99 protein-coding genes and 1 other RNA gene (2 of these 100 running past the window's edge) are annotated in these 115,343 nt (G+C 47.7%); 59 read left to right on the top strand and 41 right to left on the bottom strand.

What is annotated here, in order from left to right; translation table 11 throughout:
• The 8 genes from BWI97_RS02060 to BWI97_RS02030 all read right to left on the bottom strand — a co-directional run.
• Positions 1 to 1,167: the 5' portion of a xanthine dehydrogenase family protein molybdopterin-binding subunit gene (locus tag BWI97_RS02060; protein ID WP_102199850.1), read on the bottom strand. Its footprint begins 1,098 nt before the window's first position; the window shows 1,167 of its 2,265 coding nt (coding positions 1-1,167); the start codon lies at positions 1,165 to 1,167; its stop codon lies beyond the left edge, outside the window.
• Positions 1,164 to 2,153, bottom strand: coding sequence for a xanthine dehydrogenase family protein subunit M (locus BWI97_RS02055; protein ID WP_094809928.1), 990 nt, complete (start codon positions 2,151 to 2,153; stop codon positions 1,164 to 1,166). Before BWI97_RS02055 ends, BWI97_RS02060 begins: the two co-directional genes overlap by 4 nt.
• The gene (locus tag BWI97_RS02050) at positions 2,150 to 2,698 is read right to left on the bottom strand and encodes a (2Fe-2S)-binding protein (RefSeq protein ID WP_369826522.1); all 549 of its coding nucleotides are present in this window, start codon (positions 2,696 to 2,698) and stop codon (positions 2,150 to 2,152) included. The genes BWI97_RS02055 and BWI97_RS02050 overlap by 4 nt, the downstream gene beginning before the upstream one ends.
• Before the next feature lie 153 nt (positions 2,699 to 2,851).
• Positions 2,852 to 2,980 (bottom strand): hypothetical protein, encoded by a 129-nt coding sequence (locus tag BWI97_RS28890; protein ID WP_255157769.1) that lies wholly within the window; start codon positions 2,978 to 2,980, stop codon positions 2,852 to 2,854.
• A gap of 116 nt (positions 2,981 to 3,096) precedes the next feature.
• Positions 3,097 to 3,507 (bottom strand): response regulator, encoded by a 411-nt coding sequence (locus BWI97_RS02045; RefSeq protein ID WP_102199849.1) that lies wholly within the window; start codon positions 3,505 to 3,507, stop codon positions 3,097 to 3,099.
• Positions 3,508 to 3,624: 117 nt separating this feature from the next.
• Positions 3,625 to 4,062, bottom strand: a complete 438-nt coding sequence (locus tag BWI97_RS02040) for a response regulator (protein ID WP_102199848.1) — start codon at positions 4,060 to 4,062, stop codon at positions 3,625 to 3,627.
• A gap of 367 nt (positions 4,063 to 4,429) precedes the next feature.
• The gene (locus BWI97_RS02035) at positions 4,430 to 4,813 is read right to left on the bottom strand and encodes a DUF3037 domain-containing protein (protein ID WP_094809921.1); all 384 of its coding nucleotides are present in this window, start codon (positions 4,811 to 4,813) and stop codon (positions 4,430 to 4,432) included.
• The gene (locus BWI97_RS02030; RefSeq protein ID WP_094809919.1) at positions 4,791 to 5,582 is read right to left on the bottom strand and encodes a HipA family kinase; all 792 of its coding nucleotides are present in this window, start codon (positions 5,580 to 5,582) and stop codon (positions 4,791 to 4,793) included. The genes BWI97_RS02035 and BWI97_RS02030 overlap by 23 nt, the downstream gene beginning before the upstream one ends.
• Before the next feature lie 347 nt (positions 5,583 to 5,929).
• On the opposite strand from BWI97_RS02030, the gene BWI97_RS02025 reads away from it, so the two are divergent.
• From BWI97_RS02025 to BWI97_RS02005, 5 genes are all read left to right on the top strand, one after another.
• Positions 5,930 to 6,856 (top strand): sterol desaturase family protein, encoded by a 927-nt coding sequence (locus BWI97_RS02025; RefSeq protein ID WP_094809917.1) that lies wholly within the window; start codon positions 5,930 to 5,932, stop codon positions 6,854 to 6,856.
• Positions 6,857 to 6,921: 65 nt separating this feature from the next.
• On the top strand, positions 6,922 to 7,605 hold the full coding sequence (pxpB, locus tag BWI97_RS02020; RefSeq protein ID WP_094809915.1) for a 5-oxoprolinase subunit PxpB: 684 nt from the start codon (positions 6,922 to 6,924) through the stop codon (positions 7,603 to 7,605).
• Positions 7,606 to 7,609: 4 nt separating this feature from the next.
• On the top strand, positions 7,610 to 8,584 hold the full coding sequence (locus BWI97_RS02015; RefSeq protein ID WP_158242667.1) for a biotin-dependent carboxyltransferase family protein: 975 nt from the start codon (positions 7,610 to 7,612) through the stop codon (positions 8,582 to 8,584).
• Positions 8,574 to 9,302: a LamB/YcsF family protein gene (locus BWI97_RS02010; RefSeq protein ID WP_199181975.1), complete on the top strand. Its 729-nt coding sequence runs from the start codon at positions 8,574 to 8,576 to the stop codon at positions 9,300 to 9,302. The genes BWI97_RS02015 and BWI97_RS02010 overlap by 11 nt, the downstream gene beginning before the upstream one ends.
• A gap of 26 nt (positions 9,303 to 9,328) precedes the next feature.
• Positions 9,329 to 10,507: an NRAMP family divalent metal transporter gene (locus tag BWI97_RS02005; RefSeq protein ID WP_102199846.1), complete on the top strand. Its 1,179-nt coding sequence runs from the start codon at positions 9,329 to 9,331 to the stop codon at positions 10,505 to 10,507.
• Between the two features lie 62 nt (positions 10,508 to 10,569).
• Here the strand turns inward: BWI97_RS02005 and BWI97_RS02000 are convergent, their stop codons facing one another.
• The 3 genes from BWI97_RS02000 to BWI97_RS01990 all read right to left on the bottom strand — a co-directional run bounded on the left by BWI97_RS02000 (position 10,570) and on the right by BWI97_RS01990 (position 13,212).
• A complete protein-coding gene (locus tag BWI97_RS02000; RefSeq protein ID WP_094809907.1) occupies positions 10,570 to 11,070 on the bottom strand; it encodes a hypothetical protein in 501 nt (166 codons plus the stop codon).
• 11 nt (positions 11,071 to 11,081) lie between these two features.
• Positions 11,082 to 12,236 carry a zinc-dependent alcohol dehydrogenase gene (locus BWI97_RS01995; RefSeq protein WP_102199845.1) on the bottom strand — a complete coding sequence of 385 codons (1,155 nt, stop codon included), beginning with the start codon at positions 12,234 to 12,236 and terminating at the stop codon, positions 11,082 to 11,084.
• Positions 12,237 to 13,002: 766 nt separating this feature from the next.
• Positions 13,003 to 13,212 (bottom strand): hypothetical protein, encoded by a 210-nt coding sequence (locus BWI97_RS01990; RefSeq protein ID WP_102199844.1) that lies wholly within the window; start codon positions 13,210 to 13,212, stop codon positions 13,003 to 13,005.
• 996 nt (positions 13,213 to 14,208) lie between these two features.
• On the opposite strand from BWI97_RS01990, the gene BWI97_RS01985 reads away from it, so the two are divergent.
• Complete coding sequence (locus BWI97_RS01985) at positions 14,209 to 14,691, top strand: hypothetical protein (protein ID WP_094809901.1); 483 nt, start codon at positions 14,209 to 14,211, stop codon at positions 14,689 to 14,691.
• A gap of 725 nt (positions 14,692 to 15,416) precedes the next feature.
• On the opposite strand, the gene BWI97_RS01980 is transcribed toward BWI97_RS01985, so the two are convergent.
• Positions 15,417 to 16,511 (bottom strand): tail fiber domain-containing protein, encoded by a 1,095-nt coding sequence (locus BWI97_RS01980; protein WP_102199843.1) that lies wholly within the window; start codon positions 16,509 to 16,511, stop codon positions 15,417 to 15,419.
• A 733-nt stretch (positions 16,512 to 17,244) separates the two neighbouring features.
• Between BWI97_RS01980 and BWI97_RS01975 the strand changes: the two genes are divergently transcribed.
• The gene (locus BWI97_RS01975) at positions 17,245 to 17,892 is read left to right on the top strand and encodes a hypothetical protein (protein WP_158242666.1); all 648 of its coding nucleotides are present in this window, start codon (positions 17,245 to 17,247) and stop codon (positions 17,890 to 17,892) included.
• 1,280 nt (positions 17,893 to 19,172) lie between these two features.
• Here the strand turns inward: BWI97_RS01975 and BWI97_RS01965 are convergent.
• Positions 19,173 to 19,871: a hypothetical protein gene (locus BWI97_RS01965; RefSeq protein WP_102199840.1), complete on the bottom strand. Its 699-nt coding sequence runs from the start codon at positions 19,869 to 19,871 to the stop codon at positions 19,173 to 19,175.
• A gap of 560 nt (positions 19,872 to 20,431) precedes the next feature.
• On the opposite strand from BWI97_RS01965, the gene BWI97_RS01960 reads away from it, so the two are divergent.
• Both BWI97_RS01960 and BWI97_RS01955 read left to right on the top strand, forming a co-directional pair.
• Positions 20,432 to 20,644, top strand: a complete 213-nt coding sequence (locus BWI97_RS01960; protein WP_102199839.1) for a hypothetical protein — start codon at positions 20,432 to 20,434, stop codon at positions 20,642 to 20,644.
• A gap of 614 nt (positions 20,645 to 21,258) precedes the next feature.
• Complete coding sequence (locus tag BWI97_RS01955; protein WP_102199838.1) at positions 21,259 to 25,158, top strand: PAS domain S-box protein; 3,900 nt, start codon at positions 21,259 to 21,261, stop codon at positions 25,156 to 25,158.
• 159 nt (positions 25,159 to 25,317) lie between these two features.
• Here BWI97_RS01955 and BWI97_RS27330 read toward each other — a convergent pair whose 3' ends face one another.
• Both BWI97_RS27330 and BWI97_RS01950 read right to left on the bottom strand, forming a co-directional pair.
• The gene (locus tag BWI97_RS27330) at positions 25,318 to 25,848 is read right to left on the bottom strand and encodes a hypothetical protein (RefSeq protein WP_146010848.1); all 531 of its coding nucleotides are present in this window, start codon (positions 25,846 to 25,848) and stop codon (positions 25,318 to 25,320) included.
• A 78-nt stretch (positions 25,849 to 25,926) separates the two neighbouring features.
• Positions 25,927 to 26,193 (bottom strand): hypothetical protein, encoded by a 267-nt coding sequence (locus BWI97_RS01950; RefSeq protein WP_094809885.1) that lies wholly within the window; start codon positions 26,191 to 26,193, stop codon positions 25,927 to 25,929.
• A 284-nt stretch (positions 26,194 to 26,477) separates the two neighbouring features.
• Between BWI97_RS01950 and BWI97_RS01945 the strand changes: the two genes are divergently transcribed.
• From BWI97_RS01945 to BWI97_RS01910, 6 genes are all read left to right on the top strand, one after another.
• On the top strand, positions 26,478 to 27,050 hold the full coding sequence (locus BWI97_RS01945) for a hypothetical protein (RefSeq protein WP_094809883.1): 573 nt from the start codon (positions 26,478 to 26,480) through the stop codon (positions 27,048 to 27,050).
• Positions 27,051 to 27,107: 57 nt separating this feature from the next.
• Positions 27,108 to 27,668 carry a hypothetical protein gene (locus tag BWI97_RS01940; RefSeq protein ID WP_102199837.1) on the top strand — a complete coding sequence of 187 codons (561 nt, stop codon included), beginning with the start codon at positions 27,108 to 27,110 and terminating at the stop codon, positions 27,666 to 27,668.
• Positions 27,669 to 28,143: 475 nt separating this feature from the next.
• Positions 28,144 to 28,905 carry a hypothetical protein gene (locus BWI97_RS01930; RefSeq protein WP_146010847.1) on the top strand — a complete coding sequence of 254 codons (762 nt, stop codon included), beginning with the start codon at positions 28,144 to 28,146 and terminating at the stop codon, positions 28,903 to 28,905.
• Positions 28,906 to 29,556: 651 nt separating this feature from the next.
• On the top strand, positions 29,557 to 30,351 hold the full coding sequence (locus BWI97_RS01920; protein ID WP_102199833.1) for a sensor histidine kinase: 795 nt from the start codon (positions 29,557 to 29,559) through the stop codon (positions 30,349 to 30,351).
• Positions 30,329 to 30,988: a hypothetical protein gene (locus BWI97_RS01915; RefSeq protein ID WP_146010846.1), complete on the top strand. Its 660-nt coding sequence runs from the start codon at positions 30,329 to 30,331 to the stop codon at positions 30,986 to 30,988. Before BWI97_RS01920 ends, BWI97_RS01915 begins: the two co-directional genes overlap by 23 nt.
• 217 nt (positions 30,989 to 31,205) lie before the next feature.
• A complete protein-coding gene (locus BWI97_RS01910; RefSeq protein WP_094809858.1) occupies positions 31,206 to 31,460 on the top strand; it encodes a hypothetical protein in 255 nt (84 codons plus the stop codon).
• A 329-nt stretch (positions 31,461 to 31,789) separates the two neighbouring features.
• Here the strand turns inward: BWI97_RS01910 and BWI97_RS01905 are convergent, their stop codons facing one another.
• A complete protein-coding gene (locus BWI97_RS01905; protein ID WP_102199831.1) occupies positions 31,790 to 32,014 on the bottom strand; it encodes a hypothetical protein in 225 nt (74 codons plus the stop codon).
• A 138-nt stretch (positions 32,015 to 32,152) separates the two neighbouring features.
• On the opposite strand from BWI97_RS01905, the gene BWI97_RS01900 reads away from it, so the two are divergent.
• Together BWI97_RS01900 and BWI97_RS01890 are read left to right on the top strand one after the other, a co-directional pair.
• Positions 32,153 to 32,548: a hypothetical protein gene (locus tag BWI97_RS01900; protein ID WP_102199830.1), complete on the top strand. Its 396-nt coding sequence runs from the start codon at positions 32,153 to 32,155 to the stop codon at positions 32,546 to 32,548.
• Between the two features lie 690 nt (positions 32,549 to 33,238).
• Positions 33,239 to 33,706 (top strand): hypothetical protein, encoded by a 468-nt coding sequence (locus BWI97_RS01890; protein ID WP_102199828.1) that lies wholly within the window; start codon positions 33,239 to 33,241, stop codon positions 33,704 to 33,706.
• Positions 33,707 to 33,962: 256 nt separating this feature from the next.
• Here BWI97_RS01890 and BWI97_RS01885 read toward each other — a convergent pair whose 3' ends face one another.
• Both BWI97_RS01885 and BWI97_RS01875 read right to left on the bottom strand, forming a co-directional pair.
• Positions 33,963 to 36,707, bottom strand: a complete 2,745-nt coding sequence (locus tag BWI97_RS01885) for a PAS domain S-box protein (RefSeq protein WP_102199827.1) — start codon at positions 36,705 to 36,707, stop codon at positions 33,963 to 33,965.
• A gap of 578 nt (positions 36,708 to 37,285) precedes the next feature.
• Positions 37,286 to 37,999 (bottom strand): hypothetical protein, encoded by a 714-nt coding sequence (locus BWI97_RS01875; RefSeq protein ID WP_094811161.1) that lies wholly within the window; start codon positions 37,997 to 37,999, stop codon positions 37,286 to 37,288.
• A gap of 425 nt (positions 38,000 to 38,424) precedes the next feature.
• Here BWI97_RS01875 and BWI97_RS01870 point away from each other — a divergent pair, with 425 nt between their 5' ends.
• The 3 genes from BWI97_RS01870 to BWI97_RS01860 all read left to right on the top strand — a co-directional run bounded on the left by BWI97_RS01870 (position 38,425) and on the right by BWI97_RS01860 (position 44,610).
• Positions 38,425 to 38,607 carry a hypothetical protein gene (locus BWI97_RS01870; protein ID WP_102199825.1) on the top strand — a complete coding sequence of 61 codons (183 nt, stop codon included), beginning with the start codon at positions 38,425 to 38,427 and terminating at the stop codon, positions 38,605 to 38,607.
• A 299-nt stretch (positions 38,608 to 38,906) separates the two neighbouring features.
• Positions 38,907 to 42,890, top strand: coding sequence for a PAS domain S-box protein (locus BWI97_RS01865; protein WP_102199824.1), 3,984 nt, complete (start codon positions 38,907 to 38,909; stop codon positions 42,888 to 42,890).
• 610 nt (positions 42,891 to 43,500) lie between these two features.
• Complete coding sequence (locus tag BWI97_RS01860; RefSeq protein ID WP_102199823.1) at positions 43,501 to 44,610, top strand: type I restriction endonuclease; 1,110 nt, start codon at positions 43,501 to 43,503, stop codon at positions 44,608 to 44,610.
• Between the two features lie 291 nt (positions 44,611 to 44,901).
• On the opposite strand, the gene ssrA is transcribed toward BWI97_RS01860, so the two are convergent.
• The 3 genes from ssrA to BWI97_RS01845 form a co-directional block, all read right to left on the bottom strand.
• Positions 44,902 to 45,275: a transfer-messenger RNA gene (gene ssrA, locus BWI97_RS01855) on the bottom strand.
• Positions 45,276 to 45,366: 91 nt separating this feature from the next.
• Entirely contained in the window at positions 45,367 to 45,759 is a 393-nt protein-coding gene (locus BWI97_RS01850; protein ID WP_094808270.1) for a co-chaperone GroES family protein, read from the bottom strand.
• Between the two features lie 54 nt (positions 45,760 to 45,813).
• Positions 45,814 to 46,332 (bottom strand): metallophosphoesterase, encoded by a 519-nt coding sequence (locus tag BWI97_RS01845; protein WP_102199822.1) that lies wholly within the window; start codon positions 46,330 to 46,332, stop codon positions 45,814 to 45,816.
• 192 nt (positions 46,333 to 46,524) lie between these two features.
• On the opposite strand from BWI97_RS01845, the gene BWI97_RS01840 reads away from it, so the two are divergent.
• Positions 46,525 to 47,172, top strand: coding sequence for a hypothetical protein (locus BWI97_RS01840; RefSeq protein ID WP_255157670.1), 648 nt, complete (start codon positions 46,525 to 46,527; stop codon positions 47,170 to 47,172).
• A gap of 54 nt (positions 47,173 to 47,226) precedes the next feature.
• On the top strand, positions 47,227 to 47,979 hold the full coding sequence (locus tag BWI97_RS01835; RefSeq protein WP_102199821.1) for an SDR family NAD(P)-dependent oxidoreductase: 753 nt from the start codon (positions 47,227 to 47,229) through the stop codon (positions 47,977 to 47,979).
• 45 nt (positions 47,980 to 48,024) lie between these two features.
• Here the strand turns inward: BWI97_RS01835 and BWI97_RS01830 are convergent, their stop codons facing one another.
• The 4 genes from BWI97_RS01830 to BWI97_RS01815 all read right to left on the bottom strand — a co-directional run bounded on the left by BWI97_RS01830 (position 48,025) and on the right by BWI97_RS01815 (position 52,452).
• Positions 48,025 to 48,528: a DUF421 domain-containing protein gene (locus BWI97_RS01830; RefSeq protein ID WP_102199931.1), complete on the bottom strand. Its 504-nt coding sequence runs from the start codon at positions 48,526 to 48,528 to the stop codon at positions 48,025 to 48,027.
• 425 nt (positions 48,529 to 48,953) lie between these two features.
• Complete coding sequence (locus tag BWI97_RS01825) at positions 48,954 to 49,841, bottom strand: AraC family transcriptional regulator (RefSeq protein WP_102199820.1); 888 nt, start codon at positions 49,839 to 49,841, stop codon at positions 48,954 to 48,956.
• A gap of 8 nt (positions 49,842 to 49,849) precedes the next feature.
• On the bottom strand, positions 49,850 to 50,854 hold the full coding sequence (locus BWI97_RS01820; RefSeq protein ID WP_102199819.1) for an aldo/keto reductase: 1,005 nt from the start codon (positions 50,852 to 50,854) through the stop codon (positions 49,850 to 49,852).
• A 272-nt stretch (positions 50,855 to 51,126) separates the two neighbouring features.
• Positions 51,127 to 52,452 (bottom strand): alkaline phosphatase, encoded by a 1,326-nt coding sequence (locus tag BWI97_RS01815; protein ID WP_102199818.1) that lies wholly within the window; start codon positions 52,450 to 52,452, stop codon positions 51,127 to 51,129.
• Between the two features lie 515 nt (positions 52,453 to 52,967).
• On the opposite strand from BWI97_RS01815, the gene lysA reads away from it, so the two are divergent.
• The 3 genes from lysA (at position 52,968) to BWI97_RS01800 (ending at position 55,954) form a co-directional block, all read left to right on the top strand.
• On the top strand, positions 52,968 to 54,203 hold the full coding sequence (lysA, locus tag BWI97_RS01810; RefSeq protein WP_094808449.1) for a diaminopimelate decarboxylase: 1,236 nt from the start codon (positions 52,968 to 52,970) through the stop codon (positions 54,201 to 54,203).
• 189 nt (positions 54,204 to 54,392) lie between these two features.
• A complete protein-coding gene (locus BWI97_RS01805; protein WP_102199817.1) occupies positions 54,393 to 54,932 on the top strand; it encodes an alpha/beta hydrolase in 540 nt (179 codons plus the stop codon).
• A 32-nt stretch (positions 54,933 to 54,964) separates the two neighbouring features.
• Positions 54,965 to 55,954 carry an alpha/beta hydrolase gene (locus BWI97_RS01800; protein ID WP_158242665.1) on the top strand — a complete coding sequence of 330 codons (990 nt, stop codon included), beginning with the start codon at positions 54,965 to 54,967 and terminating at the stop codon, positions 55,952 to 55,954.
• Positions 55,955 to 56,501: 547 nt separating this feature from the next.
• On the opposite strand, the gene BWI97_RS01795 is transcribed toward BWI97_RS01800, so the two are convergent.
• The 3 genes from BWI97_RS01795 to BWI97_RS01785 all read right to left on the bottom strand — a co-directional run bounded on the left by BWI97_RS01795 (position 56,502) and on the right by BWI97_RS01785 (position 59,209).
• Complete coding sequence (locus tag BWI97_RS01795) at positions 56,502 to 57,326, bottom strand: PE-PGRS family protein (protein ID WP_133163331.1); 825 nt, start codon at positions 57,324 to 57,326, stop codon at positions 56,502 to 56,504.
• Between the two features lie 213 nt (positions 57,327 to 57,539).
• Positions 57,540 to 57,896 (bottom strand): hypothetical protein, encoded by a 357-nt coding sequence (locus tag BWI97_RS01790; protein WP_233207725.1) that lies wholly within the window; start codon positions 57,894 to 57,896, stop codon positions 57,540 to 57,542.
• A 206-nt stretch (positions 57,897 to 58,102) separates the two neighbouring features.
• Positions 58,103 to 59,209, bottom strand: coding sequence for an o-succinylbenzoate synthase (locus BWI97_RS01785; RefSeq protein WP_094813625.1), 1,107 nt, complete (start codon positions 59,207 to 59,209; stop codon positions 58,103 to 58,105).
• Between the two features lie 133 nt (positions 59,210 to 59,342).
• Here BWI97_RS01785 and lpxK point away from each other — a divergent pair, with 133 nt between their 5' ends.
• The 20 genes from lpxK (at position 59,343) to BWI97_RS01695 (ending at position 78,702) form a co-directional block, all read left to right on the top strand.
• Positions 59,343 to 60,389 (top strand): tetraacyldisaccharide 4'-kinase, encoded by a 1,047-nt coding sequence (gene lpxK, locus BWI97_RS01780; protein WP_102199813.1) that lies wholly within the window; start codon positions 59,343 to 59,345, stop codon positions 60,387 to 60,389.
• Between the two features lie 39 nt (positions 60,390 to 60,428).
• Positions 60,429 to 62,480, top strand: a complete 2,052-nt coding sequence (locus BWI97_RS01775) for a putative porin (protein WP_158242664.1) — start codon at positions 60,429 to 60,431, stop codon at positions 62,478 to 62,480.
• A gap of 148 nt (positions 62,481 to 62,628) precedes the next feature.
• A complete protein-coding gene (locus BWI97_RS01770; protein ID WP_102199812.1) occupies positions 62,629 to 65,568 on the top strand; it encodes a PD-(D/E)XK nuclease family protein in 2,940 nt (979 codons plus the stop codon).
• 61 nt (positions 65,569 to 65,629) lie between these two features.
• Complete coding sequence (locus tag BWI97_RS01765) at positions 65,630 to 66,529, top strand: aldo/keto reductase (protein ID WP_102199811.1); 900 nt, start codon at positions 65,630 to 65,632, stop codon at positions 66,527 to 66,529.
• Between the two features lie 39 nt (positions 66,530 to 66,568).
• The gene (locus tag BWI97_RS01760) at positions 66,569 to 67,555 is read left to right on the top strand and encodes an oxygenase MpaB family protein (protein WP_094808692.1); all 987 of its coding nucleotides are present in this window, start codon (positions 66,569 to 66,571) and stop codon (positions 67,553 to 67,555) included.
• Positions 67,556 to 67,698: 143 nt separating this feature from the next.
• Positions 67,699 to 67,983 (top strand): SCP2 sterol-binding domain-containing protein, encoded by a 285-nt coding sequence (locus BWI97_RS01755; protein ID WP_094808693.1) that lies wholly within the window; start codon positions 67,699 to 67,701, stop codon positions 67,981 to 67,983.
• 79 nt (positions 67,984 to 68,062) lie between these two features.
• Complete coding sequence (gene mnmE / locus BWI97_RS01750) at positions 68,063 to 69,403, top strand: tRNA uridine-5-carboxymethylaminomethyl(34) synthesis GTPase MnmE (RefSeq protein ID WP_102199810.1); 1,341 nt, start codon at positions 68,063 to 68,065, stop codon at positions 69,401 to 69,403.
• 150 nt (positions 69,404 to 69,553) lie between these two features.
• Positions 69,554 to 70,471: a hypothetical protein gene (locus tag BWI97_RS01745; RefSeq protein ID WP_102199809.1), complete on the top strand. Its 918-nt coding sequence runs from the start codon at positions 69,554 to 69,556 to the stop codon at positions 70,469 to 70,471.
• 6 nt (positions 70,472 to 70,477) lie between these two features.
• The gene (locus BWI97_RS01740) at positions 70,478 to 70,726 is read left to right on the top strand and encodes a hypothetical protein (RefSeq protein ID WP_102199808.1); all 249 of its coding nucleotides are present in this window, start codon (positions 70,478 to 70,480) and stop codon (positions 70,724 to 70,726) included.
• 10 nt (positions 70,727 to 70,736) lie between these two features.
• Complete coding sequence (locus BWI97_RS01735; RefSeq protein WP_102199807.1) at positions 70,737 to 71,063, top strand: hypothetical protein; 327 nt, start codon at positions 70,737 to 70,739, stop codon at positions 71,061 to 71,063.
• A 184-nt stretch (positions 71,064 to 71,247) separates the two neighbouring features.
• Positions 71,248 to 71,880, top strand: coding sequence for a hypothetical protein (locus BWI97_RS01730; protein ID WP_158242663.1), 633 nt, complete (start codon positions 71,248 to 71,250; stop codon positions 71,878 to 71,880).
• A gap of 180 nt (positions 71,881 to 72,060) precedes the next feature.
• Positions 72,061 to 72,261 (top strand): hypothetical protein, encoded by a 201-nt coding sequence (locus BWI97_RS27325; protein ID WP_146010844.1) that lies wholly within the window; start codon positions 72,061 to 72,063, stop codon positions 72,259 to 72,261.
• 713 nt (positions 72,262 to 72,974) lie between these two features.
• A complete protein-coding gene (locus BWI97_RS01725; protein ID WP_094810250.1) occupies positions 72,975 to 73,274 on the top strand; it encodes a hypothetical protein in 300 nt (99 codons plus the stop codon).
• Between the two features lie 48 nt (positions 73,275 to 73,322).
• Entirely contained in the window at positions 73,323 to 73,775 is a 453-nt protein-coding gene (locus BWI97_RS01720; protein ID WP_146010843.1) for a hypothetical protein, read from the top strand.
• A 154-nt stretch (positions 73,776 to 73,929) separates the two neighbouring features.
• Positions 73,930 to 74,340: a VOC family protein gene (locus tag BWI97_RS01715; RefSeq protein ID WP_102199804.1), complete on the top strand. Its 411-nt coding sequence runs from the start codon at positions 73,930 to 73,932 to the stop codon at positions 74,338 to 74,340.
• Between the two features lie 130 nt (positions 74,341 to 74,470).
• Entirely contained in the window at positions 74,471 to 75,001 is a 531-nt protein-coding gene (locus BWI97_RS01710) for a hypothetical protein (protein WP_094810257.1), read from the top strand.
• 160 nt (positions 75,002 to 75,161) lie between these two features.
• Complete coding sequence (locus tag BWI97_RS27315) at positions 75,162 to 75,353, top strand: hypothetical protein (RefSeq protein ID WP_146010842.1); 192 nt, start codon at positions 75,162 to 75,164, stop codon at positions 75,351 to 75,353.
• A 661-nt stretch (positions 75,354 to 76,014) separates the two neighbouring features.
• Positions 76,015 to 76,740 (top strand): hypothetical protein, encoded by a 726-nt coding sequence (locus BWI97_RS01705; RefSeq protein ID WP_102199803.1) that lies wholly within the window; start codon positions 76,015 to 76,017, stop codon positions 76,738 to 76,740.
• 148 nt (positions 76,741 to 76,888) lie between these two features.
• Positions 76,889 to 77,659 carry a hypothetical protein gene (locus tag BWI97_RS01700; protein WP_094810263.1) on the top strand — a complete coding sequence of 257 codons (771 nt, stop codon included), beginning with the start codon at positions 76,889 to 76,891 and terminating at the stop codon, positions 77,657 to 77,659.
• Positions 77,660 to 78,162: 503 nt separating this feature from the next.
• Positions 78,163 to 78,702, top strand: a complete 540-nt coding sequence (locus tag BWI97_RS01695) for a DUF998 domain-containing protein (RefSeq protein WP_102199802.1) — start codon at positions 78,163 to 78,165, stop codon at positions 78,700 to 78,702.
• Between the two features lie 141 nt (positions 78,703 to 78,843).
• On the opposite strand, the gene BWI97_RS01690 is transcribed toward BWI97_RS01695, so the two are convergent.
• On the bottom strand, positions 78,844 to 79,362 hold the full coding sequence (locus tag BWI97_RS01690) for a hypothetical protein (protein WP_146010841.1): 519 nt from the start codon (positions 79,360 to 79,362) through the stop codon (positions 78,844 to 78,846).
• Positions 79,363 to 79,818: 456 nt separating this feature from the next.
• Here BWI97_RS01690 and BWI97_RS01685 point away from each other — a divergent pair, with 456 nt between their 5' ends.
• The 7 genes from BWI97_RS01685 (at position 79,819) to BWI97_RS28220 (ending at position 91,480) form a co-directional block, all read left to right on the top strand.
• Positions 79,819 to 82,551 (top strand): substrate-binding domain-containing protein, encoded by a 2,733-nt coding sequence (locus BWI97_RS01685; RefSeq protein WP_233207724.1) that lies wholly within the window; start codon positions 79,819 to 79,821, stop codon positions 82,549 to 82,551.
• Positions 82,552 to 82,744: 193 nt separating this feature from the next.
• Positions 82,745 to 84,058 (top strand): sugar porter family MFS transporter, encoded by a 1,314-nt coding sequence (locus BWI97_RS01680; protein ID WP_102199800.1) that lies wholly within the window; start codon positions 82,745 to 82,747, stop codon positions 84,056 to 84,058.
• A 46-nt stretch (positions 84,059 to 84,104) separates the two neighbouring features.
• Positions 84,105 to 84,995 (top strand): carbohydrate kinase, encoded by an 891-nt coding sequence (locus BWI97_RS01675; protein WP_102199799.1) that lies wholly within the window; start codon positions 84,105 to 84,107, stop codon positions 84,993 to 84,995.
• Positions 84,996 to 85,020: 25 nt separating this feature from the next.
• The gene (locus BWI97_RS01670; RefSeq protein ID WP_102199798.1) at positions 85,021 to 88,125 is read left to right on the top strand and encodes a TonB-dependent receptor; all 3,105 of its coding nucleotides are present in this window, start codon (positions 85,021 to 85,023) and stop codon (positions 88,123 to 88,125) included.
• A gap of 14 nt (positions 88,126 to 88,139) precedes the next feature.
• Positions 88,140 to 89,858 (top strand): RagB/SusD family nutrient uptake outer membrane protein, encoded by a 1,719-nt coding sequence (locus BWI97_RS01665; RefSeq protein WP_102199797.1) that lies wholly within the window; start codon positions 88,140 to 88,142, stop codon positions 89,856 to 89,858.
• A 60-nt stretch (positions 89,859 to 89,918) separates the two neighbouring features.
• Positions 89,919 to 91,127, top strand: a complete 1,209-nt coding sequence (locus BWI97_RS01660) for a glycoside hydrolase family 32 protein (protein WP_233207723.1) — start codon at positions 89,919 to 89,921, stop codon at positions 91,125 to 91,127.
• Positions 91,124 to 91,480 (top strand): GH32 C-terminal domain-containing protein, encoded by a 357-nt coding sequence (locus BWI97_RS28220; protein WP_233207722.1) that lies wholly within the window; start codon positions 91,124 to 91,126, stop codon positions 91,478 to 91,480. Before BWI97_RS01660 ends, BWI97_RS28220 begins: the two co-directional genes overlap by 4 nt.
• A 368-nt stretch (positions 91,481 to 91,848) precedes the next feature.
• On the opposite strand, the gene BWI97_RS01655 is transcribed toward BWI97_RS28220, so the two are convergent.
• The gene (locus BWI97_RS01655; RefSeq protein WP_102199796.1) at positions 91,849 to 93,330 is read right to left on the bottom strand and encodes a T9SS type A sorting domain-containing protein; all 1,482 of its coding nucleotides are present in this window, start codon (positions 93,328 to 93,330) and stop codon (positions 91,849 to 91,851) included.
• A gap of 184 nt (positions 93,331 to 93,514) precedes the next feature.
• Between BWI97_RS01655 and BWI97_RS01650 the strand changes: the two genes are divergently transcribed.
• Positions 93,515 to 94,123 (top strand): hypothetical protein, encoded by a 609-nt coding sequence (locus BWI97_RS01650; RefSeq protein WP_102199795.1) that lies wholly within the window; start codon positions 93,515 to 93,517, stop codon positions 94,121 to 94,123.
• Positions 94,124 to 94,836: 713 nt separating this feature from the next.
• On the opposite strand, the gene BWI97_RS01645 is transcribed toward BWI97_RS01650, so the two are convergent.
• Genes BWI97_RS01645 through BWI97_RS01630 form a run of 4 tightly spaced genes read right to left on the bottom strand, consistent with a single transcriptional unit; the run spans position 94,837 to position 101,122 of the window.
• Positions 94,837 to 95,682 carry a hypothetical protein gene (locus BWI97_RS01645; protein ID WP_094810283.1) on the bottom strand — a complete coding sequence of 282 codons (846 nt, stop codon included), beginning with the start codon at positions 95,680 to 95,682 and terminating at the stop codon, positions 94,837 to 94,839.
• The gene (locus BWI97_RS01640) at positions 95,679 to 97,163 is read right to left on the bottom strand and encodes a DUF6850 family outer membrane beta-barrel protein (RefSeq protein WP_102199794.1); all 1,485 of its coding nucleotides are present in this window, start codon (positions 97,161 to 97,163) and stop codon (positions 95,679 to 95,681) included. The genes BWI97_RS01645 and BWI97_RS01640 overlap by 4 nt, the downstream gene beginning before the upstream one ends.
• Positions 97,160 to 98,386 carry a DUF4876 domain-containing protein gene (locus BWI97_RS01635; RefSeq protein ID WP_102199793.1) on the bottom strand — a complete coding sequence of 409 codons (1,227 nt, stop codon included), beginning with the start codon at positions 98,384 to 98,386 and terminating at the stop codon, positions 97,160 to 97,162. Before BWI97_RS01635 ends, BWI97_RS01640 begins: the two co-directional genes overlap by 4 nt.
• A gap of 30 nt (positions 98,387 to 98,416) precedes the next feature.
• Complete coding sequence (locus BWI97_RS01630) at positions 98,417 to 101,122, bottom strand: TonB-dependent receptor domain-containing protein (protein ID WP_102199792.1); 2,706 nt, start codon at positions 101,120 to 101,122, stop codon at positions 98,417 to 98,419.
• A gap of 124 nt (positions 101,123 to 101,246) precedes the next feature.
• Between BWI97_RS01630 and BWI97_RS01625 the strand changes: the two genes are divergently transcribed.
• The 3 genes from BWI97_RS01625 (at position 101,247) to BWI97_RS01610 (ending at position 104,053) form a co-directional block, all read left to right on the top strand.
• Positions 101,247 to 102,452 (top strand): GTP-binding protein, encoded by a 1,206-nt coding sequence (locus BWI97_RS01625; RefSeq protein WP_094810291.1) that lies wholly within the window; start codon positions 101,247 to 101,249, stop codon positions 102,450 to 102,452.
• A 124-nt stretch (positions 102,453 to 102,576) separates the two neighbouring features.
• Positions 102,577 to 102,984 (top strand): Fur family transcriptional regulator, encoded by a 408-nt coding sequence (locus tag BWI97_RS01620; protein WP_158242661.1) that lies wholly within the window; start codon positions 102,577 to 102,579, stop codon positions 102,982 to 102,984.
• Positions 102,985 to 103,699: 715 nt separating this feature from the next.
• A complete protein-coding gene (locus BWI97_RS01610) occupies positions 103,700 to 104,053 on the top strand; it encodes a prealbumin-like fold domain-containing protein (protein WP_146010840.1) in 354 nt (117 codons plus the stop codon).
• Between the two features lie 368 nt (positions 104,054 to 104,421).
• Here the strand turns inward: BWI97_RS01610 and BWI97_RS01600 are convergent, their stop codons facing one another.
• Both BWI97_RS01600 and BWI97_RS27310 read right to left on the bottom strand, forming a co-directional pair.
• A complete protein-coding gene (locus BWI97_RS01600) occupies positions 104,422 to 104,733 on the bottom strand; it encodes an isochorismate lyase (protein WP_094810301.1) in 312 nt (103 codons plus the stop codon).
• A 79-nt stretch (positions 104,734 to 104,812) separates the two neighbouring features.
• Entirely contained in the window at positions 104,813 to 105,022 is a 210-nt protein-coding gene (locus BWI97_RS27310; protein ID WP_146010839.1) for a hypothetical protein, read from the bottom strand.
• A gap of 513 nt (positions 105,023 to 105,535) precedes the next feature.
• Between BWI97_RS27310 and BWI97_RS01595 the strand changes: the two genes are divergently transcribed.
• Entirely contained in the window at positions 105,536 to 107,440 is a 1,905-nt protein-coding gene (locus BWI97_RS01595) for a T9SS type A sorting domain-containing protein (RefSeq protein ID WP_102199789.1), read from the top strand.
• A gap of 105 nt (positions 107,441 to 107,545) precedes the next feature.
• Here the strand turns inward: BWI97_RS01595 and BWI97_RS01590 are convergent, their stop codons facing one another.
• Both BWI97_RS01590 and BWI97_RS01585 read right to left on the bottom strand, forming a co-directional pair.
• On the bottom strand, positions 107,546 to 107,779 hold the full coding sequence (locus tag BWI97_RS01590) for a hypothetical protein (protein WP_094810307.1): 234 nt from the start codon (positions 107,777 to 107,779) through the stop codon (positions 107,546 to 107,548).
• Positions 107,780 to 108,823: 1,044 nt separating this feature from the next.
• On the bottom strand, positions 108,824 to 109,042 hold the full coding sequence (locus tag BWI97_RS01585) for a hypothetical protein (RefSeq protein ID WP_102199788.1): 219 nt from the start codon (positions 109,040 to 109,042) through the stop codon (positions 108,824 to 108,826).
• Between the two features lie 230 nt (positions 109,043 to 109,272).
• On the opposite strand from BWI97_RS01585, the gene BWI97_RS01580 reads away from it, so the two are divergent.
• Entirely contained in the window at positions 109,273 to 109,665 is a 393-nt protein-coding gene (locus tag BWI97_RS01580; protein ID WP_102199787.1) for a hypothetical protein, read from the top strand.
• 2 nt (positions 109,666 to 109,667) lie between these two features.
• Here BWI97_RS01580 and BWI97_RS01575 read toward each other — a convergent pair whose 3' ends face one another.
• Positions 109,668 to 112,058, bottom strand: a complete 2,391-nt coding sequence (locus BWI97_RS01575; protein WP_158242660.1) for a PAS domain S-box protein — start codon at positions 112,056 to 112,058, stop codon at positions 109,668 to 109,670.
• 782 nt (positions 112,059 to 112,840) lie between these two features.
• On the opposite strand from BWI97_RS01575, the gene BWI97_RS01570 reads away from it, so the two are divergent.
• Positions 112,841 to 113,308 (top strand): response regulator, encoded by a 468-nt coding sequence (locus BWI97_RS01570; protein WP_094810315.1) that lies wholly within the window; start codon positions 112,841 to 112,843, stop codon positions 113,306 to 113,308.
• A gap of 13 nt (positions 113,309 to 113,321) precedes the next feature.
• On the opposite strand, the gene BWI97_RS01565 is transcribed toward BWI97_RS01570, so the two are convergent.
• Together BWI97_RS01565 and BWI97_RS01560 are read right to left on the bottom strand one after the other, a co-directional pair.
• Positions 113,322 to 114,584, bottom strand: a complete 1,263-nt coding sequence (locus BWI97_RS01565) for an Hsp70 family protein (RefSeq protein WP_102199785.1) — start codon at positions 114,582 to 114,584, stop codon at positions 113,322 to 113,324.
• A 199-nt stretch (positions 114,585 to 114,783) separates the two neighbouring features.
• Positions 114,784 to 115,343 carry the 3' portion of a PQQ-dependent sugar dehydrogenase gene (locus tag BWI97_RS01560; protein WP_102199784.1) on the bottom strand. It continues 2,266 nt past the right edge of the window, so the window shows 560 of its 2,826 coding nt (coding positions 2,267-2,826); the start codon falls outside the window, past its right edge; the stop codon is at positions 114,784 to 114,786.

Genomic DNA, 115,343 nt, shown 5'->3' with positions numbered 1-115,343 from the left:
TTCCGTGTAGTTTTTCAGGCGTAAGGCCACGGGGTCCATGTTGAGCTTATGGGCCAGCTCGTCCATCGCACATTCAATTGCGTACACGCCCGTCGCTGCTCCCGGAGCCCGCATGTCCAATGGTGTATACGCATCCAGTTTAACCAGCTGGTAATCGTAGGCCACGTTGTCACATTTGTACATGGCTCCCGACCAGTCCACAATTGTTTCGGTGTAATTTTCAAAACGGGACGTTTCCGAAATGGCCTCGTGACGCATGGCCTGTAAAGTGCCATCCTCGGTCGCGGCCAGGGACATTTTCTGTAAGGTAGCCGGACGGTGGCCAAAGGAGAACATTTGCTGCCGGGTCAGCGTCACGCGAACCGAACGCTTGAGTTCTAACGCGGCCAGTACCGCCATGAAAAGCTGATACTGGGGCCGTAAACCCGAACCGAAGGCACCGCCCACAAAGGGTGAAAGAATACGAACCCGTTTTTTCGACAAGCCGAAAATACCCGCAACGTAACTCTGACTATTGAAAACACCCTGGGTTTTGTCGTAGATGGTGAGGTGATCGTCTTCGTCGTAAATAACCGTCGAGGCGTGCATTTCCATCGGATTGTGGTGCTCCGCTCCGTGGTAGTACTCCGAGTTGAAGTGAATGGGGGCTTTGGCGAATTCTTTCGCGAAGTTTCCCCGATTTTTCGGCTTCTTGTAACCCTGCTTTCCTTTGCCCGGATCAAAAGCTTTGTCGAGGTGAGCCCGCAATTCGGCTTCGATGGGTTTTTCGGAATGTTCGTATTCCACGTGCACTAGCGAAGCCGCGTACCGGGCCAGTTCAAAACTTTCAGCAACGACCAGTGCGATCGGTTGCTGACTAAATTTGATTTCTGAATTGTGCAGCGGTCGAAAGGGCGAACCCGGTGGGGAGTCCTGGTCTTTGTAGCTCTTGTCAAACCAGGCCAGTCCCGATACATTTTCGTGAGTGAACACCTGAATCACGCCTTCGAGAGCCAGGGCTTTCGACGTGTCGATTGTGGCGATCGTTCCTTTGGCAATGGCACTGGATACAACGACCCCGTAGGCTAAGCCGGGTACCTGAAATTCGCCGGCGTACTTGGCCTGTCCGGTTACTTTCGCCCGGCCATCCACGCGGGAGGTAGGCTTTCCGATATATTGCGTATTCATGACTTGTGCTCGTTTTGCGTAGCTTCCAGCAAGGCCCGTACAATGGCTCGCTTCGCCAGTTCAATTTTAAAGGTGTTGTGACCAAAACCCTGGGCATTCGCCAGAATACTTTCGGCTACCTGCTGAAAATTCTCCCGCGTCGCCTGTTTGCCTTTCAGCAGGGTTTCGGCCTGCGTATCCCGCCAGGGTTTGTGAGCGACGCCGCCCAGGGCCAGCCGTACATCCGTGATGGTGGTACCGTCAAGTTCCAGAGCTGCCGCTACAGAAACCAGAGCAAACGCATACGACTGGCGGTCGCGAATCTTAACGTAGGTATAATGGTCCGCGAAGCCTTTCGCGGGCAATTCAATGGCCGTAATCAGTTCGTCGGCTTGCAGGGTATTGTCCAGGTGCGGCGTATCGCCGGGTAGACGGTGAAACTCCAGAAAAGGAATACTTCGTTCGCCGCGTTTACTCTTGACGTGTACCGTTGCATCAAGAGCGGCCAGAGCCACGCACATGTCCGAAGGATGAGTAGCAATGCAGGATTCACTATGACCTAAAATGGCGTGAATCCGGTTGAATCCATTGATAGCCGAACAGCCCGAACCCGGTTCCCGCTTGTTGCAAGGAGTAGCGGTATCGTAGAAATAATAGCAACGGGTTCGCTGCATCAGGTTGCCGCCGTCGGTAGCCATGTTCCGTAATTGCGGAGAAGCCCCGGCCAGAATGGCCTGAGCCAGCAGCGGGTAACGTTGCTCCACGAGGGGATGGTACGCCGTGTCGGCATTACGCATCAAAGCTCCCATACGGATGCCGCCCGACTCGGTTTCTTCAATTTCCTGCAAAGGCAGGTGATTAATATCGATCAGGTGCTGTGGATGCGTTACGTTTTCCTTCATCAGGTCGATGAGGTTGGTACCGCCCGCCACAAAATCAGCTCCGTCAACCTTTTCTTCTACGGCTGTATCAAGTCCGTAGGCACGGGTATATGAGAAAGGATTCATGCGTGTTTCCCCCTTTCATTCATTACCTGATCAATGGCATCTACAATGTTGGAATAAGCTCCGCAACGGCAGAGATTACCGCTCATCAATTCCCGAATATCCGCTCTGGACTGAGCTTTGCCTTCGTTCATCAAGCCAATGGCCGAACAAATCTGTCCGGGCGTGCAGTACCCACACTGGAATGCGTCGTGTTCAACAAAGGCTTCCTGCAATGGATGGAGTTCTTCGCCTTTGGCCAGCCCTTCGATGGTCGTAATTTCATTTCCTTCCTGCATCACGGCCAGCGTCAGGCAGGAGTTAATGCGTTTACCGTTCACGAGTACCGTGCAGGCTCCGCACTGACCGTGATCGCAGCCTTTTTTGGTACCCGTCAGGTCCATGTGCTCCCGCAGGGCGTCCAGTAGGGTAGTCCACGGGGCCAGCGGGAGTTTTTTTTCTACACCGTTAATTTTTAAGGTAATGAGGCTCGTTGGCGAAACGCTGGGTGCAGCCACCCCAGGGGATGAAACACCCGGTAGCATTTCGGTTTCTAAAATCGCAGACATACGTTCAAGATGTTTGGATGGATGAATTCCGATGAGGACGGTCGGAAGCGTTTTTGTCCAAACCCTTAAAATTGATGTGCCAGCTAATGAATAATTTAAAGAATCCGAAAGAACCTGAAGCCAGGAATACGTGAAGTAAAAACTACCCTAACATTACTTGGAAGAAATCGGCTGTTTGAATTTTTTTGAAGGGCGTGGAACGTCCTGATCAATGATTCGCAGCGTGTTGATCAGGGAAAACAACACCAGAATTACGAGCAGGATAACGATGAAGAGTAACATGGCAGTGTCTTGTAAATTTGTACTATAGAAATAAAAAACTGTACCATTCAAGATTATACGTCAAAAAAAAAAGCCCAGACCCTCGTCTGAGCTTTCTATAGCCATGTGCTGTAAGATTAGGGTAATCGGGCCGTTAGCGACCAGAAGTCAAAAACCAGGCTCCAGACGTTCTTAAAATCCTGATAACTCTGCGGTTTTTCCAGGAATGAACTGGCTCCATTAAAATAAGCCTTGTTTACAATGTGCGGATCATCGCTGGAAGACATCATAACGATGGGCAGATGTTTCCATTTTGGAGATGCTTTCAACGTCATCACCAGTTCCAGTCCATTCATGCGGGGTAGCTCGTAATCCAGTAGCAGCAAGGCCGGTTTTACTGGCGAGCTTTCCAGGAGTTCGAGGGCCTGCACGCCATCTTCCGCAAAAAGAATATTACAGGTCTGGTTACTTTTCTGGTAACTCCATTCCAGTAAAAAACGATGATCTGGATTATCTTCTACAACCAGAAAAAGCGGCTTAGGCTTCATACCTGATTTATAATTTATGGTCAGCTTCACTAACTTCCTAGCAAAAATCTACGCGTTGAATGTCTGTGATAGTCAGAACACTTAACGAATCAAGGTAGCAAGATAGTATAAAATCAGTTATGACACACCTTGCGGTACGGGATAGGTAGGCAATTTGGCCGTATTCGTCCAGAAGCCATACAGGGCATCCCAGAGGGAGGAGAGTGTACGATAATTATCGGGTTTGACCAGATACGAATTCGCTCCCATGGAATAAGCGTCGTGAATCAGCCGGGGACTGTTGGAAGTCGTCAGCATAACTACGGGCATACCTTTCCAGCGAGCCGAAGATTTGAGTTTTTGAAGCAATTCCAGACCGTTCATGCCCGGCATGTTAATATCGACCAGCATGACGGAAGGGCGTACCGGCGATTGTTCGAGTAATTTCAACGCTTCACGTCCGTCTTCAGCAAAAACCAGATCACATTGATACGATCCTTCCTGATAAGCCAGATTCAATAAATCGCGATCATCGGCGTCATCATCAACGATTAAAAAAAGCGGTTTTGTAGCCATTGGAAATAGGAATGTGTGACCAGTACTTCCAGGCTGTAAGGGTCACGGGTGGATACCAATTGATGCTACTCGAGAACTGGAAGTGAATCATGCACGACAACCATTCCTGAAATAAGGCGGTAGCGTATAAAACCTTCAATAGAGCTGAACTAAGGAGAAAGGCGTTCTAAAGGTATAGCATTTATCTGAATAACAAGCAATTAGGTCAAAGTAATTCAAAAGAATGCAAAAAAAAGAATCGCCCCTTCGAGTAAGACTTGAGCGGGCAGGCAGGAAGGAAGTAACCCTTAGGAGCTTACAGCCTGGGTTTATTTTTGTTCACAACTACGTAAAAAGAGGTACGAAAACAGATTCGTACCTCTTTTTCTCATAAAACGAGTTTCTCGTGCAGACGATGCAGCGTTTCCTGAGCATCGTGGCACAGGCCTGTGTGTACCGGCGAGGTTTGCACCACCGTACTCCGATTGGCCGTTAGCCAGCGAAAACGCGACGCTACGGGCAGTTGCCCAATGACGCCACCTTCGTGCCGGCCCTTGCATATTTTCTGAAAGGCAACGAGTCGTTCGGTCAGTTCTTCCCGGTCAATCGTTTCGCCGAAAGCCCGTAATCGATCTTCAATCAAACTAAATTTGGTTTGCAGGAATCCTTCGGCTGGACAATATAGAATGACGCCTACGTTCAGAAACTCTTCCCGTTCCACGCGGGGCATAACGCGGATAACAGCGTATTCAAATAAGTGCATTTCTGGCATGTTGTGCTTCTTTAACAAAGAGTTCTGACGAAGCGAGTCGGGCTTCTAAAAACTGGATGTAGGCCTGTCGCTGCTCGGCAGCCGAGGCAAAGGGCGATTCGCCCGTCAGCCAGTCGTCGGGAATGAGCGAAACAATGGCCCGGATGCGTTCGGAGCTGAGTCGGGTACGAAAATCCGCGTTGACGGCTTCGAGTTCCGAAGCCCAGGGTAACAGCACGTGGTCTTTAATGGAAGGGAAAGGCCGTTGGTGCTGTTGTTCCCAGTTTTGCCAGGAATGGTGGAAGTACAGCGAAGCTCCGTGATCGATCAGCCAGAGTTCCTTGTGCCAGATGAGCATATTAGTATTACGGGGCGTACGATCCACGTTCATGACCAGGCTATCGAGCCAGACAATTGCGGAAGCCGTGCGGGCATCGACGGTATTGACCAGGGCGTCGAACGTGATGGCTCCCGAGAGGTAATGCAGGGCCAGATTGAGGCCCGCACTGAACTTGAGCAGGTCCTGTATTTCCTCGTCAGGTTCGGTACGGCTGAGGATAGGGTCGAGTTCACAAAACACAATCTCGGGTACCCGCAAGCCCAGCGTACGGGCAATTTCTCCGGCAATCAGTTCCGCAATCAGAGCCTTAACGCCCTGGCCAGCCCCGCGAAATTTCAGTACATACAGAAAACCATCATCGGCTTCAACAATGGCGGGCAAAGAACCCCCTTCCCGCAGGGGCGTAACGTACCGGGTAACCCGTACGGTTCGGAGTGGAGATTCGGTCACGAGTGGTTCATTTAAAAACTGAAAAGTTGCAAAGGTACGTAGCCATACCGGGTCATTGCTGAAAAAGCGTAGGCGTGTATACCCTTTCGTTACTGTTTACAAATATGAATTTGACAAAACAAATTCAGAGAATATGAGTAAATACGAAAGAACTGAATTTTGAAAAATGGCGTAATCAATTGCCTATCAGCGAACGACGTTCGTTATTTTGAAATAATTCAGGCTTACACACTTGTTTAAACCCAGTACTGCTTCGGTTTTTGGAAGAAATGAAGCCGAAGCAGTACTGGGTATGTCGTATCAACTGACTCAAACGTTTTGAGCTTCAGCATTAACACCTTGATCGCATGACTGAATCATTATTTGGTGCACCCAAAATCCCGTTAGACAATCTTTCGCTGATTGAAAAAGACGCCCCAAACCTGATTTTGTGGGCGGTGCCAGCGATGATCCTTTTCACCGCTATCGAAATTCTCATTACGTATGTTCAGGAAAAGCCCTATTATGAAAAACAGGAAACCATTGGTTCCGTACTGGTAGGACTCGGTTCACTGGCGGTGGGAGCTTCCCTGAAATTTGCCCTGCTTTTTGCGGTGGTATGGCTGTACAATCAGTTGCCCTGGCGAATGTCGCTCAACTGGTGGACATTCATTCCCTGTTACGTTATTTTTGACCTCTGTAGTTACTGGGCTCACCGCATTTCGCACGAGCAGCGTTTCTGGTGGGCTACGCACGTCGTACACCATTCGGGCGAGCGGTACAACCTGAGCGTATCCTTCCGCCTGAGCTGGATTCAAAACCTGAAGACCATTTTCTTCCTGCCCGTTGCCCTGATTGGCTTTCACCCGATCATCTTCTTTACTACCAATCAGGTAGCGGTACTGTTCCAGTTCTGGGTACATACCGAGTACATTCGCCGCATGCCCCGATGGGTGGAGTACATTTTTGCGACGCCTTCCAATCACCGGGTCCACCACGGTTCGCAACCCAAGTACATTGATAAAAACTACGGAGCTACCTTTATATTCTGGGACCGGATTTTCGGAACGTATCAGCTAGAGGAAGAGCCACCCATTTACGGCATCACCACGAATATCAGTAACAAGGCCAACCCGCTGATGATTAATTTTCACGAAGTGGCCGATATTATTAAAGACGTCAAGGGAGCCAAAGGGCTGCGAAAGAAACTGTTCTACATCTTTGGTAGTCCGATTAAGGTAGACGAAGAGAAAAAACGGAATGCCGCCGAGCGAAAAATAAGCGAAGTGGCCTAAGGCACGAATCCCATTGGAAAAGGTGTAACGCTGCAGCGTTGCACCTTTTTTTGTAGTTTGCCCTCATGATACCTCCTGTACACTGCTACATACTATCGGAACGGGCCCTGGTCATTACCTGGGATCAGCGAATCGATCCAGCCATTGCCGCCTCGATACGAAAGCTTCAAAAGCAACTGACCAACCAACCCTTCGAGGGAATGCTGGAACTTGTGCCTGCGTACGCATCCCTCACTGTTTTCTACGATCCCTTACGGGTACGGAACCAGTACGCCACCTCAAACAGCCAGCGTTGGGTGGAGGCTTACCTTTGGCAAAATATCGAAAAGGTACAGGATCAGGTGGTTACTTCGGCAAGTCGGCACATCGAAATTCCCGTGCAGTATGGTGGCCTGAACGGGCCGGATTTGCCTTACGTTGCTCAATACTGTGGTCTGAGCGAAGCCGAAGTGATTGACTGGCACAGTCGGGCCGTGTACCAGGTTTATCTGCTGGGCTTTGTACCGGGCTTTGCTTACCTGGGCGGCCTGAACGAAAAACTGGCGACTCCCCGAAAGGATACGCCCCGTCAGGGTGTGCCCGCGGGGTCGGTGGGGATCGCGGGTGCTCAGACGGGTATCTATCCCGTCCCAATTACGGGAGGCTGGCAAATCATTGGTCGTACTCCGCTTACTCTTTTTGATGTACGGGAGAATCCCCCGGCCCGTTTGCAGGCGGGGGATTCCGTTACCTTTGTACCGATTTCGTAAGCCCATGATCGCACGTGTCGTAAAAGCTGGCGTACTGACCACGGTACAGGACCTGGGTCGAGCGAGTTATCGATCCCAGGGGGTAGTCGTTGGAGGGGCCATGGACGGATTTGCCCATCGCATCAGTAATTCGTTGGTGGGAAACTCCGCTGAATGGGCCACGCTGGAAGTGACCTTCGGCGGACTGGAGTTATACTTCGAAGCAGAGAGTTGGATTGCCATTACCGGGCATGGTGTCGCCGTACGGATCGATGATACCGAGGCTGATTGTTGGCGGCCGTTGCGAATAGGGGCGGGTAGCCGCCTGCAACTCGTTTATACGGGGCAGGGCTGTCGAAGTTATGTTGCCATACGGGGTGGTTGGCAGGTACCCGAAGTGCTGGGAAGTTACAGTACCTATTTGCCCGCTGGCTGGGGCGGGTACGAGGGCAGGGCTCTACGGGCCGACGATGTGCTGACTTACGGGCCAAACCTGCCACCGCTGCATCCCTCGTTAAACTGGTCGCTGGCACCAGCGGCTCTGCCTGCGTACCAGACGCATCCTACGGTACGCGTGATTCGCGGGCCTGAATGGAAATTCTTTACGCCTGAAAGTCAGCGAGCGTTTAGCAGCCAGTCGCATGAAGTATTGCCCCAGAGTAATCGGATGGGGTATCGGCTGGAAGCCCGGATGCAAAAACTACGAACGACCGAATTGATCTCTACAGCCGTAACGGCGGGAACGATACAGGTCTTACCCGATGGAAATTTAGTGGTCCTCATGAATGATGCTCCCACGACCGGGGGCTATCCCCGGATTGCTCAGGTCATCGAGCCGGATTTGAGCGTAATGTCCCAGCTGGTGCCTGGAAATCAGGTTCAATTCTCGTTGTTAAGTCCGGAACAGGCCGAGGATAAATACATACAGTATCAGGAATTTACCCGGAAACTGGAAGAAACGTTGACCCAACGCTTAGACCCTACTACTGATGTTTATTGATATTAATTGTGATCTGGGCGAAAGTTTTGGAGCCTATACCCTGGGCAACGACGAAGCCCTGATGCCGTTTATTACCTCTGCGAATATTGCCTGCGGCATGCACGCGGGTGATCCGCGAATCATGCACCAGTCCGTGCAGACCTGCGTACGGCAGGGTGTAGCCATCGGGGCCCATCCGGGCTTTGCGGATTTATCCGGTTTTGGCCGAAGAAACATGGGAATCAGTCCCGCCGAAGCTTATGATCTGGTACTCTATCAGATCGGAGCTTTGTACGGATTCGTGAAAGCGGCCGGAGCCCGGCTGCACCACGTCAAACCCCACGGAGCTCTGTACAATCAGGCGGCCAAAGATCCCGCTCTGGCCGAAGCCATTGCCCGGGCGGTGAAAGATTTTGACTCTCAACTGTTTTTATACGGACTGGCGGGCAGTGCTCTCGTGGAAGAGGCGAAGCGACTGGGCGTACGAACCTGTAGTGAAATTTTTGCTGATCGAACCTACCAGCCGGATGGGACGCTTACGCCCCGCACCAGCCCGAATGCCTTGATTCACGATCCGGCTCAGGCTGTTGGGCAGGTGATGCAATTCATCCGGGAAAAAGAAAACTGGGCCGAAACAGTATGCGTTCACGGGGATGGCCCGCAGGCCGTTTCCTTTGCTCAGGCTCTGTACACCCATTTTCAGGAACAAGGCATTCAGCCGCAGTCACCCCTTTTGTAAGTAAATTACCCCTTTCCCTTTCCTACATGGCAGCTAAGCCTACCTCTACCTTATCCACGTTACTCGGAGCCGCTTTTCTGATGGCTACTTCCGCCATTGGACCGGGTTTCCTCACCCAAACCACGCTTTTCACGGTACAGTTAAAAGCCAGTTTCGGCTTTGTGATTTTGCTGTCCATTCTGCTGGATATTGGTGTGCAACTCAACATCTGGCGAATCGTCATTGCTTCCGGTCAGCGGGCTCCCGATCTGGCGAATGCTCTTTTACCGGGCGTCGGGCATTTTTTATCCATCCTGATTGCTTTGGGCGGGTTGGTTTTCAACATCGGAAATATTGCCGGAGCAGGGATGGGATTGCAGGTTTTGCTGGGAATGCCCGTCGCCGTTGGAGCGGGACTGAGTGCGGGATTAGCCATTGTATTATTTCTGGTGAAAGACGCCCTGCGGGCCATGGATCAGTTTTCAAAAATACTGGGTCTGTTGATGATTGCCCTGACGCTGTACGTGGTTTGGACGGCCCACCCGCCGCTGGGCGTAGCCGTAGAAAAAACCTTTCTGCCTGATACCATCGACACCACGGCCATCATTACGCTAGTGGGCGGAACCGTAGGAGGGTACATCACCTTTGCCGGTGCTCACCGTCTGCTTGAGGCCGGAATGAGTGGTCCGGAAGCTATTCCACAAACCAACCGGGGAGCAGTTACGGGCATTGCGGTTGCTTCAGTCATGCGGATTTTACTGTTTCTGGCCGCTTTGGGCGTCGTGATGCAGGGCTTACCGATTGATGCGGCCAATCCGCCCGCTTCCATGTTTCAGCAGGCAGCTGGCTTGCTGGGGTACAAGCTCTTTGGACTTGTGATGTGGAGTGCCGCCATTACCTCGGTAGTAGGTTCGGCGTATACGTCGGTGACCTTTGTTCGTACGATGCATGCACGGCTGAACGATCAAACCAAAGCCGTCACGGTAGGATTCATCGCCCTGTCAGCTCTTATTTTTATGCTGGTCGGCAACCCCGTAACGATTCTGGTAGCTGCCGGAGCCCTGAACGGCATGATCCTGCCCGTAGCCTTACTGATCTTGCTCATTGCAGTACACCGACTTCCTTTTGGAAAAACCTATCGTCATCCGCTCTGGCTTACGCTGGTGGGGGTGGTCATCATGGTTGTGATGGGGTGGATGGCCGTTCGTACCCTGAGTAGTTTATAAAGCAAAAAAGGCTGAGCAACAGAATCTATTGTTCAGCCTTTTTTGCTTTACATCTAGACGTATTAGTCTTCGTCCTCATTCGAATTGCTCCGGCAAAGCAACGCTACGGCGGTGGCCGTAACCAGAGCACCAACGGCCAGCTTGGTAATGAGTCCTTTGCGATTGTATTTCCATTCTGCGTTCCAGCCTTTCTCCGCCAGAATATTCGGAATGTGTCCTCGCTTCAAATCATCAATGATTCCTTCGACTACGTTAACGCGGTCCGCAAACAGGAGCGGTAACCAGTGACCGTATTCCGATTCGCTGAATTTAAAGGCATACCGACGGATGGCTCCGCTCAGTCCGGAAGGGGGACTTGAAGTTCCGAAAACGGCCGTTATCCCGGGCCGTTCGTTGGAATGAAGCACTTCCACGTTGACGGGTTGCTGCGGCGGTTTTTCGTAATTGAGCCGCCGGTGATCATCCCCCGTGTAGTTTTTCATGGGGTACGTGGGTTCATTTTTAGGATCCGCGTCGATCCCCCAACCCTTAATATGTGCGTAATGACTCGCTAAATCTTCCATACAATGTTTGTTTATACCCGTGCAGAAGGTGGAATAAGAATCGGCTTGATACAATTATCCAGCTTGGCCGAAAAGATGTGATAGGCATCAGAAACTTCCTCCAGCGGAACGCGGTGCGTAATGATGCCTTTCGGGTCAATCCTTCCCGCTTGTACGTGCTCAATGAGTCTGGGCAACAGGCGTTTGACCGAGGCCTGGTTCGCCCGAATCGTAATGCCTTTGTTGACGACATTCCCAATGGGAATGAGATTATCCGTAGGGCCGTATACGCCGACGATCGAAACGATGCCCCCTTTTTTTACGGAGTTAATGGCCCAGTGCAAGGCCGTGGCCGATCCTGCCTGAAGCATCATTTTACGACCCGTAATCGTTTGTAAGGCACTTCCCGCCGCATCGCCGCCAACGGCATCAATACAAACGTCTGCTCCGTAGAAATCCGTTGCTTTTTTCAGGAATAGAACCGGGTCCTGCATCGAACGGAAATTGTAGGCTTCGCACTGGGCGTAGGTACGAACGAAATCGAGTCGGTATTCCAGGTGGTCAATCACAATGACGCGGCCCGCTCCAAACAGCCAGGCACATTTAGCCGCCATAATGCCCACGGGGCCCGCTCCGAAAACAACGACGGTGTCACCGGGTTTAATGCCGCCCATTTCAGCCGCCTGATAACCCGTGGGTACTACGTCGGTCAGCAATACGGCATCATCCGGGTGCATATCGGCCGGAATCACCATGGGGCCTACATCGGCGTAAGGTACCCGTACGTACTCAGCCTGTCCGCCGTCGTAGCCGCCCGCCGTGTGGGAGTACCCAAAAATACCACCCACGGCGGTAGCTTCCGGATTGGATTCATGGCAATTGCCGTAGAGCCCCTGCTTACAGAACGAGCAGGTGCCGCAGGCAATGTTGAACGGAACCAGTACGTGATCGCCCACTTTCAGGTTTTGTACGGAGGGTCCGATTTCTTCGACGATACCAATAAACTCGTGGCCGAAGGTCATACCTACTCGTGTATCCGGTACCAGACCGTGGTAGAGGTGCAAGTCGGAGCCACAGATACACGAACGAGTGACGCGTACGATGGCATCATTGGGATGTTGAATTTCGGGATAGGGTTTGTGGTCTACACGTACCCTGAAGGGTCCCCGGTAGTTCATGGCAAGCATACAGTACGTTGGGTTATAGGTGAAATGCGTGCTTTTGAAAAGCACTGCCTGAAACAAGAACCCACTCACTTGATGTAAAAGCGGGTTTGGAATACGTATAGTCTCAAAAAAAAATCGAACCAGTTTCAGGCAAAGTGGCCAGAAGCCAGGCAAAAACGAACCTATAGTCTGACATCGAAGAGGAATGCAAGAGCTACAAAATACTTAAACGTAAAAGGGTTGGACTGCTTACGGGTAAGTATAAATCGTGCAAACAGAGGTTCAGTGAATGGATGAATAAAGTGTACCAGAACTTTCCTGAAGAATTTCTAATCTTAAATGAATATTTATTCTCATAATTTTTCAATTCATAAGATTTTTTAATACATTTCTAACCAGATTATAAGTCCCGCTAGACTAGTACCATTCGTTACCGGAGCTGTGAGCTACCTTCCCCATTACCTTTGGTGATGGGGCTTTTTTATGGCATTCCAGTGAAAACAGGAGTTTGAAAATTACTTACAAAATGTGATTGGATAAACGAAACCCCAAAAGGCTCATACTCACTAGCAGGCGATAGCTAGCGATAGGTAACGTAGTAAACAAAGAAAAAACGTCGCCTAGTAGAGAATACCCGGAATTTCCAGGAAAATGGGAACAAATCACGGATAGGAGTATACGAATATCAAAAGTTAAGCAGATACGGTGCTGGGCAAAGCACAGGCAACTACCAAAACGGAAGAAATAAGAGGGGTAAAAAAGAGCCCGGTATCGTGCCGGGCTACCATCAAATCAAGGGGTTGCCAATTTCCTTCATGTGCTCATATACCCACTGAGGCGGGGCTTCGGTACCTCTCCAGATAAAGGTAACTTCGAATGTCTTCTCCGTACCATCCTCCGTCGTAAAGTGGATGGGGACGTTTTGAAACGAACCATCCAGTAAGCTATACGTGGGGAGTTCTTTTCTGGCCAATTGTTCGATCTGTTGCTCGGTCATAGCGAATGATTAAAGATAGGGTTCACGGTTTGTCCCGTATGCAGCCCTTACCTCAAATCACATGCCAGGCTAGGCTATTTCGATGGTGCGTTGAGGGGGACAGCGTTCGAACCCACAGGTTGGGTCACAAGGCAAAGATTAGGGCAATGCGTAGTCAAAATGCAATCAGAGGTCCTGAACGATCCCGCACGTCTTGATTCGGGGATGAACTTACCTGCTTCGTATCATCGCTTAGGAGAGTATCCCGACGGATTGATCCGCTCGCCGACGAGCTTTTCATAATCATCAACCGCGGGGTGACTCTGTGTTCCGAGGTTTGTACCGGAGCAATGGCTTCCGATTGGTTTCAATGTATGGCTTTGCCCGGCGAGTCTGCGGACGTACTTAAAAGAGCGTGGTGCAAAGTTTAACCGTGTTGATCCTTGCAAATCTAAAAACCTTAACGTGTAATGTATAAATACAATTTTAACAGGAGTTAAGCTATACGGCAGGTTATAAATGAATAATTTAATCCAGAGGTATGTTTTACAGGGTAAAGGCTACTATGAGTCTAAAGAATCTAATTTTTACGGAAATATTAAATAATGATCAATATCAAGTTGATAAGTAGTAATTAGATGTAAGTTGTTGTTAGATTAAATATATAAGATTTAGTAAATAGGATTCGTTAAATACTAGCTAATCAAACGAAATTTACCATTCTATTGGCTAGAGTATTAGGTTGATTTCGTGTAATTTAATCAGGAATGGGAAAAAGATGATTGGTTAGTGTAAAATTCCTGTTAAAATAAATTATTAGAAGATTTTAAATCAATAACAAGACTTTAGGGTTATTAAAAATTTTTATTTAATTCATTGAAATTCAGATTATAAGAAATAAAACTTTTAATATTTGCTTCCCACGAAGGGTCTTTTACATTTGTGAAAATAAACTGTTCGATCAAGTGCTGTAAACACCCAGTCGGGCTTAACTAATCATAATAAACCACTATTGTTATGGTCCCTGCAAAAGTAAAACACTATTTGAGATTTGTCAATACAGACAAAGTTGTTTCCATGATTATAGACTATGCTCAGGGTTTATTTGAAAAGGGAGCATTAGACGGGCTTGATAGTATCGAGCAGACCTTTAAAAATCATAGCAGGGAGGAAGCATATGGAGAATTAAGCCCCCGAATCGTGAAGATTATTGAAAAGCCATTTTATTTAACCATACCCTTTGAAATAGGCTGTCAGCTACAAATAGGGGATATTGTAAACTCGTATCTGGTGGAGCGAAACGTGCACGAAGACGAAGACAGCGACATTATTCAAATGATCTTATGGGCTTTTGATAATGATTCTATTTCTTACTTAGGTATCAAAAAGAAATACTTTAGTCGTGTAGACGAAATCCGGTACGTAGTCGAATGTTTGGAATCATGGGAAGAAGCAGCCGATTATAATCCCTACAAAGCCCCTCATTTAATTACGGAATGATTAGTATAAACTTTCGCGAATCATTTACAAAAAGAGGAGTTTTTAAATCCATGCGATCCGTAGCCTGAACAAGGTTAGGCAAAAAAGTAAGGCTCCCTCAGGCAGTGCAGAGGGAGCCTTATCGGGGAATGAATCCAAGCTGAAGGATAACGAAGTTGGATAGTATTCAATACCTGCTTGCTGCTCAAAATCCTTCCTGCAGGCTGCCATCGGTTCACTGGGTAGTTATTCCCCTGCCTAACCAGTGAACGTACGGGTGAGGTTCCCAACCGCCGATAAAGAACCTCCCTGCTTCACAGGAGCAAAGGCTACGTAAATGAACCTCTGCTAATTGAGACCCTACAAAAGTAGCGGACTTTAAGGTACCACACGCCGGCTTAATTTGTCCGGATCTATACCCCCAGTTTTAGCTGTATTCCCGCATCAAAAAACATCATCTGGTATCGGGGCGAAGGGTCAAATCACCCATGGGTTTCACTTTTCAGAACGAAAAATGCGGATTAGCCTCAGTAGACAAGCCGTTTAAGATGCGTACACAACACCAGGTAAAGTTTACGCTTCAGGGGGAAAATGAACCCGTTGGTCGAATTCACATAACTTAGCTGGGCTCTCGGCTATACGTTTGTACTACTGAATCAGTCAGAGAAGTGGCGGCTTTGAAGACGGGTTCACAAAAAAGCCTACCCGTGACGACGCGTAGGCTTTTTCGTTGGCATATACCTTTCTTACTTTTTGACTATACCGCCCAGTTGTTTCTTGATCCAGTCAACATCTGATTTTAGCGAGGCAGTTTCCTGTTGCAAACTGGCGTTTTCCTGCTGCAAGGCCTGGTTCATCGTCTCCAGTCTTTCGATTTTAGCCAGCAGTGCCTGAATGGCAATCAGGTTTACGCCATCGAAATCCGCCTGATTAATCGATTTATCTTCGCCAATGGTTCCTAACTCATCCTTACCGAAGGCCGCAAAAAAGTCCTGAGCCATCGGACCGTAGTGTCGGTATTGTTTGGAATCCTGCCCTTTGTAATTCCAGGACCCCAGCCGTAACTGGCGAATTTTATCCAGAAAGGCGGCTCCGTTCACGGGGCGAAAATGCTCTTTTCGGGTCGAGTCAGAAATGGTCTGCCAGGCATTACCACCCGGAAGAATCTGTACGCCCACGGCCTGGGCCTGGGGTCCTCCGGAAGTGAATAAATGATACCCGCCCGAAAATCGCATGGTCATTTGATTCATGGCGGTACTGTACACGCTATCGGCCTCGTACAGATATGCACCATCGCCAATCACGCAGGAGCCCTGCTTATTGGCTCGGGCATTGCTACCCAGGGCCAGGCTATAGTTCGCAATCACTCGGTTTTGTAAGCCAATGGCTACCGCGTAGGCTCCCCGAGCCTGACTATTACCGATGGCGATGGAGCCCATACCCGCTACCGAACTGCCGGTACCAATGGCTACGGCATTGTCATTACCGGCGATTGCACTGAAGCCAATCGCGAAGGATTGCGTACCCGAAGCAGAAGCATTTTCGCCAATGGCTACACTGGAGCTGCCGATAGCCAGTGTGTTTTTACCTACTGAAAACGAATTGATGCCCACATTGGCGTCGTTCCATTGCGGTCCGCTGATGGATCCGGCTCGAAAGGCACCCTTGTTCGCATACCAGATGAGTTTGGTACCCGCCCCCAGGGTATCCTCGCCAAAGAGTACCGTTTTGCCAGCGGGTACGTTCAGGAATGCTTTTGGAGTACCCGTACCGATCCCCACTTGAGCAAGGGCAGAAAAAGAACAGGCGATCAGTCCAATGGTGTAAAAAAGAGGTTTCATAGTAATGAGCAGATGAGAGGAGAAATGGGTAAGCGATTCTTCGAATATACCATGAAAATCTTTTGATTAACAGGATGTTACCCAGGAATTTCAACTATTTCTCAGGAGGTGGGTGAAGCAGCGTTCTTACGCTGCATACGGGGAAGTTCCGGTTTCGGGGATGTCTGATTACGCTGGAACGCAATCAGAAACGAAACGTGATTAAAAGCATGCTTCATCTGGCGTTCCTTGTCTGGTTATAAGCCCTTGATCACACCATGCTCCAGTACTAAAACCGTTTGTGCCTCCCTTGTCTATCCATCTTTCATTGGCGTTGATAGGCTGCTTGTGCTGTCTTTTCTTTTAGCAGACGTGAACAACCCACTCGCGTCGCTAGCAAAAAGAGCTATCGACCTATGTTCAGACCAATAAGCAGATGTCCGTACAGATAAACACGTGGCGGGAATAAAACTTATTGTTTGACCGAAGCCGCATCAGTGATCAGGTCCCGCGATCTATCCCTAACAGACGATCAAACCCGGCGTATACCTGCTACGGATCGAAGGCATTACGCACAAATGAAGGATTCAGTCAAACGGATCAATCCGGAAGAAGGGCAGGATTCTACGCAGAGCATGGTCGTTTTTTATCCGCTTTCGTCGAATAGTTTTCAGCCTAAGGGTTACGTTCTTAGCCTTTACACGTATCTTGAGCAGGAATGCTCTAAACGCTTAATCATTTTATGTTTCCAGCCATGAAAAAATCAGGTTTTCTTCGATCCTTCATTCTAGTAAGTGGATGGTGTTCGGTATTGTTCTTTTCGTGTTCCAAATCATCGAACGTTGAACCGGAGGAAGTGATTCCAGCCACGTTTGCACTCAAGGACGTTCGCTACTTTAAACCGGCTTCGGGTGGATTCGATACGGTAGCCGTGAAACTGAAAGGCCTAACGGTTTCGAACCCAGGAGAACAGGTGTCTACGCAAACAGTCACGACTACATTTGACGAGCTGGTTAAAACGTCAACCTTTGAAGTCACGCCCCCCAATGCATTGCCGAAGGAGGTAAAGCTGAGTGAATTTTCCGTTCGGGTGCCGGAACGGTGGTACTCTGACAATTCATACGGATTATTTTCTGAAACATTTCCCCTGAGTAACCGGGAGCAGCAAAAACCGTATGGATCGTATCAGAAAGAAACCCTGAACATTGCGATTCCGCCTAAGTCTACCATCGTGGTTGATCGTCAGATCGAAGCGTATCACCTGAGCTGTTCTTTTAGTGCCGTTCTGGAAAATGAAACAACGGGAGAACGTTACCCGGTAAGTGGTACGTGGAAAGGTATTTCTCACTACAATCAGGCTTCCGTTAAACTCACGCAACATGCTTTGAGTACTGTAAAATAGGGCTGACTTTCCGGGTGTGAATCCGTGAAGATGTACCGCATTGATCCGCTCAAACGCAAAAAAAGAGGTTTTCTCAGCATGAGTTGAGAAAGCCTCTTTTACTTGTTTAAAGCAAGTTGAAGGATAACGGATGATTGGATAGAAGATACAGCTTGTAGGGCTCGTGAACGACCTTCTTGCAGAACTCCGTCAGTTGTTTTGTTCAAATCCCCCGAATGACCAATCCAACTGACGGAGGAGGCTCTAAACCGCCGATAAAGAGCCTCAACCTGCTTGAAGAAATAAAGGTTGTCTGACGAACCTTCATTAAACGAGACTTTACAAAAGTAGAGTAGATTTTAAGAAGAAAATCAGGCCTAATCTGTCCATAAAACAACCCCTAGAATTCAGGTGTATCTCCTTGAAAAATAAGTACTTGTAAGATTCTGTTGTTAAAAATCAGATCTTCAGGATGGTCCGGATACTTTCTTTTACTTACTCAAAAGATGAAAGTGTATCGGCGTGTTTCTTGGCCCGTCATCTCATAAGGCGAGCAGTAGGACTGGCAGAAGTTAAAACAGCTTGATGAACCTCTACAAATGGAAAAGAAGTTCGTATCGATTACCTGCCTGCTTCGTACACGATACTGCTAGGAGCTATGTATAAATCAAGGTATTGATCATACCTGATCAGTAATAAGCATTCGGATTACATTGATAAGCCAATTTATCAGTCAATGTTTAAGGATAGACAGCTGAAATAGAGCTGGTAAAGAACGGAAGAGAACAAGTAGCGTACAATGTCTTTAAAAAATTCAAATCTAATAGGTAACGATGTGTCTTCAATAACTAGTAAGCCCTATTTTTTACTGCCCATGCAAATGAAAAAATCCTATTGATACTTGCCCTGAGTATGTTAGTGGTCAGTTGCCAGAAAGCTAACGATTCTCTTAAACCGGATGTCGAAACGGTATCCAGTAAGAACAGAAAACGGATAGAGTCCATTATTAAAAACGCTACTAGCTTAACGATTTACATCAGGAAATTTCATGATGGATCTGAACTAGCGAGACTCCAGATTCAGGACGGAAAAACCGATATGTTTGCGGATAGCAATTTTATCAAGATTAAGGATAACTATTATAACCTGGATATGCTCGTTAGATTCGAATATAATCCTGGTTATAATTCACTCGATTTATATTTCGGATAGTCGATTTACAAAACTTTCCTACGGTTCACAAACGACAGAGCCTACGCCTGAAGAAGCGTAGGCTCTGTCGTAAAGATCGGTAGTATTTGCTAAGGTAACGCCTTTTTAGATATATAAATGACGCCGCGTTGTCCATTACAAAAATGAAAATCACGAAGGCCCCCGCAAACAGCCGCTGAACCAGCGACATAAAGTCTGCCGCGGGAATCCATAGTAATCGATTTTATCTGGTGCTCCTGAGGCAGCGGAATCTTTTTGCCAGTAGATGTCTGTAAACCAACCGTTTGTAAATAATAATTGGTACTACCGCCATTAATAGGCGTCCGAAGTTCATCCACGCTGTATACGACTCCATTGCTGGCGTGTAGCTTATTGAGCGGGGTATAGTGTTTGGTCAACGAAAAACCGTTGTACGCCTGCCAGGTTATGCCCTGATCTAAACTATAATACCGCGGAGCATTGGCATAAATGGTCCCATCTTTCTGAATACCTGAAGTAGCAGTCAATGCAAATAAAGTATCTGTAGTAGCCAGAAAGCCCGTAAGCCCAACCATAACCGGGTAAGGCGAAGAAGTCCAGGTTTTTCCCTGATCTTTCGTGTGATAGATTTTGAAATTTGAAATCATGATCAGCGTGCTGTCTATCGTACCATAAACGGCCTGAACATCGCTGTTTTCCGGGGAGGTAAGCCTGATCCAGTCACTGTTTTCAACAGGACCGTTTACTGCATCTCGGGAACAGGCCGTAACTAAAGCTAATAGTAAAATAACGAGGCAGAAATGTTTCATACTAGATTCGGATGTATTGCTTTAAAATGGAAAATTAATAGTTAATGCCGCAGTAAACAACGAATCGTTCGTTAAAAGAAGTTAAGCAGGATTTGAATCATATAACGTATCTGAATAGGATCAGTTTTTTGAAAATTAATATTTTACTATTGAAAAGTAGGCTACGGATCAGGTAGTGAAAATAGTCTTATGGTGATAATTGGTATTTATGTAAATAGCTTTATTGTAAGTAGTTAAATGCAGGCAATTAGGTTGTGAAAAAAAGGTATAAATTAAAATGCTTAGGCGTGACTGGAAATGAGTAATAGTCTGGTTAATGGATGACTGTATTACGTTTGCAATTCAAGCAGGCCCCTGCATACTATTTTAAAATTTTCAACGCTATCGATTACGACTTTTGCTACATTACGACTTAGCTCTTGCAAAAAAGAACCGCTTACAGAACCTCCGTATCAGGGCTATCAAACGGTTATTTAGGCTATCCTTCCCGGGCTGTAGATGATTTAGCGGGCTGGGTGAATGAATAACTGCTGATTAAGAAAGCGTACACCCTATTCTACATGAAGCAGACAGGCATTGCCCGCTGGGCAGGCTGGCAGTTGCACGCGAGTGACCTGGGTGACCTGGTACATACGGATGATTTACGGCAAGAGCCGGTGCTGGCTACAAACGTGGTTCGGGTAAAGCCGGGAGACTATGCCGGTTCAGGGTTTGAACGTAATGGTAACGTAGGTGCTGGAGCCAGCCATCCCATCCATCCTTTTCTGGGATAACACCTGGCCGTGATGCTGGGTGTTTGATGCTTTGGGGTGTTTCCATCAAAAAAGAGGGATGGAATGGACCGTCGAACAGGAAATTATCCTCTTGCTGCAACGTTGTCAGGCTTTTTGATAATCCCATGAACCATTCCGACTAACGAAGGGCGTTCGGAATATCTATATTTTGTAGGAGAACAAAGGTACCCTTGTCGGTCCGCTGACCAACGGGATTCTGCTAATGAAACAAACTATTGACGTTCAGGTCTCTTCTCACGACAGATAGGCCCCAGCTTGAGGGATGATTCATTAGGCTGATCAATCATGGATACTGGTTTGATTCAAGGCAGCGTATAGTTATCTCAGTCAGTGCATCTGAAAGCGAACAGACCCTGACGGCTAAAGATGAGCTAAATCAAGTAACTGCGTAATTTTTCGATTTCATTTCTGATGATACCTTTGCGGTTCACCTATGTAATGGTGTGGGTTAATTCAAAGAAACCCGTCTGGTATTGCCGGGCGGGTTTTTACTGGTTTCCCTTGGCGAGGGTAGGTTCGGTGTCTTTCCGTAGTTTTTTAAAGTGGTACAACAATTTTTGCCGGAATTCAACCACCTACTAATTCACTTGCACATGAATACCTCGGATCTATCCCATGAAAGTGGATCCCCTAGTCCCATCGCAGCGATCGAATACCAGGCCTTGATTGAATCGTTCGCTCAGGCTTTTTGGGAAACCGACGCCGAAGGGAAGATCATCAAAGATTCGCCTAGTTGGCGGGCTTATACGGGTCAAACCCTCGACGAATGGCTGGCGGGGGGCTGGGTAAGTGCGGTGCATCCGGAGGATCGGCCGTTTGTCGCCAGTCAGTGGAAACAGGCAATGGAGCTTCAGAAACCAATGAATGCTGAATTTCGATTGAAAAGTCCCGATGGTACCTGGCGTTGGACGAACCTGCGGGCAATGGCCATTCACGATCAGACGGGAGCAATCATCAAATGGGTGGGCATCAACCTGGATATTACGAATCTGAAACGGACCGAACAAGCCCTACGCACTAGCGAAGCCAAACAGCGGATCGTGCTGGAAAGTGCCAAAGACTATGCCTTTATTACCCTGGATCTAAACCGACGCGTAACGAGCTGGAGTAGTGGAGCCCAGGCTATTTTAGGCTATGAAGAAGAAGAAATTACAGGCCAGTTGTGCGACGTCTTTTTTGTACCCGAAGATCGGGCGATGGGAGCTCCTGAACGCGAAGCCGAAAAAGCCATTCGCGAAGGGCGAGCCGAAAATGAACGCTGGCATATACGGAAGGATGGGACCCGGTTTTACGGGTCGGGCATGACCACTCCCTTACGCAATGAACAGGGCGTGCTTTTTGGCCTGACGAAAGTGATGCGGGATTTGACCGCTCAGAAACAGAGTGAAGATGCCCTGCGGGAAGCTCATGAGCGAATGATCGACATTCTGGAAGGTACCAGTGATGCCTTTTATGCCCTCGATGTCCATTTTCAGTTCACGTACGTAAACAAAAAAGCGGCTCAGCTCTGGGGTCGTGATCGCCACGCACTTATGGGTAAACATTACTGGACGGAATTCCCGAATGCGGTGGCCAGTGAGACATATGAGAAACACTACGAGGTTTTTGAAAAACGGCAGCTGATTCAGTTTGAAACCGTTTCACCCATCATCGGCCGCTGGATTGATGTCAGTATTTACCCAGGTAAAGATGGAGGGCTATCGGTGTTCTTTCGCGACATTACTTCCCGTAAAGAAGCAGAGGCAAGGCAGGCTTTTCTACTGAAGCTGGGTGATGCCCTTCGGCCTTTGGTAGATCCAGGGGCTATCCAGGCTACGGCTACCCGCCTTCTGGGCGAACAGCTGGGGACCGATCGCGTGTATTACGCGGAAATCGGGGCGAACGCATTTGTGATCGTGAGAGACTGGCACCGGGCTGGTTCCACGAATTGGGTGAGGTACGATCCCTGGGATGACTGGCCGATGCCCGGGCTGCAGGAGGGTCAAACCTGGGTGATGAACGATACCGCTTCTGATCCGGTCCTGCTCGATGAACAGCGATCCGCCTATCTGGACCATGGGATTGGAGCCGCTGTCGTTGTACCCCTTTTGAAGCAACAGCGGCTGGCGGCGGCGTTCGTAACCAGCCAGCGGACCGCCAGACCCTGGACTCCGGCAGAAGTTAGCCTGGTGAAAGATACGGCTGAACGTACCTGGGCGGCGGTGGAACGGGCCCAAACCGAAGTAATGCTCCATCGGAATCAGGTTCATTTGCAGTCGATCTTTCAGACGGCTCAGGTGGGTATTTCGGAGATCTCGCTCGACGGCCGTTTTCTACGCGTGAATGATAAACTATGCCAGCTTCTGGAACGCGAACCGAACCAGCTGATCGGGCTAAGCATTCTGGATATAACCTTCGCCGACGATATACCTTCCAGTCGTCAGGCCCTGCGAAAACTCATCACGACGGGTGAAGTAGTATCCCTGGACAAACGGTATCTTAAACCGGATGGAACCGGCCTGTGGGCGAATAGTTCCATCTCTTTACTTCGACAGAATACCAGCAGCCAGGTCCCTACCATTCTGGCCATCACTGTTGATTTAACCCAGCGTAAAGAAGCAGAAGAAGCGTTGCGGAAGCAGGAATTACGTACTCGTCTGGCCATCGAAGCTGCAGAATTGGGCACTTGGGAATGGGACCTGGAGCGAGATTTGATTCATGGCAATGAACAGCACTTTCAGCTCCTGGGTTTAACGGTATCTACCGTACCCGAACCGGTGGAGACTTTTGTTAAACACATTCATCCCGAAGATCTGGGCCGGATACAAAGCCGACTAAAACAGACCGTTCAGGAGCGAGTTCCCTACGATGAGCAGTTCCGGATCATACGCCAAAATGGACAGGTTCGATGGATGAGTGGTTATGGGAAAGTGACCGCAGAACATGATGGTCAGGCAATCCAGGTGAGTGGCGTAATGTTTGATATTACTGACCGCAAAGAAGCCGAGCAGGCCCTTCGGGAAAGTGAGGCTCAGTTAATGGCCATGTTCGAAAGCCTGCCGGTAGGGGTAGGCGTTATCGATGTTAGGGGAAAACTCGTACTGGCTAACCAGGCCATGCCGTACTATCTCCCCACGGGTATCATTCCTTCGCGTGACCGGCTCCAGGTTAATCGCTGGCAGGCTTATGAGGCCGACGGAAACCTGGTGAGTGCAGAGAATTTTCCGGCGGCCCGGGCCCTTCAGGGGGAGCGGGTGGTTCCTGGTATTGAGATCTTATACACGCCTGAGGAAGGAAATCCCGTCTGGACGCGGGTCGCTGCGGTAGCAATTCGGGACGAAAATGGTTCGGTGAAAGGCGTAGTAACGGTGGTCACAGATATTAATGAATCAAAACTCACCCAGCAGGCCCTTCAGGAAGCGGACCGTCGAAAGGATGAATTTCTGGCCATGCTGGCTCATGAACTGCGTAATCCAATGTCTACGCTTAGTAATGGTCTGCAAATTCTGTCGCTAACGGCCGCAACCAATCCCCAGGCTAGCACGGTGGTACAGAGGATGATTACCCAGACCGATCATCTGGTACGGATGGTCGAAGATCTGCTGGATGTCAGCCGGATCAGTCGGGGGAAAATTGTACTGCGAAAAGAGCCAGTGAACCTGGTGGAGGTGGTTCGACAAGCCACCGAATCCTCACGCTCTCTGTTTGTCAATAAGCAACAGACTCTGGAGGTGAGCTTACCGCCGGTTTCTATCCAATTGAATGGAGATGCGACGCGACTGGTACAGGTAGGTATCAATTTGCTGACCAATGCATCCCGCTATACGGGGCCTCAGGGAACCATTCAGTTGAGTCTGGAGCAGCGGGAGACCGAAGCCATTCTACAGGTACGGGACAATGGCATTGGCCTGGCAGCGGATCAGCTTACGGTCATTTTTGATTTATTCGTTCAGGTAGATAATTCACTCGCCCGGTCGCAGGGTGGCCTGGGATTGGGGCTGACCCTGGTGAAGCAGATCGTGGACTTACACGGCGGTCATGTAATTGCTGAAAGTGAGGGCTTAGGCCAGGGCAGTACGTTTACCGTTTACCTGCCCACGCCTGAGCGTGCTGCTAGTTCGGAAGAAAATCGGATCGACTTCTCAAATTCAGCTCATCTGCCTCGCTTATTACTCGTGGATGACAACCCCGACGTAACCTTTACGCTGGGAATGTTGCTGGAACTGAAAGGCTACACGGTGGATGTGAGAAATGAGGGCAGGGCAGGAATCCAGGCCGCCCAGGAATTAAAACCTGACGTCATTTTACTGGACATCGGAATGCCTGATCTGGATGGATATGAGACCTGTCGGCAGATTCGCCAGCAAGCCTGGGGAAAGAATATGTATATCATTGCGGTCTCCGGTTACGGACAAAAAGAAGACCTGCAAAAAGGCAAGGAAGCGGGCTTTAACCAGCACCTCACCAAACCAGTAGAACTGAACGTACTCATTCAAATGCTGAATAGTCGATAGGGATGAGGTAAAGCGATTGGAATAAAATCAAGTTTTAGACAAGACTGTTCTACGCATAGCCTCGTTACTCAGCTAGCGAGTACTCAGCCCAATTTTAAAAATACTCCTACGTATAACGAGTTCAGGGGAAATCTCTTTCTTGGAATTGAAAACACCTTACTATGGTGGTGGTAAGTAATCTTTAACGTTATTAATTGTTTTCAATGGGAGAATGACGCCTTTCTGACTTTCAAAGTGAATCGAACGTTTGATTACTCTAAATGACGTACGGGACTGAACATCCTGTAATAGAAAGGAAAGAGAGTCGACAGGAGGGAGCGACTTTTCAGATACCTGAAAGGCTTTTCTTTGACCTTTTGGGCTAGTCAGGAGTAGCTGATAACAATCCAGATCAGGCGTTGAGGAGCGAAAGCTTTTCGGAAAGGATGAAGAAAATAGGACTCTGGCTTGCCGATGCAGAATCTGTAAGGATTCGTCAGAGAGGTGTCCCTGAAAATATTCCCACTCACGTCTGGCTCGAATTGCCAGCCAGGCTTCACCATCTTTGGCAATTTTTAACGAGTAGCTGCGACGTGGCTGCCAAGCATAACTGTACGAATAGTCGAGGGTGTCGAAAACGGGCTGGATGGGCTTTTGCGAAGGCGTTGTACAGGCCGTCAGTAGACAGGCGATGGGGAGTAGTCTTTTCATAAATAAAGCCCTTAAGATATAAATGAAAAAGTGTCCGCCATCAACGGCAGGTTTTTCTTTCCGTACTTGAAAATTACATCAACTCTCGCTCCAGCCACTGGCAATGTAAAGCTGAACGACCAGCCAGCCTAGTCCCGCCAGTAAGGATACAATCGCCATCCAGCGTCTACCAGGAAAGCGGGTTTTCATCCACAGCAATATCGCACCGTATACCATTAAACCTATACTACCACAGGCCAGGGCATAGAGGCTTAACCAGGAGGCAATGTGGACGCCCAAACACACGGTTACCACAGGGAACAACAAGGCCAGCAGGAGCAGGCCATAGGAGAGCGTAAGCTTCATCGGTTTAGAGGTGTCATTGGGCTTTGGTATCTCTTTACTCAAAAGTCTTGCCAGCGGTATGAAGCGGGGCCTAAAGTACGCCGCACGTATCCATCCATTGGGGTGGTTCTGCCGAAAATACGCGTGATTCACAAAGGGTATTGAAGCATGGTGTAAAGACTGCTGTTTGATTGTTACGCCTGCGTAAGCGGGCCCGTTTGCCTGAATTCATTACGTTGGTTACCTTGTCATCGCGTTCACTTCTAAAAGAAATAGCAGGGTTGACGCGACCACAGGCTCATCCGATGAAAAATCTAACCAAAGAACAGGTTCAGGCCTATTTTCTACTAGCCTGCCGGGTATTATTAGCCTGGACGCTGGCCAGCTATGGCTGGAGTAAATTAACGGGTAATCAATTTGGTGTTAGTGAGAAAACGCTGCAGACGCCTTTGAAAGACGTTGATCTTTTCAGGTTATCCTGGTATTTGGCAGATCATGAGCCCTTCAGGAGCTTTATCGGATATTCCCAAATAAGTACCGCTGCTTTACTCCTTTATAATCGAACCGTTATTCTGGGCTGTTTTATGTCCATACCAATCTGGTTAAATATCCTGGTGTGGGACTGGACTTTTATGGAGGGAATGGCCTGGGCTTTCACGTTTCGGCTTACCTTTTACCTGTTCATTACTTTCCTGATCGTTTACCAGCAAAAAGAGTTCGTATTCCCGGCATTGGTCAAAATTACGCAGGTCAAACCCCTGACTTCATCCTATCCCTACTGGCTCTACCTGACCCTCCCCGTGGCTGCTTTGGGAGTAGAGTTAGTAGGAGCCATTCCTACGTTACTCTTCAATCTGATCCGAATGAGCAGGGTCTGAACGTGCCATTGGAGATCCTTCATACAAAAGTGAAATCACCTAATCAACACACCGCATATGTTTCTTAAATGGGTAAAACTAGTGCCGATTGTCAGTAGAGGGGCGATCAGTACGAGCTTCATGTTTCGGTATCTGGAAGTTACTTCGGCAGCCTTTAGCGTGGCCCTTAATTTTTTTCTGATGTTCTGGGTTACCCTGTTTGAATCCCAATGGAAGCCCGGTTTACAATCAGCTTACTTCAATCCCTATCCTTTCGAAAAGCAGGGCAAGGTGTATCGCTGGCTGGGCGTAGAGGGGTACCAGGCAATTTTGACCAAAAGCGGATGGGAGAAGCTGAGACAGCAACAAACACCCATTAAAAAGGATTTACAGGCGTTTTTAGCCTACGAACAAGCCTCCCGGGTGGCCGAAGCAGGTCATGTAGTGATGGCAGGTATTATCTTACTCATTACCGGCTATGTGGTGGCGGTCTATTCCATTCGGGATGCCTTGTGGCTGATCGTATTTAACCTCTTTTTTAACATTTATCCCATCTTATTACAACGCTACACGCGGCCAAGGTTACAACGAATGATCAGGAAATTTAAAGTAGCAGAGCCAGACAGAATCTACAGTTAATAAAAATAAATATAGTAACCTGTTAACTGGTTTTTTTAAATAGGCAAAAGCTGCGGTTTGTGGTGAAAATCAGTTCATTGATCGAAAGTAAAAGGCTTAGGTAGGCTCTCTGCCGTAGGTTTGTATCACTGAATCGGTCAGAAAAGTGGCGGCTTTGAAGACAGGTTCATGCAAAGCCTGTACGTGACGACGGATAGGCTTTTTTTGATCGTAACTTAAAACAATAGGTTCTTAAATAAAGTCAATACTTATTCATGATGTCTGCAAATAAGTTTATCAATACTAAACTTATTTGCAGACGTTAGACAACGTTCAGGAGGAATTCAAAAGCTCGACAGCAGTCGGGCTTCTTTTGTTTTTACTGATGTGTTGTAAAAATTTGCTTTAATACTACTTTGAAATCATATCTACACTTAATATATCGTAAATTTTAAGTAATTTCCCACCCGTTTTATCACCTAGTTTAAAATCCATTGTGAAAAAGTATCTATTAGCCGGACTCCTCATCGGGCTGTTCTGGTCGTGTGAGACAAAAAAAACCGAATCTTCGGTATCCGCGTCGAAACTAGCAGACCCGACTGTTGTAGAAGCGACCGGAGCCCCCATTTCAGCTAAACAAGCCTGGGAGGAAATTAGCCTGTTGAGTGCAACACTTCAAAAAGAAATCAGGGGTGAAAAGGCCTATCGTCTTCTCAACGAAACGAGTGGAGATACGAGCGTTTTTCATAAACGATTCAAAGTCAAGCTGGCGGAGCTTCGCGATTTCTACAAAGGACAACGGAATCTGGTCGTCTATCCTGTATTCACCTCACTGGAATCACCCCTGGAATTTATCTTTGGTACTACGGGGGAAGCGGATACGCTTAATGCCAGTTACTTCGGTAAAGTGACGGCTGATGAGGCCAGCCTTTACAAAGAGAATTTCCGCTATCAACTCATCAGTACGGGCGTCGAGAAATTACTTCTGCCTCCCGATTTTTACCGCAATTACTTTTATTGCAGCATTCCTACGCCCATTGCTGGTTTAGAAGAGTGGCTGAAAAATCTTTTTGGTACAGGCCCTTATCCGGAATTCATCTATTTGTCGCCCGCCATGCGAAAAACGGATGCGGGTGAGGCTCATCTGACAATCATTTATTCGGTCCACAGTTCTAAATCAAGCAATACAGAAAAATCTTCTTCGGATGAATACTATAACTTGGGTAAACTTTGTCCACCACCTAACACGTGCCAATAATTGATCCGATGGCTTTTGATTTAACCATGCTTCCGTGGCTCATATTTATGATCACAGCCATTATCGCAGGTATCTTCCGCTTTAAAAGTTTACCACCTAGTCTTCGTTACTTTTGGTTGGTAGTGCTGCAATCTTTTATCACTGAAATGATCGCCAGCTATGCTCGTATTAGGTATCATAATAACATAGTGGTCTATACAACCTATGTACCTATAAACTTTACCTTAACGACACTGGGATTCTATCAGGAGCTTCGTAGCCGGTGGTTGTTACGAGTTCTGGTAGCCTTCTGGGTTTTTTATTTTGTCAATATGGTTTTCTGGCAGCCCCTTACAACCATCTTTGCAAGCAATGCTTGGATGACTTCCATGGTGTTCACGAGTATGTGGTCACTTTGGTATTTTACCGCATTTTACAACTGCCGGCAACTCGTTCCGTGTTTAACTATTCTTTATTTTGGATTTGCTGTGGTCATCTGCTTTATATAGCAACCTGTCTACCTCAAAATGCATTGCATAATGCCATGGGTAATGACCTGCGGGCACACTACTGGTTTCAAATCATTCGGGATGTGGCCAATGTGTTTTTGTATGTCTGTTTCGCCATCACTTTTCTACGCAAGCAGGAAAAGCCTGAGCTCAACCCTGGGATATGACCTTTTCACTGGGCTTTCTGATTACTACCGTTGTGGTTTCAGTCCTGCTGGTCATTCTGGCAGGCTTTATCATTTTCATGACCATTCGCCATCAACAACGGTATCGGCAGCATCAGGAGCAGCAGCAGTCACTGAAGGAGGCTTTCAATCGGGAGTTACTGGAATCCCAGATCGAGATCCAGAATTCTACCCTGCAGCACATCAGTGAAGAGTTACACGATAACATTGGCCAGTTATTAACCGTCGTTCGACTGGGCCTGTACACCTTACGAAATAAAACATCGGATGTTACCCTTAAGCAGGAGGTCAATGAGGTAAATGACCTCCTGCAGGTAGCCGTACAGGCCGTTCGGGACGTTACCAAAACCTTGAATAGTGAGGCGATCGAATCGTTTGGCCTTTACGAAAGTGTGGTGTTTGAAACGGACCGCATTCGGAAAGCGAGTCAAAAGGCCATCGAAGTAAAGCTGGATGGCACCCCTTATGCCTTGCCCGACCGGCAGGATTTGATGCTGTTTCGTATGGTGCAGGAGATTCTCTCTAATGCCCTTAAACACGCCAGAGCCAGTCAGATTGAAGTTCACTTTTCGTATCGGCCCCATACCCTGGCTATTCGTATTGCGGATAATGGAGAAGGCTTTCTGCTTCATCAGCCCGCCTCCCTGTCCACTAGCGGACTCGGATTAAAAAACCTACATCGACGCGTTGATTTGCTCAAAGGCAATTTGCATATCGACAGCAAACCCCAGCAGGGCACACGGGTTACCATTGACGTACCTATCTCGGCTTAAAGGCAAAGAAATGAATGCCGGGCAGGAACGTTCCGATTTAGCTTTAGATGTCTACGAACGGATGAAGGTTATCTGTTTTTTTCTGGGCTTTCTTCTGCTCGCCTGTCAGCCTAACGAGCATCGCTACTATTGGCAAAGCATCAGGATTCGTGGAGCGGCACAATTCGACACTACTCATACCACTAGTATAAAGACGGCCTTCAGAAAGGGCTACACCATAGCTTACCAAACCTCCTTCGATACGATCGAATACATCCGGGACACGGTAGCTAATCGGCTTCTTTTTCGGAAGCATTCTTATGCTGCTTTCGATACCTTGTGGCACCTGGAAAGTCAGTCATATTTGGTAAAGGGGAGGAGCTATCCGGTAGAGCGGTTCAGGTTACCCACGGCCAGTAGCGACAGCGGAGCGAATTTCTACTGGTGCGACGAGTTGGGGATGTTTTTTCGGAGAGCAAGTTTCTGGCCTGAATATGCCATACTTCAATCTTCCGATGAGGATTTAAACCAACGGATCTGGCTACTGGTAAAAGCTTCGTATCCTGCAATCAAAAAGCAACTGTACTCGAACGTTGAAATGATGGGAAGCGAGCCACTCGTTCCGGGCAGGGAGCCTGTCATTGACAGTCGTTATTAGGTGCAATCACACACTGGCCCACGCAAAACACAGTCAATTAACTACTGTTTACCATACCCGTAGAAGCTCTTTTTGCGAGATGACAGAAATTAACTATCTTGTGACAAGGGGTACCCTGGAGCCTGATCGTTCGTATTCCGTACAAGACGACTGATAGGCTGTATACCCATTCGTTACAAAAACCTATCTAACTGTTTCCCTTAACCCAACCAGTCCTATGTTATCAAGTAAAGATTATGCGACCATGACACGCGAAGAATTAGTGTCGGAAGAAAAGAAAATAAACTCAAAAAAGATCACAACGGCTGTGTACATCGGTGTACTTATCGGTATTGCGGTGTACGCTGCTATAAATAAGGGTTTTCTTTTACCGGTGATTTTAATAGTTATTTCTTTTCTAATTGGGTACAGGAATTCTGAAGAAATAAAAAATCTTCAGGCGGAAATAAACCGCAGAAACACGGTTCTTTAAAAGATGAGGATGCACGTATTTTCATCTGGCTCTTTCTTGAATGGCCCTTTACACAAAGGTATTTTCTGAGTAAAATAGAAGGGGTTCAACGGGCGGCAGTAGTAAGGAAAGGTGCTTCAGGTGGTGACAAAAAAGGTTAACTAGTGCAAAATGCTGAAGTTAAAGGGCTGGATAAACGCAGGCAAGCTATTCCTCTAATAGCCTATCAGCGGAGCAGGGGAAAGTTTATCAACCACTAAAAGAGTTTTCCCCGGATTTGGTGAAAACTGCATACTCCTGATTAGCAAGGGCGTTAAAAATCCTACATCCTACTAGAAGAGCATCCGGTACTATTGCTTCTCCTCAGAAGCAGGCTTTTTCCTTCCATACGTCACGGCAATAGCGATCACACAAGCGACTCCTACGTGGCTATAGTCAGGCTGATAGAGTGCCATCGCTTCTTGAAAGGATAAGCCTTTAATCACTCGGTAAAGAACTTCGATCGTGAAAACGCAGGCGAACATGCCCACGAGGGTAACCAGGAAGGTTTTGATGAACTCTTTGTAGACGTGCATAGGCAGATGGTTAAGGGTAGACGTTGGTTGGCCTAAGATCGTGCTGCTGTGGATAGTTATGAACGGAATTCGGATGAACGGCTTTGCAACCTATGCGTAGCATTCAGGGTCTATGCACTACGAATAAAATCTACACCTATGAAATACCCTATACTGATCGTACCCCTGCTGGTTTTAGCCCTTTTATCCTGCTCAAAAGACGACGCTGCCGTTCGGACGAAGAGTGCCTGTGTAGCGGTTCGCTATACTATGGAGTACTGCCCCGTTAAAGCTTCCTTAGTGACCTTTCTGGAACCACGCACAGACCTTCCTCTTCCGGTGTACGCAAGTACGATCTATACCTCTCAGGCAGCGGTACTGAATCTCCCAGACGAATTCAAGAAAAGAGACACGGTTTTCTATCTAACCTTTCATTACGATGAAAGCCGAGAGAACAAGGAAAAGGCGGGTATATCCAATGTAATCTGCCCAGCCATTATAGGACCTAGTCCACTCATTGTTGGTGAATCGGCCTCCTGGCAGCCCTGTCCATAAACGGCTACCCGAGTGTTGTATACCTTCGAGCGTGAAAGAGTACCTGTCAAACCCTCCCCGGTAGGCAAAAGCGTCTGACCCATCCCCGGGGTGTTCCTATAGGGACTTTCAAAATATGATAGCTATAACAAAAGCTACAGTTCCTAAGAAAGCTCCCATACTGTTACAAACCACTGAAATTCGAAACGTTTGCCTAAAGCTTGCTACATCTGACAGGGCAGTGCCAAAGATGGCAATGACAACGGAAAATAGTACTGCCAATATTGAAAACCCGCCCCATCTAGCTAGTAGAACTAAAACCCACCCCTGTTCATCAAGCATAGTCTGTGCATTCTCTTCAGAGCCTAGGTAAAAAACAAAAGAGAGTAATGCAGTAGCTAGGGTTGAGACTATAATTAACAGCCAAGAGAAGTACGAAAGCCGAAGATTAATGTTCATCTACTGTTAGGGAGTATTAAACCTGGCCTTAAGCTAATCAATCCCGGCATTCGCTTAAGTGTATTATATAGCTAAACCAAATCTAGCAAACCACAATTGCCTGATAATCAACGATGTGATTTTTCCTCCGGGCGGGGCTTTGACGTGCTTCATCATGACGAGCCTCCACAGTGGAGTTATATAGCTAAGTTAAAAAGTTGATGATAAGCAAGGCATCATGTATTATGCAACAGATAACCGCTAACCTTTGCAATGAAACGCTTTGTGTTCTTATCAACTCTGATCATAGGCCTTGCTGTCTTCTTAGCCTGTGAGTCCAATCCCTTAAACAGTCGGCTCGTTATCTGGTATGAAAATGGCAGCCCTAAAATCACTCGGACGGACTTCGAAGTCTACTTGGACGGGCAGTTGCTTTTGAAAGATACCTTGACCTATACAGGCATCGCAGACTATTGGGATACGCATGAATGTCACTTAAGAAAAGGCTTTCATCGATTGCAGTTTAAGAGTATTCAAAATGGCGTGTCCTTGGACACAACCTTCATGGCCAGTGACACGGTGCAGCATGTGTTCGTGAGTTTTAGTTTTGATTCAATTTCTGAAGAAACAAAGGCTCTTTTACGTAAAAGCTTCACTCCGGAAGAAGTGATTAACGAAATGGATCGACCGAAAAGTTTTGCCCTTTATATGGTGAAGCGAGATCACATGTCTGTGCCTTGATTGGCCATTCGCTTCGCTCATTAGCAGAGGACTCCTTACAGGTGATTAGGATTAACCTTTTATCTGACGCCAGTACGATGTTTAAAATGCCCCATCTTATACCTCTACCTGGAATGCACAGATACCTTATCCCATTGAATGAACCCAACTAATCGAAAGGCTTGCTTCGATCTAAGCCAACAAACCAGCAGATTAAGGCTTCGCTTCCTAAGTCTTAATCTGCTTAAGGAAAAAGAAAAATAAGGTATGAACCCAGCTAGGCGGGTAAATACACACAGAACGTGGCTCCCTGACCGAGTTCACTGTTTGCCGTGATGCCCCCTCCATGGTTTTCTACCACGCGTTGGCAAATGGCCAGACCAACCCCTGTTCCTGCAAATTCACTTTTAGTATGCAGCCGCTGAAATACCTGGAAGATTCGGTCCAGATACTTGGTGTCAAAGCCTACGCCCTGGTCGCTCACACTGAACTGGTGATAATAAGGAGCTGTACGTTGGGGTAATACTTCGGGCGGCAATTCATGAAGCTGCCGTTGAAAATATTCTATCCGCACCTGAGGAGCTTGCCCCGCAGGCGTGAATTTTAGTGCATTGGAAAGCAAGTTTTGAAACAGCTGACTGAGTTGTTGAGCATCTCCTTTAACAACGGGCAGATCGTCTATATGAATGTAGGCCTGACGTTGTTCAATTTCCAGGGAAAGCGTATCCAATACGCCCGCTACTACCGCATCTACCGAGACAGGACCAAATTCCTGTTGACGTACCGCGATGCGGGAGAATTCTAGCAGGTCTTTGATCAGGCTAGACATCCGTTCACTGGACTTATTGATGCGATCCAGATAGTCGGTGATGTTGGAATCGAGTCTATCGCCCAGGCGTAGACTAAGCAAATTGCTAAAGGACAGAATCTTGCGTAGGGGCTCCTGAAGATCGTGTGAGGCTACGTAAGCAAACTGCTGTAAATTGTCATTGGAGCGTTTGAGGTCCTGATTGGCCAAGGTCAGCTCCTGGGTTCGTTGCTGAACCTGGTTCTCGAGGACCTGCTGCAACTCCCGTTGGGCGGTGATGTCCTGAGCGATACCGAGGACTTTAAGCGGCTTCCCGTTTGCATCGAAATAAACCCGTCCTAAGGCGTGAATCAGCGTTCGGTGGCCCGTTTTACTGTTAATGATCGAGTGGGTCACGTTGTAGCGGGCCTCAGGTCCTGCTAGAATGGTGTTTTGCAGATGATCACGCACGTAATCCTGCTCGGCTTCGCCCACTCCGCCAATGAACGTTTCAGTATCCGCCGTTAGGCTATCAAAACCAAACCATTCGGCTACGGGAGCCGAGCAGGTTAACAGATTACTGGCAATATCCACACTAAAGGTGCCTAGCCCGGCCACCTCAATTGCACTTTGCAACGAATTGCTACTCTCTTCCAAAGCTCTGCGAACCTGCATCTGGGTACTGATGTCGCTAGCCAGTACAATCACTCCCAGCAGTTCTCCTACTTCGTTATGGTGAGGTGTATAAGTAATATCCAGCCACCGCTGTGTTCCTACGCGGGAAGGAGCTGCCAGCTCATAGCGTTCGGGCTGGCCTGCATAGGCAACCGCCAAATGTGGGGCTACTTGTTGATAGGCCTGTTCACCAATGAATTCCCGTACGCTTTGGCCAATGACCTCATCGGCATCGACGTCGAACCAGTCCTGAAAGGTTTTATTATAAGAAACGTAACGTTGCTGCTGATCCAGGTAAAAAATCATCGAGGGCACCGTGTTGCTCAATAGGCTCAGCTTTGCTTCACTTTCTTCGAGCTGTCGGCGAGCCTGTACGTGTGCCGTCACGTCCGTGATGACCTGAATCATACCCGTGATGTGGCCGCCCTCCAGCAAAGGGCGATACGCAACATCATAATAGTATTCCTGCATGACTCCCGTTCGTTTATGAGTCACCAAGACCTCTTTTTCATCAAAAGTGATGCCTTCATAATAAACCCGCTGTGCCTGTTGCCAGGCAAACTGCTCCTTCTGTTCCGGCATCACGGCGAGCAGGGGCTGCCCAATCACTTCCTCACCCCTCCCAAAAAAGGCGAGCATGGAGGTGTTGATCTGATCAATCACAAACTTATTCCCTCGTAACACCAGCGTGGCGGCTGGCGACTGCTGGATGATGTTGCTAAAGCGGGCTTCGCTATCTTGAAGTGCCTGCCGGGCCCTTACTTGCTCCGTAACGTCAATGGCCGTATTAATCACTCCGTAAACAAATCCGTCCTGATCATAGAGTGGATTATACGCATGATTGAAATAAACCGTCTTGGGTTGTCCGTCTGTTAGTAGATATGCCACCCCTTCCGAGTGCCGAAACGGTTCACCGGTATCAAAAACATGCTGAAGCTGGGCTAAAAATGGCTGTTGTTCCAATTCAGGCATTGCTACCAGGAGTGTTTTACCAAGTACCGATTTGTCCCTACCCCAGATAGCCAGCATCGGGGCGTTCACCTGCTGAATGAGCATATCCCTGCCGACGAAGACGGCTGTAGCCGCTGGGGTAGCCGCCACTAAGTTTTTAAACCGGGCTTCGCTGGCTACCAGTGACTGTTGAGTGTATACTTGTTGGGTGACATCCTGGGCTACCCCACCAAAGCGATACGGATCGCCGGTTTGGCTAAAATAGGCTCTACCGTGGAAGCGTACCCACCGCAGGATGCCATCATCAGCTCCAATAGTGCGGTAGGTTTGATCGTAGTTCCCATTTGACTCACCCGTCAAGGCTTGCTGCACAGCCGTGTTGACGCGATCTACATCATCTGGATGGATAAATTGGACGGCCTGTTCGTAAGGAATAACGTGATCCTGTGCCAGTCCAAACAAGGCCCGGCAGCGATCATCCCATAGGACTTGGTTGGTCGAAATGTTAAGTTCCCAGACGCCTAATCCTGTGGCTACTAAGGCAAACTGGATATCAAGTTGTCCAGATAAATTCTGGATAGAATCAAATGCGTTTTGATCACCGTTCATTGTAAAGAAAAAGCTAAGAGGCAAACAACCGCTCTTGAGCAGCAAGTGTGGGTTGTCATACTGCTGCGTTAAGATAGCATTTGGTAAATTGTTGATTTACATAATTGTTCAATGAAACCAAGCTGCATAATGTTCATTACTTAGGTGTTTAAATCAATAGAGTACACGAAGGTTGAACAGTTTGATGCTATTCTATAAAAGGGACCTCGGGCTGATAAATGCTTGCAGAGCAATGAAAGCAGGATTAAGCCGTATACAAAGCTATAGGGCTAACAATGCCTACTTGCTATTCATGGAAGTGATTGCATTCGTACGCAAGTACCTACCCGAAAGCCCTTCATTTCTCCACCTTCGCACTCAAGCCCTCTTTGTGGAGGCCTAATAGATAGTAGATAGCTAAGTCGGATAGCTGGAAGGGGTATCAAGGCCAAAGTTAGGTGTAAAACGCACCTTTTCCGAAGGAAATCAGTCCAGCAATCGAGCAAAAACAACTTAGCTATATAGTCCATGGAGACGACCGGCTACAAAAAAGCCTACCCGTGATAGTGGGTAGGCTTTTTCATTGACTGCTATCCAGGTTAGGGTAATGGCTTTTTAGAAATAAAGACTTGGCCATGCCTGCTGCTACAATATTTTCCCTGGCATAAGACAGCCGAACAGGCCAGATAGACACGTTGCCGAGAGTCCAGACTAATACCCTTGACATTTACCACCTGGGGAAGGTATACCACTCGACCATCAGACGTTTGTAGGCCTGATTTGTCCACATAAGGAGGTATTGTATAGGAGGGATCAACCTTGTATTCCTCTACAGGCTTATACGTAATGCCATTGGCTGCCGTAACCGCCTTTTTGAGTCCGCCATGAGGACGGCTAAACGAATCGTCCGAGGTACGTTTCTTCCAGGTCTTGCCATAATCCAAGCTATAGTATCTGGGACCGGCAATGTAAAGCTCAGGATTGTCCTGAATTTTCAATAAGCTTGAATAAGCATTAATCGTATCTCCTGAGGCAGAAAATCCGAATATGGATTCATTGCTAGCATATTTGGTTGTCTGCCAAGTCTTCCCCTGATCAAGGGTACGATACAATTGATTACCTAGGGAAATAATTAACGTACTGTCAATGTTGCCGTAGACGGCCTCAACAAAACCGTTTTCAGGGGCTGTAAGTATAATCCAGTCATTGAATTCAAGGGGTGCAACAGGAGCAGGAGTAATAATCTCCGGTTCATCGGATTGGCAGGCCGTCAAGCTAAGTAACAAAAGAGCAAAGAGGTAGAAGGACTTCATTAGAAAATGAGGTTGGGTGGTTCAGGGCTGAAAGCTACTGTTTAGCCTTCAATCAGCCAAGCAGAATATACGTTAAAAGGTGTTGATGCTTTTTGGTAAGCTAGCAATGCAGCTTTTGATGAGAATGAAAAATATTCATACAAAGAGCATGTCTTTAACACATGCAAATATTTACAAGTGTTGAAGAAGCCTTCGAATGGTTTCTGGAGAATAGCTGCAAAAACCTTCCCCCGGATGAAAAGAAAGGCGAGTTAACTGCAACATGCAGTCGAATATTACCTGGCGGTAATGGAATTGCTCAAGCCCCTTTACCGACATGTAGAAGCCTCTATGAGTACTAAACCCTTTATGACAGGTTCCTCTAGTCGGCAGATTACATGCATTAGCAGTCATGCCTTCCGGAACGAACAGGAGCATTGGGGCAGATGTTTGCCTGCTACGTAGCCGCTATCCCGGCTGTAGTTCTTCATGACATTCCAGCCCATGGTGTAGCTCAGATGTTTATGGACGTGAGTCATCTCATCAAGCAGCTTACGGACTGGATCCCGGACCTGCCCGCAGAAGACTACATGGAGATGGGGCCGTGTCAGGTACTGGCTGCCGCTTAGGTTTTGCTGCGGGGAGGTTATCAAAACCCGTCTGGCATTGCAGGGCGGGTTTAAGGGTAGCTCGTATAGTAATAAGCGTAATTAGAAGTAGTAGGCACGGAGGGGTAGAACCATACGGGTTTGACTCCTCAGTAGTATAGTTTTCATTGACTTATGGCAAGAAATGTGGCCGTACTAGAAAAGGTAGTTAAGATAGGTTTATTTAGGCGTCAATTCCCGCCAGAAGAAAACTTCCTTTGCTACTTACTTACTAGTACGCACGATTACCGCTTGAGCTGTTCCAACCCTACTGTATTGTTATGAATGCTACTAAAGGTAGTTTATATGCCTCTATTCAGCCGGATGAGTATCAGGTCTTATTTGAATCTTTTGCTCAGGCCTTCTGGGAAACCGATGCCCAGGGTATGGTCGTTACTGATTCGCCCAGCTGGCGGGCCTACACCGGTCAAACCCTGGAAGAATGGCTGGGCGAGGGCTGGGCCCAGGCAGTGCATCCCGACGATCAGTCCTACGCCCTTTCGCGGTGGCAGGAGGCGGCTCTACGGCTTCAGCCCGTAAACGCCGAATTTCGTTTACAAAGACCTGGTGGTGGCTGGCGGTGGACCAACGTGCGGGCGACGCCCATCCTAAGCCCCGACGGGAGCATCAGAAAATGGCTGGGCATCAATATTGATATTCAGGACAAAAAAGAAGCCGAAGCAGCTTTAGAGCAGGCTCAGCAAACCTATCAGCAAGGGCTTGAACAGCAGGTAGCCGAGCGAACCCAGCAGTTGGAGGAAAGCCGGGCTTTACTCAAGGCCACCCTGGACAGTACGCTGGAAATGATTCAGGTGTTCAGGGCCGTACGCAATCAGGCCGGAGAAATCGTTGATTTCGTCTGGATCCTTAACAACCAGAGTAGCGAGCAGCAGTACGGAGATGTAATCGGCCAGAGCCTGCTCACGCTCAATCCCGGCGTGAAAGAAGCCGGCATCTTTGATACGTTCAAACAGGTATGCGAAACGGGCGTCCCGGATCAATCCGAGCGGCACTACGTCCATGAACAGTTTGATGGCTGGTTTGATCAATCCACGGTAAAGCTGGGTGACGGCGTAGCGACAACGACCATCGATATAACGGCTCGTAAGCAAGCAAAAGCCGAGTTAGCGTCTACGAAAGAATTGTTGCAGGCGGTTCTGGATAGTACGCCCTACATCATTCAGGCTTTTGAGGCAATAAGAGATGGTAGCGGAAGCATCATTGATTTTATCTGGATTATGAATAATGAGCGGGGCATCAGGCAGAATGGTGAAGTCATGGGCCAAAGCCTGCTTCAGCAAAACCCCGGCGTAATAGAAACCGGCTTGTTTGAAGAGTTTGTTCAGGTTACCCAAACGGGCATTCCCATCGAGCACGAGCAGTATTATTCCCATGAACAGTTTCAGGATCAGTGGTTTCATCAAACTCTGGTGAAAATGGGGGATGGCTTTGTGATGACTACTGAAGATATCACGGAGAAGAAACAAGCCGAAGCGGAAAACCATCGGCTAAAAGATGAAATCGCCCAGCGAGTAACGGATAAATACCAGATACTATTTAACTCCATTGATGAGGGTTTCAGCTTGCTTGAATTGATTTTTGACGAGCAGGGAAGGGTGGTTGATTACTGGCATCGGGAAGACAATCCGGCCTTTACCCGAATGACCGGTATTCACGATCCGGTGGGCAAACGAATGAGTGAGCTGGTACCTAATCTGGAACCCGGATGGCATCAAATGCTGGAAGAGGTTTATTACACGGGTCAATCGATGCGTACCGAATATCCCGTGCATCAGCTGGGTCAGTGGTACACCTGTTATCTCTCCCGGGTAGGCGAAGAAGGCAGTCCCTACATTGCCTGCGTGTACGATGACATCACCGAACGAAAAAATATGGAAAAGCGGCAGGCATTTCTGCTTTCCTTTAGTGATGCGTTGCGGGATTGGCCAAATAAGCAGATTATCCAACATCAAACCGTTCAAATGATTGCTGAGCACCTGGAACTGGATCGCTGCTGGATTAGCGAAGTATTTGAGCACCAAGGTATTTCTACCGTTGGTCCCGAGCATATTGACCCGAGTCTTTTGCCCATGTCAGGGGTCTTTCAGTTGTCGGATTATCCGGAAACGATGCGACAGTTGTCAACACAGCCCATGCGTATTGAAGACGTTGCTAAGGATGTACGGTTCTCCGATTCCGAGAAAAAGCTGCTGGCTGGGTTACAACTGGGGGCTCTGTTAGTCACGCCGCTACGAAAAGGCCCCAGCCAGGTTATCTGGGCACTCTGTGCGGCCATGACTACCCCTCGTCAGTGGACGGATAGCGAGCGGGCATTGCTGGAAGACGTCGCTGATCGGACCTGGGCAGCCCTAGTAAAAGTCGAAGCCGAGCAAGCTTTGCAGCAATCAGAAAAACGGCTGCGGTTAGCGATTGAAGCCACCGACTTGGCTACCTGGGAGTGGAACCTGCCAACCAATGAGGTGTACTGGAACGAGCAGCACTTCCGACTCTTTGGCCTGGAACCAGAAACTAACCCGGTACGTCCTGAACTCTTTTTTGAACATGTTCATCCCGATGACCGGGAGCAAGTGAATCACTTACTTGAGCAGTCCCTGGCGGGTGAAGCTACTTTTGATACGGAGTTTTGTGCGTTACGGGCAGATGGCTCCAAACGCTGGATGAGTGGGTATGGGCGGGTCATGCAACGAGTGGGCAATGAACCGCTCCTCATGAGCGGAGTCATGTTTGATATTACGGCACGAAAGCAAGCGGAGAAGGAGTTGTTTCGAATCAAAGAACGTCAAAAAGCGATTCTGGAAAGTGCAAGGGATTACGCCATCTTAACCCTTGATTTAAACTCCAGAGTTCAGGACTGGAATGCCGGAGCTGAAGCGGTGTTCGGATACGCTGAACGAGAGATTGTAGGAGAGTCGGGAGATCTCTTTTTCGTGCCGGAAGATCGGGCAGCTGGAGTTCCCGAACGGGAACGAGTAACGGCCCTTCAGCAGGGCTGGGCCGAAAATGAACGCTGGCATGTTCGCAAGGACGGATCCCGCTTCTATGGCTCAGGCATTACGAGCCCCTTACTGAATGAGGGGGGCAAGGTCATTGGTCTTGTGAAAGTCATGCGTGATTTGACCAGTCAGAAACAGGCCGAAGATGCCCTGAAAGAAGCCGACCGGCGAAAGAACGAATTTCTGGCCATGCTGGCTCATGAACTGCGGAATCCCATGGCTACGCTTCGCAACGGCTTACAGATTCTTTCGCTGACGGCTTCTACCAATACCCAGGCTAAGTCCGTGCTGGAGATGATGAATCGGCAGACCAATCACCTGGTACGCATGGTCGATGATCTGTTGGATGTCAGCCGCATTAGTCAGGGTAAGATCGAACTCCGCAAAACGAACGTCAGTTTAGACGAGCTAGTCAATCAGGCCGCGGAATCCGTACAGGCCTTAGTCGAGCAGAAGCAGCAGCAGTTGACGGTGAGTCTGGCGGCTAGTCCGGTTGAGATGGAAGGGGATGCCACGCGGTTGGTGCAAATGGTGATGAACCTGCTGACGAATGCCTCTCGCTATACCCACCCACAGGGCAAGATTCACTTAAGCCTGGAACACCAGGGCTACAAGGCTATTTTACGCGTTGAGGATACCGGCATTGGCCTAAGGCCGGATCAGCTGACTTCGATCTTTGAATTGTTTGTGCAGGCTGATAACTCGCTGGCTCGCTCCGAAGGGGGACTGGGGCTGGGGCTTACCTTGGTCAAGCAGATTGTCGAACTACACGGCGGAACCGTAGAGGCCCAGAGTGAGGGACTGGGCAAAGGTAGTACGTTCATCGTTCGCTTGCCTACGCTAAACGAAGAACAAACCCTCCTTACAATAAACGAGGAAGTCGCTACCGCCCCGCTTCGCCTGTTGATCGTGGATGATAATGCCGATGCTACCTTCACGCTAGGGATGCTATTAGAACTTAATGGCTATGAAGTACACAGCCGAAACAGCGGCAGGGAAGGTGTATTAGCGGCAGAAAGCCTGCGGCCCGACGTTATACTGTTAGACATTGGGATGCCCGATCTAAACGGGTACGATACCTGCCGACTGATTCGTCAGCAGCCCCGGGGCAACGAAGTATTCATTGTAGCAGTCTCGGGCTACGGCCAAAAGGAAGACCAGCAGCGAGCTCAGGAAGCGGGCTTTGATCAGCATTTAACCAAGCCAATAGAGATAGAGGCCCTGATTCAGGTACTGTCCTGGTTATCCTAGCCTGATTCGCTTAATGATTTAACAAGTAAGCGTTTAAACGAAGACAAGGGGTCTCCTTAAAATGGAAGGCTCCGATTATCAAGCTTTTCACCTAGAAGTGAAGACCCTCTACATTAGGTCGAATCTCTATCAAGCAAGCTCGGCAGTCGTTGGGCTTCTTTTGTTTAGGGAGCACTACGGCGATTTTCAGTTTGTGATTAATCTGGGAGATGATCCGATTCTGGAATAGTTTAAACAAGCGTTCTGTAATTATCACAGGACGTAACGATGAGGTTAAAAGGGACACAGGTGACAGAAGTGACGGGCAAACAAAATCCTTTTTCGTGGAGTCGATGGGGCAGTAGGACTTTACCGAAAGGGGTATTGACTGTAAATCAAGCATGTAACTTTTAAGTGAAATGCCTAATGGTGGGGTGTAGCCAAAATTGGCAACTCCTAAAGTAAAGCAGAGACGCTATAGGCGAAATATTTCCATAGTCGAGTGATAACCTTATGATCTGCTTTGAGATATACAATTAGATGAATGGTTAATAAAGTATAAATAATTCTTTATTTATTGCCATTGAGTTGTCCCTCTTATAACTGAGTACCTTAACCCTGCACCACCGCTATGGACTTCAAAGACCAGGTTCGCCAGCTGAGCGAACGCGTATCCCAATTAAAGAATAACATCCACACCGAGGAGGCAACCAAGAATGCCTTTATCATGCCTTTCCTTCAAGTTCTCGGCTATGACGTGTTCAACCCTCTAGAAGTTGTTCCTGAGTTCATCTGTGACATTGGCATTAAAAAAGGAGAGAAGATTGACTACGCGATATTTAAAGAAGGTCATCCGGTCATTTTAGTCGAATGCAAGCACTGGAAGCAGTCGTTAGACATTCACGATGGCCAGCTCCTTCGTTATTTTCATGTTTCCAAGGCAAAATTCTCTATTCTGACCAATGGCCTCATCTTCCGCTTTTACACGGATTTGGTGGACGCCAACAAGATGGATGAGAAGCCTTTCTTTGAATTCAACCTGGAAGCCATTAAAGACGGTCAAGTTGAAAAGCTAAAGGAATTCCATAAGTCGAGCTTTGATGTCAACAGCGTATACCAGTCGGCGTTTGAATCCAAGAACTCGAATGAATTGCGAGCCCTGCTGCAGAAAGAGTTCAATGATCCAGGGGATGAGTTCGCTAAGCACTTCGTCAAGCAGGTTTATCCGTCGGCAGTGACAGCTAAGGTGCTGGAGTACTACAAGCCCCTGTTGAAGCGAACGATTGCTAACTTCATTAACGACACCTTGAACGACCGGTTGAAGATGGCCATCACTAATGATGATTCGCTCTCTGTGGAGCCCGTTGCAGTCGCTTCTGACGATGCTATGCCTTCGCCTAGTCTTCCAGGTCAGGCCGAAAAGGCTGAGATTGTCACTACGGAAGAGGAACTGGAAGGCTTCTATATTGTACGGTCCATTCTGCGAACGAAGGTACCCGCTACCCGGATTACCCATCGGGACGCTCTTTCCTACTTTGCCATCTTTCTGGATGATAATAACCGACGTCCCATCTGCCGGCTGTATCTGAACGGTCAGTCCAAGAAGTATCTGGGAACGTTTGACGCAACTAAGAAAGAGACCAAGGTAGAGATCAAGTCGCTAGATGACATCTACAACTACGCGGCAGAATTAGAGGCGGTAGTAGGAGCATATTCTAATGGTAAAGTGAAGGAAGAGTAGAGGCACTTTAGTCAGTTTTGTCGGCACCCTCTTGGCACATTTTGTGCAAAATGCAAAATAAAGATATCATAGAGCACCTGGCCAATGGCTGGGTGCTTTTTCATTAACAAGGTTATCACCTAAAACGGGCAAAACTACGTTTGCCAGTTTTGTCAATACCCTTTTCGCCTATTTTGGCAAAATTTGAGGGAAATCATAATAGGGGAGATTAACAAAAAAAGAGAGCTTCAAATCAGAAGCTCTCTCTTAAACTGTGTGTAAATCCTATAACTATTTGATTTACAGACTTGCCAGTGGAGACGGAGGGATTCGAACCCTCGTCCAGAACAGGGACGCCACGCATCTTCTACATGCTTAGTTGTCTTTCGATTGTCGGGAACTCGTCAGGTCGACAACAAACCGAACGGATTCCGTATTCGCTGGTACTGATTAGGGCTTAGCGAAATGGGCCCCTCAGACACTACCTTTCGACGTCCCGAACTCCGACCCGGTAGTGTGACGGTTCGGCGGAACGATGGCTAATGGTTAATCCTCCGGATTAAGCAGCCATAGCGTAGCTATTGTTGCCAGCTATTGTTTTAGAAGAATTTTACACGGAAGGTTCTTCCAACTTCCGACATGCTTACACCCGCAACTTCAACCCGCTGTCAATACCCGTCGTCCCCGGATGTTGATTGGGCGAAAATGATCGTTTTCATTTTCAGGGCCACAAATATAACCCCTTTTCCTGATAAATTGTTCAGAAAAGGACTTTGTTTATAAGCCCAACTCACTCAGTTCATCTTCCCGCACCATCAATAGTATGGCAGAATGAGGAATAATGAGGTACTTTTCGCCATCAATTTCCACATCAAACGCATTCCGACGTAAAAATAAAATCTGATCGTTTTCGCGTACCTGTAGCGGAACGTATTTCACGTCTTCCTTTTTCTCTTTCCAGGGCTCATCTAGATCGCTGGCCGCCGGAATCGGAAAACCGGGGCCTACTTTGATGACTACGCCCTGCTGAATATCTTCTTTCTCCGTAACGGTAGGAGGTAAGTACAAACCCGAACGGGTTTTCTGCTGACCATCACTGGGGCGAACCAGTACCTTATCGCCCGCCATAATTAGTTTTCGTAACGTATGAATGCCTTCCAGCGTACTCATGGTCTTTTTTAAGTTATGCGGATTCGATTCGTTAAAAGGCTATTCCGTAGGGGGTCAGACGGAAAAATTGTCAGGAATTTTGCCTCGCTTGCCAAGTTCTACCACTTCTACGTCAAAAATTCGGCCCTGATCGACTTTAAAGCGGAGAGCTGTCATGATTCGATGAAAGCCTTCTTTCCCCGCTGCACCCGGATTCATGAATAATATACCGCTGGAATCCCGCTCGACTCGCAGGATGTGCGAATGTCCACAGATCAGTACGTCGGGTTTTTGTTCCCGTAGCAGCTGACGGGCATCCGGTTTGTAGCGGCCGGGCGTTCCGGCAATATGGGTTATACCCACGTTAACCCCTTCGCAGGTAAAATGATTGATCAGCGGAAACAGGGAACGTATTGTCGTTCCATCAATGTTTCCATATACGCCCTGAATGGGTCTGGCATACATTTGGAGGCGTTCATACACACCGGTACCCCAATCTCCCGCGTGCCAGATTTCGTCCGCCCAGCGACAGTGTGAATCCAGGGCTTCGTCGAACCAGCCGTGTGTGTCAGAAAATAATAAAATCTTTTTCATTTCTAAAGTATCCTTTTACCTTGCCACCCGGCAGTCGTTTCGCTGAAAGTCAGTGAAAATCATGTGTTACCTTCTGTTGAGATGACGTATAGAGACCCGTTATGCTTACCGTTATCTGAGTTGAACTACTTCCGGTTTCCTTGAAATCCTAAAGAAGTAATAAACTTTAATCAGCAGACAATCAATGATTTATTGCTTATGATTATTACACCTTTTGAAACCGAGCTGTATCAAAAACTCAGTGTTTTCTTCGCCGAGAATGGGTTTGAATTGCTTTCGGATCGAAAGCAGTTCAGAAAGCAAACGCCGGTTGGATTCTACAATGTGGTCTTTTCTACTTCGTATCGAACCAACGAAATCTGGTTGGATGTAAGCATTGGTTTGCGGCATCAGGAAATTGAATTTCTAGCCCAGCAATTTCTCGATAATGCCGAAGAATACCGCGAAGATGCAAATACGCTGGTGATTTCTGTAGGGAAATTCAATGACGATAAATATTTCCGGTACAAGTTGCAAAGCACTGAGGATTTAAACGACGTTTGCGACCAGATCAAGGAATTTTTATTGAATCAGGGCTTTGCGTTCATGGAAAAATATGGTTCACTCGAGGCATTGAATCACCTGCTCAACGATGAACCCACCAAGCCAAGTAAGTTTCTTTATAATCAGATTCACCGCTGTTTCAAGGGAATCATCGCTGCCCGATTCAGTAATCACGAACGGTTTTTACGGCTGATCGACCTGTATCGGGTACAGGTGGCCAAGCTGGGAGCTTCCATCGAAGAACAGCAAACGTTCGAACGCTTGCTGAGCTTTCTCTTGTATCACTCGTTGAATTAATAGTCCGTAAGGATCCGGTTATCATTTTATCCGTACATCGGTAATTACTTTTTTATGTCACGTACCGCATTTATTACCGGGGCTACTTCCGGGATTGGCAGAGCGACGGCTCTCGCTTTTGCTGAACTGGGTTATCGGCTCTTGTTACACGGCCGACGCCAGGAACGACTGGATGAACTCAAAGAAGAACTGCAGGACAAGGTGGAAGTATATACGCTCAACTTCGATGTTCGCTACCGCGAAGATGTGGAGGAGGCGTTCTCCCGAGTTCCGGAGTCCTGGCAGGGAATCGATATTCTGGTGAATAACGCGGGCAATGCTCACGGGCTGGGACCCATTCAGGAAAATGATCCCGACGACTGGGATGCCATGATTGATGGGAATGTAAAGGGCATTCTGTACGTGTCAAAACTGGTGATGCCCGGTATGATTGCCCGGCGAAGTGGCCACATCATTAACATCAGTTCGGTAGCGGGTAAGCAAACCTACCCTAACGGAACAGTGTATTGTGCTTCCAAGTCGGCCGTAGAAAGCATTAGTCAGGGCATGCGTATGGATTTGAACCCGTTTGGTGTCAAAGTTACCAACATCGCTCCGGGAGCCGTAGAAACGGAATTTTCACTGGTTCGTTTCAAGGGCGATGACAAACGGGCGGATCTGGTTTATCAGGGATTCACACCGCTTTCGGCCGAAGATATTGCTGAAACCATCACATTCGTAGTGACCCGGCCACCCCATGTAGTACTGGCCGATATTCTGATTTTCCCGACGGCTCAGGCTTCAGCCATGCTTCTGAAGAAAGACTAAGCGTTACGTATACGGCTTGCGTTATTGAGCAGGCCGTATACGTGCTTACGTAGGGTTAATTTTGGGGCGGACTCTTTTGTGACGCGTCTTCTTTGAAAAGTCATTCGACATGACGCTGATATTTCCATCTACTTCCAGAACCGCTAGGTCAACTTTTTGCAAGCGTTCCACGCCGTGTTCGCGAATGGCAGCCTCGAGTTCATTGACGCTAATCTGAGCCTTCGCCAGATTCCGATCTTTCACGTGGCCTTTATATACCAGTAAAATGGGCTCCCCCTGTAAGAGATGATTGATTCGTGGACTCCGGTACAAGAGTTTTTTCAGTACGAAATTACTGGCAAATAAAGCTCCCGCCGCGACTACTCCGCCCATCAGGCTCGTATCCGGACCTACCATTGCGTTTTGTACAGCATTGGAAATCAGTAAGACAAAGACCAGATCAACGACCGATAGCTGCGAGAGTTCCTTCTTTCCGAAAAAACGGATGCACACAATAATAAACAGGTAAACGGCCACGGCCCGGCCGCTAATGTTCAGTAGTTCATTCATAATCGGTTCGTAAAATAAGATGTGGGTCGCGAGCATCCAACACGCCAGGTGTATCAGGTGATTTCTAATGGCTATATACCCGAAACGTAGGATTATACCAAACACAAACGAATGAAGAAGGGAACGGTAGGCGATAGCGTGGCTAACGGGTGAGCACTACGGCTAGCGTTGCCCTGGCGATACTATTGAAGGCTATTATAAGACTTTTAACCTTAAAGGAACGGGTGAAGAGTAGTAGAATTCAACGAGCAACCTGCTGCCTAGACATGGGCTAGGAAGCAGGAATAAGGGAGAGGCAACCCTTTTATAGGCTGAGGCCAGATCATTGGTGAAATGACCCGGCCTCTTTTTTTGTGATCAGTATTTATCTGACGTTTTTAGTATTCGCCAGATAAACGATCCGGCTCTGAAGGGATATTCAGGGATTAGTTAAAAGCCTGACGAAATTCCAGCGGCGATAGGTTCGTCTTCTTCTTGAAAAGCGTACTAAAGGATTGCGTATGCTCAAAGCCCAAGGCATAGGCGATCTCGCTGACCGAAAGGTTGGTTGTGGAAAGCTTTTCTTTGGCTTTTGCGATCAGTTTTTCATGAATATGCTGCTGGGTGTTCTGCCCGGTATGAACCCGAAGCAGGTCACTCAGGTAGTTCGGCGACAGATTCATCTGTTCCGCAATGTATTTTACCGTGAGCAAACGCTGGGCGTCACTGGTAAAGTAGTCATCAATCAACTGCTCGAACCGGGTTAGCAGGGCTGAATTATTATTCTTGCGAGTCAAAAACTGCCGCTCATAAAACCGGTTGGAGTATTTTAGCAGGCTCTCAATCTGCGTCAGAATGATCTCCTGGGTATGCTTATCGATATGCTGGCACTCCTTATCGATTTTATGAAGAATCGTGATCAGGTCATCTTCTTCTTCGGCTGACAGGTGAAGGGCTTCGTTCACTGCGTAACCGAAAAAACCGTAGTGGTGAATGCTGTTCGCCAGCGTATGCTGTAACAGGAAGTCCGGGTGAAAGATCAGGAGATAACCGGACCCGCATTCCATCGTATGCAGGTCCAGTTGTTGCACCTGATTAGGAGCGGTAAAACTCAATACCCCTTTATCGTAATCATAATGCTGCTGTCCGTACCTGATCTTGCCTTTGGCTTCGCGTTTGAGTGCCACACAATAAAAGCGGTTCACAAATCCTTTCCAGATCTCATCTTCCAAAAAAACACTTTCCGCCAGATTGATCACACTCACCAGCGGGTGGCGAGGTTCGGTTAAGGACAGGAGACGGTGAAATTCCGAGATGGAGTTGATGGCGTTCATACCTAAAATTAATCAATTAAACCCATACTGAACTCATCGTAAGGGGCACCGGTATCCGTACCCAAAGGCACGATGCTTTCCAGGCTTGATACATCCGCCGGAGTTAAGTCAATCGTGGTTGCGGCCATGTTTTGCTCCAGGTACTTCCGGCGTTTCGTTCCGGGGATCGGTAGGATACCTTTGCTCATGATCCAGGCCAAAGCTAACTGCGAAGAAGTAACATGCTTGGCTTCAGCCATCGCTTCAATGGCCTTCACCAATTCAATGTTCTTGTTAAACATTTCGCCTTGGAAACGCGGGATGGTCCTGCGGAAATCATTCTCAGGCAGGTCATCGATGCTTTTGATCTGTCCCGACAAGAAGCCACGGCCCAGCGGTGAGTACGCTACAAAGCCAATACCCAATTCCTGTAAGGTTGCCAGAACGCCACGTTCTTCCACGGTCCGCTCGAACAACGAGTACTCGCTTTGTACGGCAGTGATCGGGTGTACGGCATGGGCCCGCTTCACCGTTTCGGACGAAACCTCCGACAAACCGATGTACCCCACTTTGCCTTCCTGAACCAGCTCCGCCATCGCCTGAACCGTTTCCTCAATCGGCGTATTTTTATCCAGGCGGTGCAGGTAATACAGGTCGATGTAATCCGTATTCAGATTTTTGAGCGAACGCTCCAACGCTTTCTTCACATACTCTTTCTTGCCATTAATGGCCCAGGTTACCTTGTTGTGGTCGTCGATTTCCCAGCCAAACTTGGTCGCCAGAATATACTGATCACGTTTACCATGGATGGCTTTCGCAATCAACTGCTCATTCTTCAGCGGTCCGTACAGATCGGCAGTATCTAAAAAAGTACCGCCTAATTCAAGCGAACGGTGAATCGTTGCGATGGCTTCCTGCTCATCCGCAGGACCATACATGTGTCCTTCTTCAAAGCCCGTCATTCCCATACAACCCAGGCCGATTACTGGTACAACCAATCCCTGGCTGCCCAATGCGATTTGTTTTATTTCCATGAGGCAAAGGTCGGGAGGCGTAATCACACGCCTGTATGCAAACCCCTGAAGCTTGTAAGCAAATCAAGGAAGGATTATAAATTCAATTTCATGTACGGGATCGAGGTTGTGAATAGGTCTGTAGCTGGTATTTCAATTGGCAGCGGTCAACTTAGTTTGACATAGCCGTAAACAACTCGTAACTACCAAGCAAAAGCCATTGACTATCAGTGAGATAATCAATGGCTTTTACTTGGTGACAAGAGATGTCTATTAAAACTATACTACTTTACTTATTTCAATTCACTGGCTTTAATTTCCTTGGTCCACTTCAGTTCGCCCCGGGTGTTGTACGCTTTTACGGTTAATACCCGCTCGTTCTTGGCACCGGAAAGCGACATGACCGCAAAATTACGTTCGGTCAGTACGGTTTCGGGTAAGAGTGTTGGAGATACCGCTTCTTCTTTGGTTTGACGGGCAGGACCGGAGGTGAAGGGCGAAATGGTGAAATCATAAAAAGGATACGCGTTAAATCGCTGAAGTTTGTGCACGGCCGTATGGTGACGGTCGCCCGAAAGGAATACTACGCCCGGAATTTTCTGTTCCGCAATCCGTTTCAGCAGTTCTTCCCGCTCTTCTGCGTATACCGAGTAGTTTTCAAACTGAGCCGCCGGATTGATCACCTGACCACCGCAAACTACAAACTTGAACGTGGCCTGGCTAAATTTCAGAGCGTCAATCAGCCAGTCAAGCTGCTTCTTACCCAGGTAATCTTTGTTCGAGCCTTCCAGTTCGTTGGGGGCTCGCCACCAGCGGTCATCCAGCATGAAAAACTGGCAATCGCCCCACTGGAAGGTGCCCGTAATGCCTTCTTTGTCAAAGGCATAGTTTGGATTTCCCCAGAATTGTTTGAAGATGTCGAGGGCGTCACGCTTCATCCAGAAACTACGGTCCGAATCATTGGGGCCGTAATCATGATCGTCCCAAATAGCGTAGTGGTGCGTACGGGCCAGCAGGGATTGCAGTTGCGGGAATGAGCGACCATGCGTCATGCGGCGGAGCATTCCGGTACGCGTACTCCAGTCCACCTCCCGGTAGTAATTGTTGTCGCCACCCCAAACCATAAAGTCGGGACGCAGACTGTCAATTTTCGTAAAGATCTCGTATTGCTGACCGTAAGGCGTACCGGGGCGGTCGTACTCGGGTTCGCTGAAATAGGCACAGCTACCGAAGGCAAAGCTAAACGCGGGTGGATCTGTACGGTACTGCCACAGTTGTTGCGTCTGGAACTGAAGCGGATAGGGGCGGGCTACTTTTTTCCCATCCACCCAAACTTCGTACTCATACTTCTTACCCGGCTCCACCTGATCCGCGTATAAATGAGCAATGTAGGCGTTGGTTTTCTCCGTGTTGACCTCATCGGTAGATCGTTTGTTGGAGGGATTGCCCACTTCCCAGTACTGAATTTTAACTTTAGCCGCTTTCTTCGTCTGAGCCCACACCATAACTTCCATGTAGTCGGAATAACCTAACATGGGACCACTTTGTAACTGAGCCTGAGCGGTCAGAAGTGTACTGGTGAATAAAAGAAAAAGCCAGAAACGTATCGTTTTCTGCATGTGTTGATGATTAAGAAATAGTTAATAATGGCTCGTTGCCTTGCAGGTAGCAAATTTAGGAGGTAACGTTTAGAGTTTAGAGTTTAGAGTTTGGAGTTTGGAGTTTGGAGTTTGGAGTTTGGAGTTTGGAGTTTGGAGTTTGGAGTTTGGAAAGGTAAAATTGGTAAAGATAGCGGGACGGGTTGTTCGTAGTATTCACTACGGACTTTTTAAGTTGGTAGGCTGTGCCTACCGGGCTGGATGTTCCCCGCATTGCATACGGGGCTAATCACATTGAACCCCTTCGGGGTTGGCTCTTGCGTTTCGATTTTATAAATCATCTACAGCTAAGGGGGTGGGGTCTATAACAAGATAGAGTTTCGGCTATCTGGCTTTTGTCAGGACGTTAGAGGGGCAAGTGTAACGCAGGAACGGCCCGGCGACACCCGCCAAACTAATCCCATAAACTACGCATTCGTCTTTGGCAAACCCGTCACTTTCTGCCAACTTGCAGCTTTATTTTTTCTTACGTTCCCATGCAACTCCGAGAAGGTTCTTATTTCATACAAAATCAGAAAGTTACTGATCTGGCCGAGCGTTTCGGTACACCCCTGTACGTATACGACGGCGAAAAAATTATTCAGCAAATTCAAAGCATTCATCAGGCTTTTGCAGGGATTGATCTGAAAATTAAATACGCCTGTAAAGCCCTGACTTCGCTTGCGGTACTTAAACTTATGCGTAAGCACGGCGTGGATCTCGACGTGGTTTCTCCGCAGGAGTTACAGATTGGTCTCCGGGCTGGCTACGCAGGCAATCAGATGAACTTTACGCCCAGCGGCGTGAGCTTCGACGAAATCGAATTTGCCGTTGAACAGGGAGCGTTCGTAAACCTGGATAACCTCGATGTACTGGAAAAATTTGGTCAAAAATACGGTTCGTCCAAACCCTGTATGATTCGGGTGAAGCCTAACGTAGCGGCGGGAGGAAATGCAAAAATCATGACGGCCCACGAAGGGTCTAAATTCGGTATTGATATTCGGCAAAAGGCGGAAATTCTGGCTCTGGTTGAAAAGTACGATCTGAAAATCGTGGGTTTACACCAGCATACGGGCTCTGATGTAAAGGAAGCTTCTGCTTTTATCGAAGCCGCCAGTCGCGTATTCGAGTTTGCCTACGATTTCCCCGACTTGCAGTGCATCGACCTCGGCGGTGGGTTTAAAGTGGCCTACAAAGAAGGCGACTACACGACAGATATGGAAAAATTCGGAGCGGAGCTTTCGGGATTCTTCCGGGAATTCTGTGAAAAATACGGACGAAACCTGCAACTATGGTTCGAACCCGGTAAGTATCTCGTTAGTGAATGTGGCTATCTGCTGGTATCGGCGAATGTAGTGAAAGAAGCTCCGGGTCGTACGTTTGTCGGCGTGAATTCCGGGCTCAATCACCTGATCCGGCCGATGATGTACGATGCCTACCATCATATTGTGAATGCCTCCAATCCGGATGATTCGGAACAGGATGTGTATGACGTGGTGGGATACATCTGCGAAACGGATAACTTCGCCCTAGGCCGTACCCTCAATAAAGTCAAAGCCAACGATATTCTCGCCATACTCAACGCCGGAGCCTACGGTTTTGCCATGAGTAGTCAGTATAACAGTCGCCTGCGTCCGGCGGAGGTGCTGGTACTGAATGGTGAAGCACATTTGATTCGTCAGCGGGAAACGCTGGAAGACGTCTTACGCAATCAGGTTGAGATTGATGTGTAGCAGGCAAAGTTTGAGGTAGTTTCAAGTTTGAAAGCGGATAAAGTGGATTTTGGTACCTACAAACCGTTGTAGCCATATCCCCGGCTGACTCTGAACTTCTGATTGATTATAAAGAGGATTTGTTAGTAAGACCGTTAAACACTATACTGGCAAGGGAATTCACTCCTTTGCCAGTTTTCTATTTAGGCTATGTCGTTTCAATCAACCGTACTCATTCATCCGGGACTCGGAAATTCCGGCGAAGGTCACTGGCAGACGCTCTGGCAGGACCAATACAACTTTGAACGCATTCAACAGCGGGACTGGGAAACGCCCATCCGTACCGACTGGGTACAAACGCTGGATGAAGCCGTTCTCCGGGCGGGTGTATCGAATGTGATTCTGGTAGGTCATAGCTTGGCCTGCGTGACAATTGCCTACTGGGCGGAACACTATCAGCGTCCGATTAAAGCCGCCCTGCTGGTGGCCCCGAGTGATACCGAAGCGGCTTCGTACCCCTCCGGCACGACCGGATTTTCACCCATGCCTACGGTAAAGCTGCCTTTCCCTTCCATCGTTGTTCGCAGTACCAATGATCCGTATATGACGATGGAACGGGCTCAAGACATGGCTGAGGCATGGGGGAGCGAGCTAATCACCATTCCCCATGCCGGACATATCAACGTAGCTTCGGGATACGGTTCCTGGCCGGCGGGACTCGAACTCCTTCAGCAACTGGATCACCTGTAGATTTGATTTTATACGTTTTCCCCTTTCAATCGATGCTTTTTCGTTGTATTCTGGTTTTCTTGTTAGGTCTGGGCAGTAGTCTGCGAGCCCAGCAAAAGTTTGCGGACTTAGGAGATTTGAAGCTTGAAAACGGGTTGACGATTCAGAACTGTACCCTTGGCTACCGAACCTTTGGGAAACTCAATCCGCAGCGTTCCAATGCCGTTCTGGTGCCTACCTGGTTTGGGGGTACTTCCCAGCAAAAGGCCAACATTGCGAATGCCGGAAACATGGCCGACAGTACTCATTTTTTCGTTATTGTGGTTGATGCCCTTGGAAATGGGGTCTCTACTTCACCCTCGAATTCCAAAACGCAGCCTAACGAACAATTCCCACTGTTTACCATCCGTGATATGGTGAAGAGTCAATACGAATTGGTAACGAAGCACCTGAAACTGAATCACCTGTATGCGGTGATGGGTGTATCGATGGGAGGAATGCAATCTTTTCAGTGGGCCGTAAGTTACCCCAGCTTTATGGATCGGGTGGTACCGATTGTCGGCACGCCGCGGCAATCCGCGTATGACGTCTTGTTCTGGAACATCGAGCTACGGACGCTCGAACGAGGCAATTACACCACCGAAGCCATGAAAACGACGGGACTCATTCACGAACTGAATCTGTTTACGCCCGAATACACCCAGAAGAAACGATCCGCACCGGAGGCCACGGCTTACCTCAATCAGGTTGAAAAGGATTTAAGTACGAAGAATCCGTATGATTGGGCGAGTCAGATTCGAGCGATGCTTACGCAGGATGTCATGCCGGGAAAAACATTACAAGAGGCCGCAAAACAGGTAAAAGCGAAGCTATTGATCGTAGTAGCTACGCAGGATCATATGGTTAATCCGGCGGCGGCAAGCGAATTTTCAGGGTACCTAAAAGCTCCATTGGTTGAACTAACGAGCAACTGCGGTCACCTGGCAACTTCCTGCGAATCAGAGAAAGTGACGAGTTTTGTACGGGCGTTTTATGGGTTGTGAGGAATTGGTTGCGGTTTTCCGTTTTCCGTTTTCCGTTTTCCGTTTTCCGTTTTCCGTTTTCCGTTTTCCGTTTTCCGTTTTCCGTTTTCCGTTTTGGTAGGGTAAACCCGGTAAAGATAGCGGGACGGGTTGTCCGTAGTATGTACTACGGACGCAAAAATGGGTAGGCTGTGCCTACCGGGCGGGACGATTCCCCGCATTGCATACGGGGCTAATGACATTGAACCCCTTCGGGGTTAAGGGCTGGCCAAGGAGAAGACTACTCCGCTTCCGTTCTGCTAATTCAAACTCGATAACGTCAGTAGGACGGGTTGTCCGTAGCATTCGCTACGGACGCAGAAGTTGGTAGGCTGTGCCTACCAAGCTGGACGCACCCCTTATTGCACACAGGGCTATTCAGGTTGAACCGTTTCGAATTAAATAGCTTAAGATAAGAATATTAGCTACGAAATTTGAAAACTTGCGTTCAGTAGTTCGAGTAGAAAATAGAAAGCAAAAGCGGTTCGGAGTCAGTAACTCCGAACCGCTTTTGCTTTAAATATAAATTTTACTTTTTCCGGGCGAAATAGAAAAGCTGCGAGGGGAGGAGTTTAAACTTTTCTCCCAACGTGAAATACCCTTTTCCGTTTTTCTCAAAGCAGACGGCTTCCCCCTGTGGCTCAAAAACGTAGGGAAGCATAAGCTTGTAACTGGAATAAATGACGTCCTGAATGGGTTCATTGACATCATCCCGATTCCAGAGATACATCGTCGTATAATTTCGCAGAATAATTTGCTTGCCATCCGCTGAAAAATCCCCACTCGTAATCATGTACATGGGCAGGTCACAAACATACATGGCTGGCATGGGCGAGTCGTACTTCTGCGGGTAGGCGAGCTTGTACAACTTCGATAGCCCCGGACTTTTCGTTATGACATAAATGTCCTGCGTATGGGGCTCAATCAGGATGGCTTCCGTATCCCGACTTCCTTCGGGATAATAGAAAACGATTCGGTCGTATTCCGTTACCTCTTCATTCACCGAAGTCGGTTCCTTAAACCGATAGATGTAGTACTCGGGATACTGCTGCAGATTATCACCGGTATCGGCCAGGTAGATATAGTTAGTACTGTCTTTCTTATTGAAAAACAGATCCATATCCTCCCAGTCACGATTGGGGAAGGGCAAATTTACCCGTCCTTTCAATTGGCCCTGGTAGTTGATCAGCGAAAGACGGTTTGGGTTGTTGCCGTCTTCCTGAACCCACAAGTGACCGGGCATCGAACGGCTATCAGCCATACCCGAAGCTTCATCAATGGTTCCAGCGGGAATACTATGGGACTGCTCGTACTCAAAAATAAAGGGAGGTGGCTCTGGTTGAGATCGTGTCAAGCCTGTTACCATCAACCCTAATATTATGACACGCAAGGTACCCATCTTAATTGGCGGTACTTTTCTCATCACGACAAAATAACAGGGCGTAAGGGTAGCATCAAAAAATGCGTGCTAATTCCCTAGTATATAACAATTAACTCCGCAAATAGTCTAAAAAGTATAGACTACCGCGGAGTTAATTTTAAAATACCTTTGGATAAAATATGAGTACTAGCTCGCTCGCCATACCTCCTGGCTGCCGCCCATCGAGAGAATTTCCAGGCGGGGGGGCGAAGGAAGAAGTACCATTTTAGCGTCCAGATTCGGGAAGTCCTTGAGCGTCACCCAAACGCCATCACCGGGACCAATTTCGAATTCTTCAAGGCCCGTTTCTTCGTCGATGACTTTTTCGTATTGCGTACGTGGCAGGTACGCCGTGGGTAAAAGTACATCGGTATCCGGGCAAAATGTGGCATGAACGCGTTCCAGAATCTGCTCGAATTCTTCGCCGTATTCATCTACGAAGTCGTCTTCCAGGGCTTCCAGCGTTTCCTCCGCTTCATCGTAATCGGGATGGTCGTATCCCATATGTTTTAAAGCGAAACGCTTGGATAAAAGCTCAAGTAACGTATCGTTTAGTTTCTGCGTGTTCATAACTAGTCGATCAAAATAGAGATAGCGTGTATGTTGACAAAAATAGGTCAATTCAGGTCATGTAATCAAGCCCAAAGCTCAGAGTTTCGCAGAATTACCTAATTCGGTTATCACGACCAAACGCAGGAAATTTTTCTAGCCTAATTGGTATGCGTAATGAAAGACTGCTGTAGCAGCTGTAAATCCCACGGTTGCTGGCTGTTGTAGCTAAGCTGACCCTGTGCTATGCTGAGTGGAGAGGGGACATTGTTATAATACAGACCACCCGTGCCCAAGCCCTGCGGCAGTGGATTCTGAAATTCACCCGCGAACTGAGCAATTGCATTCAATCCTACATTTGATTCCAGAGCAGACGTAAGCCACCATTTGATCTTGAGGCGATTGGCAATCTCAATCCATTCTTTACAGGCGGTAAAACCACCCAGTAGGGTTGGTTTGAGAATGATAAACGTAGGCTGAATTTTCTTGAGTAGCCGCATTTTATCCATGTAATCGTACACGCCGATCAGTTCCTCGTCGAGAGCAATGGGAATGGGCGACTGTTCACACAGAGCCGCCATGGCTTCGGGCTGGCGGGCTTTGATGGGCTGTTCGATGGAATGAATGCTGAGTTCGGCCAGCCGATTGAGTTTTTCCTGAGCTTCTTCCGGAGTCCAGGCCCCGTTGGCATCGACCCGTAGGGTAATGGCTTCGGGCGAAAAACGCTTTCGAATGGAAGTCAGACATTCCATTTCCTGCTCAAAGTCAATGGCTCCGACTTTCATTTTAAGCGTACGAAAACCCGCTTCGAGCTTCTGGTCAATCTGCTGGAGCATCCAGTTTTTATCGCCCATCCAGATCAATCCGTTGATGGGAATTTCCCGCTCGCCTTCGGAAAAGCTATTGTTAAAAATCTGCCGTTTTCCTTCGTGTAACAAATCCCGAAGGGCCGTTTCCAGTCCCATGCGAATGGTCGGAAAGCGGGGATCAACAAGCTGATTGAGAATGAGATCCAGATTCCAGGAAAAAACCTCCAGATCGTAACGGTTGAAGGCCTGACAGACTTTCTGTAGCGTAGCTTCAAAGTTTACGTAATCGGGACTCAGACCGGCCAGCGGACTGGCTTCACCCAGTCCAAAACAGTACGGATTTTCGTCATCGAAAACCTTGAGATAATACGCCGTGTGCTGGGTAAGAGTACCCCTGGACGTGCCGGCTGCAAACCGGAAGTCAAGAATATGCTTGTGAACCAGCACTTTAAGAGACATACTAAAGGGGAATTGTTGGTTTAAAAGGGGGCAAAACTAAACAATTAGCCGCGTTTTGACGTTCTTTGCCGCAATATTTAATCCTGGAGTGTTCCGCAGGCCGGACCTCTCATTGTCTGGTTCTACCCAACGTATGGGCCCTTTACTTACAATATTACGCCGACTTCTGTTGCCTTTTTCCTGGCTGTACGGATTTATTACTGACTGGAGAAATAGCCTGTATGATCGGGGGCTGACTCCGGTCACGAGCTTTGATTTACCCGTAATTAGTATGGGTAATCTGACGGTTGGCGGCACGGGTAAAACCCCGCATCTGGAATATTTGATCCGTTTGCTGAGTCCATCCTTCGTGTTGGCTACGCTGAGCCGGGGGTACGGGCGGCGTACCCGGGGGTTTCGGATAGCGACGAATCAGGATACGGCCGAAACCCTGGGCGATGAGCCGTTGCAAGTATACCAAAAATTTGGAAAAACCGTACGGGTTACGGTCGGAGAAAAAAGAGCGGAAGCTATTCCGAACATTCGTTCGGCGTTTCCGGAAGTTGGGGCCATTCTGCTCGATGATGCCTACCAGCACCGGGCCGTGCAACCCCGCGTCAATCTGTTGCTTACCGACTATAACCATCCCTTTTATACGGATCATCCTTTTCCTGCCGGAAACCTTCGGGAACGCCGGAACGGAGCCGAGCGGGCAGATGCCATTATTGTAAGCAAATGCCCACCCACACTTACGGATCAGGAACGGCAACAGATTCAGCAGAAAATACTTCCGTACGCGAAGGCTCCGGTTTTCTTTTCCGGAATTCGATACGGACAACCCGTGGCGGTGCATACGAACACGCAGGCGACCGGAAAGGTGGTTCTGGTATCGGGCCTGGCCCGCCCGGAACTCTTCGAAGCCTACGCTCAGCGACAATTTGCCGTCGGACAGCATCTGGCCTTCGGTGATCATTACGCGTATACGCCGAAAGACTGGCAGCGAATCGAGCAGGTCTGGCAGCAGAACGGCCGGGGCTGGGTACTGACTACCGAGAAAGATGCCGTAAAACTGAAAACGCTGGTACCGCCTGATTTCCCGCTGTTTGTTGTACCGATTGAAGTCTATTTTCTGGAAAGTAACCCCCTGAATTTTGACGAATGGCTGCTGGAGCGATCCGGTCTGCACGTTAAAAAAGCTTAAGTCCCCCCGCAACTCATTTTTGCTTGTATTTTTGACGCCGTGAAGCTCTATCGATTTCTAGTCTCTTTTGGTTTTCTGGCCTGTTCGCTGCTGGCGAAGGCACAAACCGTACCCAATCCATTGCCGAATGCCCCGGGCGAAGTGGCTCCCAAACCGGCGGACGATCCCAGCCGTCGCGGAAAAATTCTTGATGATTCGACCAAGCAGATTTACGGTCCGACCACTTCCCGGTATTTTCTGGAAGAAGATCTGTTCAACAACCGGAAAACGCTGTACGCCATTGATACCAATTATATCAACTTTCACCGCTTTGATTACCTGGAACACAAGGGTCGCTGGTATACGGACCTGGGCGTACTCAGCTCGGCTCTGCGACCCTTATACTTTACGGCTCCCCAGCAAATTGGAGCCCAGTTGGGTTATGACGTCAACTCGCCCTACGCCATTACCCCGTACGACGTCAAGTATTACGATACCAAATCGCCGTTTACGCAGGCTTATTTTGTCCAGGGTGGAAATGGCCAGAGTGTTCTGCAATTTGACCTGAGTCGAAACGTGAATTCCCAGTGGAATATCGGCTTACACGTCGAACGGAATCTGAGTCGGCGGCAAATCAGTGTGGGCTCGGCTACCAGTAGAGGCGACCGCGATCTGGGAGGCTTCTGGAACTTTGTGACGCATAGCAATTATCGCACGAAAGATGAAAAGTACGCCGTGCTGGGTCATTTTCGGCTGTATGAACATTCCATTCGGGAACCCGGTGGTATCTATCCGGAAACAAATCCGGCCCGGGCTAACTGGGACAGTGTGCTAGCGGATCCGGCGGCAGCTCAGCAATTTCTGACGGCGTCCCGCAGCCGGGAGCGGCGAAATCAGTTTCACGTCTATCAGGAATACGTACCCGTGAAGGGATTTCAGGTGTATCACGTTGGAGACTACATCAACCGGTTTAATCGCTATCGGGATCGGAATTATCAGAACTCCGTGGCGACGGGATTCTATAATAACCTGCCCGAACGAACCACCATTGGGGATACCATTCAGGCACAGGCCAACTACTGGCTGCTGGAAAATAAAATTGGGTTAAAAGGAGCCCTGAAAGGCTTCAACTACCGGGTACACCTCCGCCGCCGGGATTACGGCATCAACCAACGTTCACGTCTGACCATTCGGGGGGATTCAACAACGTTTCTTACGCGTACCGTCATTGTGAACGATACCGCACGTACGTTCAGCGAACGCTTCACGGTTAGCAATCCTACGTACAGCGAACAGTCCATTCGTCGGCGGAATGAAAACTTTCTGGGAGCCTGGCTGGCGTATTACTTCAAAGACAGCACCCGCATCGAAGCCGAAGGCGAGTACCTGATCGGAGCGGATTACCGACTGCACGCCGATTATTACGGCAAATGGTTTAAGGCTACGTTTACGAGTACGCTCAATTCGCCTACTCTGGTGCAGGAGCGGTTTTTGAGTCCGCTGGTCTCCTGGAGTAAGAATTTCGACAATGTCTTTACCAATCAAATCACGGCTTCCGCTCCGGTACGAATCAAGAATCTTTTCATTGAACCCAGCCTGCAGTACAGCCTCACCAAAAACTACATTTATTACGATACGGAATCGGTAGCCCAACAGGAAAACAGTGCCATCAGTATGTACCGCATTGGCGTGGACCTGGGTTGGCGAGCTGGAAAATTCAGTACGTCGCATCAGGCCTTTTTCACGACGACGTCCGGGCCGGATCTGATTCGGATGCCCAAAGTGCTGACGCGTTCCAAGTTTGCGTTTGACTTTGTGTATTCGAAAGTCATGTACGTACAGGTGGGACTGGATGCCCATTACCGCATGGGCTATTACGCTGATTTTTACCAGCCTCTGAGTAATCAGTTCTATCTCAACAATACGTATAAAGTACCGGGCTTTCTGGTGGTGGATGCCTTTGCGGACATCCGCATCAACCGCGTCCGCGTATTCGTGCAGTTCAAAAACGTAGCCGACGGTCTGCTTTCAAATGGTTACATGCCGACACCATATTACCCGGGCATGAAACGGGGCTTTGGCTTTGGCGTGTGCTGGCCGCTGTTCGATTAAGGTTACCGTCAGTTGCAAAGATGGATGCCAGTCTGCCGGACTGGCATTCGTCGTTTATACGGCTTGAATTACGTACCTTTACTACTAGTTTAATCGGGAAGCATGCCTTCGTTGGGTCGCCCGAAATCTGAATTTTTACTTGATCGTCATGTCTTTTCTTTCGGAAACGGCTCGGTATATTTTTGAACGCCATTCGCTGGAAACCATCGCCCGCGTGTGCGTGGTCGTACCCAGCCGCCGGGCCGTGTATTTTTTCAAGCAGGAACTGGCCAGCCTCTCGGATCGGCCTTTTCTGGCTCCAGAAGTAGTGGCCATGGACGATTTCATTCTGCAACGGGCGGAGGTGGAAGAAATCGACCCCGTATCCCTGCTGTTTGAACTCTACGACACTTTTAAAACCATTGATCCCCACCTGGATTTCGACCGCTTTACGAGCTGGGCTCCGGTGGTACTGCGGGATTTCGACCAGATTGATCTTTATGACAGCAACGCCAAAGCCGTATTTAGCTGGGTAGAAGCCGAGAAAGCCATTGAACGCTGGAAAATCGACACCACGATTGCTGAAGATTCCTTTGCGGATAAATACTTTCGCCTGTTTGAAAACCTGCTCGGGGTTTATGATCAGTTAAAAGCCCGTTTACTGGAAAAGAAACTGGCGTACCGGGGAATGGCGTATCGCAAAGTGGCGGAGGAGGTGGAAACGATTTTCCTGGATAAACCCGGCCACGCGTTCCATTATTTTCTGGGTTTTAACGCCCTCAGTCAGTCCGAAGAGCGGATTCTGCGGAAGCTGGTGAGCCTGAATAAGGCCGAGATGCTCTGGGACGCCGACGTTTTTTACCTGAGAAATCAGCACGAAGCGGGTCGCTTTGTCCGTAAATACCTAACCGACGCCGAACTGAGTCGGGGCGACTGGAACAAGCGTTTCCGGAATTACCGCGAGTTTCCGCAGGTACAGACGGTCCCCAGTGATTTACTGACGCAGCCTAAAAATTTTATCAGCATTGGCGTACCCAATGCCACCATGCAGCCCAAAGTCGCCGCTCATTTGATGGCCCAATGGGAGCACGGTACGGAGAAAACGAAAGGCTATCAACCGCCGCATACGGCTCTGGTACTGGGCGACGAAAATCTGCTGATGCCGGTCTTGTCCTCGATTCCCGACAGCTACGATGATTTCAACGTTACGATGGGGGTTTCCCTGCGAAATTCCCTGCTGTATTCCCTGGTGGAAAGCTGGTTTGAGTTACAGCGGAATGTGGTGGAATTTCGCCGAAAGGAAGGGCAGGGGATGGTTGCTATTCCCAAATTCAGCTACAAGCACATTACCAAGATTCTGCACCATCCCTTCATTCAGAAATACTGGATGGAAAACGAGGGAAGTTTTCGAACCCTGTTACGGACGCTGCGGGATGAAAACCGATTGTTTGCTGATGAAAAGGAGATTAAAGAACTGGGTGGAAACGAACCCCTGATCAATACCCTCTTTACCCGCTGGGACAACGACTCGAGTCGGGCGACCCGGCAGATGTATCGGCTCATCGATCTACTACGGCCCCTGTACGTCGATAAAGATGCCATCGAAACCGAGTACCTCTACGAGTTTTATACCATACTCAAACGGCTCGAACGCGTACTGGCCGAACGTCGTCAGCCCGTATCCATTAAGTCGTACCGACGGTTTTTGCTGGAGTTACTGCGACAAACGAAGATTCCCTTTTCGGGGGAACCCGCCGCTCCGCTGCAAATCATGGGGATGCTGGAGACCCGGTGTCTGGACTTTGAACGGGTGATTATTCTATCCGTCAATGAAGGCACCTTGCCGACGGGGAAAAAGCAAAATTCGCTGATTCCGTTTGATGCCGCCTGCGAGTTTGGCCTGCCCACGTACATGGACGCCGACGCGGTGATGAGCTATCACTTCTTCCGCCTGTTACAACGGGCCAAGGAAGTCATCTTTCTGCACACGGTACCCGCCGGTGATGGGGCCAAAGCCGAACCCAGTCGGTTTTTACTGCAACTGGAATACGAGCTGGGTGAACAAAACAAGCAGGCTAAGCTGCAGAAAAAGCGGGTGGAGTTCGGCTCCGAACGCAGTCTGGAAGAAGAGCTGCCGGTATTACGCATTACCAAAAACGAGCAGATTCAGCGAGAAATTCTTCAATCGCTCGCCAATCGGGGCCTGTACGCGACGCACCTGAACATGTATTACCAGTGTTCACTCAAGTACTACTTCAAACGCATTGCCGGGGTGGCTGAGGAAGAAGAGTTGTCGACGACGCTCGAAGCAAACGATTTTGGTACCTGGGTGCACGAAGTGCTCGAACGGATCGACCGGGAGATGATCGAGCGAAACGTTCGCGTGTACGAACGGGCCGATTACGAACGGTTTACGCAGCAGATTCCCAGTCGTCTGGAAGCCGTTTTTCAGGAAAAATTTCCCGGACAGGTCATGCATGAAGGGCAAAACCTGTTGTTGTACAACCTGGCCAAACGTAACCTGCGAAACTACTTCCAGCTACGCATGGACGAACTCGACGCCGGGTTCCGCGTGGAAGTGCTCGCTCCGGAACAGAAGCTGGTGGCCACGCTGGCTTATGGCGAGGGCACGGTGCAGGTAGCCGGAAAGATTGACCGCCTGGAGCGGGTCAACGACGTAATCCGGATTGTGGATTATAAAACCGGAAAAGTAGACGCGAAGAATCTGGATCTGAAAGTAAACCAGGACGAATGGCAGCCCATGTTCCTGACGAATCAGAACTGGGACGTGATGCGGCAACTCTGGCTGTATAAATATTTGGTTCTGAAACAAAACGACAAACGCGTGGGCGGCGTAGAACTCTCGGCCACGCAGATCGTACAGCCCGGGATGATCTCCTTCCGAAATCTGGCGGCGGGTTTTATGGCTCAGGAAAATCTTCGTTTCCGTCCGGATGAAACGCCGGAAACGTTTCTCGAAGACAGCGAAGCCATGTTAACGCAGTTTATCGACGAGCTGCTTGACCCCAGCCGGGCCTTTGAACAAACCGTGGACCGTAGTCACTGCGAATATTGCGATTACGCCCGGATTTGTGGACGGGCCAATTAAGGATGATGCCAGCCCCGGGGCTGGCATCATCCTTTTTCAAGCGTAGTAAAACCTTACCCGAATGAAGTATACTCGATTAGGCTCCTCAGAATTAGTGGTGAGTGAAATTGCCTTTGGCGGCATGTCACTGCAAAAAGATACGGCTACGAAACTGCTCCAAAAGGCCTTCGATGAAGGAATTACCCTTTTTGATACGGCGGATATTTACGACCAGGGCGAAAACGAACGCCTCATGGGCGAAGCACTGAAAGACCACCGGAAAGAAATCGTACTGGCGACCAAAGTGGGCAATCAGGAGCGGGCCGATGGCAAAGGCTGGGACTGGAACCCGACGAAGGACTACATTCTGGCCTCGGTCGAAAAAAGTCTGAAACGCCTGCAAACCGACTATCTTGATTTGTACCAGTTACACGGCGGTACCATGGATGACCCGATGGATGAAACCATTGAAGCCTTTGAATTGCTGAAAGAGCAGGGAAAAATCCGGGCGTACGGCATCTCATCCATCCGGCCGAATGTGATCGAACAATACGTCAATCGCTCCAGTATCGCCAGTGTGATGATGCAGTATAGTCTGCTGGACCGTCGTCCGGAAGAAACCTGCCTGGAGCTGTTGCACCAGCACGGCATCAGCGTACTCGCCCGCGGTAGCGTCGCGAAAGGACTGCTGGCCGGAAAACCTGCGGATACCTATCTCAATTATACGGCCGAGGAAGTAAGGGCCGCCGCTGAAGCCGTACAGGCCCTGAGTACGAATGAACGGAATCCGGCTGCTACCGCCATTCGGTACGCCTTGTATCCGCCAGCCGTGGTATCAGCCGTGGTAGGTGTTCGGACGGCGGAGCAGTTACTGGATGCCCTGCGAGCGGGTGACGCCAGCCTGAGTGCGGAAGAATACGCGGCACTCGGTGCTGTACTGGCGGCGAACAATTATCAGGAACATCGAATTGCTGCTTCCTAAAAAGGGTTATCAGAGATAGAAAGCCAAACGAATGCTCGTATGCTCTTACGTACCATCAAACCCACGCGATATTTCTCGGACGAGCTACTCAGCCACTACCGGCAACAAACCGATCCGGCCGCCGATGCGATTATTGAACAGGTGGCCGCGGCGGGTGGCCCGGCGGGGGTACGCACCTTTCTCCAGCAACGGACGGAAGGCAAAATTCCGCTGAAAGAGGTACCCGAGTGCCGACGCTTTCTTTGTGAAGAGGGACGACTGCCCGACTGGGCTGATGCCAAGCAGATGGCTAGCGGCATTCGCCTTTTTCAGCGGCATCGCGATACCATTACCTTGTTGCTGGGCTGCCTGTCGCTACCGTACGCTTACCTGGCTGCCGATGGGGTGCAGGTACTGGCTCTTTCCAAACGGATGCAGAACGACACGCGGCAACGGCTGGAAGAAACCGGGGCTTTTGTCTTTGGCATTACGGAGGCCGAAGCCTGGCAGGGAAAGTATCCCTCCGCCATCGAACGTATTTTGAACGTACGCCTGATTCATGCCGTTGTACGCTGGTTTTGCCGGCATTCGAATCGATGGAACCCCGCCTGGGGCGAGCCCGTCAACCAGGAAGATATGGCCGGTACCAACCTGACATTTAGCTATATCATCATTCAGGGCTTACGGAAAAACGGAATTGAACCCAACGAAAAAGAGGCGGAGGCTTATCTCCATTTCTGGAAAGTGGTAGGTTACTTAAGTGGCGTACCGGAAGACTTGCTACCCGAAAACCTGCGGGAGGCTTATGTACTGGGACAATCCATTGCCCGGCGATTGTTCCGACCTTCGCCCGAAGGACAGCAATTAACCCAGGCCTTGCTACGGGCACTGGAAGATACCGTACCCGAAGGTTTAAAGACTCTGCCGGCGGCTCAGATGCGGTTTTTGCTGGGGGATGAGTACGCGGATCAACTGGCACTGCCGGCGGTACCGCTGGAAAAAAGACTGGTCCGCTTGTTACCGATGCGAATTTTTTTCCGTCCCTGATGCCTGGGCTGGTTTGATATTTTCGGGAGAACTAGCCAATTTGCGGCCTTTTTCAGACTGAACGCGATCCGCTGACGGACCGAAAAGGCGATTACCCAATTATTCATGAAAAGACGATCCGTTCGTCAACAGCCAGCAATTCTATGACTTTCGAAGAAGTAGACACTAAAATCAAGCAACTCGCCGCCCAGAAAGGCGGTACGGGTGACGTAATCAAATTTCAGACCGATGAGGGAAACATCGTCATTGATCGCGATGGTACCGTAACGAACGATGATCGCGAATCGGATGTTACGATTGGCATCAGTGCCAAAGATCTGGGTAAACTCATGACGGGTGACCTCAATCCGATGACGGCTCTGATGTTCGGTAAAATTAAAATTACGGGTGATATGTCGCTCGCCATGAAATTGCAGTCGCTGTTTTAAGTCGCCTTCAGGGCGGTTTATTACCGCAGAGGCTGTTGTTTCTGGTTGACGGATTAATCCGCCCTGAATTCCCCTTCTCATGTCAGGTTCGTTTACTTCCACCATTTGTGCCCTCGCTACGCCGACGGGTATTGGTGCCATTGGCGTCATTCGGGTCTCAGGACCGGAAACCTTTCCCATTGTTCAGAAACTTTTTCGGGGCAAAAACCTGAGCGATCAGGCAACGCATACCATCCACTTCGGAACCATTCGGGACGAAGCCGGACAAATTGTGGATGAAGTCTTGCTCAGTTTATTCCGAACGCCGCATTCCTATACCCGCGAGGATTCGATTGAAATTTCCTGTCACGGTTCCAGCTTCATCATCCAGAAGATTCTTCGTCTGCTCATTAAAAACGGCTGCCGGATGGCCCAGCATGGTGAATTTACACAACGGGCTTTCCTGAATGGGCAACTCGATCTGGCTCAGGCCGAAGCCGTGGCTGATCTGATTGCCTCGGATACGGAAGTCAGTCACCGGGCGGCGATTCACCAGATTCGCGGGGGATTTTCGAAAGACATCGCTCAGCTACGCGAGCAACTGATTCATTTTGCTTCGCTGATTGAACTGGAGCTTGATTTTGGCGAAGAAGACGTCGAGTTTGCGGATCGTACCCAATTGCGTCAACTCATCCGTAACATTCGGCAGACCTTACGTCCCCTCATTGACTCCTTTGAGCTGGGCAACGTACTGAAAGAGGGCGTGCCCGTAGCGATTGTAGGACCGCCCAACGCCGGGAAATCGACCCTGCTGAATGCTCTTTTGAACGAAGAAAAAGCCATTGTGACCGAAATTGCCGGTACCACCCGCGATGTCATTGAAGACACCCTGGTTTTAAATGGAATCAAGTTTCGCGTGCTGGATACGGCAGGCATTCGGGAAACCAGTGATCGGGTAGAGGCCATCGGCGTCGAACGTTCGCTGGCCGCACTGGACCGGGCCGAAATTATTCTCAAGCTAAGCAGCACGGACGTGGCCAGTGCCGAATTTGAAGCTCTGTTTGCGGCTCGGGTACCGGAGCCTGGACGAGTGATACGTATTCACACCAAAGCGGATGTGTACGAGGATCCTTCCGCGGATTTTTCCATTTCTGCCGCCACCGGCCAGGGCATTGAAGAACTCAAGCAACGCCTCGTGAACCGCGTAAACCTCCAGCGAACCAACGACACCGTAGTGACCAATCTCCGCCACTACGAACACCTAACCGCCACCGATACTGCCCTGCAACGTGCCCTCGAAGGCCTCGATGCCGGTATCACCCAGGATTGGCTAGCGATGGACATCCGCCAATCCCTGGTACACCTCGGCGAAATCACCGGACAAATTACGACGGATGATTTGTTAGAGAATATCTTTTCTAAGTTTTGTATTGGCAAGTAAAAAGCCTAATCGAATAAGTAAGCATAAGTGGATAATAAGTAAATGCTGGTAATTAAAATACTAAATATCAGATATTTGTAATCAATATAAGCAAATGTAATCTATATTTTATTACATTTTTTAAATTAAAATCGTCTAACCCTCATTTATATGAAACACTTTTTATTTATCGTTGCTTTAGGGGGATTCATACTTTCTTGCAAAAGAGATAAGGACAATTTGAATCTGACTCCCGTACTCGTCGATTCTCAAGGCATCACCTATACGGATAATGTGTCCAATATTGAAAGCGAATACAACTTCCCCTTCGAAACTTACTACACAAAGCTTGATACTACGTATAATAAAACAGAGTATATACTCCCAATATATGTTTTAGTGGATGAAGGAGACAGTGTCCAGATAAACTGGACAGCGAATGGCCTGAACGCTATTCTTTTCAGTGAGTCTAAACAGTGGGAGTCGGCTATTCAAAAATGGAAAATTACCTCTGCTTTAAAGTTTATCAAGAGTTTTACACCAGGAAGCAGAAAAATTGATCATACCGTTAAATTTATAAAATCAGGTAAAATCGTTACTAGGTCCACGAAAGTCAATATAACCAATACGTCTAAAAACCTAGATTTTGGAAGAGTGAACTTTGGAATGTCTAGGGCTGAAGTGAAGGTCTATGAGCTGGCTAAATTTGGTCTGAGAGAAGATTCTTTCAACGGCTGGAATGAGTATTCGCCCTCATTGTCCTATATTTCACAGGCTCGATATGTGCCTGATAATTTGACCTTTACTTGTTACGAGTTTTCAGAAAATAAGCTATCAAAAATTTCAGAAGCTTTTCTGGTAGATCATCAAAATTTTCCATTTGAAACAGCAGATGCTTTATATAGACTATTTGTAAGATTTGGTAACAATAAAGGCATTTACAAAATATATAATTTAACCAATGTGGATGTTTTGAATATTCCTCAAACTTGGAATTATAATGGTTTAAAAATTACCTTCCATAAAAGGGAGTTTTTACTACAGACAGGAAATTTAAATAGGCTTTGCTTAACATTCGAAAAGCTATAGAGCCTAATGACCCATCTTGAAGCCCTCGTGGCCCAGTACCTCGGGATCCAGGAGCTGATGTTTACCTTTCTTGAGGAGAGGCCGGAGGTAGCACTTCCCCTGGCTGACGCACTGGCCAAGAAGCAGACGACAATTATAGGAGAGATGGGGACTTCCGAGAACCTCGTGCTTAGGATAGTATACGATGAATATGAGCTGGTTACATCAATGGAAGATTCAGGTAAGACGGAAATGAGGATTTACATTTATATCTAATACTAAGAGTATGCCTAATTTAACTTTTACAATAGTTGAAGAAAAGGATTCGCCAAACCCAGGTACAAGCCTTATATTCCATTATAAAGTGAATAATTCTTCGAAAATTAATTCAATTAACGTTTTGAGTGATATTGATATAAAAGGAATAGATTATCAATATGCTACTTTTATGGTTGATTGTTTGTTTACAGGACTGATTAAATATATCCAAAATTATTGGAATGTAAAACATAAACTACCTGAAGAAATGCATTTTATAGATGTTAGAAAACATAGACATTTCTTCGATAGTACTCAGCCAACAGCATTTGGAAACTATATTCTAAAATTATAGGAGAATGGAAAGCGACAACTATAAAAGATGTTACTTCTGTAATTGTATATTACAGCCGGGGAAGTATACGGCCCAGTCAAAGGAACATATATTTAAGAAGGAGTGGCTCAAAAGATTTGACTATTTAAAGCTTAAAATGTCATTCGAAGAGTTCCGAAAAACTGATAAGCTCTACTATAGGACTATGGTAGCAAATAATGTTTTAGCTAGTGCAGTATGTAATTCTTGTAATAATGGTTGGATGAATACAACCGACATAAATGTACAAAACGTACTGTTTGAAATATTAAATGATTCATCGAAAATTAAAGATTTAAACGAAAAAGAGGAGTTTTATCTATCACGCTATATATTTAAAACTGCTTTGGCGGCCAGCTCTATGGTAGCTAATGCAGAAATCCCATTACATGTACGCCAAATGGCGATGAATCATGAATACATTCCTGAGGGGTTCCTTTGTTTAGCCCTTTTATTTGATCCTCCCGCCGAATACATTGGTTTTAGTATTGTAAAAGAATGGGCTAAAACACCTTTTACAGAAAGTTCAAGTGAAACTGCAAGAATTATGGATTTGACAAGCTTCAAATTTGCAATACGATTTAATTCGTTCATTATAGGCTGTGCTTACATTGATACGTTGATGCCTTGTTTTTACTTTGATCCAGATTACTATAGTTTTATATACTCAAAAGGATCGAGATACCAATTTGAGAAGTCCAAGTATCATAGTGTAGGAAATCCAGATTTGTATATGACACCAGAAAATTATTTTAACCTACACATTTATGCTTCAGTTTATCGAAACTCCTTAGTGTAGCTGATTGCGAGTTATCAATTGGAGCAAATGATCAGTAAACGCTGATAACCTTTTCAGCATTCGGTGATACATATATAAGACGCCGTAACTAGCCGTCCATCTGAAGGATACTTGTTTATTTCATATTTTTTATGAAAATTTGAAAAGTGGCCCGTCCGCCACTTAGCTACCCGCACCGCTATGCAAACGATTCTACTCTCCCTGTTCTTCTCGCTGGCTCCAGCGAAGACGGACTCCGTCTACATCTGTAATTCTTCCAGGGCGTACGCCTATCATGCCTACTTCTGTCATGGGTTGAACCGCTGTACGCATGGGGTGTCTAAAGTGAGTAGGGCAGAAGCCATCCGGATGCGGAAAACGGCTTGCAAGATTTGTTATTGAGTTGGCTTTTCGCCAGAGAACACGCTATAAATCATAGGTTGAAGGTAGGAAAACATTCACTCTTGGGCGTCCAGTGCTGTTTTTCAACCACGCAATAAAAGACCTGTCTGGCGAATTCCAGGCAGGTCTTTCAGAGAAATTAAATGATGAGTCGATAGGTTAAAAGTCCCTTCAACCAGAATTTCGTCAGGTAGTTGCCTTCTTCTCATGGACTGCCGTCTGACGAAAGAATCTTCACGATTCAACCTGCTGAAAGGAGCCGGGGTGAAGGCCAGTCCAAGCCCCAGCTATTCGGAACATGATCAAAGGTAGAGACAATACCGATTACCTATTCCGATGTAATCTTACTACATTCTTACCCTTAACATTAGGGTGATTTCTTCACTAGTGATTCAAAAATCGCTTTATGGAGCCCTCCGGTAAGGTTTTTTTAGTTTGATGTACACTTCAACTCGTTACATTTTTAAACAAAGGATAGCCTGACTCCCTCGCAAGTCAATGAGCACGAAACCATTCGCACCCAGCGACGAGCTACCATTAAGCAGAAAAGGAGCAGTAATCACTTCGCAACGGCTCGATTGAACGCATGGCTGAACAGGCATCTCAACGGGCGATAAGGGTTGAAGACAGGAAACTGAAGCCAGGGCTTAATGTAGCTGGGCTTCTATCGGTCTGTCTTTATCTTTGGAGTTGTATAACCAACTAATGCCTCAATGGGACGTTTAAATCTTGCTTGTGATGCAGGCTCCCTGACTGTTTTTGAACCGGGTTTTGAAGGGGTGCCCAATGAAGTGGACTTCGTAGAAATTCAGCTAGAAGACTTTGAATTATCCACGGATCCCGGATTGACCTTAAGTGTAATCGTGAACCGGGAGGAAGAAGGTGAAACCAGCGGCGAAATTATAGCACACCTTGAAATGCCTCAGATCATTTACTTACGCAACTATCTGAATGCTTTTTTACAAATTCAGAGTCTGGAAAAGGGACCAGCCTCCGAAGATGCTCAGTCTTAAGGGGAAATAAGATTTTTAGGGAGTCGTTGAAAGGAACGGCTCCCTTTTTTGTCTTTTGCAAGCGTTTCTGGAAATATCCGGATGAATCACAGCAACGTACATCCCCTTATCGTTACTCACCGGCATAGGCACTGTCTGGTCAATGCTTCTATCATCACCTTTCCCGAATCTCAGTCGGGCATTCCGGATCCGTATAACAAAGGCGTTGAGGTGAGTTACGGGGCCACCGTACTTGATCTTCCGGATGAATTCAGGAAGATCGATACCGTGTTCTATCTAACGGATCCTTACGATCCACAACGAGAGCAACGGGAGAATGCAGCGGCTGGCCTTATAATCTGTACTGCCAATATTGGTCTTAAACCGCTCATCGTTGGCGATCAGCTTCCTGGCAGCCTTGTCCATAAACGAATACCCGAGTTGCGTATACCTGCGGGCGTGGAAGACGATCTGCCACACCCTTGTCGGTCGCTTGATGCGTTCAATTCACCCGCCGGGTAAGCGGGTTTCTTACGGATAGAACCCTTCCCAGCTTTGATAAGCGGGGAATCGCATTTCATGGTGGTAGCTCTTTGACCTGCGTATTCAGTTAAATACCGGAGCTGATTCGATGGTGAATTACTGCTTAGCTTAGCATTCCGGTTATCTCTTTGTTATGAACCAACGCATTGCTCACCTCACACTGGTAGTCCGTGATTACGATGAGGCGATTGACTTTTACACGCAGAAGCTAGGCTTCATCTTGCTGGAAGACACAAAACTAAGCCAACCGAAACGCTGGGTACTAGTAACTCCTCAGGGCGATGGCTCCTGTGCTTTACTACTAGCCAAAGCAGACGGTGCCACTCAGGAAAGTCGGATTGGCAATCAAACGGGCGGACGGGTGTTTCTCTTTCTGTACACCGACGATTTTGAAAGGGACTATCAGGCGTATCGGCAGGCGGGAATCAAGTTCGTAAGACCGCCGAAAGAAGAGGTATACGGGACAGTGGCGGTCTTTGAAGACCTCTATGGCAATTTGTGGGATCTGTTAGAACCTAACGTTTACAGGTCTTCAGGGAAATAGGTAGAGAGGAAGGAGGCCTTTTGAGAAGGCGATACGGGTGCAGACGATCAAAGAATTTGCCTTTATCTCAGGCAGTTACAACATCTTCGCTTAAGTTCGTAGCTGAGAAGTGCCAAAGACTCTATTGCCTATGAATCATTACTTGCTTGTTTGGGTAGCTCTGTTGGTCGGCTGCAGTAAGCCTACACCCCAAACCGATCCCGAACCGGAGACATTGGTACCCGAACGCGTGATTGTAGCTTTCAAGCCTGCCACTTCCACTCGGCAGGGATTTGATCTGGTCAGTTCGTATAAGCTCTCCGTAAGCTCGCTGAACATACGTTATGTTTCTTCGTTGCCCGCTGATAGCCTGGCTTACGTAACCCGGCACATGTATAGTAAACCTTACTTTGTCAAGCCTAATTTCACCGACGGCACGACCCTTATTTCTTACGTAGACTCAACCAGGAGCATTGAAGCTTTTGTGGTTTTGCAGGAACTCACTGCTACCCATCAAAAGGACTGGCTTTCTACGATAGAGCACCTGCATTTATCCGTAGCGTTAAACGGTCCCAGCCGTTGGCAATTAAACGTAGAAAAAGGCAGAGAAAAACAGTGGGCGAGCGAATTCAACAAGTCCAGCCTGGTGGACACTGCTTACGTTGAATACTTCTACAAATAGCCAGTCGTACGCATGAGTTACCGTTGAGTCCAGACCTTAGCCTCTTTAGGTAATCCCTTTCCTCAATGGAGTGAGCTAGTCAACGAACGCAAGGGTTGATAAGACAAGTAAGAGTAAACAAAACGTTTAGCCGCTCTCTAATCTAGTACCCGGTAACGCTATGTACCATCGCATTGTCATAAGGGTCGTCCTTCAAAACTTTGAACGCTTCGGTCAGGGAGACTATGAATCCATGCTAAAAGGTATGTCGCCGTCGATTATCCATACATTCAGTGGTCAGCATACCCTGGGAGGTACCCGGCATCGCATTCCAGCCATGCGGCTATGGTTTGCCGGCTTTTTCCGGGGTTGAACTTTGAAATTCGCAGCGTGGCAGTCAGCGGATGGACCTGGATGACGAAGATTGCCGTGGAATGGAGGGACCGGGCTACGTTAGCCGGGCTACGTTAGCCGGGCTACGGTAGCCGGGCTACGCTAGCCGATGGATCCAGCTACGTTAACCAGGGGATGCACTTCATCAGGATGCGGTGGGGGAAGTAGTGTATTTACGGGCCTAGCTGGACACGGCAATTCTGATTGCTACGTGTGCAGGCTTATCCGCTCATGGCATCAGCGAAGCCCTGGATCCTCCCACTGAAGATTGAGCGGATGAGTGGATCCAGCAAAACCCAGGGTATACCTGAAACGTCTACTCTTAATAGTTCTAGAACAGGTGCAGTTAGTCACAGCAGATGTTTAGTATACGCGGATAAACCCGAAGAAGACAAGCAACAAAGCCGCTGGAGAAATCTGGCGGCTTTTCGTAGTTATGTACCTTTGAATTTTGAAATTAACTTAAAAAATTGATAAGCTTTTTTCATTTTGTACGGAAAGAGATAGTAATTAAACGATTGGTATTAGATCTATCCGACCTGGTTACTGCTGTTTCCAAAACAAAAGTTATACACACGGGCTCACATTTCGTTACATCGTACCTAATTTCACCACTGGAACCCCCTTTGATAAAAATTCTGATGAAACAGTTCTTCCTTTTCTTTACCTTATTGGTCTTTACCATAGCCTGTAAGTCCACTAAAAATGATCCAGAACCCGTTATCCCGGAAGACGTTGAATACATTGACCTGGATATTGACGGTAAAAAAACCAAATGGCTTACTAGTGATACTACTGTGTTTGTAACAAGAATCAAACGTTACGCCCATTACGGAGATGAACTCGAACCAATCATTGGCTTTACGTTTGAATTCCGCCATAAACCTTACAGTGGAGCACCACTAAAAGAATACGAGAAAATAACTTTAAATTTTAATAAAAAGCTAATCCTTGAAAAGCCTGTAAGGAGTAACGAACTCATGTGTCAATACACGAAATCAGGAGTATTTGAAAATTACTTTAACCTTTTTCCCAGGAAGCCTATAAACTCTAATTTTTATCAAAAACTGGAGGAAGGTAATTTCGATGTATCCACCAGTCGTTATAATCCTGTACCAACGGCTTCGGACCACTATGAGGTGCTGGCAAGTGCTTCTGACGGGTGTAATTTTGAACTGAGTCAGGAAGGGTCTCAGGTAACTATTTCATCTGTAAAACCCTATACAGATCGCAAGGGTCAGAAGGGATGGATGATTGAAGCTACTTTTAAAATAAGACTTTATAATCCTAACACCTGGCATGAAAATGCGGCTTTTAAAACCGGTAATGGGAAATTCAAAGCTTTTATGACTGAATGCCATAATTAGTACTCAACGCCTTGTTGTTGTCTTCAAGGTTTAGTGAGTGATGAGCATCTTGGTGTAAATTCCTACTGACTTTTCCGAAACTTCCTACGCTGAACATCTGTACTTCTGTACATGAATTTGCGAGCTAGCCCTATGCCTGCTATTAACTATGGATACCTTTCTACTAACGCTTCGCGAACGAAACACTCTTCTCTACTGGTTCGGAATGCTTTGCCTGATTGGTTTCGTTGGGTGTATCACGCTGTCACTCACGACCAGCCGGCAGGTACTGGGCGTGAATGCGTTTGTGAAGCCCGCTAAATTTTTCATCGCTATCTGGATTTTTTGCTGGACCATGGGCTGGTATACCGGGCTTCTTACCCAAAAGCCGCAGGTAAATTTATACAGCTGGATCCTGGTAATCGCTATGGTGATTGAACTGGTAATCATTACCGGTCAGGCGGCTCAGGGCAAATTATCTCACTTCAATGTAAGTTCTACGCTGGATAGCCTGCTGTTTACGACCATGGGAGTAGCAATCACTATTGCAACTTTGTGGACGGCATACATCGGTTTATTATTTTTTGGACCGCATCATACCGTTACTGATGCGGCTTATCTCTGGGGTATCCGGCTCGGTATTCTTTTCTTCGTGATTTTTGCTTTTGAGGGTGGACTGATGGGAGCCCGGCTTAGTCATACCGTCGGGGCCGCCGATGGAAGCCTGGGGCTGCCAGGTCTCAACTGGAGCAAACAATACGGAGATTTGCGAATCGCCCACTTTTGGGGCATGCACGCGTTGCAGATTCTACCGCTGCTGGGGTATTATGTAACTCATCGCACCTCTGTACTCATTAGCCTGTCTGCGGTGTACTTCCTTTTAGCTACGCTGTTGTTCGTGCAGGCCCTGAGAGGAAAACCGCTCATCGCGTATTTGTGATGCTTGCTACATCTTGCGATCGATCGTATTTTGTTCAAAGATTGCTGCTTCAATAGATCAGATAAAGAGGCGAAAAACTCTTTTGAAGATAGCAAAACCGTAGCCTTTTGTTTTGACTTTAGTAGAGGAAATGCCCATTTAAAATATCCGGTGAACTGGGTAGATCAAAGCAGCTGCTTATCTGTCACTAAAGTGTCTATACTGTGAGTTGACTAAGGAGTCTTGGCGTTTCTTCATCTCTGCAATACCTGATAAAGTGTACATGCCACGAACGATTTTTACAAAATTATCCGACTCCTTTAATGGCCAGAAGCAGGGATAAGACAGCCTATATTAATCGTTCTGTGATCAGCATTTTTCAAGCTATTTTTAGATTCACTTGCCATGGACAGGCTGTTTTTAGTTAGCCGATATGTAAGAGTGCTTACGCCAACCCGCTAAAGCTGACGGCCCCGTGCTACTCATAACAAAAAACGCAGTTTATACACATCCTATCTGGTTAAATGACATTTGGTTTAGCTCTTAGTAGTATGGTTCTGCTACTGGCAGGCATAAGTTATTTTGGCTGGTGTAAGCGGGCCTACTCGCATTGGCGGGATACCATTAGTGAGCTGGGCGAAGTGGCTAGTCCCCAATGCCGCCGGGTCAGTTACGGGTTGTTTTTACCCGTTGGCTTGCTGCTAGTCCTGGTGGCCATGCTCGCTGATTCGCTGCCTATAGCCGGTTTAGCGGGGTGTATGGCAACGGGCTATAGTATGGCAGCCTTTTTTCCCTGTGACGTGGGTTCCCCCGTATCAGGTAGTGGCCGACAACAAATGCATAATGTAGGGGGAGCCGTTGAGTATCTGGGCGGTGCCTATTGGCTGACTCAAATCAGTCCTGAATGGATCGTGCTCCATTATAATCTGTATGCGGTAGGGGCCGCAAGCCTATTGGTAGGGAGCATTCTGTTATCAATTCCGGGCTTACCTCTTCGCGGTCTTATGCAGCGGTTCATGGAAGGGATTTTATTCGGATCGTTACTGCTAGCTCTATACGAATAGATGCGTCAACGCGAGTCAATTTACCAGTCATAGTCTACAAAAGACGGCTTTTTAATAAAGCTTTTTCGTTCGATCACATAGTCCAATTTCTGCTAACAATCTACTAAACAAATAGCTAAAAGCTTCTGAATTCTATAAGTTCTAATTGTACTTTTGAATACTGAGAGTAACGTTTTCTTTATTAATTACACCATCATACAGATAACAAATTTGTCTCATGACGAAAGTTCCATCGTTGCACCCAGCTGGAGGTGGGAATTTTACGTTCCAATCGAGGTGACCATTCTTGCTTTCAATGGATTGTTCAATCAAAAATCCAGGAATACAGGTGCGTGGGATGTTAGCAATCAATAATGTCTGCTTAGAAAAGTCGATGGCTGGCAAATCTCCATCATGACAACCCAAATAACGTTTATAGGTCTGATGGTCATTGATAGTAAAGGGCTCTCTTTCATTAAGTAAGCTTATATTTTTTTCAAAACATTGGGCTTGATATCCATTGAGTTTAATATTTTGCGAACCTGTAGTAACGGAATCAATTGTGGTCAAAGGGTCAACTTCTTCAGGTAACGCTTCATCTATAGCTACGGGTTGCTTTTTGCATTGTAAGAACGCTAACCCGCAAAGGCCAAGCATAATAATCAATCGTAGCTGTTTCATAGTAGTTATTTTAGAATTTAAAAAGCTTTAATCAATTATTCGTATTCTCTATTCAATTGTGCCTCTATACTTAAAATGGTGATGCTTCATTCACTTTTACAAACGAACCCATATACAAGATAGTACACATTACCACCTGTCTAAATTATTTTATGAGAAGAATCTTTTATTGATGCTGGTATTTTTGATCTCCTGCAGCAAAGAAAGATTCAGCCTATCCTATAGCTAATAGCCTTAAATCAGATCGTTTCTATTGGTACTTATACCCAGCTGAAAACTACAAAAATATACCTTACCTGAAAAAGGGTATTACACCTTCTACGAAGACTAGTCTATCTACAACCACGGGATGAGAGAGCGGGTAGCGTAAGCAGGTAAGAAAACGTAACGGTTTTGGAGAGCCAGCCCTGCTTACGCTTTTTTTAGTATCTTGTAGGATTAACAGCTTGAAACATCGTGTCTATTATTCAGAAATTCCTTCTTTGGGGTCTGCTCTTTGTTGTGATGGGATGCTCTTCCCATGAAAAGAAGGAGAAAATTACTATTGGCTTCGCTCAGTGTACTAACGGAGACGAATGGCGAAAGGCCATGGTCGCGGGGATGGAAAAAGAGCTTGGTTTTCATCCGGAAGTAAAGCTCCTCATGAAAGACGCTCATGATAACAGTCAGCTTCAAGTCCAGCAAATTCGTGAATTAGTAGCCGCTCATGTGGATTTGCTGATTATTTCTCCCAACGAGGCTCAACCCATCACGCCCGTAGTGGAAGAAGTTTTCAATCAGGGAATTCCGGTTATTATTGTGGATCGCCGGACTACGTCTAAACTATACACGGCTTACGTTGGAGGAGATAATCATCAGATTGGCCATACGGCCGGGTTGTACGTTGGAGAATTACTTCAGAAAAAAGGTCGGGTATTAGAAGTAACGGGTACGCCCAGTGCTTCGGCGGCCAGTGACCGCCATCAGGCCTTTGCCGCTACACTGAAAAACTACCCCAATATCCAGCTGGTCACTAGCCTGAACGGTGATTGGGAACAGCCTTTCGTCATTCAACGTTTGCCGGACGTTTTGAAAACTCATCCTGACCTTGACTTAATCTTTGCTCAGAACGATCGCATGGCCCTGGGCGTCTATCAGGTTTGCAAGGCAATGGGCCTGGAAAAGCGGATCAAGATAGTGGGGGTAGACGGACTTTCGGGCCCCAGTGGAGGTCTGCAGTTTGTTGAAGATGGTATTTTTAAGGCTACTCTGTTGTATCCTACGGGCGGGGAGGAGGCGATCCGTACGGCGATCCGGATTTTGGACAAAGAGCCGTACGTCAAGGAAAACATCCTGGGTACGATGGTTATTGACTCAACCAATGTACACATCTTAAAACAGCAGACGGAAAAAATCGTTGACCAGCGGCAGGATATTCAGCAACAGCAGCTTCGAATAGAACAGCAAAACAGGCTGTACAGCAGTCAGCAAACGGTTCTTTATATACTCGGTGTTTCGCTGTTGACTGCCGTAGTCTTTGGGGGCATTGCCTATACCTCGCTCCGTTCGAATCGACGGATTACGCAGCAGCTCAAAGGCCAAAACGAAGAAATCTCCAATCAGAAAAATACAATTGCCGATTTGGCGGAACAGGCCCGGCAATCTACCGAAGCGAAACTGGGCTTTTTTACCAGTTTTTCCCATGAGTTACGAACGCCGCTAACCCTTATTTTAAGTCCAGTACAGGAGCTACTTACGGCCTCTCTGCCGGGCAGTTCCCAGCGGAAAGATCTGGAAGTCATTCAGCGTAATGCTCACTGGCTGCTTAAACTCGTGGATCAGTTACTGGATTTCCGAAAGATCGAAGTAGGTAAAATGCCCATTCAGGTAGTGGAAACAAATCTGGTTGAATTTACGGGCAATCTAGTGCAGGCGTTTGAGAAAACGGCTCGACAGCGGGGTATCGACTTGCGTTTCCTGCCTTCTGAACCGGTCATGAAAGCTTGGTTTGACGGCAATTTGCTGGATAAAGTCATTGTGAATGTCCTTTCCAATGCCTTTAAGTTTACCCCCGATCAGGGAAAAATTACGGTCATTCTCCAACCGGACGATGCTAAAGAAAGCATTCGGCTGACCATTGAAGATAATGGATATGGCATGACGGAAGAACAGCAAAAGCACGTATTTGAATGGTTTTACCAGGGTACTACCGCAGGAACCGGTGGCTCGGGCATTGGACTGGCGTTAGCCAGAGAACTTATTCAGCTTCATAATGGCACCATCACCGTTCGGAGCCGCCCGAATCAGGGAAGCAGTTTTGAGATTTGCCTTCCTTCGACTAAACCCATTCTGGGCGAAGTGAGTCTGCTACCGAAGAGCCCGCCGAATCAGCACGACTGGTTAACGGAAGTCCCTTCGGAGGCTGATACCCGTGTGAATGCCGAAGCAGCTACGGTGCTGGTGATCGAAGATAATACGGAGCTTCGGGCCTTTCTGACCCGAAAGCTGAAACCCTATTATCAAATTATGGAAGCCGCCGACGGTACGGCTGGTCTGCGGCTGGCCTTTGATACGCTACCCGATGTGATCATTTCTGACGTAATGCTGCCGGGAACACTGGGTACTCAGTTAGTGGAGGCCTTGAAGCAGGACTGGCGAACGTCTCATATTCCCGTCATTCTGTTAACGGCCCGCACCGCTCAGGAGCACCAGGTAGAGGGCGTGCAGTCGGGGGCCGACTTATACCTGACTAAGCCATTTGATCCGGCTTTTCTGCTTGAAAGCCTCAAAACGCTTTTGAAGAATCGACAGTTGGTTCGGGAACATTTCAGGCGGGAATTAGCCATCGATACATCCGTACCTATTTCTCAGGCAAACGATCGGAAGTTTATTCAGGAATTGACGGCCCTGGTTGAAAAGAATATGACGCGATCTGATTTAAGTGTGGAAGAGTTAGCCCGGGAAATGGGCCTTTCCCGGGTACAGCTCTATCGAAAAGTAAAGGCGTTGTTAGACTGTGGTGTGACGGACTTTATTCAAAGCCTTCGACTGACCCAGGCCCGCGAATTATTAGCGACTCAATCCATCAGTATTGCTGAGGTAGCGTATCAGGTCGGCTTCTCATCACCTACGTATTTTTCAACGGCCTTCAAAGGAAAGTACAATATTTCACCTTCCGACTTTAAAAATTTGAACCAGCGTAAGTCATGATGTAACATGAGTTAAACAGATGTAACCTCAGTTAAAGCTAAACGAGTGCAATTTTAAATTTTAAAAGTACAATTGACCTGATTCAGAGCGGATTACTTCCACGCATTGAACACGTAACAAAGTTTAACTTTTTTGATATTGAATTTAACTATCGCAAGGGATATTCAGGCCAGTTTTGAGGAAAAATTCCTCTATGAAAAAAGTATTTCTCTGGTCGATTGTCATTGCATTGGGAGGCTTTCTCTTCGGCTTTGATACCGCGGTAATCTCGGGTGCGGAGCGAGCCATTCAGGTACTCTGGAACCTGAACGTTTTTGAACACGGGCTGACCGTTTCCATTGCTCTGATCGGGACCGTCCTCGGAGCCTTACTGGGCGGTATCCCTTCCGATCGAATAGGCAGGCGTAAAACCTTGATCGGCGTAGCTGCCCTTTACTTGATTTCATCACTAGGGGCTGCGTTATCTCCGACCTGGATTCCCTTTTTATTCTTTCGTTTTCTGGGAGGTTTAGGCGTAGGGGCTTCCTCGGTTACGGCTCCGCTGTATATATCGGAAATTTCGCCGGCCAAATCCCGGGGACGTATGGTGGCTCTTTTTCAGACGAATGTCGTATTAGGCATTCTCATTGCTTATTTATCCAATTACGCCTTTGAAGGCATTGGTGACAACGCCTGGCGATGGATGCTTGGCGTACAGGCCGTTCCTTCCTTGTTGTTCCTGCTTTTATTACTGGGCGTTCCCGAAAGCCCCCGCTGGTTGATTACGAAGCGAGGTGAGGTAGATCAGGCCCGTCAGATCTTACAAATCATCAATCCGGACGCGTATGAGCAGGATGTGCAGGCCATTCTGATTGGACAATCCAGTCAGGAACACCAGGCCGATGGACTATGGGCGAAACCCAATCGTTTCCCGGTGGTGCTAGCCCTGGTGTTTGCTTTCTTCAACCAGGTTTCGGGGATCAACGCGATCATCTACTACGCCCCCCGCATCTTTGAAATGGCCGGTTTTGAAAAAGGAGCTTCCCTGCTTTCGACGACGGGCATTGGGCTGGTGAACTTTTGCTTCACGCTACTGGCCATGAATTTCATCGATCGGTTTGGCCGCCGTACCCTCATGCTCATTGGTTCCTTTGGCGTCATTGGTACGCTGATTCTGGTAGCCCGGGCGTTTTATACGCAGCAGTTTGATGCGGTTCCGTATTACCTGTTCGTTTACATTGCCTTCTTCGCTTTTTCGCAGGGAGCCGTTATTTGGGTATTCATTTCTGAGATTTTCCCCAACAGTATCCGGGCGAAAGGTCAGGCTCTGGGAAGCTTCACGCACTGGTTCATGGCGGCCCTGATTGCCTTTACCTTTCCGTATTTGTCCGAGAAGATCGGCGGCGGACATACCTTTTCCTTTTTTGCCGTCATGATGGGTCTGCAACTGCTGTTTGTCTGGCGTATTATGCCCGAAACCAAAGGGACTAGTCTGGAACAGACGGATCGAACTCTGGTCATTCATTAATCTTCAAAAAGAAACGGTTTTTCGTTTCTAGGCAACACCTATCCATATGGACTCTACACTTACAATGGTTTGTTTCGGAGAAGTACTCTGGGACATATTACCCACGGGACGGCAAGCGGGCGGAGCTCCGTTTAACGTAGCCGTTCACGCCCACCAGCTAGGTTTCAACGTGAAACTGATCAGTCGGGTAGGGGAAGATGAGCTGGGTCACGAATTACTGGCTTTCATGGAGGAAAAGGGGATTGAAACCTCATCGGTTCAACGCGGCAAGACGCACCTGACGGGCGTAGTAAAAGCCAATGTCAGCAACCGAAGTGAAGTCACCTACCAAATTGTGCAACCCGTAGCCTGGGATTACATCAGTTATGATTCAACGGTATCGGAGTGGGTAAAAGAAGCGAACCTCTTCGTATACGGGAGTTTGGGAGCCCGCAGTGCCCGGAGTCGGGAAACCCTTTACCAATTACTCGAAGAAGCGAACTGCAAAGTATTTGATATTAACCTGCGTCCCCCGCATTATACGCGAGCGATCGTGGAGCATTTGATCGAAAAGGCTGACATCGTTAAAATGAACCACCATGAATTAGCCGAAGTGACTTCCTGGTATGAGTATCCGGGCGAACCCGAAACGGCCATGCGGCATTTGGCCGAACGGTACAATTTACGTACGGTGTGTGTGACGCGGGGTGAGAACGGAGCCTGCCTCTTACACAACGATCTCTTTTACGAAAGTCAGGGCGTCCACGTGGAGGTACAGGATACCATTGGCAGCGGAGATTCCTTTCTGGCGGCCTTATTGTACCAGTTACAAGTCAACCCATCGACTCAGGCCGCCCTTGATTTTGCCTGTGCCACGGGCTCTTACGTAGCTACGCAGCACGGAGCTACGCCGACCCTTTCCCACACCACGGTTGAATCCTTTATGCAGATGGTATAACCTTAACACTTTCTCTAAAACCTGTATGAAACACTTTTTATGGCTCGTACTGCTAGTCAGTACGATGGGGGCTACCATGGCCCAGGATAAATTACCCATTTCCGGAAAAATCACGTCAAAGACCGATGCTCAACCGATCCCTGGAGTAACGGTTTTGGAAAAAGGCACCACCAATGGCACCACCACGAACGAAAAAGGCGAGTATACACTACGGGTTTCGCCGGGGGCAACCTTGCTTTTTTCGTTCATAGGCATGGTTTCTCAGGAAGCCGCCCTGGGTAATTCCAGTGTCCTTGATATGATCCTTGAGGAAGATTTGAAAAAGCTGGATGAAGTCGTCGTCACGGGTTATAAAGCCGAACGCAAGGCCGACCTGACGGGTGCCGTTTCGGTGGTTAAACTGAGCGACATTAAAGATATTCCAACGGCTGACCCCATCAAAAATCTACAGGGACGCGTGGCGGGCATGCAGGTCACGACGAGTGGCTCGCCCGGAGCCACCGCGAGTGTACGTATCAGGGGCCAGGGAACGCTCAACAATAACGATCCTTTGTACGTCATTGACGGAATTCCTACCAAGGAAGGGCTTCAATCGATCAATCAAAATGATATTGAATCCATTCAGGTACTGAAAGATGCCTCAGCCGCTAGTATCTATGGGTCACGGGCGGGAAATGGCGTGATCATCGTCACCACCAAACGGGCGAAAGCCGGTTTTAGTCGCATTGACTTTAGTTCATTCTGGTCGTTTCAACGGTACCAATCCAAACTCAAGGTATTGAACACGGAGCAGCGGGCCCGCGTATACTGGCAAGCGGCGGTCAATGACGGCGTTACGCCCTCCAGCCCCCTGTACCAATTTAACTCGCATTTGGACGCTCAGGGAAAACCCGTCCTGGACGGCGTAAGCTATCCGGAGTTTATTGACGCCGCTCAAACCATGCGGCCAGCTAATACACGCTGGTTTGACGAAATTTCTCAAACGGGATTGATGCAGTCGTATAACCTGAACTTCTCGAATGGTGGAGAAAAGGGAACGATGCTTTTTTCACTCAATTACCTGGATCATGACGGCATCATCAGGAAAACGAATCTGAACCGCCTCACGCTTCGACTTAATTCAGATTATAATTTCTTACAGGGGAAACTCAAGGTGGGTGAAAACCTGACTTTCGCGAAAACGAGACAAACTTTACTGCCCGAAGGAGAGATCATGAACATGGCCTTGATCCAGCAATCCATCGTACCCGTTCGTACGCTTACGGGTGGCTGGGGTGGACCCGTGGCCAGTATGAGTGATCGGCAGAACCCGGTACGCCTCATCGCTGACAACCAGCAGAACAAGTCGTACGCGGGTCGCCTATTTGGGAATGTATACGCTGACCTGGAAATCCTGCCCAAACTTCAGCTTCGTACCAGTATTGGTGTGGATTATACGATCGCTAGTCAGCGAGTGCTTTACAAAGACTATACGTCAGGATTTTTATCCGACCCGATGAACCGGGCGACGAATTCGGAAAATTTTTATGGAAACTGGGTTTGGCAGAATACGTTGACGTATAGTTTGGAGCGTAACAAGCACCGTCTTGACTTTTTAGCGGGTACAGAACGGATTCGTTATAATAACCAGAGCTTCTGGGCCAGTCGCCAGGGTTTTGCTTTGCAAACGCCCGAATACATGTACCTGGATGCCGGTTCGGCTAATAAAGACAACGGCGGCACGGCCTTCGGTTACGGACTCATGTCTTTCTTTGGCAAGGTCAATTACGCCCTGGCGGACCGCTATCTGGCTTCAGTAACCGTTCGGCGGGATGGCTCTTCCCGCTTCGGAAGCGACCAGCGATACGGTACCTTTCCGGCGTTTTCGCTGGGATGGCGAGTGAGCGAAGAGCATTTTATCAAGGACAAACTATCCGCCATTTCCGATTTGAAGTTACGCTTTGGCTGGGGAGTTACCGGAAATCAGGATTTTGCCAACAACGCCATTTATCGCCTGTACGAGTCTAACTACGGCATTGACCCAACCTGGGATTTTGACATCGGAACCGCTTACGACCTAACGGGAGCCAATACGGGCAGCCTCCCTTCCGGGTACCGACTCATTCAGCAAGGAAATGATAAACTGAAATGGGAATCCACGACCCAAACCAATTACGGGATTGACTTCAGCTTATTCGAGTACAAGCTTACCGGATCAGTCGATTATTTTGTGAAGAAAACGAAAGATATTCTCGTCAGTCCGCCTTACCTGGGCGTCGTGGGCGAAGGAGGGAACCAGTGGGTAAACGGAGCTTCCATGGAAAACTCCGGCATTGAGCTGCAACTCGGGTATCAGGGGAAAATTGCCAACAAGGTCAACTTTAACTTGTCAGGTAATATTTCTTCCTACCAAAATAAAGTGACCTACCTGCCCCGGGAAGTCGTAAACTCCTACGGCGGTAATGGTCGGGATGTTACCATTCTGGGAAGATCGATTAATTCTATTTATGGCTACGTCGCCGACGGAATTTTTCAAACCCAGGAGCAGGTAGATTCCTACGCGACCCAGATCGGAAAGGGGGTGGGCCGCATTCGTTACAAAGACCTGAACGGGGATGGCGTAGTAGATGACAGAGATCGGACCTGGATCGGTAACAGTAATCCGAAATTCATGTACGGACTGAACGCTGATTTTTCCTTTAAGGGAATTGATGTAGTGCTTTTCTTCCAGGGCCTACAACGGGCGGATGTTTACAATGATAATAAGCTCCTGACGGACTTTGCTTCGCTGGCTTCGGGCGTCAACTGGGGAGAACGTACGCTGGATGCCTGGTCGCCCGACAATCCTACGTCCACGATACCGGCCCTGACGCTGACGGATAAGAACAACGAACAACGGGGGTCTTCCTATTTTGTCGAACAGGGCTCGTATCTGAAACTCCGAAACGTACAGATCGGCTATACCATTCCGGCCACGCTTCTCAAGCGGTATCGCATGCAGCAGGCCCGGTTGTATGTACAGGCTCAAAATGTTTTGACGCTTCGCAAGAAAACCGGCAACTCCGCCTACACGGGAGTAGATCCCGAAACTCCGAATGCGACCTATCCCATCCCGGCGGTGTATACGCTGGGACTTAATCTATCCTTTTAACCTCGAAATCCGTTATGAAACTAACACGCCTTTTACTGGCTACGCTCCTGATCGTAGCCGGAAATAGTTGCCAGCGAGCCTTAGACGTTGCTCCTAATGCCGTGATCGATGGCGATGCACTCAATACCCCGGAGAACATTGAAAAATTATGCACGGCTGCCTACGCAGCCATCGGCAATGACCATTACACCGCACCCTTCACCCTGTGGCCCTACGGGAACCTGCGTTCAGGGGATGCCTATAAGGGTGGGGCGGGTACGGCCGACATCAGTGCCTTCCATTTTTACGAAACCTTTTCCTACATCCGGCCCGATTTAGGCGAGAGCGATGTGATCTGGTATCGCTTATACGTATCCATCTCCCGGGCAAATGATGCGTTGAGACGCCTCAATGCGATGAGTGAGGAGGCTTTCCCAAACAAAAAAGTACGTCAGGCCGAAATGCGTTTTTTGAGGGGCCATTCCTATTTTGATCTGAAAATCCTGTTCAAGAATATTCCCTACATTGATGAGAGTGTGCCGACTGAGGAGTACGGTAAGATTTCCAACGTTACCTTATCCAATGAAGAAAGCTGGAACAAGATTGCCGATGATTTCCGGTTTGGGTCGGAAAACTTACCCGTAACGCAACCCGAAAAAGGACGGGCCGATCAGATCGCCGCCAAAGCTTACCTGGCGAAAGTGTTACTGTATCAGGCCTATCAGCAGGATGTGAACCATAACGTGACGGGCATTAACCAAGCCAAGCTAACGGAAGTGGTGACGCTTACCGACGCCGTAATCACTTCCGGCCGATACGGTTTGTTTGATGACTTCAGCAAGAATTTCCTGTATGAGTACGATAACGGTACCGAGTCGATTTTCGCCATCCAGCGTTCCAAAAATGATGGAACGCCCAAAGGTCGGCTGGACTGGAGCAGTGCCTTGAGTTATCCCATGAATTCCGAGTACGGATGCTGTGGGTTTCATCAGCCCAGTCAAAATCTGGTCAATGCCTTTCAAACGGATTCGCAGGGCTTACCCCTGTTCGATACGTTCAATCAGAAAGACGTCAAGGAATTGAGCGATTTTCAGCAACATACGTTCGATCCGCGGCTGGACCATACGGTAGCGATTCCGGGCCATCCCTACAAGTACAAGCCCGACTTTATTTATCAGGCCAGCTGGGCACGGGCTCCGGACATTTACGGTTCGTATGCTTCGATGAAAGAAACGGTAGCGTACGACAGTCCGGGTTTTCAGAAAGTACCGCCGTTTATGGGAAGTGCCAAAAACAATATTCTGCTCCGATACGCCGATGTGCTCTTGTGGAAAGCAGAAGCGTTGATTGAACTCGGTCGGGAAAGTGAAGCCTTGCCTCTCATTAATCAGATTCGGCAGCGGGCGAAGCAAAGTACGGCTCTGCTGAAGGATAAGGCAGGGAAGGCTGTTTCTTCCTACAAGTTGGAAACGTATCAGCCCGGTGTGAACTGTACCTGGAATCAGGCTTTCGCCCGACAGGCTCTGCGTTGGGAAAGACGACTGGAGTTTGCCATGGAAGGAAACCGATTTTTTGATTTGGTTCGGTGGGGAATCGCGGCTGAATACCTGAATACCTATTTCACCCAGGAAAAAATCAAGCGGGAATACCTGAAAGAAGCCCGTTTCACCAAAAACAGGGATGAGTATCTACCCATCCCTTTAAATCAGATTAACTACACGGCTAATTTGTACCAGCAAAACCCGGGCTGGTAATTCTGGAGTCTTTGCTATTTTATCTTTACCGAACTAACGGGGGTTGTACCCCTACTTACTATGAAAAGTTATCTAGTATCGGCCCTTGCTGCCGCATTGATCATAATGGATTCCAGCGTGCAGGCCCAGAGTCCGGCTCTCGCTACTTCCACCGAAAAGTACCGCCCGGCCTTTCACTTTACTCCTCAAAAGAACTGGATCAATGATCCCAATGGACTGGTGTACTATGACGGCGAATATCACCTGTTTTACCAGTACAATCCCCAGGGTAATCGCTGGGGGCACATGAGCTGGGGACACGCCGTGAGTAAGGATTTGCTGCACTGGAACGAACTGCCCGTAGCACTCAACGAGTTTGCCAACCCGGACGGAAAAAGTGTAACCATGATCTTTTCGGGGAGTGCTGTCATCGACTATGGCAACACCAGTAAGCTTTGCCCGACGGGTACAAAAGATTGCATGGTCGCCATTTATACCTCGCACGTCGATGAGAAAGGCAAGGCTTTGGCCCAGCATCAGAGTTTAGCCTACAGTGCGGACAAGGGCCGTACCTGGCAGCAGTATGCGAAGAATCCGGTACTGGAACTGAACACGAATGAGTTTCGGGATCCTAATGTATTTTGGTACGAACCCCAAAAAAAATGGGTTATGGCCGCCGTTAAACCGGATGAGTACAGCGTGCTGTTTTTTGAGTCGAAAGACCTGAAATCCTGGAAGCAGATGAGTCGGTTTGGCAAACAGGGGGATCAAAGCAAAATCTGGGAATGTCCTTCGCTGATTCAGGTCCCAATTCTCAATGAGCCGGGTAAAAGCCGCTGGGTATTATTCATTTCTTCGGGACATCGCCAGAAAGGCTACGTGGGGATGCAGTACTTTGTGGGCGATTTTGATGGTACCAACTTTACGCTCGATAAAGAAAATCCCAGGCCTGCTTCACCTGAATGGGGAAATGTCGTGGACTACGGAAAGGATTATTACGCAGCCATTCCGTACAACCACCTGCCGGCTTCAGCGAAACAACCCGTGATGATAGGCTGGATCAATAACTGGGAATACGCCAATGATCTGCCGACCGAACCATTCAAGGGTGCCATGTCACTGCCCCGGGAAATAGCCCTGAAGCGGACCAGTGAAGGGCTTATGTTAATTCAGCAGCCTAAACTTTCCGGCTTACGAAAGCAGGTACGCTACCAGCAGAAGTCGCTTTCCCTGAACAATGCCAGTCAGGGGATACCGGTAGAAATCGCTCGCCGTTTGAACTGGAAGTGACGCTGGTACCGGGCCAGTCTCAGACTCAGGGCATCCGCCTTTACAAAAATGGCTCCGAAGAAACGGTGTTATCCTACGAAAGGGGGAACATACACCTGGACCGCCGCACATCGGGAAAGGTGGCTTTCAACCAGCGTTTCCCCAGCGTAGAAGAAGCTCCCGTAACGCTGCAGAACGGAGCAGTGAAGGTACGCATCATTGCCGATGCTTCGGTGCTGGAAGTGTATGTGAATGACGGAGAAGCCGTACTAACGGAGCTGGTGTTCCCGGAAAAGACCAACGGAAAGATTGAACTGTTTACAAAGGATGGTAGCGGTCTATTTAAAGGCCTTAAAATCAGATCCCTTGAGTAAATTAATGGTTCGTTAGGTATAATTCTAAAGCATCCTGAAGAGAAGAGCTAATCCGTCAAATCAGCTCTTCTTCTTCAGGATGCTTTAGTTTTTAACCTGTGATGATTAGCTCCGGTGATAAGTCTGGTATAACAACCAGAATCTGCTCTGAAAGGCTTATGTTACTGAGGACATTGAAAAAAATCTACGGTAGGTAAAGTGCTTCATTTTCTCGAAGAGTCGTTTGCACAAGGTGATGAAGATTAGTATCGATGAAGTTCCCTGGAACAAAGAACGGTAATTGCTCAATTGTCAAACCAGCCCTGGCAGAGATTTCGGATGAGCTTTCAGGAAGGATCGTTAGTAAATCGTTATCGTAAATGAAATAACTAACGTTTAACCAGTTTATAAATCTTACGTTGCTGGTTGTATTGGATTTCTACCAAATACAACCCGGCTGGTAAGGAAGTCAAGACCAGCTCATGACTTAACGCTGTCACATTCATTTGATGGTAAACTACCTGACCCAGCACGGTGTAGACTTTCAAACCATAGGGGTTTCGGCAACGCTCCTGCATCTCAATAATAACCGGGCCCGCCGAAGGATTGGGACCAATCCTGAATACCTGCTCAATCGTACAGTTTTCTCCCAGGCCATCTATCGCTGGCAAGTTCGCAAAGGATTCCTGCAGGAAATTAGGTAAGCCGTATTGGAATCCCCTGTTCGGCCGATCCCTTAGTTGTGGCTCTAAGGTACTAATTTGACAAGCTTCTGCTTTTTCATTCGGTCGGTTGATTACGTAAGGACTAGACGTATAAAGTTTACCGTCTAGTCCTAACTGCAAGGCCCAGGTCAGGCCAATAGGTCTCTCCTGATTCGGATTTTCCTCGCCTGCCACGGGGTTCTGCCCTATAACTACCGGATACGAAAGGTAGGTAGAAGGAAAAGTGCCGTCAGTCTGCACCAGGGACAGGTCAAATTGGACAAGCGTTTCAGTAGTGGCAGGTACACGCTGACTATTAACCGTCAGATATAATTTAGAGTTATCTGGCGAAAAGGATACGCCGTACTGATCAAAAAAAGATCCCAGGCTTCGATAATTAGCGATTTTTCCAGTACTGGCATCAAAATCGTATAATTCGAACGGACGGCTCTCTAGCTCATTGTACACGGCACAGGCCAGCATTTTACCATTCGGAGAAGCTTTTAAGTAACCTGCGGCCTCCGTCAATTGCGGAGTCATGTCATTATGAATGGTACCAATTTGAAAAGTTTGCGGAGCGGAAATCCCCTGATCATTTAGCAGGAAAACATAAAACAGGTCATTGTCGTAACCGTGGGTAATCACCCAGTAATCCCTGCCATTCGTGTGCCGGACCGCAGTTAACTTTTCGGTTACCTGTGGCAGCAATTGGATGTTTTTATTAGTCGCCAAGACATCTCCTTTCCCACCATCTAGCCTCATGTCTACCAGGCTGTAATACAAACCGGGTGTTTTGTAAATGTCGTAGCGGGGACAGGTGAGGGTAAAGAGATAGTACACCTGTTCATCCGTTACGGAAGGTACAATTAATGCCCCCTGCGTAGACGTTTGAAACCCGAGCAAGTCTTTGCCATGCGGCATGACCTGATGCTGACGGTTCCAAACGGTCACGCCGTCTGAATAAAAAAGTAGATCGCCACTTTGCCGGTGTGAAGTAACGGCAATGGCTTCCGGGCTACTCGATGCTCCATCAAACAGAGGAGTTGGTGGAAAATTACGGAAGCTTAAGCCGACATTACGGCCGTAATACCAATGCGTGGTTTCCTGCTGAGCGAAGACAGGATAGAAGAGTAAGAAGCAGCTAAGAATGAAGACTAATCGTTTCATAAAGCTAAGGTTGCAGTAATCATTAAAGCTAAAATGAATACGAATCCGTTATCGATTCATGATTCAGACATCTCTACTTCGTTGCGTAAATACCGGTACGTTAAAGTAAACAAACAGAGATAGGATCAATACCCATAAAGTAGCAAAGATTATACACTAAATTGCAGCAGTTAAACTTTAACCTATGAAAACAACTTCGATTGTACTACTAGTATTGCTTCTGTTCACCCTTAGTTGTCAGAAAAAAGAATCTATTCAACCCAAAAATGAAGTAGAATTGCTTTACCAGCGTTTCCATGGGAAATACAAGATCATCAGTGCCACTAGTAGTGAGTCCGTTGACGCTAATTTTGACGGGATCTCTTCCAGTAATTTGCTTCAGGAAATAGGCGAATTAAATAACTACGGTAACTTTCTGGAAATCAGAGTTAAAAACGTTGATAAAGCTGTCTTCTTATTCACGCAATTTTGGCCAGAACAATATGTGTACACGTATACCGGGACTAATCCAGATTGGAATGGTGCTGATACGCTGAGCTATAACCAGAAGTATAGTGTTCATTACAATCAGCAGGGTTCTGGCTACAGGTTCTCTTTCGCTGATGATTTGAGTCAGATCATAATTACACCTAACGAGCAAGCACATCCAGTGCGTTGGGTTAAGCCTGAATCAGCCTTTATAGAAGCAAAAGATCGAATTCGATTGACAAATAAACGTAGGCTCTATACAAAACAGGGGGTCAGGGAAGTGATCATTACAACCATCTACGAGCGTTTTACCAGCGAAATGTAATGATGAAAGTATGTTTATTTTTATATCAAAATTCCCTGATAGTATCGTATCAGGGAATTTTGGTTTTAGATTGATGGCAAAGCAGATTTCATAAGTATTTTAAAATTTATTTGATCTTTATAAGTAAAGGCAATGGTTCTATAACCCATTAGATGTTAGGTAATAAAAGAGGTAAGACAAATGTCAAGGTTGCTAAATTGCCCTTTTTAAAGTTACTCCCGGAAGCAGTGTTTAAAAATACCCCAGTTAGGTGAGACAGAATGTTAAAAATTGCTTTTCTGCAATGCAAGCGTTTAGTGTAATAAGATCGTCGTTGCTTACCCGTGCTGGCTATCTTAGGTATACTGGCTATCAATCGTAATGGGAGAAAAAGCGACATAGCCAACGAGTTCGGTTTGAGACTCTGTGACCAGTGAAGAGGTAAGCGGGCTGTTTATCTAAGCCGTTCTACAATCAACGGTTCAGCGTGATCACTGTGGGGATGATCGACAAACGCTTCTTTGATTAGTGGGTAAATAAAGGGGGAGTCAGCCGGTTAGGCTTCTCGAATTCAAATTTTTGTATCATAGGACTAAATCATAAAGTAAACCTACTAACACGTTAAAGGAATGGCAGGTCAGTCAACGATTACGTATTAAAACTTACGCTATGTTCATAAAAAGGAAAGAACCGCTCCTGTTGAATGGTTCTTTCCTTTTAAAAACAAACGACTATTACCAGGCTCTTAGTAAATCAATCGCTTTCAAACCCTGAGGGGTTACATAGTGCATACGTTGCTTTCGATAGCGGTTTAATGTATGCATAGCTCGTTGATAAATAACTGAATCGATGGCTGCGGCCCGGTAGCCTTTAGGAACCGCGTATGTAAAATAGCCCTGTTTGGCATTGTGCGTAGGAATATGAAAGAAATCACGCTTGACAAACTGACTGGTTTTCTTTTGCTGCTGACTGGCTTGTACAAAAAAGTCAACCGCATGTTTGGGATAGCCGAACAGGTAACCATAGGCCCGGTAACGATCGTGCGGAGCTTCATACTCCGTGAGCAAAACCACCATACCTGCCGAAGCTCCTTCCGTTAAACCCCACTGCCCAAAGAAGGGAGCATACTGTCGAAGTTTCCGGTCCAATACGGATCGTCTGCACACGACCACATCCAGATAGCGTCGATGCCGTTCGTACAACTGATGAAAGGGCATCAGAACAAATTCAAGTTCCGGCCCACTTAGAGCCTTGAGTATCCGCTGCAAGCTGCGAACGGAATCCAGAGCCGCCTGATTCAGAGCTACTTCGGCCGTCCCTTCCGAAAGTGTACTGTCTTCCACTGTAAAGGCAAAAGACTTGACCGTACTAATGGGTTTAAGCGTGTCGGCCAGCGTATACAGGGCTTCGTGGTCGAGAGCGTAGTGGAGCAGACTATCGGCCCATCTTTTCTCGGAGGGGTTCAACGCTTCGTAACCCGCAAAAAGAAGTGGGGCCTGACGAGCCGAAGTGGAAGGCATCCGTTGACAAGCCAGCAACAAGGCCATCAAAAGAAACGTATAGATAAGAGCGTGTTTCATTGAGCGTAGTTAAAAAATTGGAGGGTTAAGCTGGTCAGTAGTCGATGTCCCGAAGCGGTTGAACTTAGGGGTTGTTGAAACCATACTCGCCCGCTGATTCGCAGAAAGCCTTTTCGCAGCCGATGATCCAGCCCTAATTCCGTCTCCAGTTCGGCTCGATGGGCACCGAGGTGGTGAAAATCCGGCGTTACCAGTAGGGAAGTCAGTTCCGTAGGGCGTAGGGCTTGATACTGGGAAGCAAGAGTGTAGAAACCCGTCAGATCAGATTCCGTGAAGAAAGACCAGCGAGAAGAAACCGGCCTTCGAAAAATGACCCGGCCTCCGGCTTCCAGCTGATCAATCACCCAGGAAGTTTGATTCAGAATGTTCTGAATGGATTGTCCCTGATAAAAAATTTTGCCTTGAAACTGTCGGCTTTTCAAACCATGCTGCCCTTGCCTGGTCCAGGTAAGGCCGAGGTTCTGATGAGAGGTTTGTACGTTAATGGCCTGAAAAATGGGATCTTCCCCATCCCCGGATTGATAGGTTCCTGAGAGGGAAAAGCGTTGTAACTGGTTCATCGCACGCCGTTCCAGTTCGGCTAAGACGGTCCCTTTTCGCTGCGTGTAGCGTCCATTCCAACGGGTGGTCGAAATGCCTTCCACTCCCTGTTCCTCAAGCTGATGGAGCGTAACGCTTACCAGTAGCGTACGCGTGCGGGTTAGGTGTTTGCCCACTTGCAGGCCCCCGCTCCAGGCATTACCCGTGGTAAGTAAGTCGGAGGTGACGACACTGGAGCGGTCAAAACTGCCATAACCCCTGAGCCGGTACAATTGCGGGTTTTGGGACGAATAATACCCCACCTGATTTTCTTCCCGACTGGATTGATACTCCATCCAGCCCCCAATCCAGGTCTGGTTAGCTAGGGCCCACTGGACGCCCGGACGCAAGGCAATCGTACGAAAACGATAAAAGGGCTTGGGAGTATTCAACCGGGCTCCCTGTCCCACCTGATACTGCGTAAGCAAACCCAGACGCCATCGGGCTGTCAGTGGATAGGCGGCGGCCAGTTGCAGGTGAATGTGATCCCGTTGCCAGTCCCCGCCAAATTCATCAGCCCAGACAAAAGGGTTGCCACTCAGCGGATTAGCCGTATTGCCCCAGCGTTGATCCCGATCTTCGTGTTTCTGATAATCAAAAGAACCCTGTAGTCGCCAGTTATTCAGTCGCTTGAGTCCTTCACTGTGAAAACCCGCCTGCCGGTTTTCGCCCGCCTGCTGGGGACGACGATACGCCCCAGCTTGTCGTAAGACGTGCAGGCCCGTCCGGCTGTAATCAGGCATGGGTACTTCGAGCAGGCCCGCCGGATTACGGGCCTGACTCCAGGTATTTACGGGAACAAGGAATCGATTGCGAACGTACAAAGACGAATCGGATAGCTGGGCCAGAGCCGGGAACCCGGCCAGCCAGCCCAGCAATCCGATCAGATAGCAGGGTTTCATTGAAAGGAGCGGGGCGTGGGTTTACTTAACTTTTCGAAATCACTCCCCGAATTGTTCAAATCCTGTAAAACCCGGCGACCGTTGAGCGTGGTAGCCGTTTTGCGACGAAAACTCTCGCTGGTATACGTGCCGCTGGCAAACACAAAGCCGGCATCGACGCTGGCCGGAATGCGTTTGAATGCTCCACTGTTCGCATCCTGTAAGCCCTCAAACGCGTCAATGATTTGCCCGATGGGCAGTTTAATGCGGGGTTCCAACGAAGCCGCCGAAGGAATGGCCACTTTCTCAAGCGTATTGAAATCGGACGTTCTGAAAATCACCAGGCCGGGTCCAAAAACGGGTAAAAGCCAGTCGAAGCCGCCGGTGAAATAGACCCGTTCCAGGTTAGGTACCGAGGGAGAATCTGTATCCCGATTGTCAGGGCGTTGATTATAGGTTTCCCAATCGGCGTTTGCCAGATTAACCGGACTGTTGGGGTTCCCCGCCGGATCAGTCTGATGGTTAATGCCATCCTGAGCAATAAGGATACTCTTGCCGGGTTCGAGTAAATGCTGACGGCCCGTACCCGGAATACGCCATACGCTATTTAGGTACACATGGCGGGTATCGTCTTTAAAATCCGTGGGCGTTGAATTGGGATTAATCTGACCGGATACTCCGTACACATCCGCAATGCACAGGCCATCCAGAGCAATGGTTGAGTCGGAGTTGTTGTAAATTTCAACAAACTGATCTGAAAAGTAATTGCCATTGTTCGGCGTTTTGGAAGCGGTATAGTATACTTCCTTGATGAGCAGTGTTCCCGCCGGAGCTCCCGCCAGCTCCAGGGAAATCGTTTGATTCGAGGAAGCCGTAATCGAAACCGAACGCTGAACGGCATTCAGCGTCAGGGCTTGCCTGAAAACGTTGGTAATTCGTTCCGCGTCGGTAGCGGATAAGGCCTGGGTAGCAGAAACGGTATACGTTCCGGGCAGTACACTGGGAAAGCGAACGGTCCCGTTGGCATCGGTGGTCTGGGCTGGAAGCTTCTCACCACCCGTAGTACTTTCCAGGGTTACGGTAATCCCCGCTCCGGCTTTAACGGCGTAGGTGCTCGGGTACGACACCGTTACGGTCACCGGAAGGGCTTCGACGACGTCTTTGTCGCGGCAGGAAACAAGCAGAAACCCTAAACTTAGCAGCAGGCATGATAAACGAAAATGGGAATAGAATAGTTGAATCATGAGTACAGAGAAATTGATGGAACAATTGATTTACAGGGAATAAAAAAGCTCTACACCAAAAAACAGGGTCGGCTGACTCCGTTGTACAGGATATCGCCGGACGATGTCGTAGTAAGTGGGTTTACTGGAGAAGACGTTATTGACGTAGAAAGCGAAGCCACTGCCTCTCTGCCATTCTTTGGTCAATCGGAAGTTGAATAACCAGAGCGGAGGACGCGTCTGCCACGATAGTTCGGCAGGATTAACGCCCCGGCGTAAGGAGGCGTATTCGGCGGAGGTAGCCTGTTGCCGGGTTAGTAAGACCTGCTGACCGGTTGTAGTCAGGTAACCAGAGGCCAGACTGTCCCGCTGCGTATAGCGGTTTTTCTCCAGCCATACCGTTTGCACCAGAGCCGAGGCAACGAGTTGCAGCGAAGGAATGCGGTAGATGAGCCGAAGACTCGTATTGAGACGTTCACTAACCGAAACATTCGGCTGATACATTGCAATACGATCCTGCCGCTGACTACTAAAAATGGCTCGATCGCTGTCGGGCACCAGCCCTTCGGTTCCAGTTTTGGTCCGAATCCAGGCTCCGGTGAGGTTGAGTGACGTGCGTTGATTCGCACTTAAATTACGCTCCCAGGTAAACTCAAGGCCTTGATTCCGAATGAATACATCCGCCTGCGGACGGTCGTAGGGAGCCATGAAGGTTTCGTACGCGTAGGGTTCTGTTGCAAGAACGGGCGGTGCACCCCCAGGCATAGACTGGGCTTCGTAACGGCCGTACAATAAGGGCATCAAATCCCGGGCGATTCGGAAGGCATGGTCCGTGGTTTCCCGAAAATACGTGAGCTGCAGTTGTTGTCGGGACCGATTCCAGTCGAAGCCCACTTCCCATTTTTTGGTCTGGAAAGCCTTCAAAGAACGCGTATCCGGAACAATCTTCCGGGTCGTTAAAACCACCAGCCGCTCCGCTGGATTCGTCGCGAAATAATTAAAGTTAACCAGATCGAAATAAGTAGGATTGGGGTAGAGGTAGGAAAGCGTAGGAGCTTTGTTCATGTGGCCATACCCAGCCCGCAGAAACCCTTTAGGAATGATTTCCAGGCTGGTATTCAGACGGGGAGCCCACGAAGGTTGCCAGAACCGCTGACCATTTTGTACGACCGAAACCTGATCCAGTCGGACGCCCGCCTGAATAATCCAGCTTCGGTTGCGTAGGGGAATCGATAACTGATCCTCCAGATAAGCCGACCATTGATGCAGAGCGGGAATTTCGGCGTACGAACGGGGCCGGTCTCCCATGCTGTAGTTTTGCCGGGGTGGTGTGCGAACATCAAACTGACGGCCCAAACCTCGATTGACTTCCGTTCGCCATTCACTACCCACTACAGGTTTATGCGTCAGTGAACCCGTTTTTAAAAACCAGCTGCTTTCAATTCTTCCGTATACATTGACAGGCCTTCCGTCTACGTGCGTCTGATTGAGGTATTCACTTTTTCCGTATTCGCCTACCTGAGTCGTATCCGTTCGGGCGGTACTCAAGGGAAAAACATCCCGCGTGACCAGATTTTGATAGAAACCCACCTGTCGGGACCGGGAATACCCCAGGGTATAGCTGAGGGAACGCAGGGTCTGGTTCAAGGGTCGCCAGCTTCCCTGAAAATTGACACGAACGGCCTGATCCCTGGCGTATTGTTGCTGAAAAGGATCCTGGGCATCCGGGTTTTTGCGAAGCTGATCCAGCGTGGTGGTATAGAGCAGGCGGAGGGTATTGCTGATGGTTCCGTCGGTTCGGGTAGCCGTAAGCTGATTGCTCCAGCGACTGAACCGATCCAGAAAATCACGGGGGTCACTTCGGGAAAAGGCCAGATCCGTATCCAGACTAAGGGTAGCCAATCGACCCGCCCGAACGCCGTACCCAACCGAAGTCTGCGACAGACTGGGATTAAGCTTCTGCGTGATTCGGGGTTTATACACACCCGCTCGCGTGGTAACGAGTAGCCCGCCCGTAGTCAGATCACCAAAGCGTACGGAAGGAATGCCGCGAATCACTTCTACGCTTTCAATGTGATCGGCGGGTATTTGGCGGAGATCGTTACCCCGACCGGCAGCTGAGGCAAACGGGGGCTGGGTTCCGGGAGCGGCGTTTAGAATCGTTACGTCCGTTTGCAGGTTTGCATTATTGGAAAGGGGGACTCCATCTAGGATCAGAGCCGTACCCAAGGCATTCATACGGTCGGCAGCGGCATTGGTAGCCACCTGGCGGAGCAGACTTTGCTGCACAGTATTTAAATCAGGATTGCCAGCCAGTTGGCCGGGAATGAGCTGCAGAATGTCGGCTAAACTGACGGGTTGTACGTGCTGAATAGCCTGCCGTCCGATGTTTGACCCTGAACCCAGCGAAAGCTCCTGAGCAGAAACCCGTACTTCCTTTAAAGACAGACTTGTGGGCTGTAGACGAAATACGATGGATGTCTGAATCGAAGAAACCCACTGCTGAGCTGGTTCGTAGCCCAGAAGACGGGCCGTGAGAAGCGTCGAGTCCCCGGCATTGCCGACGATCTGAAACTGGCCTTCCCGGGTCGTAAGCGTGGTATGATGGAAAGCGGGGTTTTGCAGGACGACCCCCTCCAGTGGCTGTTGCGTTTCAGCATCAATGACTACGCCTTTAACAATAGATTTCGGCGTTTGAGCAAACGTTGCCCAACTGACACAAACCCCCAGGAAACCGGATAAGTAACGATGCATCATACTTCTGAAGCCACTTCTGAACGAATTAAAGGCTCAAAAGTAAATCATATTTGCAACATTGTTGCATTTAATGTTCATATTTGCATCATTGTTGCAAATATGAACCCCTAACATTTTTGTTATCATGAAAAAATTACCCGTTACCGTCTTAAGTGGCTTTCTGGGAGCAGGAAAAACCAGTTTACTTAATTACCTGCTGCACCATCGGCATGGGTTGAAAGTAGCCGTGATTGTGAACGACATGAGCGAAGTAAACGTCGATGCTCAGACGGTTCAGTCTCAGAATGTACTGTCAAGAACCGAGGAGCGACTCGTTGAAATGTCTAATGGTTGCATCTGCTGTACGCTCCGGGAGGATCTGATGATTGAGGTTGAAAAGCTGGCCAAAGAAAACCGCTTTGATTACCTACTCATTGAATCGACGGGTATCTCGGAGCCTTTGCCCGTCGCCCAGACCTTTAGTTACGTAGACGAACAAATGGGTATTGATCTATCCAAATACAGTCGCCTGGACACGCTCGTGACCGTAGTGGATGCGTTCAATTTTGGGCGAGACTTTGGCTCGATTGACACCGTTCGTAGCCGTAAACTCAATGCGGACGATCCCGCAGATACGCGAACCATCGTTAACCTGTTAACGGATCAGATTGAATTTGCCAACGTTATTATTCTTAATAAAAGCGATCTGGTTACGCCGGAACAACTGGGGGAACTCAAAGCAATTCTTCATCAACTAAACCCCAAAGCTAAAATTCTGGAATCGAGCTTCGGACACGTAGAGCCGCAACAGATTCTGAACACGGGTCTTTTCAATTTTGACGAAGCTTCTGAATCGGAGAGCTGGCTGGCCGAGCTGGAAAAAGGTCATCATACCCCCGAAACGGAGGAGTACGGCATTAGCTCTTTTGTTTTTCGGGATTCGCGGCCCCTGCATCCCGAACGTTTCTGGAACTACATTTCCGAAGACTGGCCCGCGGGTGTCATCCGTTCCAAGGGATTATTCTGGCTGGCTTCCCGGCCCAATAAAGCCTTAAGCTGGGGACAGGCTGGAGGTTCTCTACGGGCCGAACCCGCAGGAACCTGGTGGGCGGCCATCCCGGAAAAAGAACGGCTGTATTATCCAGCGTATCTGGAAAATGAGTTGCTGATCCGCAAACGATGGCATCCGCAGTTTGGCGACCGCATGAACGAACTGGTCATCATCGGTCAGGACTTGCCTAAAGAACAGATAATCAGCGAACTGGAGGCGTGTTTGTGTACGCCTGCGGAAATCCGTCAAATGGAGTCGGGGGTTCGTTTCCGGGATCGTTTTCCGAAATGGGAAGATTAGTCATAAGCAAGAGGACGAGTTACTTCACAAAGAGGAAACTCGTCTTCCTGTATTTCCGTCCATGGCTGGATACGCTCCGGTTTACCCTGCAATCAGACTCTGCCTAAAACTTCATTCAGCGTCTATGCTTTCCACAAAAGAGCTTTTGATAGAAAAAGGACTGCGGCCTACCCCAAATCGGCAGGTTGTGCTGAACTGCTTTACCCAGTCAGGTCAGGGGCTGTCCCATACGGATCTGGTCAGGCAAGTAGGTTCAACCATGGATCGCGTTAGTGTATACCGCTGTTTACAGGATTTGCAGGAAGCCGGATTATTGCATGTTCTCAAGGACGGTAAAGGCATCCGTATTTACCTACGTCCTACGGAGCCTGAGGTATCTCATGTACATCCGCATTTTAAATGCAAAAAATGCCAGCAAATCAGCTGTTTACCGGAACTGCCCGCCAGTTATCTGCAATGCGTTAATACCTGCGAAATAGATACCATTCAGTTTTTCATTGAAGGCACTTGTCAGCATTGCCGTCAAAAGTAAAAATAGTATTTAGTTGATAAATCCATTTAAAGTAAATCCCATGAAATGAAATAGCTATGGGAATTGGTAGAGATGCGGGCGAATGAATTTTTATGCTCTTTTTGAGAAGAGGCAATCAACGATCAAGAAGCTGCATTCAGTTTTTCAAAGCATCAACTTTGTAGAAAATCGTGGTTCATTTTTCAAAAAGTTGATGCTAATTTTTACTTTCATTAATTAGGAAATCATGGATTTTTTATGAGAGATTTCTTCTGATGGCCATGTTGCTAGTAGTAGTGTGGGGAGCATTTGAAGCTATTTAAACGTAGAAGATGACCGTCAGGATCATGTGCTGGATAAGCAAATGATCCTAACAATTTATCCTGAAGGTATAAGCACAAACAGGGTAGATGAATTTTATGCTATACGAAGCATCGTACGAAGATACGTTAGCGATAAACTATTTTAAAGCTAATAAGCATACTAACATCATTATAAAGACTTGGATGGTTTTCAGTAGCAAGACCATGCAAAAGTTTATAAATAGTATTGAGACTGGTAGAAAGAAAAATAGATTTCAAAATTGCACCTATGAGTTTGTAAATCAAGAAGGTACAGCTAAAGTCAGGTATGGCAATAAGCCAAAGGTCTTTTCATTTGAAATCAATGGGCTGTAACTTTTACCAACGACCCTTACATAAATTGGTGTATATTGCCACTTGATCCCAACCTTTTTATGAGAAAAATCCTTACGCTTATACCTTTGTTTATGCTGGTGTTTTTGATCTCCTGCAGCAAAGAAAGATTCAATGGCAGCCTATCCCTGAGTTTCTATCCTATAGCTAACAGCCTTAAGTCAGATAGTTTCTATTGGTACTTATATCCAGCCGAAAACTACAAGAATATACCCTATCTGGAGAAAGGTTATTTAGGAGACCTAAAAACAGACGGGAATGGTAGAGTAAGCCTGATTATTAAAAATCTCAAACCGGGTAATTACGTATTCACCTATCATTACAATGAAACCATCAAAGCGTTTACGGTTCAGGCTCTGAGTGGTCAACGTAAGCGTTACGTACTCCAAAACTAGAGGGTAGTTTATGCTGGCTTCTACGTACGTGCATTCATAAAACTCTAGGTACGATTTTGGGGTTTCTCCTTCCACTCAGAAACACGCTGTATGAAGCCAATGACAAGAAACACGCTCCAAAGGGAGTGAATGATCGTAGTTTCTGTATCAATACCACTTATGTATAGGAGAGTCAGTACGACCAAACAGGCTAAGGAAATGGCTTTAGCCTTAGGTGATAAAAATACATCTATTATAGGCATCTGATCGATCATTTAAGTGAGTTTATTGAAATCAGTAAGGCAATGCGTATTGAATATCCCTATCCCTTTTACTCCCTATCCATCAGGCGATTAAGCTTTCCAGCTACTTTACGCATAAAATGACTTTTAGGGTTTATGCTGCTGCCAGTGCTTGAGTTCTTCTTCAATGAAATGGGTTACCAGGTTTCGATAAAGCCCTTCAATCACATCGGGGTTTAATCCCTGTTCCTGAGCCCATTGTCTACGTTGAGTCAGCATAGCGGCAAAGCGTTCGGGAGCCCGCACCGCCGTCTCATCCGTTTTAAACTGGGCGGCCGCTTTGATATACTCAAATCGTAACGCCCATCGATCAATGACTTCCTGATCGAGTCGATCGATGGCCGTTCGAATATCGGTCATGTTTTGACAGTCTTTGGGGTGTTTCAGGGGCTGCTCCATAAATAACTTGTAGGCAATACAATCTAAAAAGTAAATCGAAATAGATTTAGAAAGAATGTACTTCGATCCGGGTAAAAGTTTATTTTGCTACCATACGGCTAGTGGCAGCCTCGATCAGGGATAGGACTTCCTTGTAGGCTGTCCGTACCTCTAAGGGTTCCGCATGGGTAGTGATGAAGAGTTTGCAGGACATGTCCGCCGTGCAAGTTACCATACTAATACAATTAACGTTAACCAGACAAGGCATCTGATCGGCGGCACTGATTACTTGAATAAAAACGGGATTCATACTTGAGTAGATTAAATTACCTTCAACATTACAAAAAAATCAGATGAGCTACTAATGGCACCGGTAGATAGAGCACGAAGACTTTACAAATCAAAATAGAACTTACTACAAACTATTTCCAGTGTACAGGAGTGTTAGAGCTTTATTCATTACTGATCGCTCAAAGAATTGGCGGGGCTCTGTAAACAGCCTGATCCAAAAGCTTATCCATGTTTACGGATAGTCTTTCGTACGGAAGATTCCTGCTGTCAGGGTAAAGGTTTTTAGAGCGATAACTAACGTCATGCTGTCTACCGCAGAACCTGAAGTCTTTAGGTATTCCGCATGAAAAGAATGAAGCACCTTTAAAACTTTATCGACCCTGTGGTAGATTGTGTCGGTATGGTTTTCAACATTTCAGCCGACTTTACATTAAGCGTATTCCGTCTGCACCGTAGAATAATCATAAGTACTAAATTCTTGTCTTAACTTTGAGACCTTACATTAACACCTCCTTTGTTCGGCCTAATCAGTATGTATATACCTTTATCTCTTTTAATCAATCAAAAAATGAAGAGGATAGTATTCCCCAGGGGTATACTTTTCTATGTGTGGGTTTATCTGTTAGTCGTAGGAAACGTTTCGGTACTTTCGGCACAAAGGGTTCAGAAACAACCAGATCATACTGGCGAATTCAAACCAGTAGAACCGATTACGAAAAAGAATCCAATTCACAAGAGTACATCGGCTTCCATGCAGATGGTCATTGTACCCGATACGGCTCGGCCTTCTACCCACGCCACTGTTATTGTATCGCTTGGGCCAGACGTTGCTCTTAAAAATGGTTCTGTCTTTTTATTTGTTAAAAAAGATATTGGTATTTATCTCAATAGTAAAGCTATTGATCCGGTTAGCCGTACGATTCGAATTCCTGTAGCTGGTTTGAGAGCTGATACTGAATATACCTTTAGCTGCGGTTTCCAAAATAATTGCATGGGAGACCTACCCATCACAATGCCTTACAAGACGCCTGCCGCCTCCAGGCACGTGCAAAAAGTTTTGTTAATTCTGGATGAGGAATACCAGGGCGATCCGCAAATAAAGGAAGCAGTAGCTCGCTATCAGCAGGATGCTTTACGGGCTAATGGCCGTTTAGTTTTTGAAGAGTTCTATCTCTCCAAAAATCCAGTTGAGAAAGAAGTGCTTTACGAGAAAATCAAGAAAGACTTTTACAGTAAAACCGCTCCCCTTGAATACCTGTTCTTCATAGGGCAAAATGCTAATGCAAAGTTTGTAACGGAATTATATGATCCTACTACCAATCAACGAACCCTCGCTGATTCAGGATATTCACTATCGATCTACACTAAAGTAACTGCTCAGGATTATCTGTATGACAGACAGAGAGAAGGGTTTGTTAATCGCAGGTACACCTGTGGCGATGGGCCTGCTATTCAAAATCGATTAACTAGCTCAATCGACTATTCTTACATGTGTGACCTTTCCTTTGGTGCCCTGGTACCTACCCGGGAAGAAGAGGGGAAAAGCTACATTCTGAATTACTTCAACAAGCTTCATCGATTCAAACAAGGGGAAATCAAGTTTGATAGACGCGTATTGTCTGCCGATACCTTTTATGATGATTCTAAACTGTCTGAACAGTTAGCAGAATTAAATGCGAGATGGAAAGAAGTGGATACCGTAGCCGTAAGTCATGTCAAAGATGTAAATTATCATGGCGAGGATCTGACATGGATACGAAGCTATAACCAAAAACTAACTAAAAAGTCCTATGAATTAGTTTTACTTCAAGGGCATGGCAGTGAGACGTATCATTATTTGGGAATCAACGCGAACAGCGTCCGGAGTTACGAGCAACTTAACTCCATGATGTTTTTCTTTTTTTCCTGCCGGGTAGCCGGGGTGCAGGTGAGGGATTATCTGGCTGGGACCTATCTCAATACGGGCAATACACTCTTTGTAAATGCTTATTCCGTTAATCTCTTTCAAATAGGAGAGGCCAATCAATCCGTTTTCCCACGCTTGTTTCAACCTGGTGAGGTATTTAATCGCCTCAGTAAAGGGGAGTATGTAAGTGATGCGATTCGTACAACCAACAGCTATATCTCTTCTTTATACTTACTGGGAGATCCATTGCTTCAGCTCGATCCCCCGGTCGTTACTGCCCTCGAGAATCCTGAGCAGGAAGCTTTATGGGCATCACCTAATCCAACGAACGGAAGCTTTTACGTGAAGTGGCCCCAGACCTGGGAAACGGCCCACCTGGATATCTTTGATCCGGTAGGTAGACGCGTACATCAACAATCATTTGTACGTCAGCATTCGGAGCGTTTGACTTTGTCCTTGGCCCGGGGCCTGTACATATTGAAAGTAAGTCAGGGTTCGCAAACACTCTCCACGCGAATTTATATTCACTAGAGTCTGGTACTGGCATAGGTTTCATCAGGAATGACCGTATATTGACGAAGAGCAATATGATCAGTTAAGCAAAAAAAGCTGCCTTCCAAAGGCAGCTTTTTTGAATTAAGGATAACGTGGCTTATCAATATCGGGTTTGTCTTCGTTTCGATTGGGGTGTCTCACTTTGACCGAGGGGTCCAGCTCGTCGCCATCCGTGTATTCTTCGTCAATTCGATCCGTCGCCGGAGCATCTTTTAAAGGTACTTCGCTTGACACTCCACTAAGCCCATCAACGGAAGTATCGGTCAGTCCATTCGGACTGGCGGCCTTCTTGGCATTAATCTCGTCCTGTTTCATAGCAGTATACGTTTAAATGATTATGGCTGTACTTGCAAAAAATAGCGTGCTTGGGGTATTCCGTCCGCTAGTTGAGTAGCTCGTTCGTCAGGTAGCCCCGTTACTGGTTGTAAAGAGGCGAGCGAAAAGATTCGCTTTTTCAATAAAATTTATAGGTGTATCTATACTTTCAGAAGAAGCCTTGACGTTAGATAAGTACTAAGATCGAAAAGTGGCGGCTTTGAAGATCTGGGTTCTAAACGGCCTGTCCTGTGGGACCAGGCCGTTTGTATGAAGAAGCCTTTGAAAAAAAGTACAAAAGCTTGCTGTCAACTAAAATATTTTTTAGATTTGAGTATGCTTCCCTGCTTCGTGCAGAGAGGCTTTAACAAATGGTTCACTAACCCTCCTGACTCTCTGTTTGCAACCAGATTAGGAAAGAGAAAGCCCTGCCTAAAGTAGGGCTTTCTCTTTTTATGTATGTGCTAACATGGACTAATCGCTTTGGGATAAATGGATAAGGTACTGAATAACAATACTCGCACTGGCAGAATTCTGCTCAGATAGTACCAGTAAACCGGTAAATTTCTCCATTGATCGATCTTTGGGCAGAGGTATCCTTTTGATGGGCAACTTTGTGCCACTGAATCAGTTGAATAAGTGGCGGCTTTGACAACTGAGGATGTTGAATATGCAGGCCCGTTCGTGACGACGAACAGGCCTTTTTTTGTGATAAATTTTTCTGAAAATGATTTCGGTGTTCTAAGATAAACGATTTTTAATAAGGCTTAATTAGCAATCAATCGGCTGTAATTAAGAACTTAACCTGCCTGATTCAGTGCTTATGAATTTATCATCTGTTAATAAATTTCCTCATCGATTTTTTTGCCAAACTCATGCTGTTCATCGATTTAATTAAATTTTTTAAATCCTGATTTCTTATTGGACTGATTTATCAATTGCTGAGGTAAACGAATGCTGAAATTGCTTAACGCCAGGCATACAAAATCCCTTTATGAAATTTTTCATTTCAGATTATATGATTTAATGAGCTGATATACAGGATCAGGAGAATCCGAATTTATCGTCCTGATGGTCAGGTTCGAGGGCAGTAGTAAGGCTGTTTGCTACCGATTGATACGTTTCTTTTACAACTAAATAATGACTGGTTTCCAGATAAATTCCAGTCGTATCGTTCGTAATTTCTTCGAACGCGACAATAGCTGACGCTTTAATCTGAACTTCCTGATTGTATTTTTGAGTAATAAATTTGATGAATTTCATGATCTTTAGCTGGTTTTAATGCGTGTAATGTACGAAATTCGTATTCGTGTATATTGGCTAACCTCAGCGTCGGAATTTGAACGTTAAAGCTGTAAAAATGGTATTGTTCAAGTAGCTACAAAAGCATAAAAAATCGTTCTAAAGCCGAATCAGGTTTAGACGTAAATACGGAAAAAGTTGAGTTTTAGCACAACGGTTTCTACGCTGTTTCTCTCAAAGCATTACTAATTATGTTAACCGCCGAACAGAAAAGAAAGCTAATCGAAGCGTTAGCGATCATTGGGAATGAACCCATCCACGAAAACTTTGTCCATCAGCATTATGGGCAATCAACGCAACGTATTGATCGCCTCAAACAGAAAATTGAAAATGTGGCTCAGGTCGAATCCGTACGGTTTTGGGCTCGTCACATCAACGCTACCGAGGGATTGGAACAAACCATCGACCGCATCAAAGTGGTGGGGGATTTAACCTGTTCAGTAGCGTATGCCGTAGCGGCGTCCCTCAGGCAGGATGCGGCGTATGATCAATGGAATACCCTGGATGAAGAAGGTCTGACCGTATTTTGTAGCGAAGTAATACGCTCCGTTTCCATTCGTAGTTTTATCAATAACGCTTTGTAGTGTTACGACATGGGCAGGGGAGGTGTGGCAGGCAAGTTCACACGGAAAGTAGTTCCCTGGTCAGGTATGCTGGATACCGTGATGCTGCCTTGATGGTTTTCGGCCACTTTTCGGCAGACGGCCAGTCCAATGCCCGTTCCTTCGTATTTTTCCTTTGAATGCAGGCGTTGAAACATCTGGAAGATGCGATCCTGATAAGTCGGTTCAAACCCAATACCGCTATCCGAAATTTCAATCCAGTGATACCGGCGAACGAAACCATTGAAAGTCTCTGGGGCTTCTTCGGCCGCCTCGCTGCCGCTAATTCTAATGTGATTGATTCGGTCACTGGCCCCAAATTTCAGGGCATTCGTTAGAAAATTTTGCAGGAGTTGCTTTAACTGTGAAGCATTGCCCCACACGATTGGTAGTGGTCCCACGTCTAATTGCACATTTGCCTGGCGAATGGATTCTTCCAAATCCTCCAGTACTTCGCCCACCAGTTTACTAAGGGATACCTCAGTCATGGGGATTTCTTTTTGCGTGAGCGAGGAAAATACCAGCAGGTCGCTGATAAGCGTCGACATCCGGCTGGCTGAAGCATGAATCCGGTCTAGCGTACTAACACCCTTACTGCTAAGTTGTTTGGCATCAGAATTGTACAGCAGGGTAATAAACGACTGAATTTTGCGGAGCGGTTCCTGCAAATCGTGGCTTGCTACAAAAGCAAATTGCCGCAGGTTTTCGTTCGAATGTTCCAGTTCCAGATTGCTCAGTCGCAGAGCTTCGGTACGTTGCTGCACGAGACGTTCCAGCTCCTGTTTCACCAGTTTCTGGTTGGTAATATCCTGAGCCGTACCCGTCAATGCATACGCAACGCCATCTTCATCCATCAGTGTACGGGCCTGAGCGTGAACGATGCGTTGCTGTCCCGTGGTGCGATGAACGATCGTAAATTCTTCGTTGCAAGGTTCAGAATAACCGGCCTCAATGGCCCGGTTCAGACTAGTGCCAACGTGCTCAAGGTCTTTTCGGTGAATACGCAGTAGGATGGACTCAAGGTTCGAAACGGGCTCCATACCCAGCCAGTCGCTGATCCGATCGGAAAGGCTAAGGGTTCTATCCCGCAGATCAAGATGCCAGGTGCCGAGTTCGGCGGTGTCAATGGCAAGGCGAAGGTTCGCTTCCGCATCGGCAATCTTTTGCCGGGCCAGTACCCGCTCGGTGATATCAACGGCCATGTGCAAAATAGACCAAACTTCTCCCCGTTCATTTTTCAACGGTTTATACGTAAACTTAAACCAGTACGGACGAAGCCGATCACCATCGTATAGTTCGGCCCGTTCTTCCTGAGTTTCGTACGGTATACCCGTCCGATAGACCTCCTTTAGGATCGCCTCAAAGGGCTGGCCTTTCAGTTCGGGTAAGGCGTCACCAAGCTTTTTGCCGATAACGGAAGAGTCCTTACTCCACATCCGTAACAACGCATCATTCGCCATTTCGATACGAATATCTTCGGTTACATACAAACCAATAGCAAAAGGTGCCTGCCAGATGAGGTTATAAAAGTGATCCTGGCTAATTTCCAGTTTTTGCTGCGTAATTACTCGATCCGTAATGTCCAGTACGGCTCCCACGTATCCTTTAAAGATCCCGTTTGAATCGTAATGTGGATTGCCTGAACAGTCCACCCAGCGAATGGACCCATCGAGGTGCTTGATTCGAAATTCGCTCCGGTGTGGCCGACGGGCCTGAAAATCTCCCTGAAATACGCGGGCCGCCTGTTCGCGATCTTCCATAACGATGGCATCCAGCCATCCCAAACCCAGGTGGCTATCTAAATCACGCCCGGTCCAGTCGGCCCATTTTTTGCTGGTATACGTCGTATAGCCCTGTTGATCTGACATCCACAGAGCAACGGGTACGGCCTGCGTAATGCTCGTAAAGATGCTGGCATTATCCTGAAGAATGTGTCGGGTATAAACTTCTTCGGTTACATCCCGCACAATGCCGGCAAATCGATACAAACGGTTTTCCTCATCAAAATAGGCTTTACCTTTGCCATCCAGCCAGCGTTGTTTGCCATCGATAATCGTCCGAAATTGTACGTCACAGGTACGGTTATGCGGTGATTGGATGGCCGCCCGAATCGCTTGTCGCAACAGGACATGATCATCGGGATGAATATGCCTGATTACCTCCGTGTAGGTCACAGTACTCTCATTCGGGAAGCCGAACAGTTCCTGACAAAGACCATCCCAGTGAATGGTCTGTCGTAACATATTCCAATCCCAGGTGCCTACGCCAGCTGCTTCAAGTGCGTAGCGGTAATGTTCGCCCTGTTCGTGGAGCTGGTGAAGGGTAGAAGGGTTGAGTTGTTCATCCCTGATATCTGATGTAGAACTGAAAGGCATGTACTGATCTGGCGTATGGTAACTGTACATGAGTGCGAACGAAGGCGTCGTCCTCAAAACCCACCCATAACCATTTTTGAGCAAAGACGAATTACGGGTGTATAAGTTCTCTTGCCTACATTTCAGGATACTGACGGCTGTCACCTGATACTACAAAGAAAAGCGTCGCAGCGGTAGCGTACAAGTAAATTCTAAATTAAGGATTCGATCATTTTTTTTACAAAAAATATCCTTTTTATAATAAATATACGTGTCAAAAATGGGGTTTTTTACTTACGTATATGCCTATAAATGCGGTATGATAGGTACTTGCTTTGAGAATTGAAAAACAATCAGTTAGTCAGGCCGTTATATACTCAAATCTCTTTCACGTTTGGCGGAATGTGTTTAGAGATCGAGTAGCTACTCTGCTCCCGTTTGTCGACGGACAACGGGAGCTTTTGCTTTTGGTACTACATTTTTAATAAATACGATGAATGACTTGAAAAAGTCATTAGTAACTGAAGTAACAACTCCTGAAATCCTGCTTGTAGATGCGAGCAGGATTTCTTTTTATGTGGACTGAATCAGGATAACGGGCTGTATTCAAAAAGAGTAGGAATAAACGTTTGACTAATGTATTGAATTCTTTTGCTGCCCATAGCGGTGACAAAATGCGAGGGTTACGGGTTGTTTAACCCCAGAAATAATCCTTGAATAATCAAGTTTATGTACCGAAAGAGTTTAAAAAATAACCAGTATCTTTGCTAGTGCTCTATTGATATGCGTTTATTCCACCACCTATGAATACAGATACAACCCCGCGTAATTTTAAGAAGGCTAAACTATTGGTTGTTGAAGATAACGCGGATCATTGGTATGTAATTGAGTCAGTGTTGAAACAGCAATTGCCGGAAGTAGAAGTCATTTGGATGTCGGATGCTGCAAAAACCATGACGTATCTCAATGATTGTAAGTCCAAACTTCACATTTTGCCTAAAGTCATTTTGCTGGATTTGTATCTGCCCAGTTCGCAGGAAGGTTTGAATCTACTTCAGGCGATCAAGTCGAAAAACTCTTCCTTTCACCATATTCCAACCATTGTACTGAGCCACTCCAGTGATGCAACGGACATTAGCCGCTGTTACGAAACGGGCAGTAGTTCGTACATAATAAAACCCACGCTGATCCAGCAGTGGGTTGATTATTTCAAGGAATTCCGGCGGTACTGGTGGAACATCGTGTCCTTGCCTGATCCGCAGTACCAATAAGTAATCAGCTGATTTACAGACCTGAAAATTTATACCGACTGTCATACGCCAGTCCCAGACCTACGCTCGAAAGCTTGTTTTCATCCGCTAGTGAAGCTTTCGGAAAAAGACGACGAAATTCCGATTGAATCAGCGGAACTTCCGTTGAACCACCCGTCAGAATAACCAGATCAATCGCTTCGGCCGAAACGCCCGCTGCCTGAAGACAGGCCGTTGCCGCTCGGGAAATCTTCTCTATTTCTTCCGTAATGGCCGTTTCAAACTGAGACCGCTGAATAGGAATACTGAAATCCTTTTCCAGAAAATCAAAAGGCATTTCGTGCTCAATCGAAGACGTCAGAGCAATCTTCGCCTGCTCGGCCGCAGCCAGTAAGGTGTGCCCCGATTCCTGTTCGAGTACTTTCAGTAACCGCTGGTAACGCCTGGGATCCTGGGATTGCCCCAGAATTTGCCGGGTTTGCATGAGCATTTTCGGCGTATACAAAAAGTTTACCTTACTCCATTCCGCCAGATCGTGAAAGGGTTTGAGGGGTACATCGAGTTTCTTCTCTCCAAACGTGGTTTTGTATCCCAGTTCGGGCATAATCTCGCTTAGACTCAGATCTTTATCGAAGTCATTGCCCCCCACCCGTACGCCCGTATTGGCCAGAATATCCGAGGTGCGATCGGCTTTCGTACGGTTTTCCGGAGACAGCCGAATGACCGTAAAATCAGAGGTACCACCCCCCAAATCCACTACCAGGGCCAACTTCTCTTCTGTCAAATTCACTTCGTGAGCAAAGGCGGCGGCGATGGGTTCGTACTGAAATTCAATATGTTTGAAACCAATGCGTTCGGCGATGGCATATAATTCTCGCTGGGCCTGAGCATCGCCCGCGGGATCATTATCAATGAAATGAACGGGTCGCCCGAGTACTACATGCTCAATGGACTGACCCGCATTTGCTTCGGCTTTGTCTTTCAGTTGTTGTAAAAAAGTAGCGATGATGGTGCTAAAATTCATCAAAGTACCATTCACAAACGTACCCTGCTTCATGATGGACGTACCCAGCACCCGCTTGAGGCTTCGCATAAAACGGCCTTCTTCCCGATCCAGAAATAATTGAACGGCTTTGCGACCATAATACGTATGACGGTCATTGCGGCGGTAGAATAAAGCACTCGGAATGGTAACTGATTCATTTTCAACGGGAACCAGGTGGATCGCACCCGCGTGGGCTAGGGCAATGCTGGAGTTGGACGTACCAAAGTCAATGCCGCAGGAAATTTGGGTCATAGATAAAAGAATCTCAATACTAGAAAGAATGGCCTGGATAAGAAAATGCCAGAATGTAATCTACTAAATTACTGACGGAAAAGTTCAGGTCAAAGAAAAGAAATGAAAGAGCAATCGATAAAAGGAGATGGGAATGGAAGGGCATCTAACAAAAAATCCCGGTGACAAGCCGGGATTTTTTGTTAGTATAAAAAGGATCCTAATCCATAAACTTGATGGTCGAAACCGTCATCAGGGGTTGGATAGGTTTGGCTGTATCATTCTTGAAAACAAAGTACAAATCGTGTTGACCTTCCGTACTTTTCAGTTTCACGCGAACGGGGGGGCGGTAGAAGGGATCCCGTTTGGCAGGAACCTTACTGCCGGTCTTCGTCGTATCACCGGATTCGAGTTGGGCCATCACTTTTTCTACATCCACGGGGGGGGCCAGCGTTACTTTGGTTTCACCCAGCAGGGGTCCGGTTGGTGAATCCAGGTGCACTTCAATGGTACCACCCACATTTCCTTCACGATCCTGAACAGTCGCACCCATTTCCAATTGTTTCACGCCCGTCAGGTCAATGTTCTTGAAACCAATGAGTGCGTTGGCATAGGGGATTACGTTAGTACCCTTGCCCATGCCGCGTACTTTCAGGTCAGCACCCTGTACCACGGCCGCTTCGGAGGCATACATTTGCGGACTGTGCAGCACGATGAGTTGTTCGGACGTCAGCATCGGGATGGTCTTTGCATTGATTGTATTACCACGATCAGTATACG

It is taken from the genome of Siphonobacter sp. BAB-5405 (genome assembly GCF_002872335.1).
Lineage (GTDB): Bacteria > Bacteroidota > Bacteroidia > Cytophagales > Spirosomataceae > Siphonobacter.
The sequence above is the reverse complement of the archived record's forward strand: the minus strand, read 5'-3'. Positions and strand labels throughout refer to the sequence as shown.

Coding starts and splice junctions, on each gene's coding strand:
- BWI97_RS02055 (WP_094809928.1), bottom strand. CDS start 2,153: ATGAATCCTTTCTCATATACCCGTGCCTACGGACTTGATACAGCCGTA.
- BWI97_RS02050 (WP_369826522.1), bottom strand. CDS start 2,698: ATGTCTGCGATTTTAGAAACCGAAATGCTACCGGGTGTTTCATCCCCT.
- BWI97_RS28890 (WP_255157769.1), bottom strand. CDS start 2,980: ATGTTACTCTTCATCGTTATCCTGCTCGTAATTCTGGTGTTGTTTTCC.
- BWI97_RS02045 (WP_102199849.1), bottom strand. CDS start 3,507: ATGAAGCCTAAGCCGCTTTTTCTGGTTGTAGAAGATAATCCAGATCAT.
- BWI97_RS02040 (WP_102199848.1), bottom strand. CDS start 4,062: ATGGCTACAAAACCGCTTTTTTTAATCGTTGATGATGACGCCGATGAT.
- BWI97_RS02035 (WP_094809921.1), bottom strand. CDS start 4,813: ATGCCAGAAATGCACTTATTTGAATACGCTGTTATCCGCGTTATGCCC.
- BWI97_RS02025 (WP_094809917.1), top strand. CDS start 5,930: ATGACTGAATCATTATTTGGTGCACCCAAAATCCCGTTAGACAATCTT.
- pxpB (WP_094809915.1), top strand. CDS start 6,922: ATGATACCTCCTGTACACTGCTACATACTATCGGAACGGGCCCTGGTC.
- BWI97_RS02015 (WP_158242667.1), top strand. CDS start 7,610: ATGATCGCACGTGTCGTAAAAGCTGGCGTACTGACCACGGTACAGGAC.
- BWI97_RS02010 (WP_199181975.1), top strand. CDS start 8,574: ATGTTTATTGATATTAATTGTGATCTGGGCGAAAGTTTTGGAGCCTAT.
- BWI97_RS02005 (WP_102199846.1), top strand. CDS start 9,329: ATGGCAGCTAAGCCTACCTCTACCTTATCCACGTTACTCGGAGCCGCT.
- BWI97_RS02000 (WP_094809907.1), bottom strand. CDS start 11,070: ATGGAAGATTTAGCGAGTCATTACGCACATATTAAGGGTTGGGGGATC.
- BWI97_RS01995 (WP_102199845.1), bottom strand. CDS start 12,236: ATGCTTGCCATGAACTACCGGGGACCCTTCAGGGTACGTGTAGACCAC.
- BWI97_RS01990 (WP_102199844.1), bottom strand. CDS start 13,212: ATGACCGAGCAACAGATCGAACAATTGGCCAGAAAAGAACTCCCCACG.
- BWI97_RS01985 (WP_094809901.1), top strand. CDS start 14,209: ATGGTCCCTGCAAAAGTAAAACACTATTTGAGATTTGTCAATACAGAC.
- BWI97_RS01980 (WP_102199843.1), bottom strand. CDS start 16,511: ATGAAACCTCTTTTTTACACCATTGGACTGATCGCCTGTTCTTTTTCT.
- BWI97_RS01975 (WP_158242666.1), top strand. CDS start 17,245: ATGAAAAAATCAGGTTTTCTTCGATCCTTCATTCTAGTAAGTGGATGG.
- BWI97_RS01965 (WP_102199840.1), bottom strand. CDS start 19,871: ATGAAACATTTCTGCCTCGTTATTTTACTATTAGCTTTAGTTACGGCC.
- BWI97_RS01960 (WP_102199839.1), top strand. CDS start 20,432: ATGAAGCAGACAGGCATTGCCCGCTGGGCAGGCTGGCAGTTGCACGCG.
- BWI97_RS01955 (WP_102199838.1), top strand. CDS start 21,259: ATGAATACCTCGGATCTATCCCATGAAAGTGGATCCCCTAGTCCCATC.
- BWI97_RS27330 (WP_146010848.1), bottom strand. CDS start 25,848: ATGAAAAGACTACTCCCCATCGCCTGTCTACTGACGGCCTGTACAACG.
- BWI97_RS01950 (WP_094809885.1), bottom strand. CDS start 26,193: ATGAAGCTTACGCTCTCCTATGGCCTGCTCCTGCTGGCCTTGTTGTTC.
- BWI97_RS01945 (WP_094809883.1), top strand. CDS start 26,478: ATGAAAAATCTAACCAAAGAACAGGTTCAGGCCTATTTTCTACTAGCC.
- BWI97_RS01940 (WP_102199837.1), top strand. CDS start 27,108: ATGTTTCTTAAATGGGTAAAACTAGTGCCGATTGTCAGTAGAGGGGCG.
- BWI97_RS01920 (WP_102199833.1), top strand. CDS start 29,557: ATGACCTTTTCACTGGGCTTTCTGATTACTACCGTTGTGGTTTCAGTC.
- BWI97_RS01910 (WP_094809858.1), top strand. CDS start 31,206: ATGTTATCAAGTAAAGATTATGCGACCATGACACGCGAAGAATTAGTG.
- BWI97_RS01905 (WP_102199831.1), bottom strand. CDS start 32,014: ATGCACGTCTACAAAGAGTTCATCAAAACCTTCCTGGTTACCCTCGTG.
- BWI97_RS01900 (WP_102199830.1), top strand. CDS start 32,153: ATGAAATACCCTATACTGATCGTACCCCTGCTGGTTTTAGCCCTTTTA.
- BWI97_RS01890 (WP_102199828.1), top strand. CDS start 33,239: ATGAAACGCTTTGTGTTCTTATCAACTCTGATCATAGGCCTTGCTGTC.
- BWI97_RS01885 (WP_102199827.1), bottom strand. CDS start 36,707: ATGAACGGTGATCAAAACGCATTTGATTCTATCCAGAATTTATCTGGA.
- BWI97_RS01875 (WP_094811161.1), bottom strand. CDS start 37,999: ATGAAGTCCTTCTACCTCTTTGCTCTTTTGTTACTTAGCTTGACGGCC.
- BWI97_RS01870 (WP_102199825.1), top strand. CDS start 38,425: ATGTTTGCCTGCTACGTAGCCGCTATCCCGGCTGTAGTTCTTCATGAC.
- BWI97_RS01865 (WP_102199824.1), top strand. CDS start 38,907: ATGAATGCTACTAAAGGTAGTTTATATGCCTCTATTCAGCCGGATGAG.
- BWI97_RS01860 (WP_102199823.1), top strand. CDS start 43,501: ATGGACTTCAAAGACCAGGTTCGCCAGCTGAGCGAACGCGTATCCCAA.
- BWI97_RS01850 (WP_094808270.1), bottom strand. CDS start 45,759: ATGAGTACGCTGGAAGGCATTCATACGTTACGAAAACTAATTATGGCG.
- BWI97_RS01845 (WP_102199822.1), bottom strand. CDS start 46,332: ATGAAAAAGATTTTATTATTTTCTGACACACACGGCTGGTTCGACGAA.
- BWI97_RS01835 (WP_102199821.1), top strand. CDS start 47,227: ATGTCACGTACCGCATTTATTACCGGGGCTACTTCCGGGATTGGCAGA.
- BWI97_RS01830 (WP_102199931.1), bottom strand. CDS start 48,528: ATGAATGAACTACTGAACATTAGCGGCCGGGCCGTGGCCGTTTACCTG.
- BWI97_RS01825 (WP_102199820.1), bottom strand. CDS start 49,841: ATGAACGCCATCAACTCCATCTCGGAATTTCACCGTCTCCTGTCCTTA.
- BWI97_RS01820 (WP_102199819.1), bottom strand. CDS start 50,854: ATGGAAATAAAACAAATCGCATTGGGCAGCCAGGGATTGGTTGTACCA.
- BWI97_RS01815 (WP_102199818.1), bottom strand. CDS start 52,452: ATGCAGAAAACGATACGTTTCTGGCTTTTTCTTTTATTCACCAGTACA.
- lysA (WP_094808449.1), top strand. CDS start 52,968: ATGCAACTCCGAGAAGGTTCTTATTTCATACAAAATCAGAAAGTTACT.
- BWI97_RS01805 (WP_102199817.1), top strand. CDS start 54,393: ATGTCGTTTCAATCAACCGTACTCATTCATCCGGGACTCGGAAATTCC.
- BWI97_RS01800 (WP_158242665.1), top strand. CDS start 54,965: ATGCTTTTTCGTTGTATTCTGGTTTTCTTGTTAGGTCTGGGCAGTAGT.
- BWI97_RS01790 (WP_233207725.1), bottom strand. CDS start 57,896: ATGGGATACGACCATCCCGATTACGATGAAGCGGAGGAAACGCTGGAA.
- BWI97_RS01785 (WP_094813625.1), bottom strand. CDS start 59,209: ATGTCTCTTAAAGTGCTGGTTCACAAGCATATTCTTGACTTCCGGTTT.
- lpxK (WP_102199813.1), top strand. CDS start 59,343: ATGGGCCCTTTACTTACAATATTACGCCGACTTCTGTTGCCTTTTTCC.
- BWI97_RS01770 (WP_102199812.1), top strand. CDS start 62,629: ATGTCTTTTCTTTCGGAAACGGCTCGGTATATTTTTGAACGCCATTCG.
- BWI97_RS01765 (WP_102199811.1), top strand. CDS start 65,630: ATGAAGTATACTCGATTAGGCTCCTCAGAATTAGTGGTGAGTGAAATT.
- BWI97_RS01760 (WP_094808692.1), top strand. CDS start 66,569: ATGCTCTTACGTACCATCAAACCCACGCGATATTTCTCGGACGAGCTA.
- BWI97_RS01755 (WP_094808693.1), top strand. CDS start 67,699: ATGACTTTCGAAGAAGTAGACACTAAAATCAAGCAACTCGCCGCCCAG.
- mnmE (WP_102199810.1), top strand. CDS start 68,063: ATGTCAGGTTCGTTTACTTCCACCATTTGTGCCCTCGCTACGCCGACG.
- BWI97_RS01745 (WP_102199809.1), top strand. CDS start 69,554: ATGAAACACTTTTTATTTATCGTTGCTTTAGGGGGATTCATACTTTCT.
- BWI97_RS01740 (WP_102199808.1), top strand. CDS start 70,478: ATGACCCATCTTGAAGCCCTCGTGGCCCAGTACCTCGGGATCCAGGAG.
- BWI97_RS01735 (WP_102199807.1), top strand. CDS start 70,737: ATGCCTAATTTAACTTTTACAATAGTTGAAGAAAAGGATTCGCCAAAC.
- BWI97_RS01730 (WP_158242663.1), top strand. CDS start 71,248: ATGGTAGCAAATAATGTTTTAGCTAGTGCAGTATGTAATTCTTGTAAT.
- BWI97_RS27325 (WP_146010844.1), top strand. CDS start 72,061: ATGCAAACGATTCTACTCTCCCTGTTCTTCTCGCTGGCTCCAGCGAAG.
- BWI97_RS01725 (WP_094810250.1), top strand. CDS start 72,975: ATGGGACGTTTAAATCTTGCTTGTGATGCAGGCTCCCTGACTGTTTTT.
- BWI97_RS01715 (WP_102199804.1), top strand. CDS start 73,930: ATGAACCAACGCATTGCTCACCTCACACTGGTAGTCCGTGATTACGAT.
- BWI97_RS01710 (WP_094810257.1), top strand. CDS start 74,471: ATGAATCATTACTTGCTTGTTTGGGTAGCTCTGTTGGTCGGCTGCAGT.
- BWI97_RS27315 (WP_146010842.1), top strand. CDS start 75,162: ATGTACCATCGCATTGTCATAAGGGTCGTCCTTCAAAACTTTGAACGC.
- BWI97_RS01705 (WP_102199803.1), top strand. CDS start 76,015: ATGAAACAGTTCTTCCTTTTCTTTACCTTATTGGTCTTTACCATAGCC.
- BWI97_RS01700 (WP_094810263.1), top strand. CDS start 76,889: ATGGATACCTTTCTACTAACGCTTCGCGAACGAAACACTCTTCTCTAC.
- BWI97_RS01695 (WP_102199802.1), top strand. CDS start 78,163: ATGACATTTGGTTTAGCTCTTAGTAGTATGGTTCTGCTACTGGCAGGC.
- BWI97_RS01690 (WP_146010841.1), bottom strand. CDS start 79,362: ATGAAACAGCTACGATTGATTATTATGCTTGGCCTTTGCGGGTTAGCG.
- BWI97_RS01680 (WP_102199800.1), top strand. CDS start 82,745: ATGAAAAAAGTATTTCTCTGGTCGATTGTCATTGCATTGGGAGGCTTT.
- BWI97_RS01675 (WP_102199799.1), top strand. CDS start 84,105: ATGGACTCTACACTTACAATGGTTTGTTTCGGAGAAGTACTCTGGGAC.
- BWI97_RS01670 (WP_102199798.1), top strand. CDS start 85,021: ATGAAACACTTTTTATGGCTCGTACTGCTAGTCAGTACGATGGGGGCT.
- BWI97_RS01665 (WP_102199797.1), top strand. CDS start 88,140: ATGAAACTAACACGCCTTTTACTGGCTACGCTCCTGATCGTAGCCGGA.
- BWI97_RS01660 (WP_233207723.1), top strand. CDS start 89,919: ATGAAAAGTTATCTAGTATCGGCCCTTGCTGCCGCATTGATCATAATG.
- BWI97_RS01655 (WP_102199796.1), bottom strand. CDS start 93,330: ATGAAACGATTAGTCTTCATTCTTAGCTGCTTCTTACTCTTCTATCCT.
- BWI97_RS01650 (WP_102199795.1), top strand. CDS start 93,515: ATGAAAACAACTTCGATTGTACTACTAGTATTGCTTCTGTTCACCCTT.
- BWI97_RS01645 (WP_094810283.1), bottom strand. CDS start 95,682: ATGAAACACGCTCTTATCTATACGTTTCTTTTGATGGCCTTGTTGCTG.
- BWI97_RS01640 (WP_102199794.1), bottom strand. CDS start 97,163: ATGAAACCCTGCTATCTGATCGGATTGCTGGGCTGGCTGGCCGGGTTC.
- BWI97_RS01635 (WP_102199793.1), bottom strand. CDS start 98,386: ATGATTCAACTATTCTATTCCCATTTTCGTTTATCATGCCTGCTGCTA.
- BWI97_RS01630 (WP_102199792.1), bottom strand. CDS start 101,122: ATGATGCATCGTTACTTATCCGGTTTCCTGGGGGTTTGTGTCAGTTGG.
- BWI97_RS01625 (WP_094810291.1), top strand. CDS start 101,247: ATGAAAAAATTACCCGTTACCGTCTTAAGTGGCTTTCTGGGAGCAGGA.
- BWI97_RS01620 (WP_158242661.1), top strand. CDS start 102,577: ATGCTTTCCACAAAAGAGCTTTTGATAGAAAAAGGACTGCGGCCTACC.
- BWI97_RS01610 (WP_146010840.1), top strand. CDS start 103,700: ATGAGAAAAATCCTTACGCTTATACCTTTGTTTATGCTGGTGTTTTTG.
- BWI97_RS01600 (WP_094810301.1), bottom strand. CDS start 104,733: ATGGAGCAGCCCCTGAAACACCCCAAAGACTGTCAAAACATGACCGAT.
- BWI97_RS27310 (WP_146010839.1), bottom strand. CDS start 105,022: ATGAATCCCGTTTTTATTCAAGTAATCAGTGCCGCCGATCAGATGCCT.
- BWI97_RS01595 (WP_102199789.1), top strand. CDS start 105,536: ATGTATATACCTTTATCTCTTTTAATCAATCAAAAAATGAAGAGGATA.
- BWI97_RS01590 (WP_094810307.1), bottom strand. CDS start 107,779: ATGAAACAGGACGAGATTAATGCCAAGAAGGCCGCCAGTCCGAATGGA.
- BWI97_RS01585 (WP_102199788.1), bottom strand. CDS start 109,042: ATGAAATTCATCAAATTTATTACTCAAAAATACAATCAGGAAGTTCAG.
- BWI97_RS01580 (WP_102199787.1), top strand. CDS start 109,273: ATGTTAACCGCCGAACAGAAAAGAAAGCTAATCGAAGCGTTAGCGATC.
- BWI97_RS01575 (WP_158242660.1), bottom strand. CDS start 112,058: ATGCCTTTCAGTTCTACATCAGATATCAGGGATGAACAACTCAACCCT.
- BWI97_RS01570 (WP_094810315.1), top strand. CDS start 112,841: ATGAATACAGATACAACCCCGCGTAATTTTAAGAAGGCTAAACTATTG.
- BWI97_RS01565 (WP_102199785.1), bottom strand. CDS start 114,584: ATGACCCAAATTTCCTGCGGCATTGACTTTGGTACGTCCAACTCCAGC.